We start from the raw sequence: 115343 nt of genomic DNA, 5'->3' as shown, positions 1-115343 counted from the left end.
AACGTCCCAATCTTGGCGCACCGTTCAAGGTGCCATCAAACCTACTGTACTGTACTACCCTGCCTTCACCGTTTATGCCTTCTTCGTACTCATCGTAATACTGTTCAAAGGAAGGGGCATAACCATAGCTAAGTGTAGGCCTGGCAACATGTCTTATAGCCTGTATTTTTTTATCTTCCCCAAAATTAAAAGTCCCATAAAGGGTGGTTCCAATACTGGCATTGAGATTATATTGATTGTAACGGTCAAAACCGGAAACACTATCTATTACCACCTGCTCCGTTTCAGGATCAAAACTCCGTTCGTAGGTCTCCATGGTCCATACGTCCTCATAATTCCCCCCCATGGTCACACTAAAATATTTGGCTATTTTAAAGTTTGTACTGATCGGAATTCGATGCCGAGCTCCAATTTTTGAATTGTCGAACATCCTTCCTGTTAAAAAGTCCTCATCGTTTGTAGTGAGCCGGTTTTGTGCATTTACATCGTATTGAAAATTTATGTTCTGTATGGCTCCTTTTTTAATACCATCTCTTTTGGCAAAGGGAAAAATTCGTTCCATACTTGCCTGAAATGTGGGCAAGGTCATGTTTATGTTGTCAGTGTTGGTTGCCGTTGCCGAAGGGGAGGTCAACTGTGAATGTGTTGCGGTAACACTTAGGTTCACCGATGGATAAGCCGGAAATGTTTTGGAATAGGATATGGAGGAGGAAAGGGTATTGTTCTGGGTATTGGGCAAATTCCGTTGCTGCAATGAATTTCTATAATATTCACTGCTACCTAAATTGACCGATGCAGAAAACCTGGAATTGGGACTTGCCTTTTGATCCTGGGAATGAGAGAACTGTAAATTCCAGTTTTTGCTCAAACTATAATCGCTAAAACCTTTTTGGCTGTTTACCAAGTTTTCATATCTAAAATTAATGTTCCCCCTGTATTTATAGCGTTTGGTGTATATTGAAGCCGTTCTAAAACCCCAGCTACCGTTAGTATAGAAATCACCACTTAAAGTCACATCGGCATAATCTCCCAAAGGAGTATAGTATCCAAAATCCTGCAAAAAATAACCTCTGTCCGGGTCGTTTCCAAAAGTGGGCATCAACACGCCAGGGGCACTACCCACGCCCAGAGGAAAATAAGCAAAGGGCATAGCAATTGGGGTAGGGACATCGGCAATATAAAGATTGCTAAAACCTGCTATTACCTTTTTCTTGGGAACGAATTTTGCCTTTCGTACCCGTATGTAATAATCTGGATTTATGGTGTCTTGTGCAGTGGTTATTTTCGCTTCGCTGAGAAAATAGACGGAGTCGTTTTCTTTTTTGGTAATTTCCGCATAGACTTTCATAGCGTCACTGCCCAATTGTCCGGCAGCTGCTTGTTGTTCCGTTCTGGAATTCCAAATAATGGCCTTTTGGGTATCGAAATTAAAACGAATGGAATCTGGAATCACCACATTGGAGCCTTGCTTAAAATAGGGAAGTTGGGTATAGTTGCCTAAGGAATCTTTTAACCTCCCGGCATATACTTCGTTATTAACGTAATCCATAATGATTATCCCAGCCTTTAATTCCGTATCTTGATAATAGATTTCCGCCTCGTTGTACAAATAAATTTTATTTTCCTTTTGGCTTAATTTTACGAAGTCTTTGGCCTTATAGGTAATGTTATCCAGTAATAACGGAGGTTTTTGATTCAGGGAATCCCTTTCTAGGGAATCCCTTGTTACACTATCATTTAAGATAGGTCTTGGTAGAAGTGGGGCTACAATGGTATCTCGCTGTGCTTTGATTTCCAATGGAACCACCTTACCCTCCTGTGCTGTTAGGGAAAATACACCAACAAAAAGTAGGAATAGGAAAAGTACGTACTGTTTATTTGATTGCAAGGCGATATATCCTATTTTTGTAAAGGTTTGGCAATCTGTAAGCCATTAGATTCAGATGTCAAACTTACATATATTTTTTATTCCCGTTATAGGGTATTACCATAAATTTAACCATGAAGGAAGGTGTAAATATTTATAAGAATATGAAATTTAAATCACCCGTTGTTTTCTTTGTTTTATTGCTTATTCTTCCGATTTCCTTTATGTATGGTAAGGAAAACGGCACCTTGCCCGATGACCCATTTATTGTGGTGTTGGATGCGGGTCATGGTGGCCATGATCCGGGCAACCTAGGAAATGGTTATTTGGAAAAGAATATTGCCCTTAACATAGTGCTTAAAGTTGGGGAAATTCTGTCTGCCAATAAGGATATAAAGGTCATATATACCAGAAAGGACGATACTTTTGTAGATCTGTTTGTGAGAGGGGAGATTGCCAATAAGGCAAACGCGGACCTTTTTGTTTCGGTTCATTGTGATTCCCATTCTTCGGATGCCCATGGTGCTGGAACTTTTGTTTTGGGACTACACGCCAACAAGCAAAATTTTGAAATCGCCAAAAAGGAAAACTCCGTAATCTATTTGGAGGATAATTATGAAACCCGATATGCCGATTATGATATTAACTCCCCGGAATCCGTAATTGGACTGACCATCATGCAGGAGGAATTTCTGGATCAGAGTATAGCATTGGCTAAAAATATACAAGATAACATGTCCGGCAGACTAAAGAGGACTGACAGAAAAGTGAAACAGGCCGGTTTTATCGTTTTGCATCAGACCTTTATGCCAAGTGTCTTAGTGGAAACGGGATTTTTGACCAATAAGGATGAAGGGGGATATTTAAACTCAAAAAAAGGACAATCAGAAATGGGAACCGCCATTGCGGATGCCATCTTAAAATACAAGAAAGAGGTACAGGGAGTAGGCCAAATCACCCAGGTTTCAACTATTAAGGAGCCTGAAAAAATAGTAGAAGACGAAGGTCAAAATGTGATTGCCGTTAAAGTACCTGCCGAGGATAGCTCACTTGAAGAAAAAATTGAAAAGCCGAAAGAAGAGCCCGAAAAGAAAAAGGAGGAAACTATAATTGTACAAACGGAAAAAGAAGTTGAAGCGCCCAATGAAAACGCAATAATCTACAAAGTCCAATTAATGGCCAGTAGTAAGGATTTGGCTTTAACCCCTGAAAATTTTAAAGGGTTACCTCAATTATCCAAAGAACCCTACAACAATTTGTTCAGATACATGTACGGGGGAACGCAATCTTATCGGGAGGCAAAAATGTTACAGGCCAAAGCTGTTAGAACGGGGTATCCTTCCGCCTATATAGTTGCCTATAGGAAGGGAGAAAGAGTAACAATACCCAAGGAGGTAGAAGAGGAATCCCAATAAAGTCATTTGGTGTATTATTTATTCCTAATTTTGTTATAAACATAAAATTTATTGCTTGAAACTATCCAGAGAAATTAAGACAGGTATTATCGTTATAGGTGGAATACTCTTATTTATTTTAGGATTCAGCTATTTAAAATCAACGCCGCTTTTTGACAACAGTAAAACGTTATATGCGGTTTATCCTGATGTAGGGGGGTTGCAAGCAGGGACCGTTGTTTCCATTAACGGATTTGCCGTAGGTAAGGTAAACGACATAAAGTTTAAGGATACCAAGGGAAACCTGGTAGTTACCTTTACGGTAAGTAGTGATTTTCAGTTTTCCAAAAACAGTACCGTAGAATTGTACGATACAGGAATTATTGGAGGAAAGGGGCTACAGATTTCGCCGGTTTTTGATAATGCAGGAGCTGTTCAGTCTGGGGACACCCTGAGGACGGAGACTCGACCAGGGTTGACGGAACTTGCCCAGGAAAAACTTACCCCCTTGTTCAAGAAATTTGAATCGGCGGTTTCCGATGCGGATTCTGTATTGATAAGTGTCAACAATGTATTGGATACCGATACAAAAAAGGATTTGCAACAGGCCATCAATGGATTGAGCGACCTCATGGTGAGTCTTAATGGAAGCGCAAAAGTGTTGAATGACATTCTAGCTAACAATGAGAAAAAGCTAGACAGTTCGCTTACCAATTTCGAGACCCTAACATACAACTTTGCCAGACTTTCAGATACGTTGAACAATGCTGGTTTGGGAAGGACTTTCGCCAGTTTGGAAACTACCATGGAAAATTTGAACAAGGTGGTGTCAAAAATTGAAAAAGGAGATGGAACCTTCGGAAAGTTAATGAACGACCAAGAATTGTATTCCAATTTAACGAGTGCTTCCCGAGAATTGGATTTACTGCTTCAAGACTTTAGACTGAATCCAAAACGCTATGTCAATGTTTCGGTATTTGGTAAAAAACAAAAGGAATACGAAGTTCCCGAAGATGACCCTGCCAATAAAATAGAATAAATCGAATGCAATATTTACCCAATATCCTTTTTGTAGCCGTCCTTTGTGTGGGGATTGGTTATTTCACCAAGAATATTACAAAAATTCGTCGTAATATTCTTTTGGGTAAAGATGTGGACGTAAGTGATGATAAATCTACAAGATGGCGAAATATGGCCATGATTGCCTTGGGCCAGACTAAAATGGTAGTTCGTCCGATAGCGGGTTTGCTTCATATTATCGTTTATGTTGGGTTCATCATCATCAATATTGAAGTATTGGAAATTATCATCGATGGTATCTTTGGTACGCATAGAATTTTTGCCGGCCTGGGCCCCGTTTATGATTTCCTTATAGCTTCGTTTGAAATCTTGGCCTTATTGGTCATTGTATCTGTAGTTGCCTTTTGGATCCGAAGAAATATTATAAAGCTCAACCGCTTCTTTAAACCAGAAATGAAAGGTTGGCCAAAGAAGGATGGGAATTTGATCCTGTATATAGAATTGGTTTTGATGGTACTTTTTCTTACCATGAATGCCACTGATTTTCAGTTACAGCAGTTGGGAGCTGAGCATTACGTGCAGGCAGGAAGTTTTCCTGTAAGTCAGTTCATTGCAAATTGGCTTAATGGTTGGGGTATCCCTAATTTAATTATTTTGGAAAGGACGGCCTGGTGGTTGCATATTGTTGGAATCCTTTTCTTTCTAAATTACCTATATTTTTCCAAACATTTGCATATTCTTTTGGCCTTTCCCAATACCTACTATGGAAAATTGGGACCCAAAGGGAAGTTCAGGAATTTGGAAGCGGTTACGAAGGAAGTGAAGCTAATGTTGGACCCTGAGGCTAATCCCTTTGCTGTTCCTGACGAGACTGAGGATACAGATCCACCTTCAAAATTTGGAGCTTCGGATGTCATGGATTTGAGCTGGGTACAATTGTTAAATGCTTATACATGTACTGAATGTGGAAGGTGTACGAGTGAATGTCCGGCAAACCAGACTGGAAAAAAATTGTCCCCGAGAAAGATAATGATGGACACTCGTGACCGTCTGGAGGAAGTTGGAAAAAACTTGGATGCGAATAAAGGGGAATTTAAAGAAGATGGAAAGCAGTTGCTGGACGACTATATCACTAGGGAAGAGTTGTGGGCCTGTACATCATGCAATGCCTGCGTTGAAGCTTGCCCAGTTAGCATAGACCCTTTGTCCATTATCATGGATATGAGACAGTATTTGGTCATGGAACAATCCGCGGCACCATCGGATTTAAATAATATGATGGGGAATATCGAAAACAATGGGGCGCCTTGGCCGTTCAACCAAATGGATAGGTTAAACTGGAGTAAGGAATCTTAAAAGATGAAATAATGGCAGACACTATACAAGTTCCTACAATGGCAGAAATGTTTGCTGCCGGCAAAACCCCCGAAGTATTGTTTTGGGTTGGTTGTGCAGGTAGTTTTGATGATAGAGCCAAAAAAATTACAAAGGCCTTTGTCAAAATTTTAAATAAGGCCAATATTTCCTTTGCCGTTTTAGGAACGGAAGAAAGTTGTACCGGTGACCCGGCTAAAAGAGCTGGCAATGAGTTTTTGTTCCAAATGCAGGCCGTTAGCAATATTGAAGTCCTCAATGCATATGAAATTAAAAAGATTGTAACAACGTGTCCGCATTGCTTTAATACTATCAAGAACGAATATCCAGGTTTAGGGGGCACTTATGAAGTGGTCCACCATACGCAATTCCTCAAACAGTTGTTGAAGGAAGGACGAATTTCAATGGAAGGAGGCACTTTTAAGGGCAAAAGAATAACCTTTCACGATCCATGTTACTTAGGCAGGGCCAACGGTGTATATGAAGCGCCTAGGGAGCTTATTAAAAAGTTGGATGCAGAATTGGTAGAAATGAAAAACTGTAAACAAAGAGGATTGTGTTGTGGTGCCGGAGGGGCCCAGATGTTCAAGGAACCAGAAAAAGGGGATAAGGATGTAAATATAGAACGTACCGAACAAGCCTTAGAGACGTCTCCCGATATTATTGCTGCTGGATGCCCTTTTTGCAATACCATGATGACGGACGGGGTAAAACATAAGGAAAAGGAAGGGGATGTCAAAGTAATGGACATTGCAGAACTTATTGCCATGGCAGAAGATTTATAATGTGAATGGCTCATATATTAAAACAAAGAAGGATCAATGCTAGCAGATTTTAATACACTTCCGGATAGTTCAAGGGTTTGGATCTATCAGGCTAATAGAAGTTTTTCAGACCAAGAGTTGAGTGAAATAAAGACCGATTTAACCACCTTTTTGGAAAATTGGACTGCTCACGGAAAGGATTTAAAAGCGGGTTTCGAAATAAAATACAATAGATTCTTGGTAATTGCCTTGGATCAAAGTGGTCAGTCGGCTACAGGATGTTCCATAGATGCATCGGTTCATTTTATTCAACATTTGGAGCAAAAGTATCAGGTGGAACTATTGGATAAAATGAACGTTTCCTTCAAACAGGGAGAATATGTAGCATATAAATCATTATCGGATTTTAAAGCGATGGCAAAACAAAAATCCATCTCAAAGAATACTATCGTATTCAATAACCTTGTCGCTACCAAAGGTGAGTATGGGGAACACTGGGAAGTACCGGCTTCAGAAAGTTGGCATGCACGTTTTGTGTAAGGGCAACATGCGCTATCGTCTACTTTTATTAGGTTTTATCGATGAAATGCAATAAATTTCATGGTTTTATGTTATCTCCATACAACAAACGCATGAGGCCTTTTCTTAAAGTTTTCTTTTTTCTTTATGGTTCTTCCATCCTTTTCGGGCAAAACCCGCTGGTAAGTTCGGATAGTCTTGCACAGGCAATGTGGGTGGAAGAAAAGTACCAACAAATGACCTTGGAAGAAAAAGTGGGTCAATTGTTTATGGTCATGGTCAACTCCAATCAAACGACCCAGGAAAAGGAAAAAATAAAGCAACTGATAGCAAATGAAAAAATAGGAGGTATTATTTTTTCAAAGGGAGGCCCTCTTCGTCAAGCCAAACTTTGTAATGAGTTTCAATCCCTATCTAAGATTCCACTTTTAGTGGGAATGGATGCGGAATGGGGTCTGGCCATGCGATTGGATTCAACGTATGCATTTCCCTGGAACATGACCTTAGGAGCCATTCAGGATAATACCATCATCGAAAAAATAGGACACAGGGTAGGGGAGCACGCCAAACGCCTAGGAGTACATATCAATTTTGCCCCTGATATTGATATCAATACCAATCCTAAAAATCCTATTATTGGAAACCGATCTTTTGGAGAGTCTAGGGAAATCGTGGCCAATAAGGGAGTCGCCTTTATGAAAGGAATGGAAAATGCCGGGGTACTTTCCAGTGGAAAACACTTCCCGGGTCATGGCGATACAGAAGTAGATTCACATAAAGATTTGCCCGTGATTTCATTTTCAAGGGAACGTTTAGACAGTCTTGAACTTTATCCTTTCAAAAAGTTGATCAATGCGGGTTTGAGTAGTGTGATGGTAGCCCATTTAGAAGTTCCTTCCATGGAAATTAAAGAAGGTTTACCGTCTTCATTATCGGAACAGATTATTTCGGGAATTCTTAAGGAGGAATTGGGCTTTGAAGGTCTTGTTTTTACCGATGCCCTTAATATGCAAGGGGCCACTAAATTCGGTACGGAGGGAGAGGTGGAATTGGCCGCCTTTAACGCTGGCAATGACATACTTTTAATGCCTCAAAACGTAGAGGATGCAAAAAACTTATTGATCAAAAACTATAATAGGGGTAGGATTAGTGAGGTAAGGCTTGCACAATCCGTCAAGAAAATATTAATGGCAAAGTATAAAGTGGGCCTTAACAACTACCGGCCTATTGCCTTGGAAAATCTTTACGAAGATTTGAACACCTTGGAAGATGATATACTTTATGAAGAGGCCATTGAGAATGCCCTAACGGTAGTAAAAAATCGGTTTGATTTAATAGGGATCAAAAACCTTGAAAACAAGAAGATTGCTTATGTAAAATTTGGTGATGCCCCAAGCGATACTTTTATATCTGAATTAAATAAATATACCAAGGTCACCCAAATCAACGATGACAACATTGAGTCGCTTAAAAAGCAACTGGCCGATTATAATTTGGTCATAATTGGGCACCATAAAAGTAATGAGAGTCCTTGGAAACCCTATAAGTTTACTGATAGGGAATTGGCGTGGCTTCAGGAAATATCGAATTTGCGTTCATCAAACTTAATTCTTACCGTATTTGCAAAGCCCTATGCCCTTTCCGATATTTCTACCTTTCAAAACATTGATGCTGTGGTGGTATCGTACCAGAACAGCAAAATTGCCCAAAAAAAGACGGCGGAGCTTCTCTTTGGTGCCATTCCTGCATCGGGAAAACTACCGGTAAGTGGCAGCTTTGAGTTTAGGGCGGGCACAGGAATTAGATTATCATCATTAAGTCGATTGGGATACAGTCTCCCCGAAAGAGTGGGCCTTAGTTCAAAAGGCCTTGCCCAAGTGGATAAACTTGTCCATGACGGATTGGATAGCCTTATGTTTCCTGGTGCCCAAGTGCTGGTAGCAAGACACGGTAAGGTAGTCTACAACAAAAGTTTTGGTAAGCCTACCTACGATTCAAAGGTTGAGGTCACCGACGATGATATTTATGACTTGGCTTCCCTGACCAAAATTTTGGCCACTTTACCCATGGTCATGAAAATGGAGGAAGAGGGTAAAATTGAGTTGAACGATACATTTGAGGAATTGGTTCCGGAGTATTCCGATACCGAGATTAAAAACGTGACCGTATTAAAGGCGTTGTCGCACTACGGTAGGTTACCCGCTTGGATTCCCTTTTATGTGAGGACTTTGGATAAGGATAGAAAACCTTCCAAGGAATTCTATCGAAACCAACCAACTCCGGGATTTTCTGTGAAGGTGGCAGAAAATTTATATTTGACCGATGCCTATAATGATTCCATTTATAATAGAATCGGGAGGCAAGACCTAAAATCCAATAGATATCGCTATAGCGATGTACCGTACTATGTCATGAAAAAGTATGTGGAAGATACCTATGGACAAAAACTCAATGTCTTGGTGGACGATTTTCTATATAGCAGAATAGGAGCCGACTATACCACGTACAATCCTTTGGATAAATTTCCAAAGAATAAAATAATTCCCTCGGAGGAAGACAATTATTACAGATATCAAACTGTTCAGGGATATGTTCATGATATGGGAGCGGCCATGCAAGGTGGAGTAGGAGGCCATGCAGGGTTATTTAGTAATGCCAATGATGTGGCCAAAATCATGCAAATGTACCTGCAGAACGGGTATTATGGAGGCACCAAATTCTTTGACCCTAGAACCGTTAAGAAATTCAACACCTGCTATTTCTGTGATAAAAATGTACGACGTGGCGTTGGGTTTGATAAACCTCAATTGGAACATAGCGGACCAACTTGTGGTTGTGTATCCAGAAAAAGCTTTGGACATAGCGGTTTTACCGGAACTTACACATGGGCAGACCCAGAGGAAGAAATAGTTTACGTCTTTTTGTCAAACAGGACTTACCCTACGGCATCCAATACGCTTTTAGTTAAATCTGGGTTAAGAACCAGGATTCAGCAAGCAATCTACGATTCCATTCTAAATTAAAGAGTAATTTTGTAGTTATGAAAATTGCAATAGTATGTTATCCCACCTTTGGGGGTAGTGGAGTTGTCGCTACAGAATTAGGAATTTCATTGGCCAATAGGGGACATGAGGTACATTTTGTTACATACAGACAACCTGTGCGGCTGGAACTTTTGAACAATAATATTTACTTTCATGAAGTTCACGTGCCGGAATACCCATTGTTTCATTACCAACCCTATGAATTGGCACTTTCAAGCAAGTTGGTAGACACTATTAAGTTGTACAACATCGACTTATTGCATGTTCATTATGCAATTCCGCATGCATACGCAGGTTACATGGCCAAGAAAATGCTAGAAGAAGAAGGAATTTATGTTCCTATGGTGACTACGCTTCACGGTACCGATATTACCTTGGTTGGAAAACATCCATTTTATAAGCCGGCCGTAACTTTTAGTATCAACCAATCGGACGTGGTTACCTCTGTTTCCGAGAGCCTAAAACAGGGAACTTTGGATACATTTGATATTCAAAAGGAAATTGTGGTAATCCCAAATTTTATAGACAAGAATAAATACAAAACGTCCTTTAAGGATTGCCAAAGATCCACTATGGCCAAGGATGGTGAACGTATCGTTACACATATTAGTAATTTCAGAAAGGTAAAGCGGATACCAGACGTCATTAAGGTATTCTATAAGATACAGGAACAGCTTCCATCTAAGCTAATCATGGTAGGTGAAGGACCTGAAAAGGAAGGGGCTGAGCGGCTGTGCGAAGAGTTGGGTATAGGGAACAGGGTTATCTTTTTGGGAAACAGTAATGAAATAGATAAGATACTTTGCTTCTCAGATCTATTTCTTTTACCCTCTCAGACAGAGAGTTTTGGTCTGGCGGCTTTGGAGGCAATGATCAATAAGGTTCCCGTAATTTCTAGTAATACCGGGGGAATTCCAGAGGTCAATATCCAAGGTGTGACCGGATTCTTAAGCGATATTGGTAATATTGATGAAATGGCCTCAAACGCAATCCATATATTAAAAGATGACGAAACCTTGGAAAAGTTTAAAAGAAGTGCTGTTGAGGAAGCGGAAAAGTTCGATATTCTAAAGGTGCTGCCACTATATGAGGATGTCTATGAAAGAGCGTATAAAAGCCGACTAAAAAATGTCTAGGACTTTTTTTCCCTTTTTTGTCCTTTTAGTTAGTCTTTCTGGGTGCAAAAGTCATGAAAGCGCTCAAAATGGAAAAGATGGTAATAAGGGAATGGAACTCATATTAAGTGGGGATTATAGCGGCATTGAAGACGAACAGCTATTGGTAATTAATAACAAGGTCCAATGGGAAGAATTTTTTGGAAGAGTAAATAGAACAAGAAAACCGGGATTGACCGTTCCGGAGATAGACTTTGAAAAGAATACCATTATAATCAGGTTGAAGGGTGAAACTACTAATAATCAACCGGATGTAGTATGGGGAAACGTCTCCAATGAAACCCTCTTCTTAAAAAGGACTAAGAATTCGGCTAAGAACGAAAGTTCGGCCTTGATAACGCCATTTTTCATTTACAGTATTCCCAAAACCAACAAAAGCATTAAAATACAATAGATTACATCGGAAAATTATAGGAATACATCTATCAAACGATAAAAATTACCTTACAAAGAACTTTTTTGACATCTAAAATTTAATGTCATAGTTTTGCTTAGTAATACCCAAATTTAATGAACATGAGAACCAGATTATTAATTTCACTAAGTATGATTTTTGCTATGGGCAATTTCGCCATGGCACAGGAAGACTTACAAATTACTTCCAAAGACAGTATTGTTGAAAGCTCTTGGATTGTTGGAATAGGATTTAATGCCGTTGATGATTCCGGAAACGTCTTTGATGGATTGTTTAATATAAGCGATGAATGGAACATATTGCCCTATCCTTCGAGAGTAAGTTTAGGTAGATATTTCAAAAGTGGACTTGGCTTAGAGGCTATAGGTAGCATTAATAAATATAAGGAAGGTAAAATCATAGACGCACGGGTCAATCTGGAAGAGTCCAATTATTATGCTTTGGATGCTAGAGTTACCTATGATTTGAACAAAATTATTGGGGAAACGGCTTGGTTCGATCCTTACGTTGGGGTTGGAGCCGGCTATACTGAGGCTAATAACCTTGGAAGAGGTACCTATAATGCTATTGTTGGTTTTAGAACATGGTTCTCCGATAAATGGGGATTGGACTTTAATTCATCAGGTAAATGGGCTATGAGTCAATCAGATGGAGCTACCAACCACATTCAACACGCCGTAGGAGTTGTATATCAATTTGGTATTGAAAAAGGCCTTTCAAAAAGAGGTGAGGAAAAGATGGAACTGCTTGCAGCTATTGAAAAGGAAAAGCAAAGACAGGCCGATTCCATTGCGGAAGTGAATAGGCAGAAGGAGGAAGCTCTTTTGGCTGAGCGTTTGAAAAAGGAAAAAGAGGCAGCTGAACTTGCCACTGCTGAAAAGGCAGCCAAGGATCAAAGAGAAGCTGATTTAAAAAATATTCAAAAACAAATAGAAGGTTTAGGGAAGGTTTACTTTAAACTAAATTCTTCCTATCTCACTTCAAGAGACAAAGAGTTGCTAGATAGCCTTACAGAGATTTTAATGAATCATGATTCCGTTGTGCTGGAAATTTCAGCCCATACAGATGCCCGTGGAACCGAATCATATAATCAGTGGCTGTCCGAAAAACGTCTGGAGCGCACTTTAAATTATCTTGAGGATAAGGGGGTGTCTTCTGAGCGATTGAAAGGTAAGGCCAAAGGGGAAACGGAACTTACGAACAATTGTACCGATGGTGTAAGATGTACGGAGGCAGAGCATCAGGAAAATAGAAGGTCGGAATTTTTGATTGTTGAGTTTTAATACAATTATTAAAAAAATATGTTCAAAACCGTTCTGGAAGGGACGGTTTTTTATTTTAAACCATTTTTTTCTCAAATAACACTATCCAACCGTAAAAGAAAAAACTGGAGAAATAGATTCTTGACCCAAACTATCTTTTGTGACGACTTTCCAATAGTATATGCCTCCTGATTCTACAGGTATGCCATCATATTTAGCATCCCGTAAATCGGATTCAAACAATGCGGGGTTTTCGGTATCCCCAAAATAAAGATCATACCCAACAATATCATTGTCAGAATCTTCTGCGCTCCATCTAAGATTTACCGTGGTACTCGTAGCTGAAATGGATGCTCCGGTAACAGGTGAAAGGGCCGTAGCTGGTGAAGGAGGGCTGTTGTCCAGTGCTGGTCCTTCATTAAAAAAGCTCCATGTAGCACTACGAATTTCATCCGGATTCGAAACTGAGGTTATCTTCCATGAATACGAGGTTTCCCTTTCTATCACAACGGATAATTGTGCTTCATTACTTTCCAGCTCTCTAACTTCGCGCGAGTTTAGATTTGTTAAGGTCATAAGGTAACCTTCCGCCAAGCTATTGTCTTCCCATAGGAACGTCAGTTCGGTTTGGGAGGCTGATAACGCTATGCCCTCTTTACACTCAGAATTATTTTCGGGAAAAATTAAGTTTATTGTAGTTTTAGAATTTAGGAATTGAGCCAAATCACTATCTGCCGTACAACCTAAGAGTATGGTGAAAAAAAGAAAAATGACTAGTTTTTTTCTCATGATAGTAGTGTAACTGTATTCTTCATTGTTCAAATGTTTCGGTACTTTGGGAAAGTACAACATCCACCGTCAAATTTAAAATTTACGTCAAAAATTTCTAATTTCCGTACTCGGTTCCTTTTAATTTTAAGTGGTATTTTATAATTCCATAGGGCAGTTGCTAGATTAACTCCTTGTTCGGATTATATATTTTGTGAGATTAATCCACATAAAGATAATTTTTGGTTTACATCTGGAAACCAAAGTTCCATGTACCAAATGTTCCCTTCTGTTTTGTTCTTTTTAATGTTAGTAACTTTAAAGTTTTGTCCCCAGATTAACGTAGTATTTGAGCATCGAAAAATTTAAATTTGCGGGCTCGAAATTAAACGTTTTTATCCGACGGTTAAACGATATTACATGGTATTTCACTCGTATTAGTTTTTTTTTGTGGATTAGTTTATAGAAGCACTAAATTTTAGCATTGCCCTGATGAAAAAAAATTACCTTCCCCTGTCAAAAAAAATTAAGAATTGGACCGCTACGATAATGGTTCTTTTTCTGGGCGTCCTCGTCCTTGCCTTTTCGCCCATGTTTTTGGGACCTGGCCTTACGGGCACGGAGCCGATCGGCGGTTTTCTGAACGGGAACTTCCCGGACGTGGACCTTAGCGACGAGCCCTACGAAGAGGCCTATGGAAACGTACGGTTCGACTGGCCCCTGACCTTTACCCCCGTGCCCGGCCAGTCACGGATCGTCATCGGCCAGCTGGACGGAAAGATCTATTGGATGGACGATGTCGCCAACCCTACAAAGAATCTACTCGTTGACTTTTCGGCAGAGGTGGGGGATGCGATTCCTGTCAACGGGGTCAAGGAAGTCTGGGACGGCGGTCTTTTGGGATTGGAACTACATCCAAACTTTGGGACGGCAGGTAACAACTATGTTTATATTTATTACACTACGGACTCGGGCAACCCTGCCGCAGGTGTAGGTGGCGGTGCTTCGGGCACCTTCGGCTGTTTCAACGACGAGTTTCATGGCAATTACTTGAACCTCGAGCGTTTCGAGTTGAACCCGACCACGATGGCCTTTGTTGCCAACTCCAGGGTCACCTTGATGAAGCGGCGCATGCTGAACTCGACCCACCGTGGGGGTGCGATGGAATTCGGCAACGACGGGTATCTTTATGTGGCCACCGGGGAACAGGGCCGTGCCGTGAGCGCGCAGGACATTACGGACAATTTGGACGGCGGTGTGCTACGGATCGATGTCGACATGAACCCTTCGACGGGCCATGCCCCGATACGGACAATGCCGCAGGATACGGGGGAGACGGACGAGATTACGGGCCAGTTCTATTTTATACCGGACGACAATCCCTTCCAGAGCCCTACGGGTGCTACCTTCGAGGAATATTATACGTTGGGCATCCGTAGTCCTCATAGGATGAGCAAGGACTCCCAGACAGGTGAACTTTATATCGGCGATGTAGGGGAGAGCACCCACGATGAGATCAACGTGGTCTCTGCCGGGAAGAACTATGGGTGGCCTATCTGGGAGGGCAACGACCCTCCACCAAACTACGACTGTGGTATTTCGATGCTTGACAATATGCCCCATGAAGGCCCCTTGACCGAATTTGACCGTACGGACGCCGTTTCCATTATCGGTGGACATGTATACAGGGGTACGGAGTTCACTGCTTTCAATGGCAAGTTCATAACTGCCGACTGGGGTACCCGGAAGATATTTTCGGTTGACATCGTCAGCGGGGATTACGAGACCCTGGGCACTTTGCCAGGAAGGCCCATTTCCTTCGGGGAGAACGCCAATGGTGACATCTTCTACCTGACCCAAGGGAACAACGTGCCACTTTACCGGTTCGTGGAGCCCGGCGTGACCAGCGGTATGCCACAGACCTTGACAGCTACGGGCGCCTTTACGGACTTACAGAACCTTATCGTTGCCGATGGATTCGTTCCCTACGAGATGATCGATCCCTTCTGGTCGGACGGGGCCTACAAGAAACGATGGTTGGCGGTACCTAATCCTATGGGTACCCCGCAACCTATCCAATATTCAGAGGACGGCACCTGGGTATTCCCTGTGGGTTCCGTACTAATAAAACATTTTGATTACCCCATTGTGGACGCCAATGGTATAAGTACGACCAAGAAGATAGAGACACGTTTTTCCATTAAAAACAGCAACGGCAACTGGACCTTCTTGTCCTACAACTGGAACCAGGCCGAGACGGAAGCTTTCTTGGTGGACATGAGTACGGGTCTGAGCGAGGCCCTTACGATAAACGAAACAACGAACGAGGAAATAACCTGGCGCTACCCGTCCACGAACGAATGTTTGAATTGCCACAACCCCGCCTCCCAGGGTACCTTGGGCCCCAGGACACGCTATTTGAACAGCGACTACGATTATTCTCAGCATGATCCCAATGGTGTATCGGCGAACCAATTGGTTACCTTGAGCCACTTGGGGATATTGGACCAGACGATAACGGACGCGGACACGGACAATTTCCTGACCCACACCTCGATCAACGACCCGAATGCCGGATTGGAGGAAAAGGCACGTTCCTACATGGACCTGAACTGTGCCTACTGCCACCAGCCCGCGAACGATCTGCGCCCGCAGTTCGACCTGAGGTTGATGAACAGCCTTGCGGAGACTGGCCTTTTGACCTCGAACGTCACGGAAATAGTATCGGCGATGCCATCGGACCAGAGGATAGTCTATGCAGGGGATGCGTCCAAGTCGCAGATCTACCATAGAACCAATAGCACCACGCCCGGGGTTATGATGCCCCCTTTGGCCAAGGGCCAAGTGGACGAGGAAGGTGTGGCATTGCTCGAAGCATGGATCAATCAGTTGAACGCTCCGCCAACAGCGGTTGCTACTTCAGATAGTACTATAGGTAATGCACCCTTATCCATTCAGTTTACCGGTAGTAATTCCACTGATGATCAAGGAGTTGTATCTTATGCTTGGGACTTTGGCGATGGAGGTACTTCTACAGCGGCAGATCCCTCATATATATATACAACCCCTGGGCAGTATACTGCTACATTAACGGTTACTGATGGGGACGGACAAATTGGGAGTGTATCCATTGACATGATCATTACCGGTGGCACTGTGGACAATACTGCAAACGCTTCCATAAATCTGGCACTTTTATCCGATGCTATAGTACAAGGAAGTGTAGAAGGTGGAAGGGGCGTACCTAAGGATATTTTGTTTGATCCAACCACTAATGACTATTTTCAAGCAACTCCATTTAATGAATATGGGGTGGCCTATCAAGAAAACCTTGGTACCGTTGGTATTCAAGACGCTTTTACTTGGAGGGTTGATTGGATTTCCTCTAAAATGGTAAACTATATAACTTTTGGAGGAGTTTTTCCAAATCAACCGCAGCCAAATACGTTATGGAGAATAAGTTATCGTTCTGGAAACACTTGGACAATATTGGAAGAAGGTCAAGGTGGATGGCTAGATAGTGGTATTTATGAATGGGGAGGGTCAACCGAGACTCCAATTCAAATAGATGGACTTCGCGTACAGATTTATAGTGACGGAACGAACGATTTGGTAAGTATTCATCTTCGAGGTAGGGGAGGTGTTTCCAATAGTACAGACGATAGTAATACAGAGCCTAAGGCAACTTTAATTCAGTATTTACCGGATAAAGGTGCCCCTACAAGCGATTTTACCTATACGGCAAATGATTTGGAGGTAACTTTCGACTCTTCCGGAAGTAGTGATTCAGATGGTACAATAGATTCATACAATTGGGATTTTGGTGATGGAAATACATCTACGGTTTCCAATCCAATACATAACTATGCCGCTCCGGGAACATATACGGTAATCCTAACAGTGACCGATAATGATGGACTTACAGATGATAGATCACAGGATATTACCGTGGATGGTATTCCGGCAATTCCAGTGGCCGTGGTGTCAAGTGATGTATCCTCCGGTTCGGCTCCTTTTAATGTTCAATTTAATGGTAGCAATTCTACGGATGATGTGGGTATTACATCGTATGCATGGGATTTTGGGGATGGTGGAAGCTCCACAGAAGCTGATCCGGCTTACATATATAATCTTCCAGGACAATATATTGCGACTTTAACGGTGACGGATGTTGATGGAAATTCAGATTCGACTTCAGTTATTATTATAGCTTCGGGAGGTAACGCAGATAATACTCCAAATGCAGGTATCAACCTGGCCTTGTTACCAGATGCCTATGTAAATGGTAATGCAATGGACGGTCGTGGTGCCCCTGAGGATATTCTATACGACCCTTCTATCGACAATTACTTTCAGCCTACTGATTTTAATGAATATGGAGTTGCTCGTAATGCAAATTTGGGAACCCCACCGGTTGGGGAAGGATTCAATTGGCAAGTGGATTGGATTACTCCCAAACTAGTTAATTACATCACCTTTGGTGGAGTATTTCCTAATCAGCCACAGCCTAATTCCTTATGGAGGATAAGCTATCGAGTAGGTAATGACTGGACTATTTTAGAAGAAGGACAGGGAGGATGGCTTAACAGTGGGATTTATGAATGGGGAAGCTCAACAGAAACCCCTATCGAAATCGATGGCTTACGAGTCCAGATGTACAGTGATGGAACCAATGATTTGGTTAGTATACATTTAAGGGGCCGAGGAGGTATTTCCAATAGACTTGATGACAGTATAACAGAGCCAAAAGCTACCTTGATACAATATCTACCGGATACAGGTGCGCCAGAGAGTGCCTTCTCCTATGTGGTAGACAATTTGAACGTATCATTTGACTCCTCTAATAGTTCTGATAACTTGGGAATAGAATCCTTTACCTGGGATTTTGGGGATGGCAATGGTTCTACTATGGCAAATCCTTCGCATACCTACGCAGAGGCCGGGGTGTACACTGTTTCTTTAACCGTTACCGATATTGACGGGTTAAGTGATACAACTTCTCAACAAGTAACTGTAACGGTGGACAATAGTCTTCCTGTTGCGTTGGCATCATCCAATGTTAATGTAGGATTAGCTCCTTTATCCATTCAATTTACAGGCAGTAATTCAACCGATGATATAGGGGTGGTTTCTTATGCCTGGGATTTTGGTGACGGTGGAACGGCAACTGGAGCAGACCCAAATTATTCCTATACGGTACCCGGAACTTATAATGCTATACTTACGGTTACGGACGGGGATGGGAATTGGGCCTCAGAAACCCTTACCATAGTAGTTTCCAGTGGCGTTGTGAATAACACACCAAACCCAGGATTAAACCTGGCCTTGGTTCCAGACGCTTTAGTGGGTGGTAATGTAGAAAATGGTCGTGGAACGCCCCAACATATTTTGTACGACCCCTCAAAAGACGATTATTTTATTAAAACCGATTTCAATGAGTATGGCGTACTAAGAAATGAAAGTTTAGGGACTCCGGGGATAGATGATGGATTCCGTTGGCAAGTGGATTGGGTAGACCGTAAACAAGTTAATTATATCACTTTTGGGGGCGTTTATCCTAATCAGCCTCAATCGAATTCATTGTGGCGTATCTCCTATAGAGTGGGCAATTCTTGGGTTACCTTGGAAGAAGGCCAGGGTGGATGGCTGAATTCGGGTATCTATGAATGGGGAGGTCCTACTCAGGTTCCTATTGAAATAGACGGACTTAGGGTACAGGTTTACAGTGATGGTATAAATGAATTGGTTAGTATTCACTTAAGAGGTCGTGGTGGCGTTTCCAATGTTGTCAACGATAGTGGTACGCAGCCCAAGGCCACACTGATCCAGTATTTGCCCGAAACAGGAGCACCTGAAAGTGTTTTTGATTATACCATCAACGATTTGGATGTTACTTTTGACTCTTCCAACAGTTCGGATGACATAGGAATCGTTTCTTATGCCTGGGATTTTGGTGATGGAAGCACCTCTACGGATGTAAATCCAGTGCATACGTATGCTACCTCGGGCACCTATACAGTTTATTTAATGGTAACGGATGGAGATGGTATCAGCGATACATCCTCAGCGGATATCTTTGTTGGAAATCCTGCAAACGAGGCTCCTATAGCGGTTATTGGGACAAGTTTGATTACCGGTGCAGCACCACTTTCTGAAAATTTCACGGGTAGTAATTCCACGGATGATGTAGGTATCGTTTCTTATGTTTGGGATTTTGGTGATGGTAGCACTTCTACGGAGCCTGACCCTACACACGTTTATCTAAGCCCAGGTACGTATCTGGCTACCCTAACGGTAACGGATGGAGAAGGCTTAACAGATCAAGCTTCGGTAACGATAATAGCAACAAGCGATGTGGCAACGAATGCTCCAAATGCAGGAATTAATTTGGGACTTGCCCAAGATGCTATTCTTAGTGGGTCTGTAACCAATGGAGGTAGAGGTACGCCGCAGGCAATTTTATATGACCCGGGTAGGGATGATTATTTTGTAAAAACTGCATACAATGAGTATGGTGTTGCAGTCAATCAAAATTTGGGTACACCCGGCCCAGAAGATGGGTTTCAATGGCAAGTAGATTGGGCATCGCGTAAATATGTAAATTACATAACCTTTGGTGGTGTTTATCCTAATCAACCCCAACCTAACTCTTTATGGAGAATTAGTTACAGGGTAGGAAATACGTGGACAATTCTTGACGAAGGTCAAGGGAGTTGGATTGATGCGGGTATTTATGAATGGGGAGGAATAGCCCAGACCCCAATTGAGATTGATGGTCTTCGTGTTCAGGTCTATAGCGATGGCACCAATGACTTAGTGAGTATTCATCTACGTGGACGTGGTGGTATTTCCAATAGTATTGATGACAGTGCTACACAAACAAAAGCTACTTTAATACAATACTTACCGGATGCCGGAGCTCCCGAAAGTGCATTTGATTATACCGTTACGGAATTGGAGGTTACTTTTGATAGTGCTGGAAGTTCGGACGATATGGGAATAGCCGGATACCTTTGGGATTTTGGTGATGGTAATACCTCAACAGAGGCAAATCCAATTTATGAATACTTTCAATCTGGTACGTATGACGTAAGTTTAACGGTAACCGATGCTGATGGCAAGGAGGATACGGTAACACAAAGTATTACCGTAAATGGAAATGGAAGGCCAACAGCTATTGCGGATTCAGACGTTGATGAAGGGTCGGCTCCCTTGTTAGTTCAGTTTACTGGCAGTGGTTCAACAGATGATGTAGGCATCGCTTCTTATGCATGGGACTTTGGTGATGGTGGGGCATCTACAGTTGCAGATCCTATATATGAATACACTAATGATGGCGTTTATATGGTCACACTTACGGTTTCAGATGCTGAAGGTCGCACGGATGAGACCAGTTTAACCATTACGGTTACACAAGGGAATGATGCTCCCGTTGCTTTTGCATCCTCCAATGTGTCCGGTGGAGCAGCTCCGTTATCGGTTCAATTTATGGGTAGCAACTCTACCGATGATAATGGAATAGCTTCGTATTCATGGGATTTCGGGGACGGGGGAACATCAACACAGGCCGACCCAATATATGAGTACCTGATTGAAGGTGTTTATACGGCTACCTTAACGGTCACCGATGCAGAAGGTCTAACCGATGAAGCTAGCCTTACCATTACGGTTACCCAAGGCAATGAAGCTCCGGTAGCGGTCATTTCTTCGGATGTTTCAACAGGGACAGCTCCCTTAACTGTACAATTTACCGGAAGTGATTCAACGGATGATGTAGGAATTGAATCTTATGAATGGGATTTTGGTGATGGTAACGGTACTTCTACGGATATAAATCCTACTTATACCTTTGATAGTGAAGGTACCTATGAGGTAACTCTTATAGTGACCGATGCCGCTGGAGCTTTAGACAGTGCAACTTTGACGATAACGGTAACCGTTGATAACGCTGCACCTATAGCTGTGGCAGCTGCAGATGTACTTTCTGGACCAGCTCCGTTCACCGTTCAGTTTTCTAGTAGCGGAACAACGGATGATACGGGAATCGCATCCTTTGCATGGGACTTTGGTGATGGAGGAACTTCAACGGAACCGAATCCAAGCTATGAGTTTACTACCGAAGGAACCTACACTGTAGTCTTGGTAGCAACGGACGATAATGGTGCTGTGGGTACTGCAGAGTTGGAAATTGTTGTGGAGGCCAATGAGACTTTAGAAGAAGAGGAATTGGAAATGATTGTATCCCCCAACCCATCATCGGATTTTGTGGAAGTAACCCTCAATGGTGCGGTGGCTCCTGAGGATATAGTAGGTTTTATGTTACATGACTCTGCTGGTAGGCTCATAAGACAATATCAACCTGCTGCATTACTGCAAGGAGCTGGGGTTTATCGTATAGATTTGGACATATTGCCCAATGAGATATATGTAGTTACGCTTGTCTTGAATAACCAGGATCCTATTTCCAAGCGAATCATTCTAAGGAGACAATAGAATAATCATTAATAGTTAAAAAAAAGCGGGATTACATCCCGCTTTTTTTAAATAAATAGTTCTGTATAGGTTTAGTTTTTAATCAATTAATCGAAGAACCACTTATTTCCAAGGAGAATGAATGTCACTTGGACTTGTATCTTTAATATGTTGTTTTTATCGAAAAATTATATCCTCCTCGTAAAAATTAACGTTATTTTACACACAAATTTTGTTTTTTTAATGATGGGTCGGTTTTAAGGAATTCTTAGAATCGCATTATTAATTCTTAAAGAAAGTACGATTTGAATACTACAATACGTAATATAAAAAACAACCCGAAGGTTAAAGTAGTCCTTACCGACCTTTTTGATACCCTGATCCACAGGAATGTCCACCCTTTATACGTTTTCAAAATTTGGGCAAAACTATTGATTAGGGAGTTAGGGTTGAATTTGGATATTGATACCCTTTACAAGATCCGAATGGACGTTCAAAACACGTTGGCAAAAGATTTAAAAACCGTAAAGGATGAAATTCCTTATAACCAGGTAGTCCAAGAGCTTTACGCAAGACTGAAAAATACGGGTCTTTTGGGTGAAATTTCTTTTGAAAAGTTTATGAGCTATTCTTTGGAGGCAGATTACAGGAGTGAAGCCTCCGTACAGTTTATGAACGACGATTTGATAGGTGGGCTCCAAGTGTTGCATGAAGAGGGTTATAAAATATTCATCATTTCGGACTTTCATTTGCCTAAATCGGTTATTCAAAGGTTACTTCAATGGCATAAAGTGGACCATCTGTTCAATGACATTTTTATGTCCTGTGATTTTGAAAAAAGTAAGGAGACAGGTACTTTATATCCTACGGTGATGCAACATATAGGAGTACATGGGGAGGAGTGTTCCATGATGGGGGACAACATGCGCAGTGATATCCAGCAAGCCCGTAAACAGAACATCAAAACCTTCTATTTGAAACATGCCAATCATAAATTTAGAAACAGAAAGAATTTATTTGGATCCGTTGAAAGTGACTTTATACGGAGCTGTAGGGATATAGAGAAAAATTGCAAACGTAGCGATCATCCTTTTAGTGAATATATACTACACTTCTACTTTTTTACGGAAAGACTGTATTCCGAAGCTAGGCAAAAAGAGATAAAGAATCTATTCTTCTTGGCGCGTGAGGGACTCTATTTAAAGCAATTGTTTGATACCTACCAGCACTTGAACGGTTTTGAGGAGACCGATTATATTCGTACCCATTACTTTAAGGCATCACGGCATTCCGCCAAACAGGTTTCCCTAAGACCTATAGCCGAGGAGCCTTTTATGCCGGTTAAAAAGAATTATGACCATAGGTCTACCCAACAATTTTTAAGCGATTTTAATCTTAAGGAATTTGAAATTTTAGCTATTGCGGAGGAAATTGGAGTAGATAAGGACAAGGTTATCGAAAATTTCAGTGCTTCGGATGTCCTTAAAAAACTTAGAACCAACGAAACTTTTAAAATACGTTATGAGCAGCATCGACAGGAGCAGAAAAATGCTTTTGATGCCTATTTGAAATCCTTTGGAGTTGATTTTGACAAAGAGGGCATGGTGGTTGTTGATGTAGGTTGGGGCGGGACTATGCAAGAGGGTATTCATGATTATATGGGTGGCCAGGTGGCCGTAACAGGTTACTATATTGGCTTACGTGAGATCTATAACATTCAGGAGAGAACAAAACGATTTGGTTTAAATTTTTCGGTTTATCCCGAAAAAGGATATTCAGACCATATCCTGCAGGCCAATGGCCAATTGTACGAACAGTTGCTGGCCGCCCCGCACGGTAGCACATTAGGTTATTCCAAGAATCCAGATATGCCCACCATAGAATATCATGAGCCTAATGAAAAAAAAGTTTTTGATGAGTTTATCGCACCCATACAGGAGTTTATGGATGACCAATTTATCCTTTTAAACAATAAACTTTCTTCGGTGGTGTACGACCAGGATATGGCTCAAAAATATTTAACAGATTTGGCACTGCGGTTGGGGTTATTTACGAATAAGAAAAAGTTGAAATTTATTCAGCTCATATCCCAAGGATTCTACCAAAATATTGGCAGTAATAAAGTGGGGATAAAATACGATGCCGGTCAATTATCTATGTCCAAAAAGCAATTGTTAAAACAATTTTTATGGAGTCCAGAGAAAACCTTTAGGTATCTCGTTAAGGTTAAACCCCATTTGTACAATAAGAAGTTGGAATGGTTGGGATGGACGGTTCGTTCTACGTACTACTATATAAAAGCAAATAAGTGGTTTAAAAGGAAGTTTTTCAGTAAGGATTTAATTTCTTAGTTAATTTTGTTTTAACATTCCTTCATACTAGTCATTCCGGACCTGTTCCGTCATTTCATACTTGATTCCTTATATTTCGATGATGTAGCCCTACCCTGTAGCCTACAGAGGTAATCAATACATTGTTCATATTACTGGATAGTAGGGGTTGAACTTAAATATAAAACATAAAAGGAAATTATACGCGCAGTGTCCAAGGGATGTAGCATAGGTAGATTGAAATTTAATTTTTTGGGGCGATTTGTTAAATCAAGACCAAAAATACAATTTCTTGGTACAATTTCAACCCATCATTTGTTTTCTTTCAATATCCAAGTCGGGCATATAGGAACTTTGGTCCAGTTCAACATCGGAGGTTTTAAAAATTTTAAAAATGGTTTTGTAGAAAATAAAAAGGTCTTGGGAAAAGCTCATGTTTTGGACATATTGAATATCCTTTTTAAACTTTTCATCCCAGGTCATATAGTTTCGTCCAGAAATTTGTGCAAGACCTGTAATACCAGGTCTTACGGTAAAACGAATCCGCTCTTCTTGCTTGTAATACGGTAAATACTTCACCAATAAGGGCCGTGGTCCAATGAGGCTCATATCTCCCTTTAATACATTAATCAATTGGGGCAACTCATCAATGGATGTCTTTCGTATAAATATGCCCAGTGGCGTTAGACGTTCGGTATCGGGCAATAAATTTCCAGAAGCATCCTTTTTGTTGTTCATGGTCTTAAATTTCAAGACATGAAAAATTTCTTCTTTTTTTCCGGGTCTCTGCTGTGTAAAGAATGGTGTACCCTTAAAATCCCAGAATAAAAAAAGAGCCACAACCAGTAAAATGGGGGATAGGATGATTAGCCCAAGTAAGGATAACACAATATCAAAAAGACGCTTAACGTAAGGGTACATGGGAGAAAAAGTTAAAAATTTTGATTTAAAGTTTTGAAATAGTCCGGTTTAAGGTTTGTGCAAATTGCTCATTTATTCGGGTTTTATCCTACGTATTTTCCATCAATTTTATTGAGTTACAGGTGTTACGAATAAAAATGTCTTAGTGATTCGTAATTTTCAAAGTCAAGGTGACTAAAACTTATTTATTAATTCCACAGAAATCTAAAGTTTTTTTGTTTTTTGCAAACTTTAATGATTTGAATTCTTTATGAGCTACTAGAAACACAACAATGTCTGCTTTTTTATATGCTTCTTTATAATCTGTTATTTTGAAAACATTATGTTCTTTAATGTTTGGTTCAACGATATAGTACTCTTCATTATTTGAATTTTGTAATATTCTTTGAACGATATATTTGGCTGGGGATTCCCTTAAATCGTCGATATCAGGTTTAAATGCAAGACCCATTAAAGCAATTTTAGGCTTATGCCCATATTTTAGCTCAAATTCCAATTTGGCATTTTGTACTTTTTCGGCACACCAAAAAGACTTATAATTGTTTACCTCTCTAGCTGTTCCTATTATTTTGGACTCCATTGGATAATCCGATACTATAAAATAAGGGTCAACAGCTATACAATGTCCTCCTACACCGCAACCGGGGCGCAGTATATTCACTCTAGGGTGTTTATTGGCAAGGCTGATGAGTTCCCAAACATCTATGTCTGCTTTGTCACAAATGAGTGATAACTCATTGGCGAATGCAATTTGAACATCTCTTGAAGAATTTTCTACCAGTTTACACATCTCTGCCGTACGGGCGTTGGTTTTATGCAGATTACCTTTTACATATTTGGCATAGAAGGATACGGCCTTTTCAGTAGACATTTCATCAACACCTCCTATTACACGGTCATTATGAACTAATTCATACATAACATTGCCCGGCAATACACGTTCTGGACAATACGCAATATGTAGTTTGTTTTTTAACTCTGGTCTACGGTCATAAATGAGTTCCATCATTTTTTCTGTAGTTCCAACAGGGGAAGTAGATTCAATAATATATAAATCTCCCTTTTTTAATAGAGGTATGATTGCCTCTGTGGCGGATTGAACAAAAGAAATGTCGGGTTCATTTTTTGCTTTAAAGGGTGTAGGTACAACTATTAAATAGGTGTTAGCAACTGTTGGTTTTAGCGAAGCACTTAAATAACCGTTTTCTACGGCCTTTTTAACGGTTTTGTCCAAGGAGGGCTCAACAATATGTATATTGCCTTTGTTGATAGTATCTACTACATGAGGATTTATGTCTACACCTAGTACTTTGGTTTTGCCTTCGGCAATCAGTGCAGCAGTAGGTAGTCCTATATACCCAAGGCCAATCATTATAACTTCTGGATTGTTCATTAATTAAGATTTTTTATGAATTCTACAATTCTTTTAGAAGAATTACCATCACCGTAAGGATTGTGTAATTTACTCATAGATTGATATCTTTCTTCATTTTGTAATAAGTTACTTGTTTCATTTACAATGGTTTCCGTTTCTGTGCCAACCAGTATCACTGTACCTGCTTTTACTGCTTCTGGCCTTTCGGTTGTATCCCTCATTACTAGTACGGGTTTTCCTAAACTGGGCGCCTCTTCCTGTACGCCACCACTATCCGTAATAACAAGTTTACATTGATTCATCAACCAAACAAATGCGGGATATGCTAAAGGGGAAATTAGCTTAATATTCTCTTTGTCGCCTAATATATCATAAACTGGTTTTTGAACATTAGGATTTAAATGAACTGGATATATTATTTGGATATCGTCAAATTTTTCACCTATCTGCTTAAGTGCATTACAAATATTAATAAATCCTTGACCATGATTTTCTCTTCTATGTCCAGTGACTAGGATAATCCTTTTAGAAAAATCCAAACTAGATTTTAAGGTTTCAATTTCAGAATCTCGTTTTGTTTCCAAAATAGAAACACTTTGCATTAGCGCATCGATAACAGTATTTCCTGTAATTAAAATATTTTTTAAATTAATCCCTTCAGCCAATAAATTATCTTGTGAGGTATGAGTAGGTGCAAAGTGGTAATCTGCAATATGGCCAGTAATAGTACGATTAATTTCTTCAGGGAAGGGAGATAGTTTGTTAAACGTTCTTAAACCAGCTTCAACATGACAAACTTTCGCCCCTGAATAAAAAGCAGCTATACTTGATCCCATGGTCGTTGTAGTATCTCCATGCACATAAACATAATCTGGCTTGAATTCTTCTAATATGGGCTGTAAGCCTGTTATTATATCAGCCGTAAGACTATATAAATTTTGTCCAGGTTTCATTAAATTTAAGTCGTAGTCTGGTTTTATATTAAAAAATTCCAGTACTTGATCTAACATCTCCCTATGCTGTGCGGTAACACAAACCTTGGTTTCAAAATTAAGGTTGTTATAAAATTCTTTCACCAACGGTGCCATTTTTATGGCTTCTGGTCTTGTTCCAAATATGATTAGATTTTTTTTAAGCATTTATATATAGAAATTGGAATATTGTTGAGAGATATTTTAATTTTTTTTCGCTAGATTGATTATTTCACTTAGATATTGCTGGGCGAGTTCGGTTCGATCGAAACGGGATTTTGCATATTTATACCCATTTTCACCTTGTTCTTTTATATTATATTCCCCTTTTATGAATTTGCGAACTTTTTCAGCAATATCGTCTGAATTTTCTGGCTCTACATATACACCGCAGTTTGCATCTTCAATGAGTTGTCTCGAAATACCGTCTATAGCCAGTAATATAGGTTTCTTACAAGACATATAATCAAAGGTTTTATTGGAATAAATTGTTTTGAAAGTATCCACTTTTTTAAGCACGGAGGCTCCAACATCGGAAGCTAGAATATATTTAAATGCGGTTTCTTTATCTACAAAACCAACAAATCGAATGTTTTTTAACCCACGAGAATCCGTCTCTCTTATTAAATCCGGTTTGGTCATTCCATCTCCTATTAGTTGAAATAAAACATTGGTGTTTTGTAATTTTTCAGCGGCTTCGATTATCTGAATTAAGTGATTGGCGATTCCATGAGCTCCAATATAAGTTATAACAAATTTATCTTGGATACCTTCCGATTTTCTAAATTTTTCAGGATCAAAATCTTTGGCCACTTTTTCTGCTAGAGAGAAATCTGCAGCATTCGGTATGTATATAATTTTCTCCTCAGGAATTCCTTTTTTTATCAGTTTTTCTTTAAATGCTGGTGTTAGAACGTTTATTAATTTGGCTTTCTTATATATTGATTTTTCAAACCAAAAAGAAAATTTAATCAATAGTGGATTACTTATCACACCTGTATCTATTGCAGATTCAGGCCATAAATCTCTTACTTCAAATATTAGAGGTATTCTTTTGAATGTAGAAAGTATATATGCAGTAATTCCCAAGAACAAGGGCGGGGATGTAACGATTATAACATCATATTTGCCTTTAAGCTTAAATAATCCGACCCAAGTACTTTTCAAGACGAAAGAAAAATAAGCTATTATCCTACGTTTAAAATTTTGATTGGAATCTTTGGGAAGTCTACATCTATGAACATCTGTGTTTTTGTAAAAATCATTTTCGTGATAAAAGTTTTTTCCTTGGTACTTATCAATATCGTCTTGGTTTAATTCATGCATGCCGGCAATTACGGTAACGGTGTGTCCTTTATCCGCCCAAATTTTCGTCATTTCATTAAAACGGGCTCCTCCACCTTGATTTTTACCTAAAAAATATTGGTGCACTAAAAGAATTTTCATTGTAATAATTTTGTTCTTATCATAACTGATTTAATTTCAAAATCGTATGAATTGATTGTTTTTATTTGAATATTTGGATTGTAAGTTGCAAAAGGGGTCAGGATAATTTAAAATGTAATTTAAAGTAGGATACCTAAATTATCCATTTTTTGATCCATTATATAATTCAAAATATAATTGAGCAATATTGTTCCATGAGAAATTATTAAAATTGATTTTATTCAATTCATATTGATCATAACTTTCGACAATTTCATTCAGGCCTTCTGCAATGGACTTCACCGAAAATGGGTTAGTTGATTTCCCAATATTTTCCTTAAAAGTTCCATCTATACCTTGATTTTTAGTGTATAATATGGGAAGTCCTTGAGAAAGTGCTTCCAAATACACCAAACCAAAAGTTTCAACTTTTGAGGTCATAGCAAAAATATGGTTTGACCGATAAATTTCCATTAATTGGCTTTTATCATAAATGGGACCCAAGAACTTTATGCTATCACCATACTTTTCAGAATATTCAATTATTTTTTTTTCTTGGATTCCACCAGAACCAATTAAGGTAAGTTGTAAGTTTTTATTACTAGGATTTAAACTTAAAAAGGCCTTGATTAATGATATTACATTTTTGTTATAATCAAATTTACCAATGTAGAGAATTTTGTGAGGTCTTAATTTTTTTTGTGGATTTATATTACTGACCCATATATCATCAATTCCATTTGGTAGCACTTTACTTTTTTTCTTTAGACAGTATTTTTCTTCTATTTTTAAAATAAACGGATGAGCAAAAAAGTTTCTTTCAATAGAGTTACTTACAAAAACCAGTTTAGAAGCATTTACAAGTATTTCCTTGGCAAGCGGGTATAAATCAAATCTGTATCTTAAAAATAAATCAATATCTGTACTCCTTATGGCTACTATAAATGGGGTGCCGTATTTTTTATAAATTTTGAGTGCAATTGCTCCATCACTAAATAATGTCGTTGCATGAACCAGTTCAAGATGATTCGGATTTGTCTTTGAAATTAAATCTGTAAATAAAAAGTTAATTTTTTTTGAAAAAAAAAACTTATGAAACCATTTTAGGGGTTCTGAGGTAATTAAAGTATTGCCCCATCTCTGTTTAAAGGTTTGAATTTTCTCAAATGTATGTTTTCTTTGAGGATAATAAATATGTTGTATTACATTTTTACCCTTTAATGAAAGATAAAGGTTTTCATGAACCTTACTACCCACAAAATCGTTACAAATATGTAAACACTTCATATTAATACGTGATATGATTATGGCTCAAATTTAGGCTTATTGGATTTACGAAAAAAGAATATAACACAATGATAACTTTGATTTCGTAAACACTTTTATACTTAGGTACTTAAATAATTGAAATATTCAATTTAAACTATTTTTTATTTTACGTGCTGTAGAATAATTCTATTAGTTTTTTATAGTTTTTATTCGCATTGTAATCCAGTTCCCAAGTTTCTCTAGCCTTACTTCTTTTTTGAATATAATTGGACGTTTTTATTTTATAAATAAACTTTACAATTTCTTTGCTATCAAATTCTTTTGGTACAATCTTGCCATTTTTGTTATTTACAATTTCAGCAGTAGCACCAACATCTGTGGCAAAGCATGGGATTCCAAATGAGAGAGCCTCCATTATACTTACTGGAACTCCTTCCGTTGTACTAACATTTATAAAAGCATCGACACTATTTTTTTTATAAAAATTTAAGACTGTTTGGTTTAGAACTCTACCTTTAAAGATGGGTGTAATATTACTACTTAACTTTTTGGCTTTAATTTTAATCTCCTTTAACAATGGACCATCCCCAAAATGTACCCATTCAACATTGATATCTTTAATCTGATCTAGAGCCTCTAATATTAAATGGACTCTTTTCAGGGGTATGACGTTAGAACAGGACACAATACAAATGGTACTTTTTTTTTCATTAATAGGCCCCAACCCATAGTCATAAGTACCTAGGCGATTAACTACCACGTTTATTCCTTTATTGTATTTAATAATAGTTTCGCGAACTTTTTCTGAAATAGCAAGATAAGTAGCGTTACTCTTAAATAATTTATTAAAAAGCGGAATATAACCCCGGTTTCGCTCGAAATTTATTTCACCGCCATGAATACGAATAAAGGTATTTGGATGATTGAATCTTGAGGCATAAATGCTTTTTGACCCTCCCCAATAAAAATAGAGAATATCGTTAGGTTTAATATTATTCTTAATGAACTTAAAATGTTTAGACTTATAAAATGCACGGTCTATAAGAAATGAAAAAAACCACCTTTTAAGTTTTGAACCATAATGCCCCTTATCAGATTTAAAAAGATTGACCAAATCAAAAATATGATTTTTTGAAGGCGAACGTTTGAATAAAAATTTAAGTATTCTTTTATAGTGTTTCTTATCTAACGAAGCACTTTTATAAACTACATTAGGAGGGACTTCTCGAACAAAAAAGTCCTTAGAAGGATAATTTAATGGGAACAGATATATTTTATTAAAATAAGGAGCAAGGAAAACCACCTCGTTTTCTAAAAAAGTTTCTGTTTTTCCATACGGGTAATTTGTATTTATAATATATAGGTCTTTTTTCTTATTTTTCATTAATCATTTTCTTTTGCGAATAAGTTTAGCCGGATTTCCTCCATATATTCCATAATCCTCCAAATCTTTTGTGACAACACTTCCCGCCGCAATAATGACACCATCTCCTATTTTTTTTCCTGGGGTTATAATGACTCTGCCACCAATCCAAACATCGTTTCCAATTATAGTTTGTCTTTGAGGTTCATGTCCCTGAAAACACATAGGTGTATTCACATCAGAGAAATCATGATTCGCATGGTAGATAATACAATCCGGTCCCATCATGACGTAATTTCCAATAATTGTATTGTCGGGTATTGCTGCATTAATGCCTATTCCTGAATAATTTCCGATTACAATGTTCTCCCCGCGTCCAAAACGAGCTCCTTTTTCAATATTTATATGGTCTCCACATTTGGCAAACATTTTCCGAGCACAAAAGTTTCGTAAAAATTTACCAAAAGGTCCAATGACAAAAAATGTTGATTTTGGTAAATGAATAGCAACTGCTTTATAGAAAAAAAAGGCAATTTGTTTCATATGCAATCAGGGTCTTATTTATTTTCTTGATCTTGTTTAGTTTAAGACTTGCTTATTGAACTTAGAAATTTTATAATTTTAGTTCGTATCTCTAGATATATCTCTTGTTTCAAAATTTCATTAATTAAAATAAAAACTAATAGTCCTGATACGACTTGTAATAATAGCATATAAAAAAGAGAAATCTTTAAAAGACTAATTGAAAATATAACTAAAAATGTTAAAGTTGCGATTAAGATTGCAGGTATAGTATCTTTAAGCTGTTCCAAATATGAATAGTTAATGATTTTTTTAGTATAAAAACTATTTATGAATAATTCGACTATTGAAAAAAACACAAGTCCATATAACATTGCCTCTATACTGATAAATGCACTAATTACTATAAGAGGAATTAGAATAATTTTTTTTATGACCTCCAATTTGAGCTGTAAATTGGAGTAACCTTTTATCAACAAGAGGTTCAAGTGTAATATATGTAATGGGTAAAGCATACCTGATACACAAAGAATTTGTAAATAATAGATTGAGGTCTCCCATTTATTACCAATAAGAAGAAGAATTAAAGGTTTAGCCAATCCCGCAATACTGAGCATTACCGGAAAATTTATAAAAACACTAAATTTCAAAAATTTAATAAATCCTGATTTTAATTTTCCTTTGTCATTCTGAAAGGTTGATAATATTGGAAAACTAATTTTTCCAATCGATCTGGTAATATTTCCGGAAATTGGACCTTGAAATTGTTCAGCCCGAGTGTAATAACCTAAAGAGGAAGGCGAAAAAAACTTACCGATAATTACATAATAAATATTTTTGTAAATCGTGTTTATTAATCCTGATAATAATACTTTATAACCATAATCAAAAAGATTTAGAAAACTTTGTTTTGAAAACTGAAATCCTGGCCACCATTGATTATAGTACCATAGTAATATTGCGTTTATTAAAGGTTTTAATATAATTAAAGACAATAGGCTCCACACACCATAGTTATTATAGGCCAAAAAGATGGCAACTACACCACTTAAAATTGAAGATACAACCGAAATGAGTGCTAAAAGTTTAAAATTCAAATCTCTAGTTAAAATGGTACGGTGAATAATGGTGAATGCATTTATAATCATAATCAATCCGGCATACTTAAATATTCTTGATAGTATGGGGATTTCAAAAAAGTGGGCTAGATAATCGGAAGTGAAGAATAGTAAAAAATATAGCGCAACACCTAAAATAAGATTGGTATAAAAAACTGTATTGAAGTCAACATTATTAGCATCCAATTTTCTAAGTAGAGCAGTTCCTAAACCACCTTCTATAATGGAATTTGAAACTGCTAAAAAAGCAGTAATAATTCCAATAATCCCAAAATCTTCTGGCGTTAGAATTCTTGCCAAGATCACACCAACTATAAACACTACACCTTGACTAAAGAGCATTTCAAAAAAAGTCCAACTAAATCCATTTACCGCTTTTACCTTTAATGACATTCTTTATTCTAATTGATGTTTAATCCTTTTCTATTAAAATATGTAGTGCATCTTTTTTGAAGACTTATTATCAGAAAAAAGTACATCATAGAAAATGGAAATTTATAAAATACATAGGCATTATTATAAAGCAAAAAGATTATAAAAAAAGTCAGATAAAATTTAAAAAAAGGGTTTTCAGGGTCATTTCGATAATTGCGAAAACTTTGAAGGGTTGGGATTAAATAGAGAATTAAAAGTAAAATACCACCCACAATACCTTGCTCTGCTAATATTTCGGTATAGGAATTATGGGTAAACAGCCCATACTTACTGTACAAGGGAAATTGTCCGAGGCCTACTCCAATGATTGGGTTTTCACTAAACACTTCTAATCCTTCCTTTACTAGTAATTCCCGAGGGTCCTTTTTAGTGTCTGTTTGCGATACTCTTTGTTGAATTCTTGATCCCTGATAAATATTAATAAATTGTAGTGCAAATAAAACTAAAGCTAAACCAATTAAAAATTTCCGTCCTAGGCTTTTTAGTTTTGATAGTTTCTTGGGTTTATTAATAAAAAGCCAGAAGCTTAGATTAATTAGGATTACCAATAATAATCCCGCTCTTGATTGGGTGGTAAAAGTAATCACCATAAATAGAATTGGGAGCGTTATTAGCAAGGTAAGAAGAAATTTACTACCTTTTTTAAGGTATAGATAAATTAAAGAGAAATTTGCAAAGACACAATAGTAAGAATAGGCGTTGGCATTCAGCATAAAACGATCTCTGAAGTCCACGGCCGAAGCAAAATTCAATCCAATATTCCCATTCTTAATCATTATGGAAAATAGAACCAATACTGAAGAAATATACCCTATATGAAAGTAAGTGCTATAATTTGTGTTTTTGGTAAAGCCAAGTGCGATGTAGGCCGAAACTATGGCTCCAAAAAAGGAACTTAGGGATCTACTATATTCATCATAACCTAAATAATAAAAAACTGTGGTGAAGGACAAAAAGAAAATTAATAAAAAAACTAAAAACTCCCTTTTATTAGCGGTTATATCCTTTACATCGTAAAAAAAAGCGATTAAAGCCAACGATGGCAGAAGCCCCATGGTTACCAACTGCTGTAATTTAAAATACGGCCCTAAGGCAATAAGGAATAATATTGTTAAGATTATTATAAACCCGATTAAGGTGTTAGGTTTAGTCGCCTGACTCATTTCTGAATAAATAAATTTAAAATTGTTAAGCTAAAAATTAACAATGCTACAATTTTAATTATCACAATCATAAAATAACGTTATTATAAAAAAATTATTTCCAAAGTATAAGCACTTAATAGTTGTTAACCGAAAATAGATACCTTTTTATAAATGAAATCTACTACTCTCATTTGGATTTTATGCGAGCATGTAAAGTTCATCCAATACTTTGTAAAGTTAGATGATAATCGGATAATCTAAATAATTAATCGATAGTATCCATAAAAAATGTAATAAAAAAAGCCCAAGTTAAATTGGACTTTTTCAATACATTTTAATTTTTATTTTAATATTCAGGATAAAATAATTTTTGCTCAAGAAAAGCCTGATTATAAGCCATATTTGCTAGGCGAATTTTTTGATAGTAAAAATAGGGGGGTAAAAGCTCTGCATTTTCTAGCTTGTTTTGCAATTCTTGCGAGAATCTACCTAATTGCACCCATCCTTGATCCCATAAGGCGGATCCGGAACCACTGCCATCTATGTAGTAGGTGGATTCATCCCAACTATTAGACACAAAAATTAATTCATCAAAGGTGTTAATTAGGGCATCCATATCATCCAAGGTCCAATAATCGTTCATTTCAGCCCCTAAAACCATAAGCTCAACTTCGGCGTTGGCATGACTTATATCATTTGATCCGGTCATAACACCCCATGCTCCATTCCATACATAGCCTTTCTTTCCGGAAAGATTTACTTCCCTTAACTGTTTTCTCATCGATTCGCCTTTGAATTCACCCTCTAAAAAACCAGAGCTCCATCCAATGTAATATTTCCTGTATTTTTCGTCGCCAGTTATTTTATTCAGAAACCACGCTATTTGGGCCCAGTGGCTAGCCATGTGTGTTCTACTTCTATAAATATGCCCCAGGCCTCTATCAATCCATTTATTCCAAATATTTGTTTGAAACCAAGATAACATATTTTCAAAATTTTCTTGATTATTATTCCTTTCCAAATAGGAAGGGCTTTTTGATAAAACATATAACATTCTGGCAACGGTACGCATAGCCCGAGATTCATTGAGCGATATTTCTCCAGTATTCTCTTGACACTGTTTTGTAACTCCGTCACCATCACAAATCCATGTTAAATATGAATCATTGAAAGATTGTGTGTAATTGGAGTTGTAAACATTTTTTGCCACTATTGCATTATCCATTCTGTTCTTAAAAAGCTTCATTGCAAAATCCATATAAGAATCTTCACCAGTGACTTGAAACATATAGACATAAGGTGATACATCCAAATAATACAAGTCCCCTAAGTTATTAGATAGGGATAAAGACAGCTGATATTGATCATCCAAGACCTGTTCATCAAATAATTTTTTCCACTTTTGGACCTTTGCACTTATACTTGTAGGCGTTCTGTGAACGTCATCATTGCTGACTGTAACTGTCCCTTCTTCCTCTGTGGTTGTACCATCTTCCTGTACTTCTTCTGCGGTATAGGTAAAAGTATCCGTAAACTCCTGCGTTTCCGTTACTTCTGTTTTGGGGCTATAAGTTAAGGTATTGTCGGAATTGATGACCACATTCCCATTTTCAGGGAGTGAGGTTTCGGTGATGGTTACGCCTTGCGGATTGTTGAACCTGTCATTATTTAGTACATCTAGGATAATGCTGTTTGAATTGGTAACGTAAAATTGGTCATTCACCACATATTTTTGGAGGGCAAGGCTTTTCTCATTATTGATAACGTAATCGGAAAGTAGGTCGGCATCTTTACTGCAGGATTGAAAGATAAAAAGTAAACATAGAATTGCAGCCATGCGTGTAGGGTTTTGTAGGTATCGCATCATGGGTAAAATTAATTAATCAAGATTTAGGGATTTAAGAATACTTTTATTATTTAAACTAACGATGAAATAACGGTTTTATTCGATGAATTGTTATTAAACATCTTCAATATTACGAGTATGGATTACTTTTTGGATCAAAAAAAAAATGGTTTTCGATAAAAAGTAGTTTTTTTTAACATTTATTTCGGAAATAAAAGAATATTCGAAATAGCCAAAACCGATTTTAAAATTACTCAGGTATAGCCAGAATTAATTTTCACTTGGCAGATGTACTTTTTTTAAGACTTACTGTATGTTTCAAAGAAAAACGAGCTATTATTTTTAATGGATAATAGCTCGTTTTTTAATAAGATGTGTATTTAAAAAGGTGATATGAAATTTTCTATGTCATATTAAAAATTGAAGAATATGGTGCTCGATAGGCAGGAAAAAAAGTTACTTCTTTAATATCAACTTCCGAATGCCCATCCAAATGTTTTTGGCATAAATCATTGTAAACCTTGTCATTCACAATGTATTTCCAAAGTTTAAAATCCTTAAATGCTTTGGAAAACCCACTTTTAAAACGAAATAAGGAGTCCTCATTGCTTCCGCCCCGTCCACCACCAAGATTCATGAACTCATACCCTTCTTCGGAGGCTATAAGTCGCATCTCATCGATTATGAGTTTAATAGGGTTAAGCTCAAAAAAGTCCTCATGAAGTCCAGATAAATGATATTGTACCATATTATCCTTTTTAACAAAAATCGCCCCTGCAATTATTTGTTGGCTTTCGTTGTCCCTGCAGACCATTAAACAGGGGGTATAATCTTTACTGGCCATGAGGGCATCAAAATAGGGCTTATCAAAGAAATAACTCTCTGTGGCGTCAACCCGTTTCATGTTTTCGTGATAAAGATGGATAAAGGCATCCAATTCTTCCTCAGTGGTCCCCATGGATACCGTACATACTTTACGAGCTTTATTTAAATAAGTTTTCAACCGGCGATTAAAACCAGCCCGCTGCACATCTATTGGTAAGGATAAATCCAAATAAACAACCATGCCCTGATCCGATATACTTCCCAATCCTTGCAATAGTTCATCTTGATACTCCATAAAGGGATGTAACCTCGAGAAAACAGAAACAATCTGGTTGTCCTCAAAAAAATTGTGAAGGGTTTTCTGAAACGATTCCCGATCAAAGTCTTTAGCAGATATGTTGGTCAAAACGCCCGCATACCCATAAACAGATATCGCATCTTTATACGCTGTGCCTTCTATATTTCTTAAAAGTAAGGGTAGGAGCAGTACTCCTTCCTCCGTAGAATACTTTATAAGGATGGGCTCCTCTTCTTGGTTTTTGGAAAAATGATGGTAATCGTAGGAAAAATAAAAATCTGTATGTTCGATGGTGTTCAATGCCCCGACCCAATCTTCTTTATCCTTTAGTATTTCAATCATATCGATTTTTAAAATTTTGATATTTTTTTTAAAATCCAACTACCAAATAAGGTTTATAAGGGTTTATTTAGATTCCAAACATGGCCGCAGTGGGTTTAAGACCTGCATAGGCCATACCGGCTTGGTTCATCCAATGCGGTTGTACGATGCCATGTTGAAGTACACCATGAATGTCACGATGTATACGTTCCATCCTAAATTTGGTATATAAAGAGGATGTTCCCGCAACGGCGAATAATTCAGTAATCATTGCCCTGGAAGCGGAGGCCGCTTCACAGGATGCCGACCAGATATCTGCCAAAAGTTCATCGGAAAAAGACTCACCATTTACAGATGCCTTCCAAAGCGCATCTACCGCACGGTGTAATTCTGCCCTATGAGATTTCAAAATGGTATTTCCCTTTGCCAAGGCGGCCTGCACCGCTGGTCTATCCCTTAAATCTGGATTCTTGCCAGGAGTTACACGTTCAAGGCACATTTGAGTAAGTTCGTCCAGTGCACCGCGTAATAGGCCTAGGGACATAGCGCCGTTCCCAGAAGCATTGATACATCCAATAGGTAATCTACTATATGGTGTTTTTAAAGGTACATCATCTTCAAAACCAACGGCTAAATTTTCCGGCACAAAGGTTTCTTCCACTTCAATATCATGACTACCGGTTCCCCTCAATCCACCTACACTCCAGGTGTCTATAATCTTTACCTGTTTTTTAGGTAGAAAAACGAGTTTTAAGACCGCACCGGGACCTAGGGTTGCCGGATTTTCATCCGAGGTAACCAAACAACGCAAAACAAACCAATCTGCTAATTCGCATCCGGATACCAAAGTCCAACGTCCAGAAACCATATAGCCCCCTGCCACTTTTTTGGCAAATCCTTCCGGTCTGGTAGAATTGGCATAGACATGCATAGGGTCGCCATATACCTTTTTCATGTCCTCCTTATTCAAATATCTACCAAAAGTACAGGCCAAATGATTATTCCAAGTGATCCAAGCCACCGATGCTTCAGCACTGCTTAAGAGCTCATATACATTTAATGTTTCTACCGGATTGTCTTCGATACCACCCAAGAATTTAGGAAGGGCCATTCGAAAAAGTCCCTGCTCGGCCAGTTTTTCAACAATAGGGCTAGCAAGCTTTCTGGATTTTTCGGTTTCTTCCCTAAGATCTAGGGCAATTGGATATACCTTTTCTGCGGCTGCTAAGGGTTTGGTTGAGGTTCTAGGTAAGGTGGAAGTGTTGTTCATTTTTGAAGTATAATTTTTTATTAATGCGAATACTTTTAGAAATACGAATTAAAGTTATAAAAACAATATTTTTTTATTAAGCATTTACCGAATTTCAATTGTTAAAGATAAAACCATAACGGCCTATGATAGCTAATATTGGTTTAAATGTCAGAAAAACTTGATAAAATGGTTTCAATGAATTGTTATTATTCAAATTCAAAAAAGATTCTACTAAAGCCTTCCATCTACTTTTTGTGATAGAACGCCTTTTACGTCATAAACAACCCCATTTTCTTTGACAACCTCCTTAAAATCTATTTCTAAAAACACTTTATGTGCCACAGTAAGAACCACCGCATCAAATTTTTGTTGGGGCATTGTATTATAAATTTCCATACCATATTCGTGGACCACTTCCTCCGGTGAAGCCCATGGATCAAAAACGGATACTTCCGTACCATAGCTTTTCAAATTGTTGATTACATCTACCGCCTTGGTATTGCGAACATCAGGACAATTCTCTTTGAAAGTAATCCCTAAAACCAATATCTTACTTTGCTTGATGCGTATATCTTTTTGTACCATTAGTTTTATGATTTCGGAAGCAACATATTTCCCCATGGTATCGTTCATACGACGGCCCGCCAAAATGATTTCTGGATGGTAGCCATACTCTTGGGCCTTTTGGGCCAAGTAATAAGGGTCTACACCGATACAGTGGCCACCGACCAATCCAGGTTTAAAGGGTAAAAAGTTCCATTTAGTCCCTGCAGCTTCTAATACTTGCTGGGTGTCAATGCCCATGAGGTTAAAAATTTTGGCCAATTCATTAACAAATGCAATGTTAATGTCCCGTTGCGAGTTTTCAATGACCTTGGCTGCCTCGGCCACTTTGATAGTTGGTGCTAAGTGGGTGCCTGCAGTGATGACAGAGGCGTATAGATCATCTACTTTTTTGCCTACTTCTGGAGTAGAGCCAGAAGTTACCTTAAGGATTTTTTCTACGGTATGTTCCTTATCCCCTGGATTGATTCGTTCTGGGGAGTATCCCGCGAAGAAATCCGTATTAAAAACCAAGCCGCTAACTTTTTCAAGAACAGGAATACATTCCTCTTCAGTAACCCCTGGGTAAACGGTGGATTCGTAAATAACGGTATCACCTTTTTTAAGTACCTTACCCACAGTTTCGCTGGCCTTGTACAATGGGGTGAGTATCGGTCTATTGGTTCGGTCTACAGGTGTTGGAACAGTAACAATATAGTAGGTGCAGTCCGCAATGTCTTCTAGTTTATTAGAACAATAGAGACCAGTTTCCATAGTTGGGTGAGATACTAATACCTCCTGAAGAATTTTGTCCTCCACCTCAAGAGTGTTATCGTGGCCTGCCATTAATTCTTCTACGCGACCCTCATTGATGTCAAACCCTATGACAGGGTATTTGGTGGCAAATAAACGGGCCAAAGGTAATCCTACATAACCCAAACCTATAATGGCAATTTTAGTGTTGTTCATTGTCATGTGTTTTATATGTTTTAAGCTTTACGCAATATGTTAATCGCTTTATTATTATATGTATTGGTTGTTGTACTTTAGCTGTAAACTTTAAACCAAAAGGCCTGAGTTATTTACTTTTTACTAAATTCTATTATAAGTACTAATTTCTCAAATTCTCCCAATACCACGCTACTGCTTCTTTTAGTCCGGATTTGATGTCAAATTCAGGGGCATATCCCAATAGATTTTTAGCTTTGTCGATGGAGGCCAAGGAGTGGGGGACATCCCCTTTTCGCTGCGGGCCGTAGATAGTCTCTACATTTTTTATTTCAGCATCATAGGTGCTAAGGTATTCCTTGAGCAAGGCAACAAGTTCTTTTAAATCGGTACGCTCACCATAAGCAACATTGTAGACGGTATTTAACGCTTCCAAGTTGGTTGCTAACATGGCGCGAATGTTCATCTGAATAACATTGTCTATGTAGGTAAAATCCCTAGAAAAGGACCCATCACCATTAATTACAGGAGATTCATGCTGCATCAATTGCGTTACAAATTTGGGAATTACCGCGGCATACGCCCCGTTGGGATCTTGCCGGCGTCCAAAAACATTAAAATATCGTAGACCAATTGTTTCCATTCCATAAGTCTTGGCAAAGACATCCGCATACAATTCGTTTACGTACTTTGTGATGGCATATGGTGATAGGGGTTTTCCAATAATGTCCTCTACCTTAGGCATATTGGTTGAATCTCCGTAAGTGGAAGAACTGGCGGCATAAATAAAGCGTTTTACTTGCTGATCTCTCGCTGCGACCAACATATTCAAAAATCCGGATACATTTACTTCGTTACTCGTAATAGGGTCATTAATGGAACGCGGCACCGAACCTAAGGCCGCTTGGTGCAATACATAATCCATACCCTCACAAGCCTTTTGGCAGGTAGCTAAATCCCGAATATCACCTTCTAAAAGATTAAAATTTTGCTTTTTAAGCATGGGTTGTATATTTTTCCATTTCCCGGTAGCAAAATTGTCCAGGCAACGTACGGTATTTCCATTTTTTAGTAATGCTTCGCACAGGTTGGAGCCGATAAATCCGGCACCGCCCGTTACTAAAATTTTTAATTCAGGTTTAATATTAAAGGATATTAGGTTCATGAGGAGTTTTTTGTGGTGCAAAGATGTCATTACTTTGATGCAACTTCCTATTAATTACTGTTAAATGAAAGTATTTTCGTTTAATTGTTTAAAAGATTTACTCTTTAGATAAGTGAATAAATAAAAATCAATTGGAATAAAACTTCAAATACCAGTCAACATAACGTTTTACTCCCAATTTTATTGGGGTATTGGGGCGATAATCATAATCTTGAATCAAATCGTCTACATTGGCCCAGGTTTTTACCACATCCCCGGGCTGCATTGGAAGCATCTGTTTTTGGGCTTTTTTTTTCAACGTATCCTCAATCACGGTTATGAAGTCCATTAACTTTACTGATTTATTGTTTCCAATATTATAAACCTTGTATAGTTCTTTATGGCATTTGTTCTTTTCAAAAGGAGTTTCCAAGATGCGAACGACCCCCTCCGTAATATCGTCAATATAAGTAAAGTCTCTTTCTAGATTTCCATAGTTAAATATTTTAATGGGCTTGTTTTTGATAATAGCATCCGTAAACAAAAACATGGCCATGTCAGGTCTTCCCCACGGGCCATAAACGGTAAAAAATCGAAGCCCTGTTGTAGGAATGTCAAATAAGTGGCTATAGGTATATGCCATAAGCTCGTTGCTTTTTTTGGTGGCGGCATAGAGGCTTATCGGCTGATCTACACAATCACTAGTTTCAAAAGGCACTTTTTTGTTTAGGCCATACACACTGGAGCTACTCGCATAAACTAAATGTTTTATGGCATAGTGGCGACAACATTCCAAAACATTCAAGAAACCCACCATATTGCTATCCATATAGGCTTCGGGGTTTTCCAAACTATATCGCACACCCGCCTGGGCGGCTAGGTTACAAACCACATCAAACTTTTCCTTCATAAACAATTTTGGAAGCTCTGTACGATTTTCCAAACCCATACGGATAAATGAAAAATTGGAAAAAGTACTGCTTTTGGAAATTACGCCCCATGGTTCGGCTTGACTTTGTTCAATCCCTAACTCACCCAACCGTGCATATTTTAGATGAACATCATAGTAGTTATTGAGGTTATCCAAGCCAGTAACGACATGTCCATTTTTTATTAGTGCCTTTGCAAGGTGATACCCTATAAAGCCCGCCGCTCCGGTCACTAAAATTTTCATGCTTCTCCAATTTTATAATAATTGAAACCAATTTGCCTCATATTTTGTGTATCCAAAATACGCCTACCGTCAAATATAAAGGCAGGCTTTAACATTAGTTCGTAAATTTTAGTCCAATCATAGGATTTAAATTCATCCCATTCCGTAACAACTGCTATGCCATGGGCCTCCCTGCTGGCTTCCATAGGGTTGGATACAACTTTTAAAAGGGTCCTATTTTCATCCGGGGTACGGGTTTCCAAATAATCCAAATCGGCATAAATTCTTTCTTCACTTACTTTGGGATCATAAACGACTATTTCTGCGCGTTCATCCATTAGGGCATCGGCTATATGAATAGCTGCCGATTCCCGCGTATCGTTCGTGTCCTTTTTAAAGGCCCAACCATACAGCACGATTTTTTTGCCGGACACCGTGTTGTACAGGCTCTGTATGATATGATCGGCAAATCGCCGCTTTTGGTAGTCGTTCATAATAATCACCTGTTCCCAATAGTCGGCCACTTCCTTTAATCCAAAACTTCGTGCAATATAGACCAAGTTTAAGATATCCTTTTGAAAACAAGAACCTCCAAAACCAACGGAGGCATTCAAAAACTTAGGCCCAATTCGACTATCAAAGCCTATGGCCCTGGAAATTTCAGCAATATTGGCATCTGTTTTTTCACAAAGTGCGGAAATGGAGTTAATGGAAGAAACTCGTTGGGCCAAAAAGGCATTGGCAACCAGTTTGGAAAGCTCTGAAGACCACACATTGGTTTGTAGAATACGTTCTTTGGGCAGCCAATTTTCGTAGATGTCACTAAGGGCATTTTTGGCAGCCTTTCCAGCAGGGGTGTCATCCCCGCCTATTAAAACCCTATCGGCATTTAAAAGGTCATCAATGGCGGTTCCCTCGGCCAAGAATTCGGGATTGGACAAAATTTCAAAGACAACACCGTTGCCGGTATGGTCCAGTATATTTTTAATGGCCTCAGCCGTGCGTACTGGTAAGGTGGATTTTTCAACCACAATTTTGTCCTCTTTGGCCACTTTGGCAATATTGCGTGCACAGAGTTCCACAAATTTTAGGTCTGCGGCCTGCCCTTTTCCTTTTCCGTAGGTTTTTGTAGGAGTATTTACCGAGATAAATATCATCTGGGCCTCGTCAATGGCTTTGTCCACATCGGTTGAAAAAAAGAGGTTCTTTCCCCTGCTCTCCCTTATTATTTCCTTTAAACCGGGTTCATAAATGGGCAAGTTGTCCAAATTTGGGGTGTTCCATTGGGCAATTCGATCTTCGTTTATATCTACCACAGTGACCGCGATATGAGGGCATTTATTGGCGATAACGGACATGGTGGGACCTCCAACATAGCCCGCGCCTATGCAACATATTTTGGTAATCTTTTTCATCTGTTACTATTTATTTGTTTCAATAAGTTTAGACGCAATTTACCGATAATCATCCTAGTTGGCACCAAGATTTTTATGGCTAATTCCATATTTTGGATTAGGATTAAAAGTACAAAGATGATCAATTAAACAGTGAATGGAAAGTGTATTTTATTATTAAAGATTAAAACCCTTATTGCTTCGCTAAAATGAAATCTTGGGTCACTTTAACCGATCATTTTTAGGTCTTAGACGAATAATAGTCTTAATTCTATGGATTGAGCACTTAATATGGTTAATTTTGAACCTATATTTGTATCCCTAAATTAAACAACCATTTTGAAAACTACAGAAGTACCTACAAAGATTTGGCTTTCCTCACCGCACATGGGCGGTAAAGAGCTAAACTATATACATGAGGCTTTTGATACTAACTGGGTCGCTCCGTTGGGCCCCAATGTTAACGGTTTTGAAAAAGCCATTGAGGTTGAATTGGGCCAGGGGGTATATGCCGCAGCCTTAAGTTCTGGAACAGGAGCCATTCATTTGGGACTGAAGCTTTTGGGGGTAGGTGTTGGGGATGAAGTAGTATGTCAGAGTTTTACCTTTTCGGCCTCGGCCAATCCTATACTGTACCTTGGTGCAAAACCAATCTTTGTGGATAGCGAAAGGGACACTTGGAACATTAACCCTGAATTATTGCGAAAAGCTATTGAAAATCGTATTCGAAATTTTAAAAAGCCCAAAGCAATCATAGCCGTTCACTTATACGGTATGCCCTATAAAATAGAGGCGGTTAGGGCAATTGCCGATGAGTTTCAGATACCTATTTTGGAGGATAGTGCAGAGGCTCTTGGGAGTTCCTATAAAGGGATTTCCTGTGGTACCTTTGGTAATATTGGTATACTTTCCTTTAATGGCAATAAGATAATAACAACTTCCGGTGGGGGAGCACTCGTATCCAAAGATAAAGAAATAAGGGACAAGGCCATATTTTTGGCAACCCAGGCCAGGGATGATGCCCCGCACTACCAACATAGTCATGTGGGTTACAATTACAGAATGAGCAATGTGCTCGCAGGAATTGGAAGAGGGCAAATGGAAGTTCTTGGGGACAGGGTGAAAGCGCGAAGGAAAAATTATGATTTTTATGTTCAGGCCTTAGAAGGCTGTTTAGATATCCATTTTTTGTCCGAACCAAAGGATTATTTTTCCAATAGATGGTTAAGTTGTATATTAACTTCCGGTTATGATATGCGGGAAATGTTGAGAAACGCATTATTGGAAGAAAATATTGAATCCAGACCCTTATGGAAACCCCTTCATTTACAGCCCATATTTAGTACATGTGCGCAATTTATGGATGGTACTTCCGAGGACCTGTTTAACAGGGGATTGTGTTTGCCTAGTGGGTCAAATTTGGAACAAGAAGATTTGGAGCGGGTTGTCGCCACCATTAAAAATGCTTTATCATGATTCAAAAGTATATTACCTATAATGCAGAACGATACGCTTCCAAGTGGTTGGTCTTGGTCATAGATCTTTTTACGGTTGCGTTTGCGTTTGTACTGTCCTATCTTATTCGGTTTAATTTGACCTTGAACTTTGAAGTGGACAACCTTTTGGTCCAGTTGCCCTTGGTATTATTAACCTCCTTCGTTTCCTTTTTATTGGTGGGTTCGTTTAAGGGGGTGGTACGGCACACTGGGGTGCGCGATGTATACAATATATTCAACGCCGTATGTCTATCCAGTATATTGGTTATTTTCATAGTGCTCAGTAATAGGTTGTACGGGGTGTTGGATTTGTTTACCATACCGCTTTCAATAATTATCATCAACAGTCTAATAACCTTTATAGGCCTTACTGCATCCCGTTTTGTTTTTAAATCTATCTATAATGGAATGCACCAGGGCAACAAAGCAATTAAAAATGTTTTGATTTATGGTGCCGGCGATTCCGGCGTTTTGACCCATGGTGCCATTACAAGCCATGCGCAAAGTGAATACAGGGTCGTGGGATATATTGACAGGGATGTTAAGAAAATAGGAAAAAAAATCAACGGAGTCCCGGTTTTTGCTAGAAGGACCCTGACCGAAGATTTCATTACAAAAAATAATATTTCCGAAATTATTTTCTCCATACAGAATATTGATTCCTTAAAATTAAGAAAGACTGTAGAAGGTCTTGTGGATTACCCTATAGTCGTTAAGATTGTTCCACCTATAGAAGACTGGATCAATGGGGAGCTAAAAGTATCCCAGATAAAACAGGTTCAAATTGAAGATTTGCTGGATCGCGCTCCAATTCAAATAAAAAATAGTAAAATAGAAGTCGCCCTTTTGAATAAAACTATCCTAGTAACCGGAGGAGCCGGGTCCATTGGCAGTGAAATTGTACGGCAAATCTGTAATTATAACTACAATTCCTTGATTGTAGTAGACCAAGCTGAATCCGCACTCTACGATTTGCAACAAGAATTGAAGCAGAACGGATTTCATAATTTTATACCCATTGTAGGCGATATTAGGGACAAGAACAGGATGAACCAATTGTTCGAGGATTATAAACCCAATTTGGTCTTTCATGCTGCCGCCTACAAACATGTCCCTTTAATGGAGTACAATGCCTATGAGGCTATAAAAATTAATATTGCAGGTACCAAGACCATAGCCGACCTATCCTTGATCCATGGCGTTGAGAAATTTGTGTTTGTTTCGACGGATAAAGCCGTAAACCCAACCAATGTCATGGGAGCAAGCAAACGTATTGCAGAAATGTACATAAGTTGTATGCAACAGGAGGGAACAACCAAATTCATTACGACTCGTTTTGGGAATGTCTTGGGCTCTAATGGATCGGTAATTCCTCTTTTTAGAAAACAGATTGAACATGGCGGACCTTTAACATTGACCCATAAGGATATTACGCGTTATTTTATGACCATTCCAGAGGCATCCCAATTGGTATTGGAGGCTGGAGCTATGGGAACAGGGGGTGAGATTTTCATTTTTGATATGGGCGAGTCCGTGAGAATATACGATTTGGCTAAAAATATGATTAAACTATCCGGATTAAGATATCCTGAAGATATAGATATTAAAATAACCGGCCTTAGACCTGGTGAAAAACTTTATGAGGAACTTTTGGCCAACGGCGAGAATACGCTTCCTACCTATCACGATAAAATCAAGATTAGTAAAGTCAGGGAAATTGATTACCGAAGAGTGCGTTCCAAAATTGATGAACTTTGTATCACGAATATGTTTTTCAACGGCAATACCGTGAAATTGATGAAAGACATTGTACCTGAATATATTTCCCAAAATTCTAAACTTTGTGATCTGGATTCCAAAGTTGATAAAAGGGAGGATTCCATACAGCAATTAAAAGTGGTCAAAACCTCCTAATACCTGTTTTATACCAACACTATTTAACATATGAAATTACCTCATTATTCAAAAATCCTTAGATTTTTCGTTATCGTAATTGTTTTTAGCTTGGCCTCTTGTGCTTCCCAAAGGGATGTTGTTTATTTTCAAGGCATTGGTGACTACGAAACCAAAATTACCGAAAATTCACACGAACAAACCTTCAAGGTAGATGACCTTATTGAGATACATGTTTCTACTTTGGACCCAGAAGCGAGTTTACCGTTTAATCTATATAGCGGAGTGCAGGATGCCGGGGGAAGACCAGAAAAAATAGACTACATTGTGAGTAAGGATGGATTTATAGATTTCCCTGTAATCGGAAGTGTGAAAGTGGTTGGTCTATCACCACAGGAAACCAAAGTGATATTGCGGGAAAAGTTGACCCCTTATTTGAAGGACCCCATTATCAACATACGCCTTAAAAACTTCACTGTTACGATTTTGGGAGAGGTTAAGTCACCGGGAACCTACCCAGTAAATGGGGAACAAATAACCATTTTGGAGGCTTTGGGATTAGCCAACGACCTTACGATAAAGGGAAAGCGTGAAAATGTCATGGTCATTAGGGACTTCAATGGAACCAAGGTATACCACAGAATAGACTTGACCAATAAGGAAGCCCTAAATTCTCCCGTTTATTATTTGACCCAAAACGATGTCATTTATGTGGAGCCCAATAGGTCTGCTGTAACGTCTTCCGCATTGGATAATAGAGCGTCTATATGGGTCTCCGTTGCCTCGGTGCTTATTACTTCTACTGTGCTTTTAATAACCAGGGCAAATTAGTATAGCTATTCTTAAATCTCTGTAATTCATTTTTATCACAACTATGGGAGGACCAGATAACAAAACAATGGAAATAGAAGACGTAGTAAAGGTATATACCAAAAAATGGAAGTGGTTTGTAATAGGTGGAACTATAGGTATTCTCTTGGCATTTCTATATTTGCGATATGCCACTCCTGAGTATGCGGGACAGGTCAAAATTCATATTATAGAAGAGCAGAATGCTTCCTCTGAACTTGCCGCCTTTAACGACTTGGATATTTTGGGTGTAGGCGGGATAAATAAGGTTGAGGATGAAATAGAAATTTTAAATTCTAGATCTAACTTTATTGAAGTAGTCCAAAACCTTAAGTTAAATATAAAGTACCAGGTCCTTGGTAATGTGAAAAGTTCGGAAATATATTCAGACAGACCGATCAACGTGAATTTTATTGAGAGCGATTCCTTGATCAATGAATCTGAACTGGTTTTCTTTTTGGAACCGAACAATCAGAATAGCTTTGGTTTTAGTCTTGAAGAGGATGGACCTTTCAAATCCTATACCTACGGAGAAAATATACCTACTTCCATTGGTGACATTGTCATAACGCCTGACGCTAAATATCTTAAAAATTATATAGGTAAAAAATTATCAGTCAGTATTACCCCCATTTTTAAAGTGGCAGAAGGTTACCAGGCTAAGACAATGATTCAGGCGACTGGTGACAAATCGAATATCATTACCATTTCCTTAACCGATGCCATTCCCCAAAAAAGTATAGATATCCTTAACAGGTTAATTTATGTATACAATGCTAATGCCATAGAGGATAAAAAAATAATTGCAGATCGCACTTCTAATTTTATCAATGAACGGATTTTGGATATTTCATCGGAGTTGAGTTCCGTAGATCAGGATGCCCAAGAATTTAAAACGGAAAGAGGTATTACCGACTTGGCTAGTGAATCCAACATTGCCGTCAATTTGAGTGCGGCAAATAGACAAGAATTGGAGAATGCCAGGACGCAGTTGAACATAGCTAGTGGCATGAACCAATATTTGTCCGAGGAGAATGGTTTTGAAGTGCTTCCAGCCAATGTTGGGTTAACAGATCCTAGCATTTCCAGTGCTACCGCTAAATATAATGAATTGGCGTTGGAAAGAAAACGACTGCTAAAAAGTGCAGATGCACAGAACCCGATTATTGTCAATTTAGATCAACAATTATCAGGACTAAAGCAGACCATACAATCCAGTTTATCCGGGGTTGAAAGAAATTTAGGATTACAGGTAAACAATTTGTCAGGTCAGTTGTCGAGAATCAATTCCAAAATTTATTCTGCACCTACTACCTCCCGTAAATTGAGGGATATAGAACGGCAACAACAGACTACGGAATCCCTCTTTTTATATCTTCTACAGAAACGGGAAGAGTCGCAAATCGCTATGGCTTCCAGTTCTCCTAAATCCAAGGTAATCGATATGGCCCATTTGGTTCAACAAAATCCCGTTAAACCAAAGTCTGCCATTACCTATTTGGCTTCTATAATTTTAGGGCTTTTAGTGCCCTTTGGCCTAATTTATGCCAAAAATCTTTTGGATAATAAAATACATAACAAGCATAGTCTTGAGGATATTACCAAAGATGTGCCAGTATTGGGCGAAGTTCCAAAGCTGGGCAATAAAGACGCCAAATTAATCATAAAGGATGATCGCTCCGTATTGGCTGAGTCACTACGAATCTTTAGAACCAATTTGGATTATCTCATAAAATCCAAAAAAGAGGGAGTATTAGGGAAGAACAATAAGGTTTTTATTACTTCAAGTGTACCCGGGGAAGGAAAGACTTTTATTTCAACAAATTTGGCCATGATATTGGCCAGTACCAACAAAAAAGTGTTACTAATTGGTGCGGATATTAGAAATCCGAAATTTTATTCTTTTTTTACCGGGGACTCCGTGGATAAAATGAAGCGTACGGAACGAAACAAGGATGCCGGCCTTACAGAATACATTCATAATGAATCTATTGAGGTTAGCGATATTATCAATCCCATGTTGGTGCATCATAATACCATAGATGTCATTTATTCCGGTAAAATACCGCCCAACCCCGCAGAACTTTTAATGAGCGATCGGGTTAAGGAACTATTTGATAACGTTTCGCAGAAGTACGACTACGTTATCGTAGATACGGCCCCTTTAATGGTGGTAAGTGATACCTTATTAATCACTCCGTACGCAGACCATCTTGTGTATGTAACACGAGCTGGGGTTACCGAAACAAAAGCGGTTGAATTCCCGCTTCAACTTAAGGAAGAAGGAAAATTGAAAAATCTTTCTTTTGTCGTAAATGATGTTAGTTTGGATAATCTTGGTTATGGTGGAAAATATGGTTATGGCTATAGCAAAACAACCAAGAAATGGTGGAAATTTTAAATACCCATATTCAGAAATAAACCAAGCCCTACAATCAAGGGTATCCACATTTATTACTGTAAAAAATCTACCCCGTTTCAGGGCTTGCCTTGAAAATGGGGTATTTTTGTCTTTTTATTTAAATCTTGGAATTCGGTGTTTGCGATTTTTTAATAATCAAATCCTTGAGAATTTTCTCCAGTTATCTTAAAACTGCCTAGTACACCTTATTTTCGAAAATTATAGGTCGTCCTTTCGATGATAGGTTTTAGTACATCTATGGTCTGTTCTTTAAGTTCCATTTCTTTAAGAGCAGTTAGCTGTCTGGTGTTATGGATGTCCGTTGCTACAAAGTCCAACAGGTTATTATCCAATAGGGATAAGGCTGTCTTCTGTACCTCCTTGCCATAATATCCGGAAACGGACAGTATGTTCAATTGGAGGAGCATTCCTTTCTTTTTGAACTCTTCAAAGGATTTGATTTTTCCGTGTAGAAAATTATAGCGTTCAGGATGGGCCAAGATAGGATAGAGTTTATTTTCAGAAATTTTTTCTACCATATCATATAGATTCAAAGAAGGCTGTAAATAGGACATCTCTATGAGGATATAATTATCTGCAAGTGGCATTATCTTATGTTCTTCCAACCTACCCTCAAACCCGGAATCTATCATGTGCTCTGCAGCCGCTTCAATATATACCTTGCTTAAATCGTACTTTTTTAAGGCATTTTGAAGCAACATTAAGGAATTACGAATGGTTTTTGGAGTATTGGGATAATAGTTCTCCATGATATGGGGCGTACAGATAAAATCCGTTACGCCAAACTCGGCAAAACCTTTAATAAGTGCTAACGAATCTTCGACTGTTTTTGCACCGTCGTCAATGCCCGGAAGAATGTGGTTGTGAATGTCCACAAAGCCCTCTAAGTAGTCTATCAAAAATTTCTTCTTTGTAAAAAAACTAAACATTTAATTTGTTTAAAATGGTTTTACTTCCCGATGCAGAAATTGGCGAATATATTACCTAAAAGTTCATCATTGGTAACCTCTCCGGTGATTTCGCCCAAATGATATAAGGTTTCCTTTACATCAATGGCCATTAAGTCAGAGGATAGGTCTTCGCCCAAACCTATTTGAACCTTTTCTATGGCCTGCAAAGCCCTTAAGAGAGAATCGTAATGGCGACTATTGGTTACAATGGTCTCATTATTTCGCAAGGCACCCGTATTCACAAATTCAAGTAACCGGTTTTGTAATTCATCAACACCATTGCCGGTTTTTGCCGAAATAAAATGGGCATCCTCCAATTCGGTTTTAATGATATTCTTTGTTTCTTCCGAAAGCACATCGGATTTATTCACTAAAAGTAAAAAAGGCTTTTCTGGATTTGTACTTCTAATTTTATTGGCTTCCAAATGAATATTGGACAATTTATCGGTATGGGAATCGACCAAGTTTAAGTTACTTCCATCCACCAATAAAATGATGACTTGCGATTGTGCTATTTTTTCAAATGTTTTTTTTATACCAATACTCTCCACCACATCTTCAGTATCTCGGATACCAGCTGTATCTATGAATCTAAAACCGATACCGCTAATGGTTATTTCATCCTCTATACTGTCCCTCGTGGTTCCGGCAATGTCCGATACGATAGCGCGATCTTCATTCAAAAGAGCATTTAAAAGCGTGGATTTGCCTACATTGGGTTCGCCTACAATGGCCACCGGAATACCGTTTTTTAATACATTACCAATGGCAAAGGAATTAACTAACCTTTTTAATACCTCCTGTATTCGATTGACCAAAGCTTTAAATTGGGTGCGATCGGCAAATTCCACGTCCTCTTCCGCAAAGTCAAGCTCCAATTCTATAAGCGAGGCAAAATTTAATAGCTGTTCCCTTAATTTTTGAATTTCACCGCTAAAGCCCCCTCGCATTTGTTGCATGGCTATTTGATGATTTGCAGCGTTTTCAGAAGCGATTAAATCGGCAACGGCCTCTGCCTGGCTCAAATCCATTTTACCGTTTAAAAAGGCCTGCAAGGTAAATTCGCCGGCTTCGGCCATTCGGCAACCGTTTCTTAAAAACAGTTGAATGATTTCCTGTTGTATATATGGGGAGCCATGACAGGATATCTCGACCACGTTTTCGCCCGTATACGAATGCGGTCCCTTGAATACGGACACTAAGACCTCGTCCAAAATCTGGGCGCCATCCATAATGTGGCCCAAATGTATGGTATGGGTTTTTTGCTCTTCGAGCTTTTTTCCACTTACAGACTTAAACAGCTCCGAGCTTATGGAGATGGCATTTTTTCCAGATACCCTAATAACCGCAATGGCACCAGCTCCCGAAGCCGTAGCCAAAGCCACTATGGTCTCGTTTCTATTCATACTGCAAAAATAGTCATTTAGAAAGTTGTTGCCAGTTGATTTTTAGGAGAGCGTATTTATTATTACATTCAATGGATGACCAAATTGAGATGAAAATATGAAAAAAGTGTTCTTACTTGTTTGCTTTTTATTCTTATACGGGTTTAGCCTTTCTGCACAAGAGGTAACCGAGAATTCCCAGGACACTATGGGAAAAGAGGAACGGATGGAATTAAGGAAGGTTAGGAGGGAGGTCAATAAAAAACAGAAAAAAGAAAAAAAGCAAGATCGTTTGGAAAAGGAGGCTAAAAAGGCCGAGAAACTAGAAAAGGATATTTCGTCTACAAAAAAGGATATTTCCAAAATGGAAAAGCAAGTAAGCTCCCTCAAAGATAAAATGGAAAGGAATATCCATAAAGGAAAACTTTCACCTAAGGATATTGAAAAAATAAAAAAGAAAATAGACAAGCTAAATGATAGGCTGTTTAAGGAATCCGAGAAGCTGAAAAAGCTACAAAAAAAGGTGTAGCTTATCCTTAATTTTGTAACAATTTGTCTATTTATTCGTCATATAAGTAGTTATTCATCTTTAAAATCAATCAAAAAATGGAAGTAGTAAATCAAAATATAGCTCTTAGGGAAGATAGGAATCTACTAATTATAGCCCATTTGAGTCAATATCTGGATTATATTACGGGTTTTGGAGGGCTTATCGTACCTTTTGTAATATGGCTCAGTACCAAAGATTCCGTAATTGGAATGAACGAACATGGCAAGGCCATTATCAATCTTCAGTTAAGTTTAATTCTTTATGTGATTATCGGGATACCTGCCATTTTATTATTGGGAGCCGGCATATTATTATTGATTTTCACCGGAATTTTATCCTTTGTGATGCCCATAGTAAATGCAGTTAAGGCCGCCAATGGGGAATCTCCCAGTTACTTTGGAACCATTCGTTTCATTTCCTAGTATAAAATAAAAAAAGGGGCCAAATTTGGTCCCCTTTTTCTTATATAGGTTGGTATTTAATTGTTCAGCATAACCGGCATAACCAACATAGTTACATTTTCCCCCTCGTCCAAACCATCTATCGGTGTTAAAATTCCCGCACGATTGGGTAAACTCATTTCCAGAGAAACTTCGTCGGATCCCAAATTGTTCAACATTTCGGTAAGGAATCTTGAATTGAACCCAATCTGCATATCGTCTCCTTGATAAGAGCAGGTCAATCGTTCCTCAGCCTTATTGGAGTAGTCGATATCCTCTGCAGAGATATTCAATTCAGCTCCAGCTATTTTTAAACGTATTTGATGTGTTGTTTTATTGGAAAAGATCGAAACCCTTTTAACCGAACTTAAAAACTGATTTCTTGCAATCGTAAGTTTGTTGGGATTTTCCTTTGGAATTACGGCTTCGTAATTGGGATATTTCCCATCGATTAGCCTACAAATAAGTTCCGTATCATCAAAAGTGAATTTTGCATTACTGTCATTATATTCTATCAATACATCCGACTCGCTTCCTGACAATATTCCTTTTAATAAGGTAAGAGGCTTTTTGGGCATGATGAATTCTGCCACCTCGGAGGCGGATACGTCTTCCCTTTGATATTTTACCAATTTGTGGGCATCTGTAGCCACAAAGGTCAAACTCTCTGGGGTAAATTGAAAAAACACGCCGCTCATAACCGGTCTCAAATCATCGTTCCCAGCAGCGAAGATGGTCTTATTTATTGCAGTAGCCAGAATATCGCCCAATAACGTCGTTGAGCTAGGGCTGGAAAGTTCCACAGCTTTTGGGAACTCGGCCCCGTCCGCATACGCTAAGGCATACTTGCCATGGTTTGAACTGATTTCCACTGTGTTGTTATCGGCCACTATGAAGGTCAATGGTTGTTCTGGAAAGGTTTTTAGCGTATCCAGAAGAAGCCTTGCAGGAACTGCTATAGTTCCTTCATTGTCAGAGTCAACATTTAAAACGGAACTCATAGTAGTCTCCAAGTCAGAGGCTGACACCGTTAGTTTGTCCTTATTCAAGTCAAACAAAAAATTATCCAAAATAGGAAGCGTGTTGCTATTGTTGATAACACCACCCAATATTTGAAGTTGTTTTAGTAAATAGGTACTGGAGACAATAAATTTCATTGGTTGTTCTATATTTTGTTTCAATCTCTAAAGCCCATTAACCATTAAAAATGGCTCTAGGTTAAGACTTTTAGCATCAAACAAAGATATTTTAAAAGCTTATTTATCGGAAACAAACTTATTAACAGTCATGCGGTGGTCCAAAGATGGAAGAAGTTCCTTTTTATAGGGGTTGAATAGGGATTTAACGGAACTCCTATTGGGAGTTATCAACTATGAGAGTGATTTGGATTTTGTTCAAGACCAATTAATTTAAAATCGATGCAACTACTTAACCGTCATTCTACGCGGTTCAAGGGATATATTTATAAAAAGTCTACAATTATGGTATCCCTGTAATCCAAGCCTAATAATGTGGCCGCTCCGCCAACGGTTTTAAGATTACTTTTGTAAATGGCCAGCTCTAAATATTCAGATGAATTGAACAGGGCCAAAAGGTCACCGTCCCCTTTTCGCTTACTTTTTTCTACACTGTAATCAATGATATCAGTATACGCCTTATGTATTTTTCTGATTTTGTGGTTGCGTACCAACAATTCGAATTCGCGACCTTTTCTATAGGCTTCAAAAAGGTGTTTTTGAATATTGGTTACCACGTTTCCATAATTGTCTATATAGATGACACTACCAACTATTTTATTGCCTTCGTCTACAATTCGCGGCATAAATTCACGTAAGTCCTTGAGTTCGCTGAACGGTTTTCCAATTACTTCCAAGGTACCGCCACGGGCAATATGGCAGGCAACGCGAACGAACACACTTAAAACGGGAAACGAACCATGCATGGGATCCGGTATCTTTATCTCAACAGTTTTTTCAGGTTTTATTTCCGAAGTAATAAGTCCTATGACTCCTGTATTGGCACTAATAAAATAATGTCCGTCAATGAGCACTACAATATGCTGGTTTTCCTGAGTGGCTTCGGAGTCTACACCTACAATGTGGATGGACCCTTTAGGGAAGCTATTAAAGGAATTTTTAACGATATAGGCACACTCCTGTATGTTGAAGGGAGCCACGTTATGGGAAATATCAACAATTTTGGCATCGGGCAATTCACTGTAAATAGAACCTTTTAGAACCCCAACAAAGTGGTCTTTCAATCCAAAATCGGTAGTAAGGGTAATGATTGCCATGCAGCAATGTTGATATGTTTTTGGTTAGGCAAACTTAATTTTTGCTTAAATTTGATATACAAAATTAAACAAAAAAATAGCCGGGCGAAATTAAACTTGGCCCAATTAAAATCTTCAAAATCCCACTGTTTGAACGAAATCGTATTAGAACTCACCGAAGTTAGCCCAAGAGAGTTTTTTGGACAACAAAATGAAAATATAGAACTTCTAAAAAAATATTTTCCGAAACTTAAAATTGTAGCCAGAGGTAATAAAATAAAGGCCTATGGCGAAGAGGAGCAGTTGGAGGAGTTTGACAAGCGCTTTGACATGCTCACCGAGCATTTCATCAAGTATAATAAACTCGACGAAAATAGCATTGAAAGGGTGCTCACCAGTAATGACGGCAAGGATTACCATGGTCCTGAAAATAGCGGAGAAACTTTGGTACATGGGGTTAGCGGCAGGTTAATAAAGGCCCAGACCGTCAATCAACGTCGTTTGGTGGATGCCGCTAGAAAAAACGACATGGTGTTTGCTATAGGTCCGGCCGGAACCGGGAAAACATATACCGGGGTTGCCTTGGCGGTAAAAGCTTTGAAGGAAAAGCAGGTGCGAAGAATTATATTGACTAGACCCGCTGTTGAAGCTGGAGAGAATTTGGGTTTTTTGCCAGGTGATTTAAAGGAAAAGCTAGATCCTTACATGCAACCTTTATATGATGCCCTAAGGGACATGATACCTGCCGAAAAATTGGCCCATTATATTGAGAACGGTACCATACAGATTGCCCCAATGGCCTTTATGCGAGGAAGAACCTTGGACGATGCCTTTGTCATCTTGGATGAAGCCCAGAACACTACCCATGCACAAATGAAAATGTTTCTTACCCGTATGGGAAGAAATGCCAAATTCTTATTGACAGGGGATCCGGGCCAGATAGATTTGCCAAGGCGAACCATTTCCGGGCTTAAGGAGGCCTTATTGATACTCCAAAATGTAGAAGGCATCGAAATTATTTATTTGGATGATAAGGACGTGATACGCCATAAACTCGTGAAGAAGGTTATTGAGGCCTATAGAACTATTGAACATCAAAATTAGAGTACATGTCGAATACCATTTTTGATACCAATTTTACTTTTCCCAATCAGAAAAGTGTTTATAAGGGTAAGGTAAGGGAAGTATATGCCTTAGAGGACGATAGGCTGATCATGATAGCAACCGATAGACTTTCGGCCTTTGATGTGGTCATGCCCAAAGGAATACCTTATAAAGGACAGATTTTGAATCAGATTGCAACTAAAATGATGGCTTCTACCGCTGATATCGTTCCAAATTGGTTAATGGCCACTCCGGACCCAAATGTCGCCATAGGCCACTCCTGTGAGCCTTTTAAAGTGGAAATGGTCATTCGAGGATATATGTCCGGTCATGCGGCGAGGGAATACAAAGCGGGTAAAAGGGAGCTTTGTGGGGTTACTATGCCAGAGGGTTTAAAGGAAAACGATAAATTTCCATCTCCAATCATAACTCCCGCTACAAAGGCGGAAATGGGCGATCATGATGAGGATATTTCCAGAGAAGACATCCTTAAACGAGGAATTGTATCCAAAGAAGATTACGAGGTCCTGGAAAAATATACCAGAGCCCTGTTTCAGCGGGGAACCGAAATTGCTGCAGAAAGAGGACTTATTTTGGTGGATACCAAATACGAGTTCGGTAAAACAAAGCAGGGTGAAATTGTCTTGATCGATGAAATTCATACGCCCGATTCTTCCCGGTATTTTTATGCAGATGGATATCAAGAGCGACAGGATAAAAATGAACCCCAAAAGCAATTGTCCAAAGAGTTCGTCAGGCAATGGCTCATATCCAATGGTTTTCAAGGATTAGAGGGACAGAAAGTACCATTTATGTCCGATGATTATATTGAATCCGTCTCGGAGCGATACATTGAACTATATGAGAATATTACTGGAGAAAAGTTTGTAAAGGCCGACACGGAGCATATCAATGAACGTATTGAAACTAATATTCTTACCTATCTTAAAAATTCTTGATTATCTTAAATTTTTCAGGGATAACACTTTCTTTTCTTTAATCTTCGAAAGTATTTTTACGAAGGCTAGAGCTGTAATATAGGCATCACCCAGCGCGGTGTGCCTATCTTTTTTTGATATGGAATACTTTTCCGCTAAATCGTCCAGCGAATAATGTTCTTGTGGTTGAACAAGGTAGGACTTAATGAGTGTCTGCTTATATAAAACTCCGGTATCCAAAGATTTGTTCTTTAGTTTAGGAAGTCCCAAACGCTTAAGTGCGCTATTGATCATTCCTATATCAAACCCCGCGTGGTGAGCCACTACGACATTATTTCCAACGTATTCCAAGAATTTTTGAATTGCCAATTCTTCGGATATACAATCACGTTTGCTGTTGTTCAGAATACCGTGTATGGCAATACTTTTTTCATTAAATTTTTTCTGTTCTATATAAACATCAAAAACATCATCGACATGTATTAGATTGTTCTTTAATTTGAGAGCACCTATTGAAAGAATTCTATCTTCAGTTTTATCAAAACCCGTAGTTTCAGTGTCTAAAACAACAAATGTTAGTTCTTGGAATAATTTAGGTAAATGCTTATCGAACGTCTTTACGTAAGCGTTCCAGTACTCTGGAAGTGTAGATGACCTATTAAATATACCCATCAGCCCAAAATATTAGCAACTTTAAAACGGACAGATATTACCTCCTGGATTTCCTTGATTGCCTTGAATGTTCTTTTCAACTTCATTTTTTCTTCCTTGGTGAGGGATTCCAACTCAATATAGCGACCGGAATCACGATGGAGCAAACCTTGTTTGGTCCTAAATTTCAACAAGGCCTTAGTGGCATATGAACAAGCAAGATAAAGCTCCTTATTATTGGGTTCCAATTCGGCCAATTTTTCATAACGCTCCCAGGTATTACTTATTCCTTTCACGGAATGCGATAGAACCAAAACGCGCGCGGCATCAATTAAGGGGCGCAAAGCCCGGTTCTTTAAATCAAAGAAATCTTTATGTTGTCCATCTTGCTCCACGAGAAATGACCTAAAAAATCCTGATGGTGACGGGCTTTGTAAAGCACCGTTCGCAATATGCACCAAAAAAATGGGATACTTTTTTACGTTGGAAAAAATGTATTCGGACATTTGGTCCAATAAATCACGTTCACCGTAGGCGAGACTATAGTCAAAAAATATGGAGGACATTAACACTTCGTTTGGACCCGGATTAATAATCCAATAGGATAGTTTGTTCTTCCACTCCTTAAGGCTAAGACACCACTTGGGATTGGATGCCATCATTTCGGCAGGGCAATATTCATATCCTATTTTATGGAGACCCTTGGTAACTTTCTGAGAAAGCTTTAAAAAATAATCCGTAGTCTTAGGAAGCTCTTCATCTGCAACATCCTCAAAAACCAGTGCATTGTCTTGGTCCGTATGTAACAACTGTTCACCACGGCCTTGGCTACCCAAGGCAAGCCATGCAAAACCCACCGGTGGTGGAGACTTCATTTTTTTCAAGGAAATTTGGATAACCTGTTTTATGCAAGTGTCATTCAACTCCGATATTATTTTGGAGGTAAGTGCCATGGGCAGGTTTTGTTCCAAATAACCATGTAAGAGCATCATAATACTTTTACGCAATTCCTTGATTTGCTTAATTTTTTCAGCTCTTTTTATAGCCTTAACAATAACTGCGGGATTATCTCCAAGGGAAACCATGATGTCGTTCTTAGAGACCACACCCACGGGTTCACTGTTTGCAGTTCCATCTTTTGTCAGTATTAAATGGCTTATATCACTCTTCATCATTGCCATTTGTGCTTGGGCTATGGTAATTTTTTGAGGATAGGTAATTACCGGTGCAGACATAATACTTTTTACGGAGGAAGTAATGGGTACACTTCCGGTAACTACTTTGTTCCTTAAGTCTTTATCCGTTACAATACCCACGGGTAGTTCTTTATCGCAAACGAGTATGGATCCGATCCGGTTTTTGGTCATCTTTTCCGCTGCTTTCTGTATGGTGGTTCTGGGACTGCATGTCACCAACTTTTTGGAGTATCTAACAGGTTGGAAATCATCTATTACTAAATTTCCTTGAGCGTTAATGGTTGTTGCTACCCCGGCCCTTTCAAATTTTTGAGCCTGATTGTAGGGGTTTCTAGTATTGGAGGCAAAACTTTCAGTTAGAAAATTGGAGACTCTGGAGTCCGACTCTGTAATGGGTCGAAAAGCAGCAATGGGAATGGCGTATAAAATCGATTCTTCATAGGCCAGGGCTTCCAATTTGTAATTCTCCTTGGCTATTAAAGGTCTAAGGCCAAAAATATCACCTTCATCACAATAATCCGAAATTGATTTTGTAACGGGGTTGTTCAGTTCTATGGCTCCTTTATGTACCACATAAAAATTCGGATGTGCTTCCTCGTTCAATGAAAAGACCAAACTTCCTTTTTCTTTATAGACTATGCTAACCTGTTGGGATAAATCCTCCAAGAGCTTTCCTTCCATAATGTTGAAAGGGGGATAGTTTTTTAGGAAATCCGCGACACGTTCCGAAATTAGATTCTTCATAATAATATCTTATTGCCCAATCAACAATCGCTTAGGAATACTCCAACAGCCAGTCCTCCCTCAGAGGTCTCTTTATATTTGGAACTCATATCCTTGGCGGTCTCCCACATGGTCTGGACAACTTTGTCCAAGGGTACCTTGGCTTCTGAAGGGTCGGACCCCAAGGCCAGTTCCGCCGCATTGATGGCCTTGATAGCTCCCATGGAATTTCGTTCAATACAGGGAATTTGGACCAGGCCACCTATAGGATCACATGTAAGGCCCAGATGGTGTTCCATGGCAATTTCAGCTGCCATAAGGACCTGTTCCGGTGTTCCGCCTAATAGTTCCGTCAGGGCACCCGCCGCCATGGCGGAAGAGACCCCTATTTCTGCTTGGCAACCACCCATGGCGGCGGAAATGGTGGCTCCCTTTTTAAATATGCTTCCTATTTCCCCGGCAACCAAAAGGAACTGTTTTACATGTTCAAAGTTACCTGCATGGTTCTCGATCACCAAATAATACATGAGTACGGCCGGTATTACTCCTGCGCTTCCATTGGTCGGGGCTGTTACGACCCTTCCCAAGGAGGCGTTAACTTCATTTACACTCAATGCAAAACAACTTACCCATTGTAAAATCTGTCGAAATTTCACCTCCGTTTGCCTGATGGATTGAAGCCATTCCTCAGGGTTCGTGTAGGGGAGGTCGCCCATTAGGTTTTCATGTAGTTCAAATGCCCTTCTTTTTACATTTAATCCTCCGGGGAGTTTCCCTTCCGTATGGCAACCTGTATACATGCATTCGAGCATAGTATTCCACACCCTGCCAATCTGATAATCAATTTCTTCATCCGTTCTTAAGGACCTTTCGTTTGCCAGAACTATTTCCGATATACTTTTTGATTCTTGGCTACAAACTTCCAACAATTCCTTTCCATTTTCAATAGGATAAGGAAAGGTATTGAAAGCCATGTTTTTTTTCTTGGCGTTTTTACGCTCCTCAACCACCACAAATCCTCCTCCAATGGAATAGTAGGTTTTGGATATTTTTTTTCCACTATCCAACAACGCCTGAAACTTTAATCCATTGGCATGAAAAGGCAAGAACTTTTTATGGAATATAATATCCTTTTCCACATTGAAATCAAGTGCCCTTTTCCCGTCAAAATTTAGTTTTTGGGTGCTTTTCACTTCTTGGACCAAAGAGTGGATTTCTTCCACAGGAATAATTTCTGGATCAGCCCCAAGAAGACCTAAAATTAGAGCATAATCTGTTGCGTGCCCTTTACCTGTTAAGGATAGTGAACCGTATACATTGACGGTAATAGATTCTACTTTATCAAATTGCCCATCTTTCCTTAATTCTGAAATCCATCTTTCCGAGGCCCGCCAAGGACCCAAAGTATGGGAGCTGGAAGGCCCTATGCCAATCTTTAGCATATCAAAAACACTAATGCTCTCTCTTTGCGCCATATTCTTCAATCTAGTCAAATACTAAAGTACAAAGTTAGATTGAGGAAACTATTGTTTTCAATTTTGATTTGTTTAGGGTCTACATCAAAGGGTTTGTGTAACAAAGAATGACATCCTGTCAGTTTTTATCCCTTGGCATATTGTTTGTCATTAACAGAGTGATTGAAAAATTAAGCACTTAAATTTTAAAACATATAAAATGAGTAAGATTATTGGAATAGATTTGGGTACTACCAACTCCTGTGTCTCCGTGATGGAAGGTAATGAGCCAGTAGTAATTCCAAATGCAGAAGGTAAAAGAACTACACCATCCGTGATTGCTTTTGTGGATGGCGGTGAAATAAAGGTTGGGGATCCTGCCAAAAGACAGGCGGTTACCAATCCGCATAAAACTATTTACTCCATAAAACGATTTATGGGTAATAAATTTTCCGAGTCGGAAAAAGAGGCAAAAAGAGTTCCTTATAAGGTTACAAAAGGTGATAATGATACTCCGCGCGTGGATATTGATGGTCGTTTGTACACACCACAGGAATTGTCCGCTATGATTCTTCAAAAAATGAAGAAAACGGCAGAGGATTATTTGGGGCAGGATGTTACCCGTGCGGTAATTACCGTACCTGCTTACTTCAATGACTCTCAAAGGCAGGCAACAAAAGAAGCCGGTGAAATTGCGGGTCTAACAGTGGAGCGAATCATTAATGAACCTACCGCGGCTTCTTTGGCTTACGGATTGGATAAAAAGGATACCGATCAAAAGATAGTGGTATTTGACTTTGGTGGTGGTACACATGACGTTTCCATATTGGAATTAGGAGACGGTGTTTTTGAAGTATTGGCTACTGATGGGGATACCCACTTAGGAGGTGATGACGTTGATCAAAAAATAATAGACTGGTTGGCTGAAGAGTTCAAAGCGGAAGAAGGATTGGATTTACGAGATGACTCTATGGCCTTACAACGATTACGTGAGGCAGCTGAAAAAGCGAAAATTGAGTTATCTTCTTCAGCACAGACTGAAATCAACTTGCCATATGTTACGGCTACCGCATCCGGTCCTAAACACTTGGTACGTACCTTGACGCGATCAAAATTTGAGCAATTGATAGCCGATTTGGTAAAAAGAACGATTGAGCCTTGTGAAACAGCATTGAAATCTGCAGGACTCTCAAAAAGTGATATCGATGAGATTATTTTGGTAGGGGGGTCTACAAGAATTCCTGCCGTACAAGAGGCCGTTGAAAAATTCTTTGGTAAGAAGCCTTCCAAAGGTGTGAATCCGGATGAGGTTGTTGCCATTGGGGCTGCTATACAAGGTGGTGTTTTGACCGGAGATGTTAAGGATGTATTACTTTTAGATGTTACACCACTTTCACTAGGTATCGAAACTATGGGAAGTGTAATGACCAAATTGATCGAGGCGAACACGACCATACCTACAAAGAAATCACAGGTATTCTCGACTGCCGCTGATAATCAGCCTTCCGTGGAAATACATGTGCTACAGGGTGAGCGACCTATGGCCGCTGATAATAAAACCATTGGAAAGTTCCACTTGGATGGAATTCCACCAGCACCTAGGGGAACACCTCAAATTGAAGTAACATTTGATATCGATGCCAATGGTATCATCAAGGTTTCCGCAACCGATAAGGCAACCGGAAAATCCCAAGATATTAGAATCGAGGCTTCTTCCGGATTGACCGAGGAAGAAATCAAAAAGATGAAAGCCGAAGCAGAAGCAAATGCGGAGAGCGATAAAAAAGCTAAGGAGACTGCCGATAAGCTGAATGAGGCCGATGGTATGATTTTTCAGACTGAAAAGCAACTTTCCGAATTTGGCGATAAATTGTCCGATGACAAGAAGAAACCTATAGAAGAAGCATTGGCCGAATTGAAAAAGGCTTACGAATCCAAAGATTTGGCGGTTATTACTCCTGCTTTGGACAAAATCAACCAAGCTTGGAAAGTAGCCTCTGAAGAGATGTACAAGGCACAGGCCGAAGCACAACAGGGGGGAGCAACCCAGGGAGAGCCTACGGCAGATAGCGGTAACGCATCCGAAGGTGATAACGTTGAGGACGTAGACTTCGAAGAAGTCAAGTAGCCCGTCCTGAGCGAAGTCGAAGGGTAGACTTCGAAGAAGTCAAGTAAGAGATTATCATAACTATCTCATAATGAAAAAAGGAGCGATTTTAATCGCTCCTTTTTTATTTTGGAATGTAATTTGTTTGGGGAGCTAATTGAGTTAATTTTGTAGTATGATAAAAAACTACATCGGTGTTTTAGTATTGATGATATTCGTTTTGCCATTATCTGTTTTTGGTCAGGAAGTAAGAATTTTTACGTTGGAAGATTTTGACTTAAAGGATAGTGTCAAAACTTGTTTGGTCAGCACTAAGTATGGCAAGGAGGAGTATGACTTTAACCGAAAGGGATTATTGACCAAGTCCGTTACCCGTTATAATGAAGCCGATTATGATGTAGTTTACTATAAGTATCGGGATAGTCTTTTAGTTGAAAAGAGATCGGAAACCTATAGGGACAATAAATTTGACCCAAGTACTTCCATTGCCCATTTTTTCGAATTGGATACTACTGAAAACAGAAAGATTACAGAAAAAATCATTTCGTATGATAAGGAATTTCTGGACCAATATGTCTATACCTATGATGATAAGGGGGATTTGACTAAAATGGTTAGAATCAATAATGAAGGTACGGATGAAACATTGGTGGAATACAAGAAATATAAAGGAGAGTTCACTATAACCTATTTATTGAACGAAGTACCCTTAAAATCGATTAGAACCTCCTATCAGAAAAAAAATGGGGAGAATCAAAAAATCGTGCTTACCAAGGAGTTTTTAAAAGGAGAAGGCAACAAGGCGTATGAGGAAGTCTTTAATGAAAAGGATATGTTGCTTGCGCGGCAGGAATTTGAATATGACGCCACTGCCAAAAAATTTATTCCTACCATAAGGACTTCATATGAATATGACGAAAAAGGTATGCTGGTAGAAGAAGTTACCCGTGGTGACAATCTGTTGGATAAAAAGGAATATATCTACCAATATGATAAGGAAGAGGGAGGCAATTGGGTAAAGCAAATTATAACTCCGGAAAATGCTTATGTTACCAGAAAGATTACCTATTACAAACAGGAAAAAAAAGAAAAGTAGCCTAGTTAGGGTTCTTTTCCCATTCTTCTTTTAAAAGACCATAGCAACAGGTGTTTCTTTTAAATCCGTCCAAAAGATAGACATCCTTTCTTAAAATACCTTCCAAGGTACACCCTAGTTTTTCAACGGCTCTTCTAGATTTCAGGTTACGTTCGTCAACTCTAAATTCCACCTTTTCAAAACCGAGGTCCATAAAGGCATAGTGCAACATTAATTTTTTCATTTCGGCATTTAGACCTGTTCCCTGAAATTCCTTGCCAATCCAGGTAGAGCCTATATGCAGTACCTTATTGCCCCAATGAATGTTCATATATCTGGAACTGCCCGCATATTTCGATAGTTTTTTATCATAAATGATAAAGGGAATCGCAGACTTTTGGTCTTGGTGTTCCAAGGCTAGGGTAACGTATTTTTTAAGAGACTCGGGAGTTTCAATATCGGATGGGGAATATTGAACCAATTTTTTTTCGGAAGCCACTGGAATTAAGTACTGATAATTTTCCAAGTTCAGGGGCGATAGCTTTACTCTTTCGTTTTCAAGAATAATTTCCATATCAATCAGCTAGGGAATTAATAATTTCTTTTTTCAGTTCGTGTCCGCCTTCAAATGTAATTTTTTCCGCTTTACCTTTAAATAACTCTATTAATTTATTGTTTTCCTCTTTAAGTCTATCGGTATTGATATACTCATCTTCAGTACCCACAATCGAGTATATTTTAGTTTGATTTTCAAATAGACTATTAAAGTCCTTTGCGGACAGTTCATTGGGCAGTCCACCTGCATATAAAACTAGTTTTTCACATTGTAATCCTGTTTTTGCAATGAGCCTTGTTGCAATTGAAACCCCTTGGGAAAAACCCAGTACAATTAAATTACATCGTTTTGGAATACTTTCGTTTTCGATAACTTTTTCTATATAGTTTAGAACATTTTGGGTTTCTTGTTCCCTGTCCACACGAGTCAACCAGCTGGCCCCAACATGTCTGTATTGGTTGTTCAAATAATATTTTGAAGGTGCCTGTGGGGCAATTATGTAATTCTTCAAAGGATTTAACTCATCAAAATATCTAAGGAAATATTTGCTCAAAAAGCCAATACCATGAAAGACCAACCAAACATTTTTTGTTTCTGAACCCAGTTCGTTGAGCGTTTCATAAGAATTGGTATGTTGGTATTGTACTTGTTTTATATGGGTATTCATAAATCTGATGCCTTTGTTTCTATCTCTTGGGTTTCTATTCCTTAATTTTGCACAAAAAAGTATGGGCGATCACAAAGATAAGATTCTTGAGGTGTGCAACACTTCTTCCAGGAATACCTTAATGGAAACCTTGGATATAGTGTATGTGGAATTGGGCGAGGATTATTTAGTAGCAAAAATGCCCGTTACCCCCAAGGTGCATCAACCAGATGGAGTTTTGCATGGAGGCGCTATGGTGGCTTTGGCGGAAAGTGTAGGCAGTATGGCTTCCTATATATTTCTAAATGCTGCTGAGTTTTTTGTAAGGGGGATTGAAATTTCCGCTAACCATGTTAAGAGCATCAAAGAAGGATACGTTTTTGCAAAGGCTTCCTTTATTCATAAGGGGAGAACGACCCAAGTTTGGGATATAAGAATAACCAATGAAGATGATCAATTAATATCTGTTTGTAAATTGACCACCATAGCCTTGCCAAAAAAATAATATGTTAACCTCTCTTATTGAAAAGGCACGAGATCATTATTTGCAGCAACTCCCTTTTGTACTCTACAGAAAACCAAAGGAAGCCAAAATCAATGGAATTTTTCAAAGTGATGATGTATTACATGGGGTTACGGATTTCAGTGAAAGTGGTTTTGTTTTCGCACCCTTTGATGATGATGATACCGTTATTTTAATCAAGGTCGATGAAAAGCTAGAGGAAATTATTCAGCCTGCTCATATCCAGGCAACATTGGATACGGTTGAAGTTACTGATGATGTTTTTGCAAAGGGGGCCTTTGTGGATATGGTAGAAAAAGCCAAAGATGTAATCCATAGCGGTGATATAGAAAAAGTGGTGGTTTCCAGAAAAAAAGAGTTGCCAGTTTCTGCCTCGGCCATAGATATATTCATGAAATTGGTCGGTACCTATGAAAACGCATTTTGTTATTTATGGCATCATCCCAAAATTGGCACCTGGTTAGGTGCCACACCGGAAATTTTAATAAAAAGTACCGGAAATTCTTTTACTACCATGTCATTGGCAGGAACTCAATTGGCCAATGGAACAGATCCTGTTCCCACTTGGGGCGAGAAGGAACTGGAAGAACAACAATTAGTGACCGATTATATCGGAAGAGTTTTGGAGGGAAAAGTCACGAAACTAGAAATTGGTGTCAAAGAGTCCGTAAGGGCAGGTCGTCTATGGCATTTAAGAACTAAAATAACGGGAAATTTCAAAAAAGGTGAGCTGGGAAGTTTGATTAGGTCATTACATCCCACATCGGCCGTATGTGGAATACCAAAGGATAGGGCCAAAAAATTCATAATGGAGCATGAAAGCTATAACCGGTTATTTTATACGGGGTTTTTGGGTGAACTAAACCTTACAAAAGAATTTTCGAGGAACTCAAATTCAAGAAATCAAGAAAATAATGCATATAGGTCTGTCCGAACCGCCACAGAGCTTTTTGTAAACCTGCGTTGTATGATGTGGGAGCCAGGTAAGGCAACTTTGTTTGTTGGTGGAGGTATTACTGCGGGGTCAAATCCGCAAAAGGAATGGGAGGAAACCGAAAACAAAAGTCAGACTCTTTTAAAAGTACTTTTGGATTAACCCTTAAGCTTTTGGTTTATGAAGTTTAGAGGTATTATTTTTGTACACTGATGAAGTATTCCATAATACCCGTGGTCCAATCGATAATTGGACATTGCCAGGTCAATGACATTAAAAACATTGTCATTTCACCGGGCTCCAGAAATGCACCATTGACCCTTTCCTTTACGAACGATTCTTTTTTTAAATGTTTTAGCATCGTAGATGAGCGTTCTGCGGCATTCTTTGCTTTGGGCATGGCACAAAATTTAAAGCAGCCCGTTGTTTTGGTGTGTACCTCCGGAAGTGCCTTACTAAATTATTATCCCGCTATTGCTGAAGCTTTTTACAGTGAGATTCCCTTGATTGTGATTTCGGCGGATAGACCTTCCTACAAAATTGATATAGGCGACGGACAAACCATCCGTCAGGAAAATGTATATGAAAAGCACATTGGATATTCCGCCAATCTAAGACAGGACGTAGTTCATGCTACGCAAAGGATACAAAAATATCGGCCTTCTTGGATTGAAGGGAAAAACCTACAAGATATTCAGACCGATGTTAAAATGTTTAATGAGACCGAAATCAAAAAAACATTGGCAATAGCATTTCAGCATAGACTTCCAGTTCATATAAATGTTCCTTTGGAAGAGCCTTTGTACGAGACAGAGGAAACCCAATTGGAGCTTCCGGAGGTGGTCACTGTTGAAGACGAAAATCCGGGCAATATACCACAAGTGTTTTTGGACGCTTGGAACAATTCAGAACGTAAAATGGTTTTGGTAGGGGTGAATCCTCCCAACATGTTTGAGCAGGAAATTTTGAATAAATTAGGTGAGGATCCATCGGTGCTCGTTTTTACGGAAACCACCTCCAATCTGCATCATCCCAATTTTTTCAACAGTATAGATTCTATACTTGCACCCATTGAATTGAGTAAGGAAGGACAGGAATTGTTTTTGGATCTAAAACCTGAAATTTTGTTAACCTTTGGAGGGCATGTAGTTTCTAAAAAAATCAAGGCTTTCCTAAGAGAGTATAGGCCACAACATCATTGGCATATTGGTATGACCAAAGCCAATGACACTTATTTTTGTTTGAGTCAACATTTTAAGATACCTGTAAATAGATTTTTTGAATCGGTTTACGGGCATGAGCAAAAGAAATCTTCTGACTATCGGGAAAAATGGATAGGGATACGCAACAGATATCAAATGAAAAGAAAGAAGTATTTAAAGGAAATACCCTTTTGTGATTTTTTGGTTTTCGATAAAGTTTTAAAATCCGTTCCAGAAAACTTTCAATTACATTTGGCCAATAGTTCAACCATCAGGTATACGCAGTTATTTTCCTTAGAACAATCACTCAAGGTCCATTGTAATAGGGGAACCAGTGGAATAGATGGAAGTACCTCTACGGCCGTAGGTGCATCTGTATACAATCAATCACCCACTTTATTGGTCACTGGGGACCTCAGTTTTTTCTATGATGGAAATGCTTTATGGAATGATTATGTCCGAAATGATTTTCGAATAATACTTATAAATAACGGCGGAGGAGGTATTTTCAGAATATTGCCAGGCCGAAAGGATACGGAAGCCTACGAACGATTTTTTGAAACCAAACATTCTTTAAGCGCATCCAATTTATGTAAGATGTTCAATTTTGAATATACTATTGTAAAGGACGAGAATGAACTGCAGAGTACCTTGATGAATTTCTTTGAACCCTCTGATTTTCCTAGACTATTGGAGATACATACCCCAAGGCTTATCAACAATAAAATTTTGACAGATTATTTTCATTTCATATCTTAGGGAAAATATTAACTATTAACTTAATAAGACACTACAAATTATGAGTAAAAGAGACGAGCTTATTGAAAAATATGCAGCAGACATCAAAGATAAATTTGGTGAAACTGCAGATATGGATTTGCTTACCAAAGTAACCGTTGGTTTGGGACCTTCAATCTATAACCTTGACGCCTCCAAAGTGTCGGGAGGTGATGAGAAAGAGCTTGAGACGGTAAAGAACAATTATTTGATAAAAAAATTAGGCCTAAGTGATGGGCCTCAATTAATGGATGCTATTAAATCCGTAATGGAAAAGTATGGCTCTGCTAATAGAAACAAGCATAGGGCTGTTGTGTATTATATGCTCTGTAAGCATTTCAACAAAGCTTCCGTTTATTAATGGTATCTTCAGATATTTATAAAAGCTGTTTCCTAGGAAACAGCTTTTTTATTTTATGACAATTCTATTGTTCCACCTTTAATTGGTTTAATTTTGCGTTATGATCGAGATTGGAAGAAAAAACAATTTAAAAATTTTAAGGGATACCAGTGTGGGGCTATTTCTTGGCGATGAGGGTGGAAATGATGTTCTTCTGCCCAATAAATATGTGCCCAGTACCTACGAGATTGGTGATGATATTGAAGTTTTTTGTTACCTGGATTATGATGAAAGACCAGTGGCTACCACCTTGGAACCGGATATCATGTTGGGGGAATTCAGATTATTACAGGTAGCTGAAGTAAATGAGTTTGGAGCTTTTATGGATTGGGGTCTTGAAAAGCACTTATTGGTACCTTTTAGGGAACAACGCAATAAAATGAAACAAGGGCAATGGTATGTTGTCCATTGTTATCTGGATGATAAGACCCAAAGGTTGGTTGCTTCCAATAAATTGGACAAGTTTTTGAACAATGACCATCTTAATCTTACCGAGTGGGAAGAAGTAACCTTGGTAGTCACCCGGCAAACAGACTTGGGATGGGAGGTTATTGTGAATGAAAAACATAAGGGATTGGTATACTTCAATGAAGTTTTTAAAACCATAAACATTGGTGATGTAATTCCAGGTTGCGTTAAGAAAATAAGGAAGGACAACAAAATAGATATATCGTTACAACCCCTTGGAAGCAGGGTTCTAGAGCCAGCTGCCAATAAGATTTATAACGTGTTAAAGGAGAATGGGGGATTTTTGCCTTTTCATGACAAGTCGGACCCCGAAGAGATTAGGGATATGTTTCAAATGAGCAAGAAGACTTTTAAAAAGGGATTGGGTACTTTGTACAAAGAAAGAAAAGTTAATTTGGAAAAGGACGGTATCAGTTTGGTGGAATAGAAAATACTAGATGTAAGAAAAAGCTTAAAATGCTGGATTTCAATTTTTTAATCTGAATATTGTGAGCTTATTTTTTGTATAATTTCCCTTTAATCCTATTTTTGTCCCTTGTTGTGGGAAGAAGTGTAATTCCGACTCTTTTTTTACTTAAATTTAGTGTAGTATTAAGATTTAAAAAGTTAACAGTATGCCCTTTATCGAAGAAAGTGATCTTTTAGAGTTGCATAAAGATATAGATAAGGCCCAAATAATCAATGAACGGCTTTTAGATCAAATAAAATTTAAAAATAAGGAGCTTAAAAGAAGTAAGATACAGCGGAATATTTTTGCTGGAATTACTACCTTTTTTTTGATAGGCGGTTTGGCACTTACATCTTTTACCGCTGGATTGAATACTTCCAATTCTTTGGATAAGCAAAACAACAATCTTCTAGTTTCCATTGATAGTTTGGATGCCATAAAATCCAGAATTGATAACTTGAAAGCCCAGAATGACGAATTGAGTTTGGTTAAGGAATTTTACTTGGCTAAGCAATTTCTTGAAAAGGAAATGATTTATTCAGTTCAGGTCAAGTCCTTTGTGGATAATAACGTTACCTTGGCCTCAGAGGCACTTACCAACACTTTGTTCGTAAAAACAAATCCATTTTATTCCTATTCGCTTGGCACTTTTGAGACTCTTGAAGAGGCACAATCTTTTAGAAAGCAATTGGTAGATATCGGTTTTGAGGATGCTTTTGTGGCTTCTTATAAAGAAGGTAAAAGAGTACAAATAGAAGACCCTTATTAGTGACCAAATTTAAGGCGTGGATAAATGCCGCAAGGCTAAGAACCCTTCCTCTTTCCATATCCGGTATACTTGTTGGATCTGCATTGGCAAGTTACTATGGTAATTTTGATTTGGTCATCTTTTGGTTGGCCATTTTCACGACTATAGGATTTCAAGTCACTTCAAATTTTGCCAATGATTATGGAGATGGTATTAAGGGTACTGACAATCAAAATAGGATAGGTCCCAAAAGAATGTTACAAAGTGGTCTTTTATCCAGAAAGGCCCTCAAAAGGGGTATAGTTGTTTCCATTATAATAGATGTTTTACTGGTCGTTTCACTCTTATTTTTTTCCTTTGGTAGGGACGAATTAGGTTGGATACTCTTTTTTTTGATTTTGGGTGGGCTAAGTATTTGGGCCGCTATAAAATATACCATTGGGAAAAATGCTTATGGTTATCAAGGTCTGGGTGATATTTTTGTTTTCTTATTTTTTGGCTTGGTGGGCGTATTGGGAAGTATGTTTCTATTTATAAAGACTATTCCTTTAAGTTCGTTATTTCCTGCTATTGCTATTGGACTATTAAGTGCAGCTGTACTCAATCTGAATAACTTGCGGGACCATCAATCAGATAAGGAGTCCGGAAAAAATACCCTTGTGGTTAAAATAGGTTTTTTAAACGGAAAATTATATCATCTTGTATTATTGGCCGTGGCCTTCTTATCAATTTTGATGTTTATGATAATCACTGCTAATAATTGGAAGGAGTACATTGGATTACTCGCATTTATTCCAATTATTTTCCATGCAACAAAAGTTAAAAGCATTAAAAATCCGGCTATGCTGGATCCAGAACTCAAAAAATTGGCATTAAGTACTTTTTTAATGGCGTTGCTGTTTTATTTTAGTTATTACAATTTTTCGTAGTTTTGGACGTTAACCCACTAAACCAATAACAATTTTGGAACAACCTATTAAAATACTTATAGTAGAGGACAATGTGATCATCGCGGATGATATGCAGTCTATGTTGGAGGAGATTGGTTATGAAATTGTAGACAATGTTATCGTTTATGAACAAGCTGTTGAGGTGTTGAAAACCCAACAGGTAGACCTTGTCCTAATTGATATTATTCTTGCCTCGGACAAAACTGGTATCGATCTTGGGAAACACATCAGGGAAAATTATGATATTCCATTTATTTTTGTAACCTCGAACTCGGATCGAGCCACCGTCGAAAACGCAAAGACCGTTAAACCAAATGGTTATTTGGTAAAACCTTTTGAGCAACAGGACTTATATACATCTATAGAAATTGCTTTATCCAATTTCATATATGGAAAACAGGCTTCTGGGAATTCTGCCAATAGTTCAGCAAATTCCAATGAAGATGTACCTATGAGCAATTCTATTCTTAAGGATTCTATATTTGTCAAAAAACAGCATCTATACTATAGAATTCAATTTGGGGATATACAATTTATTAAAGCCGATAATGTTTATTTAGAGGTGAATACGGCTGACAAAAAATTCTTGGTTCGTTCTCCCTTGAAGGATTATTTGGAGAAATTACCCCAAAATAAGTTTTACAGGGCGCACAAATCATACATTGTTAATGTAGATCATATAGATGCGATTAACTCAAAGGATATTATGATCAACAATACCTTGATACCTATATCCAAGGACTTTAAAGAGTTCATCATTTCTGCTATGAATTCTTGATTGATTGTGAGGGGTTAATTCCCTAGCAACCAATCTTTATTGTCGATAAAGTGCTTAAAAAATCAGTTGAAATGAATAGTTTTCCGTTCAACTGCTTCTTCACAACAAAAATTCGACATTACACAACATTAACGCACAACAGGGGATTGTAAATAATATTTTTGTTATAAGGGTATTTAATAATCCATTGGGAATGTCGATTAAAAAGAGTTCAATAATAAACCTCATATTAGGTTATTGGACGGACTCGATTCAGGTTTAATTCTCATGACAGGATTATACGTATTATCTTTTCATGAATTGATTAGGTTTGCCCCATTGTTTTGAACATGATATGAAGAAAAGCTTTTTGGTACTTTATTTAGGCGTGCTTTGGTTTTTGTTTTCTCCTTCTGGGGTTAACGCACAAGAGGTGCCATCCCAAAGCGAGAATTACTTTCAGAAATTCAAGGAACTTTCCAGTTCCGAAAGCCGTACCGATTTTTTCTTTGATACCTCGAACAGATACAACCAAAACTCTGCATATGATTGGTTGGATACGGTAAACGTATACTTAAACAGTTCTCAAAAGACTAATGATAGTATGGCCGTGGCCGATTATCAACTGATCCAATCCAAAATTTATTATGACTTGGGTGATTATGAGAAGAGTTTGGCTATTGCCAAAGATTTGTATGATGATATGGAAGGTTACCCCATAGAAAGGAAATCGCTTATCCTTAATATTATGGACGATGACTATTCTAAATTGGAGTTATATGATAAGCAAATTGAAACACGGAGGTATAAAAGGGAATTGCAACTAACGGAAAATGTTTCGTTTTATGATATTTATTCTAGCCTTGGTCAGCATAGAAAAGCTATGGAAGACTATATGACCGAGGAAAAGAAAAATATTGAGGATGGTGATTTTTATGCCCAGGCAGTTTACAACAACAATATTGGGAACTATCTACGGTTGGACAAATCAACCCCAACTGCCCTAAGTTATTTTAATAAGGCAAACGCACTAATAGACGTTTATTTTAGTGATATAATAAATGCGAAAACTGCTAATGAAATTAACGAAGGCAATCATTTAAAGGGAGTAATTCTTGGAAATATTGGTAAATGTTATGTACAACTAAAGGAATATAAAAAAGCGATTCCATATTTAGAGGAAAGTATATCGTTGATTAAAAAGCACAATACGGGCAAAGTTTCCACGGAGTTGGTGGAAAACACCTTGGAAGTTGCGGAATGTTACCTTCAGCTAAACGATTACGAGAAGGCCACGGATTATTTGAGCAACGATCTTACACCTGTAAAAATTAAAAATGTCCTCAAAAAAAATAGCTTATTCGCTTCCTATTATGATCGAACCGGCGATTTTAAAAGTGCCAACGAATACCTAAAACAGAACAATAGGATCAGGGACTCCTTGGATGAAAACGATACCAATATCAAGAGCCAACAGTTGGAATCCGTACTAAAACAGGATTTGGAGAACTCTAGGAAATTGATGGAGGTGCAAAAAGCCGATTTGGAAAAATCCAGAAATGAAATTCTTGAAAAGGACGAGCGTATAAACCTGGTTTTTATTTCCTTGATTTTTACCTTGCTAGGTTTCTCCGGTTTGGTATATGCCTATTTAAAAAGTATTAAAAACCAAAGATTGATTGCAGAACAAAAACATTTTATTGAGAATTCTCTAATAGAGAAGGATTCTTTATTAAAGGAAATCCACCATAGGGTAAAGAACAATCTCCAAATGGTTTCCAGTTTGTTGAGCCTCCAGACTAAAAATACCAAAAGCAAAGCCGCCATTGTAGCTCTGGAAGAGGGTAAAAGTAGAGTTAAAGCTATGGCACTAATTCATCAAAAGTTATATCAGAACGAGGACTTATCCGTTATAGAAATGCAAGGATATATTGAGAGTTTGATCAATAGTGTGCAATCCGTTTATAAAAAAGGGGGACATAACATTAATATTACCATAGATGCCGAGGGTGTAGAGCTGGACATAGACCGGGCAATTCCGTTCGGACTTATTCTTAATGAACTAGTCTCCAATTCTTTTAAATATGCCTTTCCACATGATGAGGAAAATGGCAAGATCTATATACATCTCAGAAAAATACAAGGACAGGAAGGTTTTTTTGAATATACGGACAATGGTGTTGGACTTCCAGAAGATTCTGACGAAAGGGCCAATTCCTCCATGGGTATCCGTTTGATGAATCGACTTGCCAATCAATTGCAAACTACACTAAACACGGATAGGACGGCAGAAGGAGTCCGTTTTTGGTTTCACTTTAAGTAAGCCCTACCTAACCTTGCTTTTAAGAACAATTTTGTGCAAAAGCTTGGGAAAAAATCTTTTAAGGTAAATACCATATTTTTCCTTTCCGCCAATATATACCTCAAAGTTTTTCCTCTGTATCGCCTTAATTATTTTTTTGGCACAGTCTTCTGCGGAAATTCCATTTTTTGTGGCATTGTCGTTCGAACCGGAGGTACTTCCATCTCCCACCAAGGCATTTTTAGAAATATTTGTTTGAACGAATCCCGGGCAGACGAGGGTAACGTCAATATTATCACTTTCATGTTCCATTCTCAAGGAATCAAAGAATCCGTGCAGGGCATGTTTTGAACCACAATAACCAGATCGATAGGGGGAGGAAAATTTACCCATTAGACTGGTAATGGTTACGTAATGACCTGTATTTTTCTCGATAAAATAGGGAAGCAAGGACTTGGATAATTGTATGGTTCCCAAGTAATTGATGTTTATCATTTCTTGAAATACTTCAAATGATGTATCCTTGATTAAGGAGCGCTGACTAATACCACCATTATTGATGAGGATATCGATACTTCCATAAAAGTACTGGGCCTTCTTTGGCATTAGTTCCAAATCTTTAAAATTGCCCAAATCCAAAGAAAGAATAGCAACGTTTTCCGGATACGTACATTTGTTTTTTACACGCTCCAATTCGGTTATTCTTCTGGCCGATATTATTAGTTTGGCACCTATCTCATTGAGTTGATATGCAAGGGCCTCACCAATTCCCGAAGAAGCCCCGGTAATCCAAATTATCTTATCCTTTATACTCTTCATGGTTTCTTTATTGAATGTCAAAATATAACTAAATTTGAAGGATTCAACTTAAATCAGAGTAAAGGATTTTGTGTTGAACAAAACGATTCTGGATTTAAGATGAAAGCAAGTTTCAAAAAGTACATACTTAATTTCAAGCGACCCAGTGGAACTTCTCGCGGTACTTTAAGGATAAAGGAAACATGGTTCTTGATTTTGGAGGAGGATGGAAAGTCGGGAATAGGTGAATGTGGTCTTTTTAGGGGGCTAAGCTATGATGACGTTCCGGAATATGAAGAAAAGTGTAGATGGGTCGAGGATAACATTCACTTAGACAAGTCGGTACTTTTGCAAGAATTGTTGGATTTTCCCAGTATCCAGTTTGGATTGGAACAAGCTTATTTATCATTGGAAAGTGAAAATCCATTTGAACTTTTTCAAACCTCCTTTCTTTTTGAAAACAAACCAATACCTATCAACGGTCTTATTTGGATGGGAGATACCGGGTACATGAAGGAGCAAATCCAGGAAAAACTGGAACAGGGTTTTTCGTGTATCAAAATGAAGATAGGAGCAATCGATTATAGGGAAGAATTGTCTTTGTTGGAATCCATACGCAAGGACTTTTCCTGTGATGAAATAGAACTTCGAGTCGATGCCAATGGGGCATTTTCTCCTGATGAGGCGTTGGACAAGTTGAATGAACTTGCGCAGTTTTACCTTCATTCCATAGAGCAACCTATAAAGCAGGGAAATTGGAAGGCTATGAGGGGGCTTTGCCAAAATACACCCTTGCCAATTGCTTTGGACGAGGAATTGATTGGTGTAAACACGTTGAAAGAAAAGGAAGAGTTGTTGTTAAAAATAGAACCGCAGTACATTATTTTAAAGCCCAGTTTGGTAGGAGGTTTTGGGGGAAGCAGGGAATGGATAGATTTGGCCGAAAAATACCAAATTGGATGGTGGATAACCAGTGCTCTGGAAAGTAATATAGGTTTAAATGCCATTGCCCAATGGACGGCCACCTTAAACAATATAATGCCACAAGGATTGGGAACAGGAGCGTTGTTCACCAATAATTTTGAAAGTCCGTTAGAAGTAAAAAAAGGGGGGCTGTATTATAACAGGGAAAATATCTGGGAAAATAATTTAATATTGAATTTATGTATATAGAACAGGCATATAAAGGCGATAATGCAGCTTGGAAGGTCATTTTGACAGTCCTAATCAGTACGGGGATTTTTATTGTGAATTTCATCTTTTTTTTGATGATTTCTCCCGAGGATTTAGAGAAGACCTATGAGTTGATGAAGAAATTACCTCCCATCGTAAATCTTGTTTCTAACCTTGCACCGTTTATATTTCTATTACTTGTCTTGATTTTAATGGTTGTTTTTTTGCACAAGCGAAGCTTTATTTCCTTGACGACGGCAAGAAATAAAATAGACTTTTCAAGAGTTCTTTTTTCTACAGGGTTAACAATTCTCCTCACCTTGGTTTTTTTTGCGGTAGGGTATTTTATAAACCCGGTTGATATTGAATGGAATTTTAAACCACTAAAATTTCTGGTTTTAGTTGTTGTAAGCTTAATTCTCTTCCCATTTCAAATTGGTTTCGAGGAGTATCTTTTTAGAGGTTATCTAATGCAACAGATTGGAATTTTAGTAAAAAACAAATGGTTCCCATTACTGTTAACTTCAATAATGTTTGGATTGATGCATTCTGCAAATCCAGAAGTCGCTGAAATGGGTTATATAACTATGGTTTTATACATCGGTTTTGGTTTATTAATGGGTATAATGACCTTAATGGACGATGGATTGGAATTGGCACTTGGGTTTCACCTTGGTAATAACCTAATGGCGGCTTTGTTGGTTACCTCCGATTGGTCGGCAATTCAGGCAGATTCGTTATTTAGAAATACAGCAGAGAGTGCAACAGGTGACATAGTCCAAGAAATGCTAATTTCTGTTTTTGTTACTTTCCCTCTAATTTTATTTGTGTTGTCAAAAAAATACAAATGGACGAACTGGAAAGAAAGGCTGACGGGTAAGGTATTGGAAAAGGAAGAATTTCTGGCCCAGGAAAACAATCTATAAGCATGACGTTTTCAAAGGTGCATCCCAATTTTAAAATAAATGGGATACCCATTTCCAAAGATGAACTGTCTGAAGTGGCCTATAGCTTTATAAAAGAAGGGAAGCCTTATCAGGAAAGTATTGGTAATTTTCTGTTGGATTGGATATCGCCAACCGATCATATCTTTGTAAAAACATCAGGTTCAACAGGTAAACCAAAGACGATTACCCTACTCAAAGAGCATATGCGGAACAGTGCTCGAGCAACGGGCGAATATTTCAATTTGTTTTCAGGAAATGTCTGTTTACTCTGTTTGCCCTGTGAATATATTGCAGGAAAGATGATGATGGTACGTGCTTTGGTATTGGGACTGGATATTCATATCACTGAACCAAACTCCAAACCATTACAAAGAGTTGAAAAATCCAAAACCTTTGATTTCTGTGCTATGGTCCCATTGCAGGTCCAAGCTTCTTTGGAAGAGCTTGAACGTATTGATAAGCTCATTGTAGGCGGAGCCCGATTATCGAATGAAATAAGGAATAAATTGTCACAAAGGCGAATGAAAGCTTATGAGACCTATGGCATGACGGAAACTATCACTCACGTGGCCATAAGGGAAATTGTCTCAAAACCTGAACAACAACCTTTCCAGGCATTGCCCAATGTACATTTTTCATTGGATGAAAGGGGATGTTTAGTGATAGAGGCACCTAAAGTGTCTTTGGAAAAAATAGTAACCAATGATATGGTGGAATTACTTTCGAACACTGAATTTATATGGTTGGGAAGATACGACAACGCGATTAACTCTGGAGGAATAAAATTGTTTCCAGAGATTGTAGAAGGTAAATTGCAATCCTTTTTGAATAGGCCTTTTATGATTGGGGCTATAGAGGATAAGGTGTTGGGACAAAAATTAATTCTAGTCCTTGAAACGGACAACCCAGATGAAATCAAAATAAAAGATTTAAATTCAGTACATAGTTTGGAACCTTACGAACGTCCTAAAAATATAGTTTATCTTAAGGAGTTTATTAGAACCGATACTGGAAAAATACAACGAGACCTAACCTTGAAAAAGGCATTAAATAATTAACAAATACCAATTACTAATATGAGAAGAACTTTATTCTTTTTGATCTTATGCTTCGCATTTAATCTTAATGCACAAAGAATTTTAAATGAACAAGAACGTGCAAAAGTTGTAGATGAAATCCTTGATGACCGTTTCAATAACCTTTTGCCAAAACTCATGGATGCCGCGAACATCGATATGTGGGTAGTGATATCCAGGGAATATAATGAGGACCCGGTCCTGCGCACCATGTTACCAGCCACCTGGTTGAATGCAAGAAGAAGGACTATTCTTTTATTTTATAGGGACAAGAGCAAGAACACTATTGAAAAATTGGCAGTAGCTCGTTACAACGTGGGAAAAAATATTGAATCAGCTTGGGAAAAGGAAAAGCAACCGGACCAGTGGAAACGATTGATGGAGTTGATTTCGGAAAGAAACCCAAAGCGAATTGGGCTCAACTATTCCAAGGACCATAACATTGCAGACGGATTGGATAAAACCGATTATGATGCCTTTATGGCCAATTTACCCAAAAAATTCACTTCAAAAGTAGTATCCGCGGAACAATTGGCCGTTCGATGGATAGAGACTAGGACGGAGCGTGAAATGGTAATCTACAATCAATTGGTGGATATTACTCATGACATCATTGCCGAGGCCTTCTCTGAAAAAGTGATTACTCCAGGCATAACCACGACTTCCGATGTGGTCTGGTGGATGCGCCAAAAGGTTACGGATTTAGGTTTGGAAACATGGTTTCATCCTACGGTAGATGTACAACGTAGTAGTGCTGACCAGAATTCTGAATTTTATTCGTTTTCTGATAAACCTGACGAGATGGTCATCCTTCCTGGCGATTTGCTGCATTGTGATTTTGGGATCACGTATCTGCGTTTGAATACGGATTGTCAAGAATTGGCTTATGTTTTGAAGCCTGAAGAAAAGAAAGCTCCGGATTTTTTGGTAAACGGACTTAAAGATGGGAATAAAGTACAGGATTTCTTGACCAGTAATATGATTGTCGGAAGGACGGGAAATGAGATACTTGCGAAATCACTTGCCGAAGCAAAGGCGGCTGGATTAAGGCCTTCCATTTATACACATCCGCTTGGAATGTACGGACATTCCGCCGGCACCACCATAGGTATGTGGGATAGTCAAGGAGGAGTTATGAAAGACGATGGTGAAAACTACCCCTTAAACCCGAATACGGTGTATGCCATTGAATTGAACACTACGGTTACAATTCCTCAGTGGGAGCGGGACATTCGAATCATGTTGGAGGAAGCGGGCTTTTATGGTCAAGATGGTTTTAGGTATGTGAATGGCAGGCAAACAGAATTGTTGTTGATTCCCAGGGTAAAAGGGCATCAGGGGAATTAGAGGTTTCTGAAAATTATTTATTTTGAGGGCATGAAACGGAAATTCGAAATTAGCCGAAAACTATGGGCCTTGACATTGCTTGTCATAATGTTCCATGGAATCATTATCGGTCAAACCGTTATAAAGGGAACCGTAACGGATGCGGACACGGGACTTCCTTTGCCCTATGTGAACATAGGCTTTATAGAACGTGGCCTTGGAATCGTATCTGAGGAAGATGGCACTTTTAACTTTTCATTTGATTCAACTTTACTAACAGAGAATGATACCCTAAAAATATCCTCTCTTGCCTACAAGGAATATAGAATACCATTTACGGAGGTACTAAGGTTGCCTAAATTTTTTGAAGTAAAATTGGAACCGGAAATCATTAGTTTAAATGAGGTAGTTTTAACCGCAGATAAAAGGAAAAGAAGGAACAAGACCGAAAAAATGGTTGGATATTCTAATGTGGGAAAGTCAAAGATTGGTTCTTGGGAGGGAAAAGGAGCACTTGGAGGTGAACTAGTCACTAAAATCTATGTTTCCAAAAAGGAACGACAGCTGAATACCTTTTACTTTTATATTTTGGAAAACAAGTCAGATAGTCTGTTAGTGCGCATTAATATCTATGATGGTAAAACTATAGTCCCTGAACGTAAACTTATCTCAAAGAATATTTTTTATACCATAAAGACAAAAAAAGGAAAGGTAGGGGTAGATTTAAGGCCATACAATATTATCGTACATGATGATTTTAGTATTGGTATAGAGCTTATCAAAAGCTATGGTAATGAACATGGACTTATAGTTGCAGGGGACGATAGGCCAGGGGTCTCCTTTCGAAGGTATGCAAGTCAGGGGAATTGGAAAAGGCATCCAAAAGATGCCTTGACATATTTTTTAAGTACTTCATTATTGGAAGAATCAGAAGATGAAGAGGATGTAGTATTGTTAGAGGAAAACTTAGTATCTAACTATTCTAGTGAGCAATTACTACAAGGTATGGGTAGGAATATTGGTATGGTTAGTGGGTTTGTGTTTAAAGAAGGCGAAAAGGTGCGGGGGGTAAAAGTTCAAAATCTATTATCGAAAGAGGTAACCACTACTGATGAGAGCGGTAGATATACCATAAAGGCCAAAGTTGGGGACCAATTGGAATTCTCCTATCCTCCTATGCAAAGTGAGCTTAGAACCGTATTGGAAACAACTTTTGCCATTAACGTAGCACTTGAGGAACAGGTCTTTGAATTGGAAGAAGTTACTGTAACTAGTTCTGGAAAGAAAAAAAGAACACAAGAAGAATTGTTTAGGGATTATGATGTGGATAAAGACATTATAAAAACATCCTTTGGTATCTATAGTAAGGAGTCCCAAGGGTATGACATGCAAATTTTGGATGAGAGTGAATTTTCAACAGGGGCGAAAAATGGGGCGACAAACCTTGTGAATTTAATAAGAGGTCAAATTACCGGTTTTGCAACTAGGGACAATGAATTATTTGGAGGCACTATTGATATCTATTTGAGACAATCAGGTTCTACCAATCGAAAACCTGCCGTTTATGAGGTTGATGGGCATATAGTACCTAATTTTCCCAATTTTATAGATGTGTCTCAAGTGAAACGTATTGCGGTACTTTCTGGCATGGCCGCGGTAGCAAAATATGGGTCCATAGGTAACGCAGGTGTAATAATTATAAATACGAAGTCTGGGAACTTTTTGCCTACAAATGGTAATGCTAAAATTAAAAAACCAGAGATGGTAAAGGCCATTAGCGAAGAGGAGGCACGGCGCAATTGGCCAGATTTTTTAAAGGAAATCTATGCTTCCAAAAATATTGAAGAGGCCCAGACAATATACAATACGTATGAACCGAAGTATGGAACCAATGCCAATTTTAATATTGATGCTTTAAACTACTTCTTGGAATTTTGGAAAGAGGAGAGCTTTACAGACCAATTATTAAACAAAAGTATGGTTATGTTTAAAAGTGATGGCACCTATCTTAAGTCCTTGGCCTTTTTGCTGGATAAGTATATCGGTAGTGAGCTAGCTGTTGAGATTTATAAAAAACTATTTGTTTTGAAATCGAATTCTCCGCAATCGTATAGAGATTTGGCCCATGCCTATAGCTCGAACGGTATGGAGGCAAGGGGTAAGAATTTGTATGCTAAGTACTATAATTTAAACAAGGAGGGCTATTTTTCAAAACCGCCCGAAGCCTTACAGCAGGTTGTCAATACTGAGGTTAAAACACTATTGGACATAAAGGAATCTGAAGTGGATATTCCCCTTTCAAATCTAATGAATGTGGATGAAGACAGAATTAGGATTCTTTTGGAATGGAATGATGATACGGCTGAATTGGACTTTCAATTTATAGACAACAACAATTTGCTAAGTTTATGGGCCAACGCAAATGATGGAAAATTGGGCGAAAGTCTAGTGTCAAAAGGATATACCAGTAAGGATTTCTTTATCTATGGGGATAACGGTACGTGGAAAATTAATTGCCTTTATAAAGGGAACAGGTCTGGGTTGGCTACCTATTTAAAAATCACTGTAAGTACGGATTATGGAACCGAAAGTCAAAAAGACGCCATACATATTTTTAGGATGGATATTAAGAATGTCAATCGTGAACTTTTGGAAATCCCATTAGGGTCCATCAACAAGTCTGAAAAACTAGGATATTAGTTTTTTTCAATGGATGCCAAAGGGAACTTTTGCTTACTCCAAAATTAAAGGGGCATCACCTATATTAAATCTTTCATAGCGTTTCTGAAACTTTTAATGTACTACTTGAGGATAAACGACAGTTTAAATTAATAGTAACACTATTAGAAACAATAAAAATACTGTTAAATACTTATTAATACATGAATCATTTCTTTGGACATATCATTTTATTGCGTAACTTCTTACATGATAAACACTAAATCAACCGGTTATGAAAAAGTTGTTGTTTCTATTGATTGTTCTTCCATTGGCTTCAATGGCACAAGAAGATGGTTTGAAAACAATCAAGGGAACGGTCAGCGACAATTCCGCACCCATGCCCAATGTTGCCGTATCTACGTCGCTTACGAATAATAAGGAGGTTACGGATTCCAATGGAGAGTATTCCATAGAGGCCGAAGTAGGGGAGACCATTACCTTTACCTATATGGGCATGGAACCCGTAGAAATTAGGGTAGAGGAAGTGACCCGTTTTCTAAACATTACCATGTATCCCAAGACGGAACGGTTGGACGAGGTTACGGTGACCGAACGGGCAAGAAAATTAAAATCTCAGAGGGAGCTTGAGGCGGAGTATACAACCAATAAGCGTTTGATCAGGACCGCTTATGGAATTATGGATACGGATATGGCCTCTGGGAGTATCAATATGTTAAATGAAGACCAAATTACACCCTTTGCGTCTTGTTTTTTAGAGGTTCTTAGGTCTCGATTTCCGGGTATTACGGTTACAGGCGATTGTTTCAATGGCGGAAATGTTTGGGTCCGCACAGCAACTTCTTTAATATTAAGGAGACCGGCCATTTATGACGTTGATGGTCAAATCTTAACCAATCCCCCTATTTGGCTAAATGTTACTTCAATTAAAAGACTGGCTGTCTTAAAAGGTTTTGGTTCGACGGCAAAATATGGTATGCAGGGGTTTGGAGGAGTAGTGGTAATCAATACGCTTTCCGGTCCCCAATACGATAAGGACCAGGTAGATCTGGCGAGATTGCGCAACAATTTTTACGACAACGGTGCGGTACCCCAACAAAAGCTTATGGAAGGGGCCCCGGATTACCTTACGGAGCTCCATGCGAGTACGACCGTGAAGGAAGCGCAAAAGGTCTTTCAAGATTACCTACCCAAATACTCTGGGTCTTTTTATTATTTGGTGGACAGTTACCGCTATTTTATGGGTCGAAAAAACGAAACATTTGCGGAAGGTCTGATCCGGGAGAATTTTGGCCGTTTTAACGATAATCCCGTGGCCCTCAAGTCCCTTGCCTATGTTTACGAGAGTTTTCAGGAATATGAAAAGGTCCATGAGCTGTACAAGGAAATCTTTATCCTAAGACCCAATTATGGCCAGTCCTATTTAGATCTGGCAAATAGCTACAGGCAGATCGGGGATTACCAAAAAGCACTGGATCTGTACACGCGCTATGAATATCTTTTGGAAAACGGTTTTATGAGCGATGAGCGAGGGGAATTTTCAAACTTGATGAATTGGGAAATGAACAACCTTATAGCCCTTGAAGGCGGCAACCTGATGTCCAAGAAGAATCTACGTAAATATGCCCTGGAGGATGACTTTAAGGGTACAAGGCTCGTGTTCGAATGGGCGGATAGCGAGGCGGAGTTCGAGCTACAATTCGTGCATCCCGATAACCAATATTTCAAATGGAACCATACATTAAAGGATAACTCCGAGCGAATATACGATGAAAAAAAAGTGGGGTATTCCGTTACGGAGCAATTGATATATGATTCCTTTGAGGGATCCTGGCAGGTAAATGTAAATTATCTTGGTAATAAAAGTTTGACCCCTACCTACCTAAAAGCGACCATTTACCATAATTATGGCAAACCGTCCCAGACTGCGGAAATCAAGGTATTCAAGTTGATGACCAAGAACGTGAACCAACAGTTGTTCACTGTGTCCAATAGAACAAACTTGGTTTCTAATTAAGCCTGTATTTATGAAAAAGTGGCTTTTTCTTTTGTTCGTTCTTCCATTGGTTTCAATGGCACAACAAGAGGTTACAGGTATAATAATTGACAAAAAAACTAAGGAAACCATACCTTTCGTAAACATCGGGGTTTTAAAAAAAGGAGTTGGAACAACATCTGATGAATCAGGTAATTTCAATTTTATGATCCCTAAGGAAATATCCCAATCTGAAATTGTCCAGATTTCATCGTTAGGCTATCAAACCGTTAAAATTCCCATATCGCAACTTACCAATGGAGTTGATGGGCAATCTATTATATCTATGAGTCCTGAAAATATTGTATTAAACGAAGTTGAGGTTTATGGAAATGATTTGGTTCAGGTTTCTGATTATATAGGTTATAGAAATTATAGTCCTGATAATTTTGGTTATTGGAAAGATAATATGGCCTTGGGCGCTGAAATGGCCACAAGAATTGTCACTGATAAGGAAAAAAGAAAATTAATATCATTGGAATTTGAAGTTTTGGCCAACCCTTCAGATAGTTTGCTTTTACGTGTAAACGTTTATAGGGATGGTGATATTCCAGGTGCAAATCTCAATGGTTCCCAAAAAAATATTCTTCATACCTTGAAAAAACATGAGCTGATTGTAAAGGTTGATTTAGAACCTTATGAAATTTATGTAAGTGATGATTTTTTTGTTTCATTGGAACTTGTTCAACAGTATGATAAGAATCCTGTTGCTCTTGTATTGGCGGCGTCTAGCAATAATCAGGGGTCATATATAAGATACGCAAGTCAAGATGGTTGGGAAAAAATTTCAGATTTGAATATGGCCTTTTATTTAGAAACTGCACTTTTGGTTACGCAAAAGGAAGCTGCCAAACGAGAAAAGAGACTTGACAAAAAAGAAAGGGAACTTAAAATGTTATCAGGATTTACTATATATGATAGACAGATGATTTCCAATGTTAATGTCTATAATAAAAGAACAAAGGAAATGACGATTTCCGACCAAACTGGCCGATATCAGATTCATGCAAAGAAAAACGACATCATATTTTTTACGAAACCTGGTTTTGAAAATACTGCATTGAAAATCAATGATCAGCAATTTGCCAATGCCCTTATGCACCGTGCGGATTAATTAGGTTGTGCTAAACCTGCAACCTTCATATTAAATGGCTTTTCAATAGGTGCATGGTTGGCAGCAAATCCACCAATAAATGTCCAGGAGCTCTTAAAAATCGAAATTGGGTGCCGTTAAAAGGAAGATTAAGACTCTTCATTATTTGTAAATTATTGAATTGTTCTACGTATCAATCCATTTATTACGTAACTTTCTACTAAGTAGACAATAAATCAATCGTTAATGAGATAAGTCATTCCGAATCTTTATATCTAGATTATCATTGGCGAATTAGATACTCGTGCTATGCGAAGTCGAAGCATGACCGTTATAAATAATAAATATTAACAGATGAAAAAGTTACTACTAGTATTATTGGTCCTTCCATTGGCTTCAATGGCACAAGAAGATGGTTTGAAAACAATCAAGGGAACGGTCAGCGACAATTCCGAACCCATGCCCAATGTTGTCGTATCTACGTCGCTTACGAATAATAAGGAGGTAACGGATTCCAATGGAGAGTATTCCATAGAGGCCGAAGTAGGGGAGACCATTACCTTTACCTATATGGGCATGGAACCCGTGGAAATTAGGGTAGAGGAAGTGACCCGTTTTCTAAACATTACCATGTATCCCAAGACGGAACGGTTGGACGAGGTTACGGTGACCGAACGGGCAAGAAAATTAAAATCGCAGAGGGAGCTTGAGGCGGAGTATACAACCAATAAGCGTTTAATCAGGACCGCTTATGGAATTATAAATCCTGATATAGGAGCAGCAAATATATATATGCTTACCGAGGACCAAATTATTCCTACAGGATCTTGCGTATTAGAGTTGCTTAGATATAGAATTCCGGGTGTCATAGTTCGTGGAGATTGTCTCAATGGTGGAGCAATTTGGATGCGTATAACTACTTCTTTTTCAAGTCCTAGACCAGCCATTTATGACGTTGATGGTCAAATCTTTACCGAAGCCCCTATTTGGCTAAATGATACTATGATCAAAAGACTGGCTGTCTTAAAAAGTTTTAGTTCGCTAGTAAAATATGGAATGGAAGCATTTGGAGGGGTAGTGGTAATCAATACAATTCCAGGTCCCCAATACGATAAGGACCAGGTAGATCTGGCAAGATTGAACAACAATTTTTACGACAACGGTGCGGTACCCCAACAAAAGCTTATGGAAGGGGCACCGGATTACCTTACGGAGCTCCATGCGAGTACGACCGTGGGGGAAGCGCAAAAGGTCTTTCAAGATTACCTACCCAAATACTCGGGGTCTTTTTATTATTTGGTGGACAGTTACCGCTATTTTATGGATCGAAAAAACGAAACATTTGCGGAAGGTCTGATCCGGGAGAATTTTGGCCGTTTTAACGATAATCCCGTGGCCCTCAAGTCCCTTGCCTATGTTTACGAGAGTTTTCAGGAATATGAAAAGGCACATGAGCTGTACAAGGAAGTTTTCATACTACGGCCAAACTATGGCCAGTCCTATTTGGATCTGGCAAATAGCTACAGGCAGATCGGGGATTACCAAAAAGCGGTGGGCCTTTACACGCGCTTTGATTACCTTTTGGAAAGCGGGTTTGTGGGCGATGAGCGAGGGGAATTTTCAAACTTGATGAATTGGGAAATGAACAACCTTATAGCCCTTAGGGGCGGTTATCTGATGTCAAAGAAAAATCTACGTAAATATGCCCTGGATGATGACTTTAAGGGTACAAGGCTCGTGTTCGAATGGGCGGATAGCGAGGCGGAGTTCGAGCTACAATTCGTGCATCCCGATAACCAATATTTCAAATGGAACCATACATTAAAGGATAACGCGGAGCAAATATACGATGAAAAGAAAGTGGGGTATTCCGTTACCGAGCAATTGATATATGATTCCTTTGAGGGGGATTGGAAGGTGAACGTAAATTATCTTGGTAATAAAAGTTTGACCCCTACCTACCTAAAAGCGACGATTTACCATAATTATGGCAAACCGTCCCAGACTGCGGAAATCAAGGTATTCAAGTTGATGACCAAGAACGTCAATCAGCATTTATTCAATGTGTTCAATAATGCAGAATTAGTTTCCAACTAAACTTGTAAACCCCTATGCTAAATGGTATCTAAATAGGTGCATGATTGGCAGCTTCGATGCCCCATTGAAATCCCCAACAAATGTTCAGGAGCACTTTCAAATCGAAATTAGGTGCCGTTAAAAGGAAGATTAAGACTTTTCATTATTTGTAAATTATTGAATTGTTCTGCGTATCAATCCTTTTATTGCATAACTTTAATACACTAAATCAATCGGTTATGAAATAAGTCATTCCGAATCTTTATGTCGAGATTATCATTGGCGAATTAGATACTTGTGCTATGCGAAGTCGAAGCATGGCCGTTATAAATAATAAATAATAACAGATGAAAAAGTTACTACTAGTATTATTGGTTCTTCCATTGATATCTCTTGCACAACAAACGGGTTTGAAAACAATCAAGGGAACGGTAAGAGACAATTCGGCACCCATGTCCGATGTGGCTGTTTCTACATCCATTACATTCAATACGGCAATTACGGATGCTAAGGGAAGTTTTAGTATCGAGGCACAAAAAGGCGAAACGATCATCTTCTCTCACATTGGCATGCAAAGTGTAGAAATCTTGGTAGAGGACATTACCCGTATTCTCAACATCACCATGTATCCAAAAACCGAACAATTGGACGAGGTTACTGTGACCAAACAAACACGTAGGTTAAAATCCCAGAAAGAGCTTGAGAAGGAGTATGATACCAACAAGTTTTTGATAAGGACTACTCATGGAATTATGGATTCAGAAAGTTCAGGAATCGTTGAAAGAGTTCTAACAAAAGATCAGCTCATGCCCGTTGATGCTTGCATTTTAGAACTACTTAAGTCTAGGTTTCCTGGAGTTTTGGTCAAAGGAGATTGCATAACTGGTGATGGGGCCGTTTTTACCCGAGGATCGTCTTCCTTTTTGCAAGGTAATAGTGCTATTTTTGATATTGACGGTCAAGTTTTTACCAATATTCCTATGTGGCTAAGTGCATTTTCTATAAAAAGAATGTCTATTCTTGTTGGTTCAAGTGCTACGTCCAAATATGGGATGCCAGGATCAAACGGTGTAGTAGTTATCAATACCCTATCAGCTCCGAAATACGATAAGGACCTGGTAGATCAGTCAAAGCTGCGCAATAATTTTTACGACAACAGCGCGGTTACCCAACAAAAGCTTATGGAAGGGGCCCCGGATTACCTTAAGGAGCTTTATGCCAGTAAAAATGCAGAGGAAGCGGAAGCGGTCTTTCAAAATTATCTGTACAATTATTCAGGGTCATTTTATTATTTGATAGATAGTTACCGTTATTTTATGGAGCTAAAAAACAAAAAATTCGCTGAAAGCCTGGTTGAACAACATTTTGACCGTTTTAACAATAATCCGTTGGCTCTTAAGTCCTTGGCCTACGTTTATGACAGTTTTCAGGAATATGAAAAGGCCAACGAACTCTACTTGGATGTTTTTGTTTTAAGGCCCAATTATGGCCAGTCCTATTTCGATTTGGCGGAAAGCTACAGGCAGATCGGGGATTACCAAAAAGCACTGGATCTGTACACGCGCTATGAATATCTTTTGGAAAGTGGTTTTATGAGCGATGAACAGGGAACGTTTTCCAATTTAATGGGGTTGGAAATGAACAACCTAATCGCCCTTGAAGGCGGCAACCTGATGTCGAAGAAAAATCTACGTAAATATGCCATGGAGGATGACTTTAAGGGTACGAGGCTCGTGTTCGAATGGGCAGATAGCGAGGCGGAGTTCGAGCTACAATTTGTGCATCCCGAGAACCAATATTTCAAATGGAACCATACATTAACGGATAATGCCGAGCGAATATACGATGAAAAGAAAGTGGGGTATTCCGTTACCGAGCAATTGATATATGATTCCTTTGAGGGATCCTGGCAGGTAAATGTAAATTATCTTGGTAATAAAAGTTTGACCCCTACCTACCTAAAGGCGACTATATACCATAATTATGGCAAAGCGTCCCAGACTGCGGAAATCAAGGTATTCAAGTTGATGACCAAGAACGTGAACCAACAGTTGTTCACGGTGTCCAATGGAACAAACTTGGTTTCCAATTAAACCTGCAACACCCCCATATTGAAAGGTTTTTCAATGGGTGCATGATTGGCGGCCTCAATGCCCATGGAAATCCATTTTCTAGTATCTTTTGGGTCTATAACCGCATCGGTCCAAAGTCGGGAAGCTGCATAATAGGGCGAAACCTGATTGTCATACCGCTGTTTTATTTTATCAAAGAGTTCCTTTTCTTTTTTCTCGGTTATGGTCTCGCCTTTCTTTTTTAAAGAGGCCGTTTCAATTTGTAAAAGTACCTTGGCAGCCGAGTTACCACTCATTACGGCCAGTTCTGCACTGGGCCAAGCAACAATCAATCTGGGGTCATAGGCCTTGCCGCACATAGCGTAATTACCGGCACCGTAACTATTTCCAATAACCACCGTGAATTTGGGAACGACGGAATTACTAACGGCATTTACCATTTTGGCCCCATCTTTAATAATCCCTCCATGTTCGCTTTTACTACCCACCATAAATCCTGTAACATCCTGTAGGAAGACCAAAGGGATTTTTTTCTGATTACAATTGGCAATGAATCGGGTGGCCTTATCCGCCGAATCGGAATAAATGACCCCGCCAAATTGCATTTCACCCTTTTTTGTTTTTACTACTTTTCTCTGATTTGCAACGATACCCACGGCCCACCCGTCAATTCGGGCATACCCTGTTATTATGGTCTGTCCATAACCATCTTTATAAGGTTCAAATTCAGAATCGTCCACCAATCTTTTGATGATTTCCATCATATCATATTGCTCGGTTCTTGAACCGGGTAGTATTCCATAGATATCTTCAGGATTCTCTTTTGGCTTTATCACTTTGGAACGATTGAATCCGGCAACGGGAAATTCCCCGATTTTATCCATAATGTTCTTTATGGTATCCAAGGCATCTTTATCGTCTTTCGATTTGTAATCCGTAACACCACTTATCTCACAATGGGTAGTAGCTCCTCCCAACGTTTCATTATCGATGCTTTCCCCTATGGCAGCTTTCACCAAATAACTTCCAGCTAGGAAAATACTACCTGTTTTGTCCACTATAAGTGCCTCGTCGCTCATGATGGGCAAATAGGCTCCACCGGCTACGCAGCTTCCCATGACAGCTGAAATCTGGGTGATGCCCATACTGCTCATAATGGCATTGTTCCTAAAAATTCGGCCAAAATGCTCCTTATCGGGAAAAATCTCATCCTGCATGGGTAGATAGACCCCTGCACTATCCACCAAGTATATAATTGGAAGTTTATTCTCTATGGCAATTTCTTGTGCCCTTAAATTTTTCTTTGCCGTAATGGGAAACCATGCTCCCGCTTTCACGGTAGCATCATTGGCGACTACAATACAAAGCCTTTTTTTAACATACCCGATTTTAACGACTACGCCCCCAGATGGGCAACCACCATGTTCCTCGTACATACCGTCCCCTACGAAAGCTCCAATCTCCAATTGCTCGGATTTTGGGTCAAGAAGATAATCTATACGTTCCCTGGCCGTCAACTTTCCTTGATCGTGCTGTTTGGCGATTTTTTCCTTGCCACCACCAAGATGCACCTGCGCGAGCTTTTTACGTAATTCGGATAAAAGCAGTTTGTTTTTGTCTTCGTTTTGATTGAATTTTAAATCCATTCTGTCCAATTTCATTTCCTAGGCTAAAGATAAGGAGTTAAATTTGGGTAAACTCTAAACAAAATATAAAACTATGGTTAGATGGGGAATAGTAGGAGCCGGTAAAATAGCGCACACTTTTTCAAAGGATTTAGAATTGGTTTCAGGTGGCAAACTAATGGCCGTAGGTTCAAGGAGTCTGGATAAAGCCCAGGAATTTGCGGATGTCTACAGGGCTCCCCATGCCTTTGGAAGTTATGGGGAATTGTTTGAAAGCGATACCGTAGATGTCGTCTACATTGCTACTCCACATACTGGCCATGTATCCTTGACCATACAAGCCTTGAAAGCGGGGAAGCACGTACTGTGTGAAAAACCTATGGGAGTCAACAAAGACGAGGTGGAAAGGATGATTCAGACGGCTAAAGAGAACAAGGTTTTTTTAATGGAAGCCCTCTGGTCCAGATTTAATCCTACGATAACAGCGGTGAAAAATTTAATCGACTCTGGGGAAATTGGAGAAGTAGGCCACTTGTATTCCGACTTTGCATTTTATGCCTTGGATAGGGAGGAGGATGGTCGATTATTGAATCCGGATTTGGCTGGGGGATCGCTTTTGGATATAGGTATCTATCCCATTTTTCTTTCTTATTTATTCTTAGGAATGCCTTCGGATATTATGGCTAAGGTGCATTTCCATGAAACCGGTGTGGAGAAACAATGCAGTATGATCTTTGATTATCCAAATGCCCAAGCACTGCTGTATAGCGGACTTACTTCGAATACCGATATGCGCAGTGAGATTTCGGGAAGTGCCGGAAGTATCTTTATTAACCCTAGGTGGCATGAGGCTACAAGTTATACCTTGGTCAAGGGCAACGAATCCACAACTGTTGAACTGTCTAAAATTGGTAAGGGATATGGACATGAGATTGAAGAGGTACATCAATGTTTGGCAGCAGGAAAATTGGAGAGCGACCTATGGAGCCATCAGAATAGTTTGGATTTAATTTACTTGATGGATTCCATTCGATCAAAAACGGGTATAAAATTTCCGTTTGAGCAATAATAATCCCGCGTAAAATTGGAAGTACGTCTTAAAAATTGCGATATTTGAAGTTCGCTAAAAACTTAAGGAAGAGATGGGAATGAATAAGAACACTGTTTTGGCATGGGCCACGTTTATCATGATTTTGGTTGGGTTGCTTTTAATTGGACTAGGGGCTTTTAGATATGATGAGGTAGCTGGATGGGGATTTGCTTCGGTAGGTATCGGTTTTTTTGCTATCGCATGGGTGTTCAATGCACTGAAAGGTAGGGTTTAATTCTAACCGCTAAGGGTTATTAAGGTAAAGGAAAAAGTTCAGAGTTATTGTATCTCTTCGCTAAAGGCTAAAGGCTAAAGGCTAGTCACAGAATATTATTCACTAACCAATCATTCAAATCACTAACTACTAATTACTATTTTCTATGTCAGACGATAAGAAGGTCATTTTTTCAATGTCCGGAGTCACTAAGACCTTTAAAACGGCTAATACCCCCGTTCTAAAGGATATTTATCTAAGTTTTTTTTATGGTGCCAAAATTGGTATTCTTGGACTTAATGGTTCGGGTAAATCTACCTTGTTAAAAATCATTGCGGGAGTAGATAAAAATTTTCAGGGTGATGTAGTTTTCTCCCCGGGATATAACGTGGGGTATTTGGAGCAGGAACCTGAATTGGATGAAAGTAAGACGGTTTTGGAAGTCGTAAAAGAAGGCGTTTCGGAAACCGTGGCGATTCTGGACGAGTATAACAAAATCAACGATATGTTCGGGCTTCCAGAAGTCTATGAGGATGCGGACAAGATGCAGAGGTTGATGGACAAGCAGGCCACTCTTCAGGATAAAATTGATGCTTCCAACGCATGGGAATTGGATACCAAATTGGAAATAGCCATGGATGCCTTGCGAACCCCAGAAGGTGATAAAAAGATATCGGTATTATCCGGAGGAGAAAGACGAAGAGTAGCCCTTTGTCGCTTGTTGCTTCAAGAACCTGAAATTTTACTTCTGGATGAGCCTACCAACCATTTGGATGCGGAATCCGTACATTGGTTGGAGCATCATTTGGCACAATACAAGGGAACGGTAATCGCCGTAACCCATGACAGATATTTCTTGGATAATGTTGCTGGTTGGATCTTGGAATTGAATAGGGGAGAGGGTATACCTTGGAAGGGCAATTATTCTTCATGGTTAGATCAAAAATCAAAACGATTGGCCCAAGAAAACAAAACGGCATCCAAGCGTCAAAAGACCCTGGAACGTGAGTTGGAATGGGTAAGGCAAGGTGTTAAGGGAAGACAGACCAAACAAAAGGCCCGACTTAAAAATTATGACAAGTTGATGAGCCAGGATCAAAAACAACTGGACGAAAAGCTGGAAATCTATATTCCCAACGGACCACGTTTGGGAACCAATGTCATTGAAGCCAAAGGTGTCAGCAAAGCCTTTGGCGATAAATTGCTATATGAGAATTTGAACTTTAAATTACCTCAGGCGGGTATCGTAGGTATTATTGGACCTAACGGAGCCGGTAAGACCACAGTTTTCAGAATGATCATGGGTGAGGAAACTCCCGATAAAGGAGAGTTCATTGTCGGCGATACAGCAAAGATTGCCTATGTGGACCAGAGTCATTCCAATATCGACCCTGAAAAGACCATTTGGCAGAACTTCAGCGACGAGCAGGAACTGATTATGATGGGCGGTAGACAGGTGAATTCTCGTGCATATTTGAGTCGATTCAACTTTTCTGGAAGTGAGCAGAACAAAAAGGTGAGTATGTTGTCTGGAGGGGAACGAAACCGCTTGCATTTGGCTATGACCTTGAAAGAGGAAGGAAACGTATTGCTTTTGGATGAGCCAACGAACGATTTGGATGTTAATACCCTTAGGGCGCTGGAAGAAGGTTTAGAAAATTTTGCGGGTTGTGCTGTTGTTATATCGCACGATAGGTGGTTCCTAGATCGTATATGCACCCATATATTGGCCTTTGAAGGGGATTCTGAGGTGTATTTCTTTGAGGGATCGTTCTCAGATTATGAGGAGAACAAGAAAAAACGACTTGGGGGTGATTTGATGCCCAAACGTATCAAATATAAAAAATTGATTAGATAAAACCCTCATCGAGAGATTTTTGGGAATTATTTAATTGTCTTCCCAAAAAAAATTACGGGAAAAGAGTTGACCTAAAGTCGAATAAAAAATGGGGCGAAAATTTTCGCCCCATTTTATTGTCATTTTACTGCTTTAAAGGTTTTTGAACCGTTTCCATGACTTGGTCCTGTATCTTGGCCTTATCTCCCACAACTATTAAGGTCATGTTTTCCGGCTTAATATACTTTTGAGTCATTTCCTGGACTTTTTCAGGTGTAATGGCGTGCATGTTTTTCACCTTATTGGTAAGGAAGGATTCATCCAAATCGTGGGTGTCCAAAAATATCAACTGACCTATGATGCCATTAGGGGTTGAGTTTTGTAGCACGTATATTCCCGATTCATAATTAATGATACCATCCAATTCTTCTTGGGTAGGTGGTTCTTCTTGTAAGCGCTTGATTTCCTTCTGGATTTCTGCTAAGGAGGCACCTGTGTGTTCCGTGGTGACATCTGCAGATTCATACCAAACGCCGCTCTTATAGTTGGTGTCCAAACTACTGTAGGGTGAATAGGTATATCCCTTGTCCTCTCTAATATTACTGGTAATCCTGGAGGCAAAAGAACCTCCCAATATAGAATTGGTTACGTCCAGAGCTATATAATCATCATCTGATGGACCTACGGTGGGCAACCCATAATAGATAGTGGATTGTGGAGCATCAGGACGGTCTATAATTTTGATTTCACTGGACGTCATGGGTTCAGCAACGTTGTATTCTGCCTCTGTACCCTTTTTCCAATCGCCCAAGGAATTTTCAACGGCAGTTTTAACGGCGTTGCTATCAAAATTTCCAGCGACATAAACCGTGGTCCTTAAAGCTCCAAAATGACCGTCATAAAAAGCTTTGATGTCCTCTACGGTATAGGAATCTATCATCTCATCCGTAGGATAGACTCTTCCATAGGGATGGTCCGGATAAATGGTTGCATAAAAGTCTCTACTGGCCTGTGCTTGCGGGCGAGATAACCTGACGGATAAATCACGCTTCATATTATCTTTTAATCGTCCTAATTCTGATTCTGGGAATTTCGGATTTTTAAGGACATCTGCCATGACCTTAATAGCTTCGGGAGCGAATTCATAAAGTACGGAACTGCTAATGGAGGAGGTATGAAGGCCGACACCTATGTTCAGGTTTCCTCCCATACCGGCCATCTCATCGGCAATTTGTTTGCTTGTTTTTGTAGTGCTTCCTTCTTCCAATAGGTCGGCCAAAAGATCCGCCAACCAGACTTGGTTCTCGTTTTCGTCAATATTCCCTGTCTTTACACTAAAACGAATAGTTGCTTTCGGAATTGAACCATAAGGAATCATGACCAAAGTGAGTCCGTTGTCAAACGAAACTATTTCCTTTTCCGGTAGTGCGAAATTCTTTGGCTCTCCCCCTTTTGGTGGCATTTCTTTTTCTTGTGCCGAAATTCCAATGGAAGAACATAGGACGATTATGTATAAAATAAAGTGTTTCATCAGGATTGAGTTTTATCGTTTTCTGCCAAAAGTGGATTAACCGTTAAAACGGTTCTGTTTGTTTTCGTAAGGTATTCGTCGATAGTTTTTTTGACGATTTCCGGGGTGATTTTCTTAAAGGAGTCTTCCAAAGTGTTTATCCTTGCAGGATTATCATCAAACAATGCAAAGGAGGCCAATAAATCTGCCCTTCCCAATCCAAATGTTCCACCAATGTCGTCATACAATTGTGATCTAATTTTTACGATGGCCTGGTCGATCATTTTTTGATCAACAGAATCCTTTAACCCGTTCATGACTTCATCAATAGCGCTTAAGATTTCTTCTTGCGATGTGTCCGTGTCATACGTTAAATCATACATCCAAACCATTGGACCTTGGTAGTTGAACATATTGCCCAAATAATTTATTCCTCCGCTTACGTTCGAAGTAAATCCCTTTTCCTTTTCCAGCTTTTGGGCCAACAGACTGTTATCCCCCTGAACCAGTATCTGGTCCAAAAGCCCCATGGCAAAGTACTCCTTTGAGTTCCTCTCCGGCATATGATAGGCCAAGGCTATAGCAGGTTTGTTTGCCAAAGGATCATCCTTTACAAATGATTTTTCCTCAGTTTGTTTGGGTTCTGAAATATCCGGTTTTTCGGGTAGTTCAGAAGATGGGATATTCCCAAAATACTTTTGTATCCAGGCTTTTGTTTCTTCCATGTCAAAATCCCCCACAACCGATAGTGCAGCGTTGTTAGGAGCATAATAGGTTTTAAAGAAACTGGTCACATCCTCTAAACTAGCGGCATCCAAATCTTCCAGGTCACCATAAAAGTTATGCGCATTATACCAATTTGTGTTGGCATATTGGGGCATATCCAACCAAGGGAACCCCCCATAAGGCTGGTTAAGCACGTTCACTTTTACTTCGTTCTTAACTACACCTTGTTGGTTGGTTAAGTTATCCTGCGTGATGTCCAGTCCCCGCATGCGATCGGCTTCGGCCCAAAGCATGGTCTCCAGTTTATGGGAGGGGACAATCTCAAAATAATTCGTAAAATCAAATCGGGTAGAACCATTCAGGACACCGCCGTTCTCCTGTACCAGCTTAATGAATTCCATTTTCCCCATATTCTGTGAACCTTGGAACATCATGTGCTCAAATAAATGGGCAAAACCGGTACGGTCCTTAGGTTCTATCCTGAACCCGATATTGTAGTAAACGGCAACAATGGCCGTGGGCGAAGTTTTGTCTTGGGACAGAATAACCTTGAGCCCATTGTCCAAGGTATAATATTCCACAGGCACCTTAAACTGGGCTACCTCTTCACTTTCTTTTTCCGTTTTGTCCCCGCAGCCTATTGCGGTAAGAAGAACAACCGAAAGAAAAAGCATGCTAGTTTTTAATTTCATGTAGTTTTGATTTTTTTTGTTTTTGAAGGTTTTACACTTTGTAAGACTTATTTTTATTGGCATTGTTACATTTTTGGCTCAATAATCTGCATTGGGGTACCAATCCAGCAAAACAACTTCTATTTCTGGATTTCCTTCATTGACCAATTTCTTGAATTTTTCCACATCGCTTACATCTGGCCTACCTCTGTAATGATAGGGATAAACTTGGGCAGGTTTAAAATCAAGTACTGCAGAAGCAGCGCTTTCTACAGTCATGGTATATGGCAGGTTCATACAAACAAAAGCCTTATCTATATTCTGAAGATTTCTCATTTCTGGAATGTCCTCAGTGTCACCAGAAAAATAAACCCTTTGGTCTCCCAAGTTAAGCACGTACCCATTTCCTCTTCCCTTTACATGAAAATCCTTAGCTTCCTCCCTCAAGTTATACATAGGGATAGCCTCAATTTTAATTCCTTTAATTTCCGTGTTTTCCCTATTGTTTAAAATTTTCAATTGGGAGTTGAACACTTCGGGTAATTGATCGGCTACGGCTTGCGGAACTACAATGGTAACATCCTCTGTATTCAGCTCTTGTAAGGTTTCTACATTGAGGTGATCTCCGTGAATGTCAGTAATTAGAATTAAATCGGGGTCATCTTGACCTTCAAAGGCCTTTGCTCCTTCTGTAGGATCTACATATACGGTAATGTCTCCCCACTGCAATACAGCTGTTGCATGTTCTATGGGCACAACATTTAACTTATTATCTAATACAGGGGGTGGAGGCGGGGGTGGAATGTTTGCTTCGGAATTGTACGATGGGACAGAATCAACATCTTTATTTTTATTGTCTTTACATGAAAACAAAAGAGTTACCGAAAAAAATAATATTACAAGTAAATTTCTATTATTCATATTTATGATTTTAAAGTATTAGTTCCATTTTTATATCGGATCGTGCATATGGCGAATTATTTTCCAGAATCACCTCCTTAAATCCGTATTTTTTGTAAATGTGAATAGCCGTATCCAACTTGGTGCTTGAGTACAATTCGATTTTTTTCCAACGGTTCCTTTTTCCAAAATCAATAGCGTGGACAAGCATTTGTTGACCGATTTTTAAGCCTTGAAAATTTTCATTGACGGCCATCTTACCAAGCTCGAATATTCCACCTTTTCGTTTAATCAGTGCATAGCAACTTACTGGCTCTTTGTGCCATAATCCTATAAAAATATATCCGCCTTTTTGAAGGATATGTTTTTCACTTTCATCGAGCAATTCAAAATCTTTATCTTCCACATAAAAAAAACGTTTTAGCCAAGCTATATTTAAGTCCTTAAAAACTTCCTTGTACTTTGCTTTGAACCCCACTATTTTCAACATGTTTATTAGGATTGGCCAACCCTTAAAAATATAAAAACAAGTTAGGCTTTAAATGGTGATTTAAAATAATTTAACATTAAAAAATCTAAAATCGAGTTCTATACGTATATAGAATGATACAAACAAACGCTTAAGTTGAAAATCAACAAGATTAATTAAATATTACATTATGACTGAAACAAAAAACAACAATGGATTGAAGGTCTTAGCGGCATTACTGGGAGTTGTGCTTCTAGGAACTATTATTTACACTGTTAGTCTTTATCAGGATAAGAAAAAGACAGAAACCGTTCTTACCAAAGAGAAAGAATTGGTTGTTGAAGATTTGAATAGCTTAAAATCAGAATACGACAAGGCTATTTTGGAAAGCAATGCTACCAATGAAGAATTGGTTTCTGCTAGGGACAATATTGCAAAATATATTGATTCCGTAAAAACGATGAAGGCAGATATTTCTGCATTGTCAAGATATAGAAGACAGGTAGGTGTGCTTAAGGCGGAAAGAGAGCAGTTGTTAAAGCAGGTTGATTCTTTGACGCGTTCTAACACTATGATTGCCATGCAACGTGACAGTACTTACGTGGAATTGGAAAAGCAAACTGTTTTTAATGATTCTTTGGTTGTACAGAATACCCAGTTGGCAGATGCTGTTGCCAAAGGTTCTGCACTGAACCTTTCAAAGTTTAATGTTGACGCCGTAAAAGAGCGTAATAGTGGTAAGTTGGTTTCTACACAGAGAGCTAGGGCTACTGATAAATTTAAAATCTGTTTCACGGTTGCGGATAACGTAATTGCCCAAGCAGGTGATAGGGAGTTTTATTTGGAAGTATTGGACCCACAAGGAAATGTGATGGGTGAGAGTTTCTCTAAAACTAATGAAGAAGGAGCCTCTATTACTTACAGTAAGGCTACTGAATTCTATTATGAAAATAAGGCCTTGGATGTTTGCGATTATATAAATAAGCCAGGAAATGATTTCCAAGATGGAAATTACATGGTCAATGTTTATGACGACCAACTTAAATTATTGGGAACTTCCAAGTTCACCTTGAAATAATAACACTATCCATTAAATATAAAAGGGCGGTCTATATTGGACCGCCCTTTTTATTTTTAGGTGCTATATTTATTTTAGGCTTCCTACCATATCTTCAGGTTTTACCCATTCGTCATATTCCTCTGCCGTTACATAACCCAAGTTAATAGCCTCCTCTTTTAGGGTTGTTCCATTCTTATGGGCCGTATTGGCAATTTCGGCAGCTTTATAATACCCGATTTTGGTATTCAAAGCCGTTACCAACATCAAGGAATTGTTCAATAATTGTTTTATAACCTCACGGTTAGGTTCTATACCTGCGGCACAGTGCTCTTCAAAACTTTTACAAGCATCACCAAGCAATTGAGCTGATTGTAGAATATTGGCCGCCATTAAAGGCTTAAATACGTTAAGTTCATAATGTCCTTGTGTACCCCCTACAGAAATGGCTACATCGTTACCCATCACTTGGGCACAGACCATGGTCAAGGCCTCACATTGGGTTGGATTTACCTTTCCGGGCATAATGGAACTACCGGGTTCGTTGGCAGGAATAATGATTTCTCCAATTCCTGAACGTGGTCCGGAAGCCATCATTCGAATATCATTGGCGATTTTGTTCAAGGAAACGGCCAATTGTTTTAATGCCCCATGACTTTCTACTATGGCATCATGTGCTGCCAGAGCCTCGAACTTGTTGTGCGCAGTCTTAAAGGGTAATCCTGTGAAATTGGCAATATATTTTGCCACGAGCACATCATATCCTTCAGGAGTATTTAAACCTGTCCCTACGGCGGTTCCACCCAAAGCCAACTCGTTAAGATGGTCCAGCGTATTGTTTAAAGCCTTAAGTCCATGGTCTAACTGGGAGACATATCCGGAGAATTCCTGTCCCAAGGTTAGGGGAGTGGCATCCATTAAATGGGTACGGCCTATTTTTACAACATCCTTGAACTCCTTCGCTTTTTGATCCAGGGTATCCCTTAATTGTTTGACTCCCGGAATAGTAGTTTCTACAATTTTTTTATAAGCTGCAATATGCATTCCCGTTGGAAACGTATCGTTAGAAGATTGGGACTTGTTAACATCGTCGTTCGGTTGAATGGTTTTTTCTCCTTCACCAATGACCTTACCTGCAATTTCATGGGCCCTATTGGCAATAACTTCATTGACATTCATATTACTTTGGGTTCCCGATCCAGTTTGCCATATGACCAAAGGAAATTGGTCATCATGTTTACCGGATAAAATCTCATCACAGACCTGAGCAATCAAATCCCTTTTGGATTCCGATAGTACGCCAAGTTCACAGTTAGCATAGGCCGCCGATTTTTTTAAATAAGCGAAACCATAAACAATATCGAGCGGCATGGAGGCCGATGGGCCGATTTTAAAATTATTTCTAGAGCGTTCCGTTTGTGCGCCCCAATACTTTTCTTTGGGCACTTTTACCTCACCCATAGTATCTTTCTCTATTCTATAACTCATGATGTTAAATTTTTAGATTAACAAATTTAGGGGTTTGCCTTATTTTTTAAACTTCTAAGGGGCTTAAATATTTTTTTAATTTTGATTTGCAAAATGTATGTTTTTCGGACTATCTTTGAAGCGTAAAAATTAAAATTATGTTCGAGTTTGACCAATATTTAGGATTTTTAGCTTTTTTGACCATTCTTACCATAGGTTTTTGGTTAATGATTTTCTTATTAACTTTTGTAGTTCCGTATTGGTTATTTGGTAACATTAGAGAACTCTTAAAGGAAAGACGAGAAAAGAAAAGGGCTGCTAGGCAAGCTTAAAATATATAGACTAAAAAAAGGGGAAGCATTTGCTTCCCCTTTTTTATTTGTGATGGTATCTTTTTAGAAACCTTCTTCCTCATCCTCGTCATCATTTCTCTGAGGTCTTCCTCTTTTCTTTTGTTCGTTGATACGGTACATGAAAGAAACGGTAATTTGACGCACCCTCCATTGAAATTCACTATCCGAAGTGAAAAAGGGAGTTTCCGTATACGACCTTCTTTTAAATGTGTTGAAGAGGTCACGGACATTTAATGAAATCGTTCCGTTATCTTTTAGGATATCTTTACTAAAGGCAAGGTTGAGACCGTACATGGACTTCGATTTGGTCTGAGCGTTGGCCCTTGGTCCCATATAGAAGAAATTGGTCTGCCAGTCTATTTTTGCCGGCAGGGTTATTTTGGAATTAAATCTAGCGAACCAGCTAGTATTTGTAGTTCCTAATTCCTGACCATTAAAACTACCCTCCGATTTAAATTGGAAAATATTAAAACTTCCGGTAAACCTCATTTTTCTGTTGGGGTTGTACATGAGGCTACTTTCTGCACCAATCCTAATGTTGGTAGCTAGATTAAATGGAATGGATCTTATGATTTCAATACCGTCAGATGTAAATAAACCCGTGCTTTCCTGTACCCGTTCAAAAGAATTTGTTTCATTTTGATAGTAGATGGAAGACGTAAGTGTGGTCTTGTCCCATCGCTTCAAATATCCAATATCAAAAGTATTCGAATAAGCAGGGTCCAAATCTGGATTTCCTTGGTTAACATTGGTTCTACTGGTCAGGGAAGGAAAGGGGTTTAAGAACCAACCTCTGGGTCTGTTAATCCGTCGGTTATAACCTAAGGTGATATTTTCACGTTCCGCAATTTCATATGTTAAGTTTGCGGTAGGAAAGAGACCCAAATAATTTTTCTTGAAATTAAGGTCTATCTCACCGGCAAATTCCTGAAGAAAGTCACTTTCCGAATTAAGAATACCTGTTAACCTTGTGTTTTCTAACCGAAGCCCTGTCAAAAAAGAGAACTTTTTACCCAATTTACTACCATATTGAGTGTAAAAGGCATTAACATCTTGATAAAAAGTGAAATCATTGGATAAATCAATATTAGGAACAAAGACCCCCGATGTAATTTCAAAATCTTCTACGCTGTAGGTGTTTGTTTCTTCCTCAAAATTTCCTCGGTATCCTATCTCAAACTGGGAATCTTCGCCAATGGGCAGTACATAATCCACCTGTAGCAGAATGTCGTTTTGCTTTTGGGTCTCATTAAGGTTCTGCCTAGAGATTAAATCGTTAGTAGGTATGGTAATACTCTCATCATAAAGTGTGAATTGGTCTTCGTCTCCTTCTGAATATTGAAAGGCACCAGTAAGTTCCTCACCTTCATTATCGAATTTGTTTTGATAATTCAATGAGAATTGCCAGTTTTTGTCATCTTCGTTTTCAACTTCCTTCCTAAAGGTTTCATTGTCCAATGTACTTTTATAACGCTCGGAAACAATGTTCGTAATGTCCGTACCATCCGAAATACGCTTAAAAAAAGTACCGGTCACCGATGAGGTTTCGTTGAAGAAATATTCTGCACCTAAATTTAGGTTGTAGCCCTCATTGTTCCTTTCATAATCCCTATCCTCAATTATTCTTGAAAATTCAGGTTCTGTTATAATTGTGTTTCCTCCATCATCCGTTGAGGTTCTTGAAAAATAATTATTATCAAAAAAGGCATTTCCTGGGCCTGTCCTTTTTCTATAGCCAACGGTAGTAAAGAAATTAAATTTATCCGTTCTCAAATTGGCATTGACCGTAGCACCTGCATTGGTGGGATGACCGGCATAAACGTTTACTGAACCATTAAAACCAAGTGTTTTTTCACGCTTTAAAATGATGTTTAGAATACCCGCAGTACCCTCGGCATCATATCTGGCGGAAGGACTTGTAATCACCTCTACTTTTTCAATGGCATCTGCTGGCAATTGTCTAAGGGCATCCGTGGAACCAAACCCTGCTAGGGCAGAAGGTTTTCCGTTGATGAGTATTCTAACATTTTCATTACCTCTAAGGCTAATGGCCCCATCGACATCCACATTTACCGATGGTACATTGTTTAGTGCATCGCTTACCGTGGCTCCGCTTATGGTGAGATCTTTTCCTATATTATAGATTTTTTTATCGAGTCTTACTTCTACGGTCGTACGTTCACCAACAACGTCCACTTCGTTTAGTTGGGCTACGTCCAAGGCCAATTTTATTGTTCCTAAGTCGGTGGATTTTGTGAATGTCTGGTTGGGTAATTGTTTCGTTTTATAGGAGATGTATTCTATACGAGCATTATATTTTCCAGGGGCGGTTTCAACTGAAAATTTACCATCAATATCTGTTATTCCACCAGTTACTTTATCTGGATTATCTATGCTTTGAAGAACTAAAGTGGCATATTCCAAGGGTTGATTGGTCTCTTGGTCCAATACGATACCCGAGATTGTTACAGGGGCTGAACCGTTCCCTGGTCCTCCTTCTGGTCTTTGACTTAAAATGGGTTGTAAAGTAAATAAAAGTAGGAGTAACGGGAAAAGTTTTCTCATAGGTTTAGTTTTTGTTCTTCTTTTTTTTCTTTTTTTCTTTTTTGTTCTTCTTTAAAGTCTTGGCTACCCCATTTTTTTGGAGTTCTACAAAGGCTTCGTATTTTTCCAAAGGAAGACTCGACTTTAGTTCTTCGTCTTGCCTAAGTGTTATATTTTCATATACTTCACGCATTTTTTCTGGCGGAAGTTTTAAAATCTGGGCCTCGATTCTTTCTTGAACGTACTTTTTCAATATTGAACTTAGTATTGCAGTTTCAAATTCGTTGAGTTGCAATGCTTCGGTAATGGAGGGCATCTCACCATCCACCAACTCTTCAGCAGTTTTAGGTTCTTCTTCCTTTGGTGTTTCCTGTACTTGTGGTATGGCACTTCTTTGACGGCCATATCCGTACCCCCTTCCATATCCGTAACCGCCATATCCATAGCCATATTGGCTAAAGGCTTCGGTCCCGGCAAAAAGAAAAAGGGTCATTAGAAATACGCTGAAACGATTCAATTTTATAGTACTTTTCATAGTATTAGATTGTAAAATTGGACTTAGGTTTAAACGGCTTTGGTTAATTATTTGTTAATGATTGGACCATCCATTAGGATTAATTTAGGATATGAGTTGCTCAATGTTTTCTGGAGGTCTACCAATAACGGCTTCGTTATCTTTTATAACTATCGGTCTTTCAATTAGTTTTGGATGAAGCAGCATGGCATTGATAATTTCTTCTTCCGAAAGTTCTTTGTTTTTATATTCCTCTTTCCAGATGGACTCGTTTTTTCTTACCAGTTTTTCCGCTGGAATGTTTAAATACTTAAGTATTTGACGAAGTTCTTCTATTGTTGGAACATCCTCTAGATATTTCCGTACTTCAAACTCCTTGCCAGAATTTTCCAAAATTTGGAGGCCTTCCCTTGATTTTCTACATCTAGGATTGTGGTATATGGTAATCATTTTTGGTTTATTTGCTGATTATTCTTCTTCTTTTTGTCCCATCATCATTAAATAGGCTTTTAGAAAAGCATCTATTTCTCCGTCCATTACGGCATCTACATTACCTGTTTCTTCGGCAGTCCTTACATCTTTGACCAACTTGTATGGATGCATCACATAATTTCTAATCTGTGAGCCCCATTCAATTTTCATTTTAGAGGATTCAATTTCTTGTCGGGCTTCCATTTTTTTACGCAGCTCTATTTCATAAAGTTGTGATTTCAACATCTTCATAGCGGTTGCCCTATTGTCATGCTGACTTCTGGAATCTGAACAAGAAATTTGAATGCCAGTAGGATGGTGGACCAGCTGTACCTTGGTTTCCACCTTATTTACATTCTGTCCCCCCGCACCACTGGATCTTGCCGTGGTAATGGTAATGTCAGCAGGGTTTACCTCTACCTCAATACTATCGTCTACCAAAGGATAGACATAAACGGAGACAAAGGAGGTATGCCTTTTGGCATTACTATCAAAAGGAGAAATGCGCACCAATCTATGAACGCCATTTTCACCCTTCAACCATCCGAATGCATATTCTCCGTCAATTTCCAAGGTAACCGTTTTTATTCCCGCCACATCACCTTCCTGAAAGTTGAGTTCCTTAACCTTGTACTTGTTTTTCTCCGCCCACATCATGTACATTCTCATGAGCATTGCGGCCCAGTCACAACTTTCCGTACCTCCGGCACCCGCTGTAATCTGAAGCACGGCAGGGAGTTCATCGCCCTCTTCGGATAGCATATTCTTGAACTCCATTTTTTCCAAAGCGTTAACGGCCTTGTCATATTGGCTTTCAACCTCCTCTTCGGACACTTCCCCTTCTTGAAGAAACTCGATCAGTACTTCTAGATCGTTTACCATCGTTTTGGCCTCGTTGAAATCATCCACCCATTGTTTTTTGGATTGGATAAATTTCATATGTGCCTGTGCCTCTTGGGGATTGTCCCAAAAGTCTGGAGCCAAGGTTTTCTCCTGTTCGTTTTCTATTTCAATAAGTTTGGCATCAATGTCAAAGATACCTCCTTAACGCACCAAGGCGATCAATAAGACCTTTGTAATGGTCTGTAGTTACTATCATATTTGATAATTTTTGGTAAAAGTAATATTCTTTTTTTCCAAAATGGAATAAGTCTAAATGGATTATTGTTGTATCTGTTGTTGATTACTCTTTACTACAACGGAATGGCCGGTTTTGTGATTTCCATGGGAGTACACCACTCCTTTTAAGGGAGAACAATCATTATAATCTTTGCCATGACTTACTTTTATGTGATTGGCGTTTGCCAGTATATTGTTGGTGGGATCAAAGCCTAGCCATCCGTAGTTAGGGAGATAGGCTTCCGTCCAAGCATGCATTTGGGAATCTCCCAGGTACCCGTTTTCATGATTGAGATAACCGGAAACATATCTTGCAGGGATACCATTTTTTCTGCAAACGGAGCAAAACAGATGCGCAAAATCCTGGCAAACTCCAGATTTTTGGGACAAAACTTTGTCGAGGGTTGTAGTAATGTCGGTGACTCCCGCATTATACTTTAAGAATCCATGTATCCAATTATTTAAAAGTTTAAGGTTTTCAAGTAACGAAGTATTGGTATTAAATTGAAATAATGGAGTTTCCAATTTTGGTAAAAGAGTCAAACGGGTAGATTTTAGAAATCTTTCAAAATTTATTTTAAACTCCAGAGTGTTGATTTCTTCAATGGATTTTTTTATTTCGGTTTTAGAAAATTCTTTTATCTCTTCACTTTCTAACTTTAAAACCTTAAATGTCGCTTCAAAGGATATTTCCTTAAACCTTTTTTTGGGATGGACCTTTATACTGTTAAAGCCGAAACCATTTATAGAGTATTGATTTATGGCATGTATGGAATTTGAGAAATCCTTTTCCACCAGTTCCTGGGTACTGTTCTCCAAGGGGAGTATTAAAAACTGCCAATAGGCATCGTCTACCCATTCTTCATAAACATTCTCTGACCTATAGGTAACCGTATATTCTTTTGACATCTTGGAAGCAAAAGTATGCTATTTGGTCATACTAATAGTTAAAAAACTCTTCGTCTACCTTATTGCTTATTTCATCGAGACTTCCAAGGATATTCCCGATGAAGGATTTGATGTCCTGCTCAATTTCCTCTATATATTTAAATTCATATTCTGCTCGTACCCGGCCAATAAGAAAAGCAGTGGATTCCTTATTATATCTTCTTTCCGGATTCAGGATTTTCACATGTTTGTAGAATTGATTCAGGGCGTTCATCACAGATCTAGGACAGTTGGGGTTGAGAATCAAAAATTCCAAGGTAGAAATACTGGTAGGGGTTTTTTTGTAATATCTTCTCATCATGTCATATGATTCGGCACATTTTAAGAGTGTGGTCCACTCAAAACTTTTTGTAAATGCGTCCTCATAGCTGCCTTGGGCCATAAGGGCATCTTTGTATTTGGAATTGATGATCCTGGTGATTTGAGTGGCCCTTTCTATGTTTACACCCATCATAATTATGGCATAAACGGAATCATGTAATAAGGTACCACGTATCTTTCCCCGGAGTATTGCACTCATCTCCGTAACATTGGTAGTAAAATCATGAAGTCCACTTTTTACAAAAATTTCTTTGGGATAGTTGAGTACAAAATGATAAAATTTATTGATGGATTCGTACAATTCGGTTGAAATCAAGTCTCTTGCACTGTTCGCGTTCTCCCTGGCATATCTAACATTGTTCAATATGGAAGAGGGGAATTCTGGATCCACACCTATTTTGTAAAGAACCTCCTCTTCCTTTAAAAAATCATCTGTGTTTTTTGTTGTTTCCCCAACCATAAAGAGCATGGACTTAAGTACAAATTGTCTGTCCTGTGAAATGTGGTTGGGTGCATCCAGAGAGGAAAAATAGTTGACGTTCATATAACGCGCAATATGTTCGGAACGTTCAATATAACGTCCCATCCAAAAAAGATTGTTGGCTACTCTTGCTAGCATGTATTTATTGTTTTTTTAAGACCCAAGTGTCTTTAGATCCACCTCCTTGGGAGGAATTTACTATTAAATTTCCTTTTCTAAGGGCCACCCTGGTAAGACCACCTTTAAGAACAAATTCTTTGTCTTTACCCAAAATGGTGAAGGTTCTAAGGTCTACATGGCGTTGTTCAAAAGACTCGGTATCGTCTATGTAAGTAGGATGAACGGATAGTGACATTATAGGTTGGGCAACATATTTCCTGGGATTTTCCTTGACCTGTTTTCTTACCTCTTCAATTTCTTTCTCTGATAGTCTATTACCTATGGAAATTCCGTATCCCCCGGCTTCGTCAACGGGTTTAATGACCAGCTCTGGAATGTTTTCCAATACATACTCCAGTTCATCTGGTCTACTGCAATGGTATGTATGTACGTTGTTTAAAATGGGTTCTTCGTTAAGATAATACTTTATTATTTCAGGCATATACGTATACACGGCCTTATCATCGGCTACCCCGGTTCCCGGTGCATTCGCCAAGGTAACGTTTCCTTTTTTGTAGGCTGAGAAAAGGCCTGGAACGCCCAACGCCGAATCGGGTCTAAATTCCAGAGGGTCTAAAAAGGCATCATCGATTCTGCGATAAATCACATCAACTTTTTCGGGACCCTTAATGGTTTTCATGTAAACAAAATCGTTCTCCACAAAGAGATCCCTGCCTTCAACCAACTCGACCCCCATAGTTTTGGCCAAGTAGGAATGTTCATAAAAGGCGGAATTATACATGCCGGGGGTGATTACCACGCAATTGGGAATATCCACTCCTTTTGGTTTAACAGATTCCAGTTGCTCCAAAAGATTTTCGGCGTAGTCGGTTACCGTATGGGTTTGGTAATGGTTAAAGACCCCAAAGAGGGCTCTTTTTAAAGCTGTTCTATTACATATTACATAACTCACACCGGATGGGCACCTTATATTGTCCTCCAAAACATAGTATTTGCCGTCTTTGTGCTTTATAATATCCGTCCCGGAAATATGATTATATATACCTCCAGAAGGATTTACCCCGTTCATCTGATCCAAATAATTCGCAGATGAAGTGATTAGCTCTAGAGGAACTATATTGTCCTTAAGTATTTTTTTGTCATGGTAAATATCCCATAGGAATAGGTTTAGGGCTTTAGCTCTTTGAATAGAGCCTTTTTCAATAATTTCCCATTCCTCCGTGTCTATAATTCGTGGAAAGAGGTCAAAAGGAAAAATCTTTTCCTGAACATTGTCTTCCCCATAGACCTGAAAGGTAATTCCCTGGTTGAAAAAGGATGCCTTCGCCTTTGAGTTTAGATTGATGTAGTCTTGGATGGAATGACCTCCATATATGTCAAAAAGCTTTTGATATACATCCTTTATGTTTCCTTCCTTATCATATATTTCATCGTACAAATCCGGGTTTCTTTGGTAGGATGAAAAAATTTGATTCTCAATCTTGGACATATGAATTTGTTTTCTTAAAAGGTAGAAAAAATTAAAGAGAATCTCAGTGTTATTTTAACATTAATGAGATGTCATTATTGGATTTTCAATAAAAATTAAGAGCCTATTTTGTCTAAAATATGATTCGCAATTAATGGGATGGGTAGTTGAGTTATTAATCGTAAATTATATATTTTTAACTCCAAACTAATTTTAGAAAATGAAAAATATATTCCAGTATTGGTTATTACTAACCACATTTTGTCTTTCTCAAGTTTACGGGCAGTTTTCCGAGAAAAAAAAGGACTACCAAAAGTTCGAAGGACTATTCGATTATTATTACGATTCCAAAACGGATAAAATCTATTTGGAAGTCCCTGAACTGGAAAAGGAATTTCTCTACGTCTCTTCATTGAGCAGTGGTATTGGCAGCAATGATATTGGTTTGGATAGGGGGCAGCTTGGAAATGAACAGGTGGTTTTCTTTAGAAAAGCAGGTAATAAGCTGATGTTGGTACAACCTAATTTAAAATTTAGGGCCTTGACTGAGAATACCTTGGAAAAAAAATCCGTAGAACAGGCTTTTGCAAAATCTATTTTATATGGATTTCCCATAGAGGAAGAGAAGAACGGAACCTATATAATAGATATTACCGGATTCCTGATGCAGGACACACACGGGGTTATAGAAAGGCTGCAAAGAATGGATCAAGGAAATTACAGCTTGGACAAGGATAAAAGTGCCATAGCCATGGACCGAACCAAGGCTTTTCCCAAGAACATTGAATTTGATGTGACCTTAACGTTCAAGGGTACTCCCAAAGGGGCTTATATACGTAGTGTTGCCCCAAATCCAGGATTGGTAACCGTGGCACAGCATCATTCTTTTGTGGAACTTCCCGATGACGGATTTGAAAAACGTGAATTTGATCCACGTTCAGGGGCATATCCATTTGCCTATTATGATTATGCAACCCCAGTGGAAGAATCTTTGGTAAAAAGATTTATACCACGCCATCGGTTGGAAAAGAAAAACCCCGAAGCTGAAGTTAGTGAAGCCGTAGAACCTATAATTTATTATTTGGACAATGGTACGCCAGAACCTATTAGAAGTGCTCTATTGGATGGTGGTAGATGGTGGAACCAGGCCTTCGAGGCCAGTGGTTATAAAAATGCCTTTCAAGTTAAAATGCTACCTGACGATGCTGACCCTTTGGATGTACGTTATAATGTAATACAATGGGTACATAGATCTACAAGGGGATGGAGCTATGGTTCTAGCGTAGCCGACCCTAGAACGGGAGAAATTATTAAAGGGCATGTGAGTTTGGGAAGTTTACGGATCCGCCAGGATTTCTTGATTGCTCAGGCGCTCATGAACAAACCTTTCGCTGATAGGGACGACAATTATCAGCCCATGTTGGATTTGGCCTTGGCCAGAATCCGTCAGTTGTCCGCCCATGAAATTGGCCATACCTTGGGATTTTCCCACAACTTTGCGGCCAGTACCAATAACAGGGCTTCCGTAATGGACTATCCGCATCCCCAGTTTTCCGTTAAGAATGGAGAAATCGATTTTTCCGATGCCTATGACACTGGAATAGGGGAGTGGGACAAGGTAATCGTTGCCTATGCCTATAGTGATTTTCCCGAAGGCACCAATGAAAGGGATGCTTTGAATGAAATATTGGAGAAGGCGACCTCGGAAGGTTTGCGCTATATATCCGATCAGGACGCAAGACCACAAGGTGGAGCCCATCACTATGGACATTTATGGGACAACGGCAATAATATAAGCGAGGAACTATTGGATATGCTAAAGGTAAGGGAGACGGCCATAAAAAACTTCTCCATAGATAACATTCGTACTAACGAAGCAAACTCCATTTTGGAGGATGTATTTGTTCCGCTCTATTTTTTCCATAGATATCAAACCGAAGCTGCCACCAAGATTATCGGTGGTTTGGACTATAATTACACGGTTAAAGGAGACGGACAACTTACTGTTGCCCCTATCGATAAGAAAACCCAGGAAAAAACCTTAACAGCAATTTTGAAGACATTGGATGCAGAGGAGATTATTATCCCCAAGGACAAGTTAACGTTGTTTCCACCTAGGGCCATAGGTTTTGGGCGAACAAGGGAATCCTTTAATGGTAAGACCGGCGTGTCCTTTGATGCACTCTCCGCCCCGGAAACGGCAGCCGATATGACCCTAGGCTTATTGTTACATCCGGAAAGGGCTTCAAGGTTGATCCAACAAAAGGCATTGGATCCAAATAATTTAGGATTGGAAGAGGTCTTGGAGGATGTGGTAGCAAACACCTTTGGAAAGAGCCATAAGGATGCCTATATAAACGAAGCACAACAGAACGTCAATTTTAGGGTGCTTTTTCACCTGATGAATTTAGCAGCGAGCGATGAAGTGCATCCACAGGTGAATGCAGTGGCCAATATGCAGCTTAAAAAATTGAATGGAATGGGAATGGGTAATGAAGCGATAAAAGCGGAAATAAAACGTAGAATCGATGAATTTTACGAGCATCCTGAAACGTTCAAAGTAGTTCCTTCCCCAAAACTTCCAGATGGTTCACCTATTGGAATGGACTGTTTTCATTAATGGGTTCAAAGACAAGTATGAAAATAAACCTGATAAGCGATACGGTCACCAAGCCGACTGCAGGAATGCTCAATGCCATGATGACGGCGGAGGTAGGTGATGATGTGTTTAAAAACGACCCTTCCGTAAACGCTTTGGAAGAAAAAGTGGCTAAGATGTTCGGTATGGAAGCAGCACTTTTTTTCCCTAGCGGCACAATGACTAACCAAACGGCAATCAAACTGCATACACAGCCAGGGGAACAGTTAATATGCGATAAATACGCCCATGTCTTTAATTACGAAGGTGGAGGGGTTAGCTTTAATAGCGGTGTTTCTTGTCGCTTACTGGATGGTCAGAGAGGAATGGTTACGTCTAAGCAGGTAGAGGACGCCATAAATCCTCCCGACTTTTATCATAGTCCCTTAACCTCTCTGGTGTGCATTGAAAATACGACCAATAAAGGCGGTGGTGCCTGTTGGGATATTGAGGAATTAAAAAAAATAAAGGCAGTTTGCGAAAAACACGGTCTTCATTATCATTTGGACGGAGCCCGATTATGGAACGCCTTAGTGGCTAAAAAAGAGGGTCCGAAACAATACGGGGCTCTTTTTGAAACTATTAGTGTTTGTTTGAGCAAAGGCTTGGGATGCCCCGTTGGCTCCGTGCTTTTGGG

86 protein-coding genes (2 of these 86 cut by a window edge) are annotated in these 115343 nt (G+C 38.8%); 45 read left to right on the top strand and 41 right to left on the bottom strand.

Translation table 11 applies throughout. From position 1 onward, the window contains the following. Positions 1-1888, bottom strand: partial view of a putative LPS assembly protein LptD gene (locus CJ263_RS00675; RefSeq protein ID WP_094995497.1) — the 5' portion only. Its footprint begins 848 nt before the window's first position; the window shows 1888 of its 2736 coding nt (coding positions 1-1888); the start codon lies at positions 1886-1888; its stop codon lies off the left edge, out of view. A 143-nt stretch (positions 1889-2031) separates the two neighbouring features. On the opposite strand from CJ263_RS00675, the gene CJ263_RS00670 reads away from it, so the two are divergent. The 9 genes from CJ263_RS00670 (at position 2032) to CJ263_RS00630 (ending at position 12855) form a co-directional block, all read left to right on the top strand. Continuing rightward, on the top strand, positions 2032-3282 hold the full coding sequence (locus tag CJ263_RS00670) for an N-acetylmuramoyl-L-alanine amidase family protein (protein ID WP_094999043.1): 1251 nt from the start codon (positions 2032-2034) through the stop codon (positions 3280-3282). Between the two features lie 55 nt (positions 3283-3337). Continuing rightward, positions 3338-4300 carry an MlaD family protein gene (locus CJ263_RS00665; protein ID WP_094995496.1) on the top strand — a complete coding sequence of 321 codons (963 nt, stop codon included), beginning with the start codon at positions 3338-3340 and terminating at the stop codon, positions 4298-4300. A 5-nt stretch (positions 4301-4305) separates the two neighbouring features. Further along, positions 4306-5637, top strand: a complete 1332-nt coding sequence (locus CJ263_RS00660; RefSeq protein ID WP_094995495.1) for a (Fe-S)-binding protein — start codon at positions 4306-4308, stop codon at positions 5635-5637. A gap of 11 nt (positions 5638-5648) precedes the next feature. Further along, positions 5649-6440: a (Fe-S)-binding protein gene (locus CJ263_RS00655; protein ID WP_094995494.1), complete on the top strand. Its 792-nt coding sequence runs from the start codon at positions 5649-5651 to the stop codon at positions 6438-6440. 36 nt (positions 6441-6476) lie between these two features. Beyond that, positions 6477-6959 carry an ABC transporter ATPase gene (locus CJ263_RS00650; protein WP_094995493.1) on the top strand — a complete coding sequence of 161 codons (483 nt, stop codon included), beginning with the start codon at positions 6477-6479 and terminating at the stop codon, positions 6957-6959. A gap of 92 nt (positions 6960-7051) precedes the next feature. After that, the gene (locus tag CJ263_RS00645; RefSeq protein WP_094995492.1) at positions 7052-9961 is read left to right on the top strand and encodes a glycoside hydrolase family 3 N-terminal domain-containing protein; all 2910 of its coding nucleotides are present in this window, start codon (positions 7052-7054) and stop codon (positions 9959-9961) included. 17 nt (positions 9962-9978) lie between these two features. Continuing rightward, positions 9979-11118, top strand: coding sequence for an N-acetyl-alpha-D-glucosaminyl L-malate synthase BshA (bshA, locus tag CJ263_RS00640; protein ID WP_094995491.1), 1140 nt, complete (start codon positions 9979-9981; stop codon positions 11116-11118). Next, positions 11111-11551, top strand: coding sequence for a hypothetical protein (locus tag CJ263_RS00635; protein WP_094995490.1), 441 nt, complete (start codon positions 11111-11113; stop codon positions 11549-11551). Before bshA ends, CJ263_RS00635 begins: the two co-directional genes overlap by 8 nt. A gap of 122 nt (positions 11552-11673) precedes the next feature. Further along, positions 11674-12855: an OmpA family protein gene (locus tag CJ263_RS00630; RefSeq protein ID WP_229702366.1), complete on the top strand. Its 1182-nt coding sequence runs from the start codon at positions 11674-11676 to the stop codon at positions 12853-12855. Positions 12856-12936: 81 nt separating this feature from the next. On the opposite strand, the gene CJ263_RS00625 is transcribed toward CJ263_RS00630, so the two are convergent. Continuing rightward, positions 12937-13623, bottom strand: a complete 687-nt coding sequence (locus CJ263_RS00625; protein ID WP_158657044.1) for a hypothetical protein — start codon at positions 13621-13623, stop codon at positions 12937-12939. 471 nt (positions 13624-14094) lie between these two features. Here CJ263_RS00625 and CJ263_RS21380 point away from each other — a divergent pair, with 471 nt between their 5' ends. Together CJ263_RS21380 and CJ263_RS00615 are read left to right on the top strand one after the other, a co-directional pair. Next, positions 14095-22095, top strand: a complete 8001-nt coding sequence (locus CJ263_RS21380) for a PKD domain-containing protein (protein WP_094995488.1) — start codon at positions 14095-14097, stop codon at positions 22093-22095. Between the two features lie 284 nt (positions 22096-22379). Then, positions 22380-24425: an HAD family hydrolase gene (locus CJ263_RS00615; protein ID WP_094995487.1), complete on the top strand. Its 2046-nt coding sequence runs from the start codon at positions 22380-22382 to the stop codon at positions 24423-24425. Between the two features lie 282 nt (positions 24426-24707). Here CJ263_RS00615 and CJ263_RS00610 read toward each other — a convergent pair whose 3' ends face one another. The 16 genes from CJ263_RS00610 to CJ263_RS00535 form a co-directional block, all read right to left on the bottom strand. Continuing rightward, complete coding sequence (locus tag CJ263_RS00610; RefSeq protein WP_094995486.1) at positions 24708-25325, bottom strand: sugar transferase; 618 nt, start codon at positions 25323-25325, stop codon at positions 24708-24710. A 181-nt stretch (positions 25326-25506) separates the two neighbouring features. Continuing rightward, positions 25507-26718 (bottom strand): UDP-N-acetyl-D-mannosamine dehydrogenase, encoded by a 1212-nt coding sequence (gene wecC, locus CJ263_RS00605; RefSeq protein WP_094995485.1) that lies wholly within the window; start codon positions 26716-26718, stop codon positions 25507-25509. After that, a complete protein-coding gene (wecB, locus tag CJ263_RS00600) occupies positions 26718-27839 on the bottom strand; it encodes a non-hydrolyzing UDP-N-acetylglucosamine 2-epimerase (protein ID WP_094995484.1) in 1122 nt (373 codons plus the stop codon). The genes wecC and wecB overlap by 1 nt, the downstream gene beginning before the upstream one ends. A gap of 36 nt (positions 27840-27875) precedes the next feature. Then, a complete protein-coding gene (locus CJ263_RS00595) occupies positions 27876-29117 on the bottom strand; it encodes a glycosyltransferase family 4 protein (protein ID WP_094995483.1) in 1242 nt (413 codons plus the stop codon). 138 nt (positions 29118-29255) lie between these two features. Further along, positions 29256-30353, bottom strand: a complete 1098-nt coding sequence (locus CJ263_RS00590) for a glycosyltransferase family 4 protein (protein WP_158657043.1) — start codon at positions 30351-30353, stop codon at positions 29256-29258. 178 nt (positions 30354-30531) lie between these two features. Then, entirely contained in the window at positions 30532-31749 is a 1218-nt protein-coding gene (locus tag CJ263_RS00585) for a glycosyltransferase (RefSeq protein ID WP_094995481.1), read from the bottom strand. A gap of 3 nt (positions 31750-31752) precedes the next feature. After that, positions 31753-32271 (bottom strand): acyltransferase, encoded by a 519-nt coding sequence (locus tag CJ263_RS00580; protein WP_094995480.1) that lies wholly within the window; start codon positions 32269-32271, stop codon positions 31753-31755. 41 nt (positions 32272-32312) lie between these two features. After that, the gene (locus CJ263_RS00575; protein WP_094995479.1) at positions 32313-33761 is read right to left on the bottom strand and encodes a lipopolysaccharide biosynthesis protein; all 1449 of its coding nucleotides are present in this window, start codon (positions 33759-33761) and stop codon (positions 32313-32315) included. Between the two features lie 8 nt (positions 33762-33769). Beyond that, positions 33770-34393, bottom strand: coding sequence for an O-antigen ligase family protein (locus tag CJ263_RS20850; RefSeq protein WP_158657042.1), 624 nt, complete (start codon positions 34391-34393; stop codon positions 33770-33772). Between the two features lie 901 nt (positions 34394-35294). After that, a complete protein-coding gene (locus tag CJ263_RS00565; RefSeq protein ID WP_094995477.1) occupies positions 35295-36785 on the bottom strand; it encodes an Ig-like domain-containing protein in 1491 nt (496 codons plus the stop codon). 412 nt (positions 36786-37197) lie between these two features. Then, complete coding sequence (locus CJ263_RS00560; protein ID WP_158657041.1) at positions 37198-38259, bottom strand: peptidoglycan bridge formation glycyltransferase FemA/FemB family protein; 1062 nt, start codon at positions 38257-38259, stop codon at positions 37198-37200. Positions 38260-38326: 67 nt separating this feature from the next. Further along, complete coding sequence (locus tag CJ263_RS00555) at positions 38327-39508, bottom strand: acyl-CoA dehydrogenase family protein (RefSeq protein WP_094995475.1); 1182 nt, start codon at positions 39506-39508, stop codon at positions 38327-38329. A gap of 213 nt (positions 39509-39721) precedes the next feature. Continuing rightward, complete coding sequence (locus CJ263_RS00550) at positions 39722-41002, bottom strand: nucleotide sugar dehydrogenase (protein ID WP_094995474.1); 1281 nt, start codon at positions 41000-41002, stop codon at positions 39722-39724. Positions 41003-41144: 142 nt separating this feature from the next. Next, on the bottom strand, positions 41145-42146 hold the full coding sequence (locus CJ263_RS00545) for an SDR family oxidoreductase (protein WP_094995473.1): 1002 nt from the start codon (positions 42144-42146) through the stop codon (positions 41145-41147). Positions 42147-42273: 127 nt separating this feature from the next. Beyond that, positions 42274-43299 (bottom strand): NAD-dependent epimerase, encoded by a 1026-nt coding sequence (locus CJ263_RS00540; protein ID WP_094995472.1) that lies wholly within the window; start codon positions 43297-43299, stop codon positions 42274-42276. Continuing rightward, positions 43296-44693 carry a nucleotide sugar dehydrogenase gene (locus CJ263_RS00535; protein ID WP_094995471.1) on the bottom strand — a complete coding sequence of 466 codons (1398 nt, stop codon included), beginning with the start codon at positions 44691-44693 and terminating at the stop codon, positions 43296-43298. The genes CJ263_RS00540 and CJ263_RS00535 overlap by 4 nt, the downstream gene beginning before the upstream one ends. A gap of 366 nt (positions 44694-45059) precedes the next feature. Between CJ263_RS00535 and CJ263_RS00530 the strand changes: the two genes are divergently transcribed. The 4 genes from CJ263_RS00530 (at position 45060) to CJ263_RS00515 (ending at position 51311) form a co-directional block, all read left to right on the top strand. Beyond that, positions 45060-46148, top strand: coding sequence for a DegT/DnrJ/EryC1/StrS family aminotransferase (locus tag CJ263_RS00530; protein WP_094995470.1), 1089 nt, complete (start codon positions 45060-45062; stop codon positions 46146-46148). Continuing rightward, positions 46145-48082: a polysaccharide biosynthesis protein gene (locus CJ263_RS00525; RefSeq protein WP_094995469.1), complete on the top strand. Its 1938-nt coding sequence runs from the start codon at positions 46145-46147 to the stop codon at positions 48080-48082. Before CJ263_RS00530 ends, CJ263_RS00525 begins: the two co-directional genes overlap by 4 nt. A 30-nt stretch (positions 48083-48112) precedes the next feature. Then, a complete protein-coding gene (locus CJ263_RS00520; protein WP_094995468.1) occupies positions 48113-48892 on the top strand; it encodes a polysaccharide biosynthesis/export family protein in 780 nt (259 codons plus the stop codon). A 67-nt stretch (positions 48893-48959) separates the two neighbouring features. Beyond that, the gene (locus tag CJ263_RS00515) at positions 48960-51311 is read left to right on the top strand and encodes a GumC family protein (RefSeq protein WP_229702367.1); all 2352 of its coding nucleotides are present in this window, start codon (positions 48960-48962) and stop codon (positions 51309-51311) included. Positions 51312-51517: 206 nt separating this feature from the next. On the opposite strand, the gene CJ263_RS00510 is transcribed toward CJ263_RS00515, so the two are convergent. Further along, positions 51518-52231, bottom strand: coding sequence for a tyrosine-protein phosphatase (locus tag CJ263_RS00510; protein ID WP_229702368.1), 714 nt, complete (start codon positions 52229-52231; stop codon positions 51518-51520). Positions 52232-52281: 50 nt separating this feature from the next. Next, complete coding sequence (mnmE, locus tag CJ263_RS00505; protein WP_094995465.1) at positions 52282-53688, bottom strand: tRNA uridine-5-carboxymethylaminomethyl(34) synthesis GTPase MnmE; 1407 nt, start codon at positions 53686-53688, stop codon at positions 52282-52284. Between the two features lie 97 nt (positions 53689-53785). On the opposite strand from mnmE, the gene CJ263_RS00500 reads away from it, so the two are divergent. Both CJ263_RS00500 and CJ263_RS00495 read left to right on the top strand, forming a co-directional pair. Then, positions 53786-54196, top strand: coding sequence for a hypothetical protein (locus CJ263_RS00500; protein ID WP_094995464.1), 411 nt, complete (start codon positions 53786-53788; stop codon positions 54194-54196). A gap of 77 nt (positions 54197-54273) precedes the next feature. Continuing rightward, positions 54274-54639 (top strand): DUF4870 domain-containing protein, encoded by a 366-nt coding sequence (locus CJ263_RS00495; protein ID WP_094995463.1) that lies wholly within the window; start codon positions 54274-54276, stop codon positions 54637-54639. Between the two features lie 56 nt (positions 54640-54695). Here CJ263_RS00495 and dnaN read toward each other — a convergent pair whose 3' ends face one another. Both dnaN and CJ263_RS00485 read right to left on the bottom strand, forming a co-directional pair. After that, on the bottom strand, positions 54696-55814 hold the full coding sequence (dnaN, locus tag CJ263_RS00490) for a DNA polymerase III subunit beta (RefSeq protein WP_094999041.1): 1119 nt from the start codon (positions 55812-55814) through the stop codon (positions 54696-54698). A gap of 305 nt (positions 55815-56119) precedes the next feature. Continuing rightward, positions 56120-56950: an SAM hydrolase/SAM-dependent halogenase family protein gene (locus tag CJ263_RS00485; RefSeq protein WP_094995462.1), complete on the bottom strand. Its 831-nt coding sequence runs from the start codon at positions 56948-56950 to the stop codon at positions 56120-56122. 129 nt (positions 56951-57079) lie between these two features. Here CJ263_RS00485 and CJ263_RS00480 point away from each other — a divergent pair, with 129 nt between their 5' ends. Continuing rightward, on the top strand, positions 57080-58033 hold the full coding sequence (locus CJ263_RS00480) for a PhoH family protein (RefSeq protein WP_094999040.1): 954 nt from the start codon (positions 57080-57082) through the stop codon (positions 58031-58033). A gap of 5 nt (positions 58034-58038) precedes the next feature. Beyond that, positions 58039-58992, top strand: a complete 954-nt coding sequence (locus tag CJ263_RS00475; protein ID WP_094995461.1) for a phosphoribosylaminoimidazolesuccinocarboxamide synthase — start codon at positions 58039-58041, stop codon at positions 58990-58992. Here CJ263_RS00475 and CJ263_RS00470 read toward each other — a convergent pair whose 3' ends face one another. From CJ263_RS00470 to CJ263_RS00460, 3 genes are read right to left on the bottom strand one after another with little or no spacing between them, the layout of a single operon-like run. Further along, entirely contained in the window at positions 58993-59643 is a 651-nt protein-coding gene (locus CJ263_RS00470; protein ID WP_094995460.1) for a 3'-5' exonuclease, read from the bottom strand. Continuing rightward, positions 59643-61562, bottom strand: coding sequence for a DUF294 nucleotidyltransferase-like domain-containing protein (locus tag CJ263_RS00465; RefSeq protein WP_094995459.1), 1920 nt, complete (start codon positions 61560-61562; stop codon positions 59643-59645). The genes CJ263_RS00470 and CJ263_RS00465 overlap by 1 nt, the downstream gene beginning before the upstream one ends. Before the next feature lie 20 nt (positions 61563-61582). Next, positions 61583-63016 carry an L-serine ammonia-lyase gene (locus tag CJ263_RS00460; protein WP_229702369.1) on the bottom strand — a complete coding sequence of 478 codons (1434 nt, stop codon included), beginning with the start codon at positions 63014-63016 and terminating at the stop codon, positions 61583-61585. Positions 63017-63215: 199 nt separating this feature from the next. Here CJ263_RS00460 and dnaK point away from each other — a divergent pair, with 199 nt between their 5' ends. Then, positions 63216-65123, top strand: a complete 1908-nt coding sequence (gene dnaK / locus CJ263_RS00455) for a molecular chaperone DnaK (RefSeq protein WP_094995458.1) — start codon at positions 63216-63218, stop codon at positions 65121-65123. A 154-nt stretch (positions 65124-65277) separates the two neighbouring features. Next, positions 65278-66198, top strand: a complete 921-nt coding sequence (locus CJ263_RS00450) for a hypothetical protein (RefSeq protein WP_094995457.1) — start codon at positions 65278-65280, stop codon at positions 66196-66198. Position 66199: 1 nt separating this feature from the next. Here CJ263_RS00450 and CJ263_RS00445 read toward each other — a convergent pair whose 3' ends face one another. Both CJ263_RS00445 and CJ263_RS00440 read right to left on the bottom strand, forming a co-directional pair. After that, positions 66200-66751 (bottom strand): GNAT family N-acetyltransferase, encoded by a 552-nt coding sequence (locus CJ263_RS00445; RefSeq protein ID WP_094995456.1) that lies wholly within the window; start codon positions 66749-66751, stop codon positions 66200-66202. Position 66752: 1 nt separating this feature from the next. Next, the gene (locus CJ263_RS00440; protein WP_094995455.1) at positions 66753-67400 is read right to left on the bottom strand and encodes an alpha/beta hydrolase; all 648 of its coding nucleotides are present in this window, start codon (positions 67398-67400) and stop codon (positions 66753-66755) included. Positions 67401-67461: 61 nt separating this feature from the next. On the opposite strand from CJ263_RS00440, the gene CJ263_RS00435 reads away from it, so the two are divergent. The 9 genes from CJ263_RS00435 to CJ263_RS00395 all read left to right on the top strand — a co-directional run bounded on the left by CJ263_RS00435 (position 67462) and on the right by CJ263_RS00395 (position 76909). After that, the gene (locus CJ263_RS00435; RefSeq protein ID WP_094999038.1) at positions 67462-67884 is read left to right on the top strand and encodes a PaaI family thioesterase; all 423 of its coding nucleotides are present in this window, start codon (positions 67462-67464) and stop codon (positions 67882-67884) included. A gap of 1 nt (position 67885) precedes the next feature. After that, a complete protein-coding gene (locus tag CJ263_RS00430; RefSeq protein WP_094995454.1) occupies positions 67886-68998 on the top strand; it encodes a chorismate-binding protein in 1113 nt (370 codons plus the stop codon). A 50-nt stretch (positions 68999-69048) separates the two neighbouring features. Next, complete coding sequence (menD, locus tag CJ263_RS00425; RefSeq protein ID WP_094995453.1) at positions 69049-70797, top strand: 2-succinyl-5-enolpyruvyl-6-hydroxy-3-cyclohexene-1-carboxylic-acid synthase; 1749 nt, start codon at positions 69049-69051, stop codon at positions 70795-70797. A 40-nt stretch (positions 70798-70837) separates the two neighbouring features. After that, positions 70838-71176 carry a DUF2853 family protein gene (locus CJ263_RS00420; RefSeq protein ID WP_094995452.1) on the top strand — a complete coding sequence of 113 codons (339 nt, stop codon included), beginning with the start codon at positions 70838-70840 and terminating at the stop codon, positions 71174-71176. A 100-nt stretch (positions 71177-71276) separates the two neighbouring features. After that, positions 71277-72110, top strand: a complete 834-nt coding sequence (locus tag CJ263_RS00415) for a CvfB family protein (protein ID WP_094995451.1) — start codon at positions 71277-71279, stop codon at positions 72108-72110. A 187-nt stretch (positions 72111-72297) separates the two neighbouring features. After that, positions 72298-72900 carry an SPOR domain-containing protein gene (locus CJ263_RS00410; RefSeq protein ID WP_094995450.1) on the top strand — a complete coding sequence of 201 codons (603 nt, stop codon included), beginning with the start codon at positions 72298-72300 and terminating at the stop codon, positions 72898-72900. Next, the gene (gene menA, locus CJ263_RS00405; protein WP_094995449.1) at positions 72900-73808 is read left to right on the top strand and encodes a 1,4-dihydroxy-2-naphthoate octaprenyltransferase; all 909 of its coding nucleotides are present in this window, start codon (positions 72900-72902) and stop codon (positions 73806-73808) included. The genes CJ263_RS00410 and menA overlap by 1 nt, the downstream gene beginning before the upstream one ends. A 34-nt stretch (positions 73809-73842) precedes the next feature. After that, entirely contained in the window at positions 73843-74607 is a 765-nt protein-coding gene (locus CJ263_RS00400; RefSeq protein WP_094995448.1) for a LytR/AlgR family response regulator transcription factor, read from the top strand. Between the two features lie 334 nt (positions 74608-74941). Beyond that, complete coding sequence (locus tag CJ263_RS00395) at positions 74942-76909, top strand: sensor histidine kinase (protein ID WP_094995447.1); 1968 nt, start codon at positions 74942-74944, stop codon at positions 76907-76909. Positions 76910-76912: 3 nt separating this feature from the next. Here CJ263_RS00395 and CJ263_RS00390 read toward each other — a convergent pair whose 3' ends face one another. Further along, positions 76913-77707 carry an SDR family oxidoreductase gene (locus CJ263_RS00390; RefSeq protein WP_094995446.1) on the bottom strand — a complete coding sequence of 265 codons (795 nt, stop codon included), beginning with the start codon at positions 77705-77707 and terminating at the stop codon, positions 76913-76915. A gap of 99 nt (positions 77708-77806) precedes the next feature. On the opposite strand from CJ263_RS00390, the gene CJ263_RS00385 reads away from it, so the two are divergent. From CJ263_RS00385 to CJ263_RS00345, 9 genes are all read left to right on the top strand, one after another. Next, the gene (locus tag CJ263_RS00385; protein ID WP_094995445.1) at positions 77807-78859 is read left to right on the top strand and encodes an o-succinylbenzoate synthase; all 1053 of its coding nucleotides are present in this window, start codon (positions 77807-77809) and stop codon (positions 78857-78859) included. After that, a complete protein-coding gene (locus CJ263_RS00380) occupies positions 78850-79785 on the top strand; it encodes a CPBP family intramembrane glutamic endopeptidase (RefSeq protein WP_094995444.1) in 936 nt (311 codons plus the stop codon). The genes CJ263_RS00385 and CJ263_RS00380 overlap by 10 nt, the downstream gene beginning before the upstream one ends. Positions 79786-79787: 2 nt before the next feature. Next, a complete protein-coding gene (locus tag CJ263_RS00375; RefSeq protein ID WP_094995443.1) occupies positions 79788-80864 on the top strand; it encodes an AMP-binding protein in 1077 nt (358 codons plus the stop codon). An 18-nt stretch (positions 80865-80882) separates the two neighbouring features. Further along, complete coding sequence (locus CJ263_RS00370) at positions 80883-82229, top strand: M24 family metallopeptidase (RefSeq protein WP_094995442.1); 1347 nt, start codon at positions 80883-80885, stop codon at positions 82227-82229. 30 nt (positions 82230-82259) lie between these two features. Continuing rightward, positions 82260-84908, top strand: a complete 2649-nt coding sequence (locus tag CJ263_RS00365; RefSeq protein WP_094995441.1) for a carboxypeptidase-like regulatory domain-containing protein — start codon at positions 82260-82262, stop codon at positions 84906-84908. Between the two features lie 253 nt (positions 84909-85161). Then, positions 85162-86904, top strand: coding sequence for a carboxypeptidase-like regulatory domain-containing protein (locus CJ263_RS00360; protein WP_094995440.1), 1743 nt, complete (start codon positions 85162-85164; stop codon positions 86902-86904). Positions 86905-86914: 10 nt separating this feature from the next. After that, positions 86915-88036 carry a carboxypeptidase-like regulatory domain-containing protein gene (locus CJ263_RS00355; RefSeq protein WP_094995439.1) on the top strand — a complete coding sequence of 374 codons (1122 nt, stop codon included), beginning with the start codon at positions 86915-86917 and terminating at the stop codon, positions 88034-88036. A 333-nt stretch (positions 88037-88369) separates the two neighbouring features. Continuing rightward, on the top strand, positions 88370-90112 hold the full coding sequence (locus CJ263_RS00350) for a tetratricopeptide repeat protein (RefSeq protein WP_094995438.1): 1743 nt from the start codon (positions 88370-88372) through the stop codon (positions 90110-90112). 326 nt (positions 90113-90438) lie between these two features. Continuing rightward, positions 90439-92184, top strand: coding sequence for a carboxypeptidase-like regulatory domain-containing protein (locus CJ263_RS00345; RefSeq protein ID WP_094995437.1), 1746 nt, complete (start codon positions 90439-90441; stop codon positions 92182-92184). On the opposite strand, the gene CJ263_RS00340 is transcribed toward CJ263_RS00345, so the two are convergent. After that, on the bottom strand, positions 92181-93809 hold the full coding sequence (locus CJ263_RS00340; RefSeq protein ID WP_094999037.1) for an acyl-CoA carboxylase subunit beta: 1629 nt from the start codon (positions 93807-93809) through the stop codon (positions 92181-92183). The two genes, CJ263_RS00345 and CJ263_RS00340, sit on opposite strands and share 4 nt — an antisense overlap. Positions 93810-93882: 73 nt before the next feature. Here CJ263_RS00340 and CJ263_RS00335 point away from each other — a divergent pair, with 73 nt between their 5' ends. From CJ263_RS00335 to ettA, 3 genes are all read left to right on the top strand, one after another. Continuing rightward, positions 93883-94857, top strand: a complete 975-nt coding sequence (locus tag CJ263_RS00335) for a Gfo/Idh/MocA family protein (protein ID WP_094995436.1) — start codon at positions 93883-93885, stop codon at positions 94855-94857. Between the two features lie 73 nt (positions 94858-94930). Next, positions 94931-95113 (top strand): CAL67264 family membrane protein, encoded by a 183-nt coding sequence (locus CJ263_RS00330; protein WP_094995435.1) that lies wholly within the window; start codon positions 94931-94933, stop codon positions 95111-95113. Between the two features lie 145 nt (positions 95114-95258). Beyond that, positions 95259-96950, top strand: coding sequence for an energy-dependent translational throttle protein EttA (ettA, locus tag CJ263_RS00325; protein ID WP_094995434.1), 1692 nt, complete (start codon positions 95259-95261; stop codon positions 96948-96950). A 124-nt stretch (positions 96951-97074) separates the two neighbouring features. On the opposite strand, the gene CJ263_RS00320 is transcribed toward ettA, so the two are convergent. The 4 genes from CJ263_RS00320 to CJ263_RS00305 form a co-directional block, all read right to left on the bottom strand. Beyond that, positions 97075-98460: a M16 family metallopeptidase gene (locus CJ263_RS00320; protein WP_094995433.1), complete on the bottom strand. Its 1386-nt coding sequence runs from the start codon at positions 98458-98460 to the stop codon at positions 97075-97077. Further along, positions 98460-99857, bottom strand: coding sequence for a M16 family metallopeptidase (locus CJ263_RS00315; RefSeq protein WP_094999036.1), 1398 nt, complete (start codon positions 99855-99857; stop codon positions 98460-98462). Before CJ263_RS00315 ends, CJ263_RS00320 begins: the two co-directional genes overlap by 1 nt. A gap of 78 nt (positions 99858-99935) precedes the next feature. After that, a complete protein-coding gene (locus tag CJ263_RS00310; protein ID WP_308423218.1) occupies positions 99936-100592 on the bottom strand; it encodes an MBL fold metallo-hydrolase in 657 nt (218 codons plus the stop codon). A 175-nt stretch (positions 100593-100767) separates the two neighbouring features. Next, positions 100768-101226 (bottom strand): GNAT family N-acetyltransferase, encoded by a 459-nt coding sequence (locus CJ263_RS00305; protein ID WP_094995431.1) that lies wholly within the window; start codon positions 101224-101226, stop codon positions 100768-100770. 169 nt (positions 101227-101395) lie between these two features. Here CJ263_RS00305 and CJ263_RS00300 point away from each other — a divergent pair, with 169 nt between their 5' ends. After that, entirely contained in the window at positions 101396-102283 is an 888-nt protein-coding gene (locus CJ263_RS00300; RefSeq protein ID WP_094995430.1) for a hypothetical protein, read from the top strand. Between the two features lie 69 nt (positions 102284-102352). On the opposite strand, the gene fumC is transcribed toward CJ263_RS00300, so the two are convergent. The 8 genes from fumC to CJ263_RS00255 all read right to left on the bottom strand — a co-directional run bounded on the left by fumC (position 102353) and on the right by CJ263_RS00255 (position 112089). Next, a complete protein-coding gene (fumC, locus tag CJ263_RS00295; RefSeq protein ID WP_094995429.1) occupies positions 102353-103750 on the bottom strand; it encodes a class II fumarate hydratase in 1398 nt (465 codons plus the stop codon). Positions 103751-104124: 374 nt separating this feature from the next. Beyond that, positions 104125-106647 carry an outer membrane beta-barrel family protein gene (locus CJ263_RS00285; protein WP_094995427.1) on the bottom strand — a complete coding sequence of 841 codons (2523 nt, stop codon included), beginning with the start codon at positions 106645-106647 and terminating at the stop codon, positions 104125-104127. Positions 106648-106651: 4 nt separating this feature from the next. After that, positions 106652-107161, bottom strand: a complete 510-nt coding sequence (locus CJ263_RS00280) for a hypothetical protein (RefSeq protein WP_094995426.1) — start codon at positions 107159-107161, stop codon at positions 106652-106654. Between the two features lie 84 nt (positions 107162-107245). Next, positions 107246-107590, bottom strand: coding sequence for an arsenate reductase (glutaredoxin) (gene arsC / locus CJ263_RS00275; RefSeq protein ID WP_094995425.1), 345 nt, complete (start codon positions 107588-107590; stop codon positions 107246-107248). Positions 107591-107608: 18 nt separating this feature from the next. Then, positions 107609-108707, bottom strand: a protein-coding gene (gene prfB / locus CJ263_RS00270; protein ID WP_158657219.1) for a peptide chain release factor 2 whose coding sequence is annotated in 2 segments (ribosomal slippage) — positions 107609-108643 and positions 108645-108707 — 1098 coding nt in all. Because the reading frame shifts where the segments join, the coding sequence is not laid out codon by codon here. A gap of 65 nt (positions 108708-108772) precedes the next feature. After that, on the bottom strand, positions 108773-109639 hold the full coding sequence (locus CJ263_RS00265; protein ID WP_094995423.1) for a transglutaminase-like domain-containing protein: 867 nt from the start codon (positions 109637-109639) through the stop codon (positions 108773-108775). A gap of 31 nt (positions 109640-109670) precedes the next feature. Continuing rightward, positions 109671-110618, bottom strand: coding sequence for an alpha-E domain-containing protein (locus CJ263_RS00260; protein WP_094995422.1), 948 nt, complete (start codon positions 110616-110618; stop codon positions 109671-109673). 4 nt (positions 110619-110622) lie between these two features. Beyond that, positions 110623-112089, bottom strand: coding sequence for a circularly permuted type 2 ATP-grasp protein (locus tag CJ263_RS00255; RefSeq protein WP_094995421.1), 1467 nt, complete (start codon positions 112087-112089; stop codon positions 110623-110625). A gap of 199 nt (positions 112090-112288) precedes the next feature. Between CJ263_RS00255 and CJ263_RS00250 the strand changes: the two genes are divergently transcribed. Next, the gene (locus tag CJ263_RS00250; protein ID WP_094995420.1) at positions 112289-114688 is read left to right on the top strand and encodes a zinc-dependent metalloprotease; all 2400 of its coding nucleotides are present in this window, start codon (positions 112289-112291) and stop codon (positions 114686-114688) included. 17 nt (positions 114689-114705) lie between these two features. Beyond that, a protein-coding gene (locus tag CJ263_RS00245; RefSeq protein ID WP_094999035.1) for a threonine aldolase family protein crosses the window boundary here: on the top strand, positions 114706-115343 show its 5' portion. 385 nt of this gene lie beyond the right edge of the window; the window shows 638 of its 1023 coding nt (coding positions 1-638); its start codon is at positions 114706-114708; the stop codon falls past the right edge of the window.

It is taken from the genome of Maribacter cobaltidurans, from assembly GCF_002269385.1.
In the GTDB taxonomy this organism is placed as follows: Bacteria; Bacteroidota; Bacteroidia; order Flavobacteriales; family Flavobacteriaceae; genus Maribacter; species Maribacter cobaltidurans.
This window is presented reverse-complemented; position numbering and strand designations above follow the sequence as displayed.

Excerpts from the sequence above, each read along its gene's own strand:
- CJ263_RS00670 (WP_094999043.1), top strand. The coding sequence starts at position 2,032 with ATGAAATTTAAATCACCCGTTGTTTTCTTTGTTTTATTGCTTATTCTT.
- CJ263_RS00660 (WP_094995495.1), top strand. The coding sequence starts at position 4,306 with ATGCAATATTTACCCAATATCCTTTTTGTAGCCGTCCTTTGTGTGGGG.
- CJ263_RS00655 (WP_094995494.1), top strand. The coding sequence starts at position 5,649 with ATGGCAGACACTATACAAGTTCCTACAATGGCAGAAATGTTTGCTGCC.
- CJ263_RS00650 (WP_094995493.1), top strand. The coding sequence starts at position 6,477 with ATGCTAGCAGATTTTAATACACTTCCGGATAGTTCAAGGGTTTGGATC.
- CJ263_RS00645 (WP_094995492.1), top strand. The coding sequence starts at position 7,052 with ATGAGGCCTTTTCTTAAAGTTTTCTTTTTTCTTTATGGTTCTTCCATC.
- bshA (WP_094995491.1), top strand. The coding sequence starts at position 9,979 with ATGAAAATTGCAATAGTATGTTATCCCACCTTTGGGGGTAGTGGAGTT.
- CJ263_RS00635 (WP_094995490.1), top strand. The coding sequence starts at position 11,111 with ATGTCTAGGACTTTTTTTCCCTTTTTTGTCCTTTTAGTTAGTCTTTCT.
- CJ263_RS00630 (WP_229702366.1), top strand. The coding sequence starts at position 11,674 with ATGAGAACCAGATTATTAATTTCACTAAGTATGATTTTTGCTATGGGC.
- CJ263_RS00625 (WP_158657044.1), bottom strand. The coding sequence starts at position 13,623 with ATGAGAAAAAAACTAGTCATTTTTCTTTTTTTCACCATACTCTTAGGT.
- CJ263_RS21380 (WP_094995488.1), top strand. The coding sequence starts at position 14,095 with ATGAAAAAAAATTACCTTCCCCTGTCAAAAAAAATTAAGAATTGGACC.
- CJ263_RS00610 (WP_094995486.1), bottom strand. The coding sequence starts at position 25,325 with ATGTACCCTTACGTTAAGCGTCTTTTTGATATTGTGTTATCCTTACTT.
- wecC (WP_094995485.1), bottom strand. The coding sequence starts at position 26,718 with ATGAACAATCCAGAAGTTATAATGATTGGCCTTGGGTATATAGGACTA.
- wecB (WP_094995484.1), bottom strand. The coding sequence starts at position 27,839 with ATGCTTAAAAAAAATCTAATCATATTTGGAACAAGACCAGAAGCCATA.
- CJ263_RS00595 (WP_094995483.1), bottom strand. The coding sequence starts at position 29,117 with ATGAAAATTCTTTTAGTGCACCAATATTTTTTAGGTAAAAATCAAGGT.
- CJ263_RS00585 (WP_094995481.1), bottom strand. The coding sequence starts at position 31,749 with ATGAAAAATAAGAAAAAAGACCTATATATTATAAATACAAATTACCCG.
- CJ263_RS00580 (WP_094995480.1), bottom strand. The coding sequence starts at position 32,271 with ATGAAACAAATTGCCTTTTTTTTCTATAAAGCAGTTGCTATTCATTTA.
- CJ263_RS00575 (WP_094995479.1), bottom strand. The coding sequence starts at position 33,761 with ATGTCATTAAAGGTAAAAGCGGTAAATGGATTTAGTTGGACTTTTTTT.
- CJ263_RS20850 (WP_158657042.1), bottom strand. The coding sequence starts at position 34,393 with ATGGTGATTACTTTTACCACCCAATCAAGAGCGGGATTATTATTGGTA.
- CJ263_RS00565 (WP_094995477.1), bottom strand. The coding sequence starts at position 36,785 with ATGGCTGCAATTCTATGTTTACTTTTTATCTTTCAATCCTGCAGTAAA.
- CJ263_RS00560 (WP_158657041.1), bottom strand. The coding sequence starts at position 38,259 with ATGATTGAAATACTAAAGGATAAAGAAGATTGGGTCGGGGCATTGAAC.
- CJ263_RS00555 (WP_094995475.1), bottom strand. The coding sequence starts at position 39,508 with ATGAACAACACTTCCACCTTACCTAGAACCTCAACCAAACCCTTAGCA.
- CJ263_RS00550 (WP_094995474.1), bottom strand. The coding sequence starts at position 41,002 with ATGAACAACACTAAAATTGCCATTATAGGTTTGGGTTATGTAGGATTA.
- CJ263_RS00545 (WP_094995473.1), bottom strand. The coding sequence starts at position 42,146 with ATGAACCTAATATCCTTTAATATTAAACCTGAATTAAAAATTTTAGTA.
- CJ263_RS00540 (WP_094995472.1), bottom strand. The coding sequence starts at position 43,299 with ATGAAAATTTTAGTGACCGGAGCGGCGGGCTTTATAGGGTATCACCTT.
- CJ263_RS00535 (WP_094995471.1), bottom strand. The coding sequence starts at position 44,693 with ATGAAAAAGATTACCAAAATATGTTGCATAGGCGCGGGCTATGTTGGA.
- CJ263_RS00530 (WP_094995470.1), top strand. The coding sequence starts at position 45,060 with ATGGGCGGTAAAGAGCTAAACTATATACATGAGGCTTTTGATACTAAC.
- CJ263_RS00525 (WP_094995469.1), top strand. The coding sequence starts at position 46,145 with ATGATTCAAAAGTATATTACCTATAATGCAGAACGATACGCTTCCAAG.
- CJ263_RS00520 (WP_094995468.1), top strand. The coding sequence starts at position 48,113 with ATGAAATTACCTCATTATTCAAAAATCCTTAGATTTTTCGTTATCGTA.
- CJ263_RS00515 (WP_229702367.1), top strand. The coding sequence starts at position 48,960 with ATGGAAATAGAAGACGTAGTAAAGGTATATACCAAAAAATGGAAGTGG.
- mnmE (WP_094995465.1), bottom strand. The coding sequence starts at position 53,688 with ATGAATAGAAACGAGACCATAGTGGCTTTGGCTACGGCTTCGGGAGCT.
- CJ263_RS00500 (WP_094995464.1), top strand. The coding sequence starts at position 53,786 with ATGAAAAAAGTGTTCTTACTTGTTTGCTTTTTATTCTTATACGGGTTT.
- CJ263_RS00495 (WP_094995463.1), top strand. The coding sequence starts at position 54,274 with ATGGAAGTAGTAAATCAAAATATAGCTCTTAGGGAAGATAGGAATCTA.
- dnaN (WP_094999041.1), bottom strand. The coding sequence starts at position 55,814 with ATGAAATTTATTGTCTCCAGTACCTATTTACTAAAACAACTTCAAATA.
- CJ263_RS00485 (WP_094995462.1), bottom strand. The coding sequence starts at position 56,950 with ATGGCAATCATTACCCTTACTACCGATTTTGGATTGAAAGACCACTTT.
- CJ263_RS00475 (WP_094995461.1), top strand. The coding sequence starts at position 58,039 with ATGTCGAATACCATTTTTGATACCAATTTTACTTTTCCCAATCAGAAA.
- CJ263_RS00470 (WP_094995460.1), bottom strand. The coding sequence starts at position 59,643 with ATGGGTATATTTAATAGGTCATCTACACTTCCAGAGTACTGGAACGCT.
- CJ263_RS00465 (WP_094995459.1), bottom strand. The coding sequence starts at position 61,562 with ATGAAGAATCTAATTTCGGAACGTGTCGCGGATTTCCTAAAAAACTAT.
- CJ263_RS00460 (WP_229702369.1), bottom strand. The coding sequence starts at position 63,016 with ATGGCGCAAAGAGAGAGCATTAGTGTTTTTGATATGCTAAAGATTGGC.
- dnaK (WP_094995458.1), top strand. The coding sequence starts at position 63,216 with ATGAGTAAGATTATTGGAATAGATTTGGGTACTACCAACTCCTGTGTC.
- CJ263_RS00450 (WP_094995457.1), top strand. The coding sequence starts at position 65,278 with ATGATAAAAAACTACATCGGTGTTTTAGTATTGATGATATTCGTTTTG.
- CJ263_RS00445 (WP_094995456.1), bottom strand. The coding sequence starts at position 66,751 with ATGGAAATTATTCTTGAAAACGAAAGAGTAAAGCTATCGCCCCTGAAC.
- CJ263_RS00440 (WP_094995455.1), bottom strand. The coding sequence starts at position 67,400 with ATGAATACCCATATAAAACAAGTACAATACCAACATACCAATTCTTAT.
- CJ263_RS00435 (WP_094999038.1), top strand. The coding sequence starts at position 67,462 with ATGGGCGATCACAAAGATAAGATTCTTGAGGTGTGCAACACTTCTTCC.
- CJ263_RS00430 (WP_094995454.1), top strand. The coding sequence starts at position 67,886 with ATGTTAACCTCTCTTATTGAAAAGGCACGAGATCATTATTTGCAGCAA.
- menD (WP_094995453.1), top strand. The coding sequence starts at position 69,049 with ATGAAGTATTCCATAATACCCGTGGTCCAATCGATAATTGGACATTGC.
- CJ263_RS00420 (WP_094995452.1), top strand. The coding sequence starts at position 70,838 with ATGAGTAAAAGAGACGAGCTTATTGAAAAATATGCAGCAGACATCAAA.
- CJ263_RS00415 (WP_094995451.1), top strand. The coding sequence starts at position 71,277 with ATGATCGAGATTGGAAGAAAAAACAATTTAAAAATTTTAAGGGATACC.
- CJ263_RS00410 (WP_094995450.1), top strand. The coding sequence starts at position 72,298 with ATGCCCTTTATCGAAGAAAGTGATCTTTTAGAGTTGCATAAAGATATA.
- CJ263_RS00395 (WP_094995447.1), top strand. The coding sequence starts at position 74,942 with ATGAAGAAAAGCTTTTTGGTACTTTATTTAGGCGTGCTTTGGTTTTTG.
- CJ263_RS00390 (WP_094995446.1), bottom strand. The coding sequence starts at position 77,707 with ATGAAGAGTATAAAGGATAAGATAATTTGGATTACCGGGGCTTCTTCG.
- CJ263_RS00385 (WP_094995445.1), top strand. The coding sequence starts at position 77,807 with ATGAAAGCAAGTTTCAAAAAGTACATACTTAATTTCAAGCGACCCAGT.
- CJ263_RS00380 (WP_094995444.1), top strand. The coding sequence starts at position 78,850 with ATGTATATAGAACAGGCATATAAAGGCGATAATGCAGCTTGGAAGGTC.
- CJ263_RS00375 (WP_094995443.1), top strand. The coding sequence starts at position 79,788 with ATGACGTTTTCAAAGGTGCATCCCAATTTTAAAATAAATGGGATACCC.
- CJ263_RS00370 (WP_094995442.1), top strand. The coding sequence starts at position 80,883 with ATGAGAAGAACTTTATTCTTTTTGATCTTATGCTTCGCATTTAATCTT.
- CJ263_RS00365 (WP_094995441.1), top strand. The coding sequence starts at position 82,260 with ATGAAACGGAAATTCGAAATTAGCCGAAAACTATGGGCCTTGACATTG.
- CJ263_RS00360 (WP_094995440.1), top strand. The coding sequence starts at position 85,162 with ATGAAAAAGTTGTTGTTTCTATTGATTGTTCTTCCATTGGCTTCAATG.
- CJ263_RS00355 (WP_094995439.1), top strand. The coding sequence starts at position 86,915 with ATGAAAAAGTGGCTTTTTCTTTTGTTCGTTCTTCCATTGGTTTCAATG.
- CJ263_RS00350 (WP_094995438.1), top strand. The coding sequence starts at position 88,370 with ATGAAAAAGTTACTACTAGTATTATTGGTCCTTCCATTGGCTTCAATG.
- CJ263_RS00345 (WP_094995437.1), top strand. The coding sequence starts at position 90,439 with ATGAAAAAGTTACTACTAGTATTATTGGTTCTTCCATTGATATCTCTT.
- CJ263_RS00340 (WP_094999037.1), bottom strand. The coding sequence starts at position 93,809 with ATGGATTTAAAATTCAATCAAAACGAAGACAAAAACAAACTGCTTTTA.
- CJ263_RS00335 (WP_094995436.1), top strand. The coding sequence starts at position 93,883 with ATGGTTAGATGGGGAATAGTAGGAGCCGGTAAAATAGCGCACACTTTT.
- CJ263_RS00330 (WP_094995435.1), top strand. The coding sequence starts at position 94,931 with ATGGGAATGAATAAGAACACTGTTTTGGCATGGGCCACGTTTATCATG.
- ettA (WP_094995434.1), top strand. The coding sequence starts at position 95,259 with ATGTCAGACGATAAGAAGGTCATTTTTTCAATGTCCGGAGTCACTAAG.
- CJ263_RS00320 (WP_094995433.1), bottom strand. The coding sequence starts at position 98,460 with ATGAAACACTTTATTTTATACATAATCGTCCTATGTTCTTCCATTGGA.
- CJ263_RS00315 (WP_094999036.1), bottom strand. The coding sequence starts at position 99,857 with ATGAAATTAAAAACTAGCATGCTTTTTCTTTCGGTTGTTCTTCTTACC.
- CJ263_RS00305 (WP_094995431.1), bottom strand. The coding sequence starts at position 101,226 with ATGTTGAAAATAGTGGGGTTCAAAGCAAAGTACAAGGAAGTTTTTAAG.
- CJ263_RS00300 (WP_094995430.1), top strand. The coding sequence starts at position 101,396 with ATGACTGAAACAAAAAACAACAATGGATTGAAGGTCTTAGCGGCATTA.
- fumC (WP_094995429.1), bottom strand. The coding sequence starts at position 103,750 with ATGAGTTATAGAATAGAGAAAGATACTATGGGTGAGGTAAAAGTGCCC.
- CJ263_RS00285 (WP_094995427.1), bottom strand. The coding sequence starts at position 106,647 with ATGAGAAAACTTTTCCCGTTACTCCTACTTTTATTTACTTTACAACCC.
- CJ263_RS00280 (WP_094995426.1), bottom strand. The coding sequence starts at position 107,161 with ATGAAAAGTACTATAAAATTGAATCGTTTCAGCGTATTTCTAATGACC.
- arsC (WP_094995425.1), bottom strand. The coding sequence starts at position 107,590 with ATGATTACCATATACCACAATCCTAGATGTAGAAAATCAAGGGAAGGC.
- CJ263_RS00265 (WP_094995423.1), bottom strand. The coding sequence starts at position 109,639 with ATGTCAAAAGAATATACGGTTACCTATAGGTCAGAGAATGTTTATGAA.
- CJ263_RS00260 (WP_094995422.1), bottom strand. The coding sequence starts at position 110,618 with ATGCTAGCAAGAGTAGCCAACAATCTTTTTTGGATGGGACGTTATATT.
- CJ263_RS00255 (WP_094995421.1), bottom strand. The coding sequence starts at position 112,089 with ATGTCCAAGATTGAGAATCAAATTTTTTCATCCTACCAAAGAAACCCG.
- CJ263_RS00250 (WP_094995420.1), top strand. The coding sequence starts at position 112,289 with ATGAAAAATATATTCCAGTATTGGTTATTACTAACCACATTTTGTCTT.